This window comes from Thalassobacillus cyri, assembly GCF_900107755.1.
Classification (GTDB): domain Bacteria; phylum Bacillota; class Bacilli; order Bacillales; family Halobacillaceae; genus Thalassobacillus; species Thalassobacillus cyri.
Genome location: NZ_FNQR01000006.1, coordinates 1 through 115,343 on the forward strand (window position 1 = coordinate 1; position 115,343 = coordinate 115,343).

Genomic DNA, 115,343 nt, shown 5'->3' on the forward strand with positions numbered 1-115,343 from the left:
CCTAATTCACGGTAGCTTATGCGCTCTGTGTAATATCTTTTAACGGCTTGGTGTTTTTCTTCTCGAGTAAATCTTTTCATACACGCACCTCCTATGTATTAGAGAGGTGTCCAATGATAGGGGTGCGTTTCAAGCCCTGCGGGATCTCACCATGTACTATCCTCCCATTGGAGTCTCGCTATTTCCCGGACCTCCTTGCGTTGGTAAGGCACACGGAAACATCTTTATGCAGTCCTCCAACATAAGAAGAGCTACTCATAAAAACATAAAAACGTGCTTATTACGTGCATCATAGTTCCATATGATTTGTGGAAGGCATCTTCATCTATGGCAGGGGATCGTTTCTCTCATCCTTCGGATGGGGTGGTTGGGAAACATCGAGACTCCCGTGGGAGAAGGAGCTAGGCAAGACCCCGGAAGACGAAGTCTGAGGAGGCTTGCCAGTTCCCCCACAGGAAAGAAATGAATGCGTAATCGCCTTGGGAGATACGACACGCATAAGCAGAACAGCAAAAGGGAAGGGTTCTTTCTTCCCGTTGATGGACTGCTTATGTCGCGAGTGTCTAGGCGATGAAGCTGGAAAGCGAGTAGTTTCCAAGCCATCCCTGACACTATTTTGTTAAAGAAGCCCTTCTATCTTGAAACTGAGTCTTCTTCGGCCCTATAATTGAATAAGGCTCTTATGAAAAACAACCACAATGTTTAACAGAGCCCTTAATTTTAAACATGTCTTTCCTGTTGAAAATAGTGTGCTCTATTAGAGAAATGATTTTCTAATGAGACACTATCCCAGGAAGTCATTTTTTGATTAGGATTTCATCCAGAAACAGTATAAAGGATTCTTCTTTCGATTTCCCGATAAAATCGCTATAATAGGCAATAACTTACACTACACGCATAGCATGGGGAAGGTTTGAAGATACCTTGAATATAAAAGAACTTATTTTTGAAACAGAAGATATTCATAGGGTTACCGAATTGATCAGCTCAAAATTGAATAAGCCTGTAATTATTGAAAATAAAAACTTTGAGCTTGTATCCTATAGCGCCTCTGTCGACCAGTTTGATCAAACGCAACAGAAGACTATTCTTTCTAAAAAATGCCCGATTTTTATCATCGATCGTTTAAAAAAAGAGGGTATTGTCCAAAGTCTCCAGAAGCAGCCGACACCAATCCGGGTTCAGCCGATGGAAGAATTGGGTTTTTATCAAAGGATTGTCATTTCAGCTAAACATCTCGGCCACACGATGGGCTACGTGTGGGTGCAAGAGTCTGATACGCTTCTTAATGAAGAAGAGTTGAACTTTTTACAAGAAATCACCCCACATCTTGGCAAGTTGATTTATGATACTTATGCCAAAGTGAATGCGAAAGAGGGACGTCGAGAGGGATTATTATGGAAGGTGCTTCAGCATGAATACGGGAGTGAAAATCAATTCCGGCATGAAGCGGGTTTATTAAAGTTAACGTTACCTCAGAGATATTCCGTAATGGTCTTTTCGATCTCTGACCCACAGGATAAATTTCGATTAGACTATTTGGAAAAAGTGGTCGAGAGTTTTTATCTAAGGCGGAAAGTACAGCTTTTGAAATCCGATTATCAAATGATACTGATTATACATGGAGAAGCGGAACAAGAATTTTCTTCCCGTGATTTAGCACGAAAGTTTATTGAAGAAGTGAAGGATGTTGCTGGTACGGATGTTTTTTATCGATTTTTAATCGGGGTGGGAAAAGAATATACTTCTTTGATTCATATGAGAAAAAGCTTTCTCGAAGCGCTGGAAGTAATTGAAACAGCAAACTTCATTACCCCTCGGCCGGAATCGATGCCAAGGGAATTTTCTAAGTTAGGGGTATATCGTTACCTGGCGACTTTGTATGAAAAAAATAGTTCAGAAGATTATTTCAGTGAGGATTTGCTTCGGCTGATGAAAAAGGATATGGAACGCCAGACAGATTTACTGCGGACACTTGAAGTATATCTCGCCAACAATGGAAAAGGAAAGCAGACCGCAAGCGATTTATACATTCATCCCAATACTCTCAATTACCGGATTAAACAAATCCTGGAGATTACCAATATCGATTTTAATGATTTTAATATGAAGAGTTATTTATACACCGAATTATTGCTGCTTAATAATGTACCTGCCTATCATGAACGTTATAAAGAAGCGGCGGAAAAAGGTGTTGATCTTTAAAATCGGTGTTTTCAGACAAGTATTGACATGATATCATGCATTAATGTTTCAGAACACCAAGGAAGAGGAGTCACCTATCGTGAAAATCGGATATCGCACGATAAAAACAGCAATAGGCACACCAATCGCTATATGGATTGCCCAGCTGATGAGTTTGGAAAACTTCGCATCTGCTGGTATCCTGACCATTTTATGTATTCAAGTGACCAGAAAACGATCTATTTTGTCTGCATGGCATCGTTTTGCCGCATGTATAGTGGCAATGATTTTTTCATTTTTATTTTTCGAAACCCTCGGATATAACCCAATCTCGATCGGACTCATGCTATTCTTATTTATTCCGACTACCGTGAAGCTGAAGATTTCTCCAGGGATTGTAACTAGCTCCGTCATTATTCTTCACTTATATGGTTCAAAGGGGATTGACGCAGGAGTCGTAACGAACGAGTTATTGTTGATTATCGTAGGGATTGGGACAGCTTTGTTATTGAATCTTTATATGCCAAGTATGGATAAAAAATTGTATGACTACCAGGAAAAGATTGAACATAACTTCACTGTCATTTTAAAAGAACTTGCCACTTATTTGCGTGAAGGTGATAATGACTGGTCAGGGACGGAATTGGCCGAGACGGCTGACCTGCTGGAAGAGTCCAAAACGATGGCGTTCCGTGATGTAGAGAACCACTTGCTTCGTTCCCATAATCAACATTATCATTACTTTAATATGCGCCTGAAACAGTTCGAGCTGCTTGAAAGGATGCTGCCGCTGGTCAGCCGTATTTCCGGGCCTTATAAACATGCAGTTAAAATCGCTGAATTCTTTGAGGAACTGGCAGATGCCGTACACCCTGGAAATACTGCTGTCATTTACTTGCGACAGATTCAGGCATTGAGAAAAGAATTCCGGGAAGACAATTTACCGGAATCACGTGAAGAATTTGAAGTAAGAGCCAGCTTATTCAATTTGTTGAATGAAATCGAACAGTATTTAATCATTAAACGTTCCTTTAAAAAAAGTGATGTATAGAAGGTTGAGCAGAGAGGGGAAGCTAAACAAAAAGGAGCAATCAAAATGAAATTTTTTCTATTGTTTCTTACCTTATCTGTTTCTCCCCCTTATACTCCGGAAATAGCCGATCCCTTTGTGATTGTAAACAAAGCGACTAATCAGCTTGCATTTTTTGATGAGGGAGAGCTGGAGGAAGTTTATCCTGTGGCAACCGGAGCAACGGATGAACTTACACCAACCGGTTTATTTACTATAACTGTAAAAGCGAAAGATCCCTATTACCGGAAAAAGAATATACCAGGCGGAGATCCGAAAAATCCATTAGGTTCCAGATGGATCGGGTTTGATGCTAAAGGTACAGATGGCCGTATCTATGGGATACATGGTACCAATCAGCCTTCCTCGATAGGAAAAGATGTCTCCCAAGGATGTATCCGTTCCTATAATAATCAAGTGGCAGAGCTGTATGAACGGGTTCCGATCGGGGCAAAAATATTGATTGTGGAGGATAACCAAGACTTTTTAAGTGTATATGAGAAGTATGTAAAGAAGAACATCAAGCATCGATTGCAATAGAAAAAGCGGAGCTGCCTCATTTTGGCAAAGCTCCGCTTTTGTTTTAGCGCTTTCGTTATAGGGATAAGTTTTTTGCTTAGACCTTTCTTATAGAAACATGCCTGCTCCGGCTAATAGAGATGAAAGTACCATGGATAAAATCATGATGTAAATGATAATTTTCATGCGTCGTTCACGCTTTGATTGCTTTCGTGCCAAGGTTGTTACCTCCTTTATGCGTCCTGAGGATGTCCGGAAGAATTCGGACATGCGTTAACTGTATTTTACATGTAAATGATAAATTGGACAAGAGCGGGAAAGTATTTCAAAATAGAATTATGAATCCTTGCAAAAATTTGAAAAATTATGGAGCACTTTTTGGTTTTTTGCTGAAAAATTGTTTAATTATTTGATAAGCTAGTATGGAAGATAGTAGTTAGGGAGAAGGAGGTCATTTAATGAGTGATCAATCAAAATACCATCAACAAAAGCAGCAGTGGGAAACGGACGTAGAGAAAACGTCCAAGCGGTTTCCGGAACGAAAAGATGATTTTGTCACAAGTTCAGAAATATCTATAGATCGTCTGTATACACCGGAGGAGGCTTCTTCTGGAACTTACGAAGACAAATTAGGGTTCCCTGGTCAATATCCGTATACTCGCGGCATACAACCTACCATGTATCGAAGCAGGTACTGGACAATGCGGCAGTATGCAGGGTTCGGCTCTGCTGAAGAAACCAATAAACGATTCAGATATTTATTAGAACAAGGGCAGACGGGGTTATCCGTCGCATTCGATCTTCCTACTCAAATCGGATATGATTCCGATGATCCGATGGCGGAAGGGGAAGTCGGAAAAGTCGGAGTAGCCATCGACAGTTTGAAAGACATGGAACAGCTGTTTGATCAGATTCCCCTGGATAAAGTCAGTACATCTATGACCATCAATGCACCTGCTTCTATTTTGCTTTGTATGTACATAGCTGTGGGAGAAAAGCAAGGCGTACCGATGGAGAAGCTCACAGGGACGATTCAGAACGATATCCTCAAAGAGTATATTGCGAGAGGGACATATATTTACCCGCCAAAACCATCGATGCGTTTGATTACCAATATTTTCGGATATTGCCAGACGAACGTGCCGAAATTCAATACCATCAGTATTTCTGGTTATCATATAAGGGAAGCTGGTTCTACAGCAGTCCAGGAAGTCGCATTTACGATTGCCAATGGTATGGCGTATGTTGATGCCGCTATCGAGTCCGGACTTGAAGTGGACCAGTTTGCGCCAAGACTCGCTTTCTTCTTCAATGCCCATAACCAATTTTTCGAAGAAGTGGCGAAATTCAGAGCAGCACGGCGCATCTGGGCAAAAATCATGAAAGAACATTATCAAGCAGAAAATCCAAAGAGCTGGAAGCTGCGTTTCCATACCCAGACTGGTGGTTCAACCCTCACTGCCCAGCAGCCGGATAACAATATAGTACGTGTTACCTTGCAAGCGCTTGCAGCTGTCATGGGAGGAACTCAGAGTCTACATACCAATTCTCGTGATGAAGCATTAGCTCTCCCAACAGAAGATTCAGCTCGTATAGCGCTAAGAACCCAACAGATCATTGCTAATGAAAGCGGTGTCGCTGATACGATTGACCCGCTGGGAGGCTCCTATTATGTGGAATCATTGACCGATAAGATCGAGGAAGAAGTCAATGACTACCTGGAACGAATCGAGAAATTAGGAGGAGCAGTCCAAGCCGTGGAAGATGGCTATATGCAGCGGGAAATACACCAATCTGCATATGAAGCCCAAAAACGGATAGAATCAGGCGAAGAAATCATCGTGGGTATGAATGAATTCCGAATCGAGGAAGAAATTAATCCTGATTTGCTCCGGGTAGATGAAGCTCTGGAAGCGCAACAAATCGAACAGACTAAAAATATTAGAGAATCAAGGAACCAGCAGCTGGTAGATAACTGCTTGGATAACCTGAAAGAAGCAGCCAGGCAGGAGAAGGAAAATTTGATGCCGTATATTCTAGAAGCTGTCAAAGCTTATGCCACCGTTGGAGAAATTGCCAACGTACTAAGAGAAGAATTCGGTGAGTATACGGGGATGTAAAAGGGGGAGTACTGACATGAAAAAACAAATACGTGCACTAATTGCTAAACCAGGGTTAGACGGTCACGATCGTGGTGCATTGATCATTGCTCAGGCATTGAGAGACCAGGGAATGGAGGTAATCTATACTGGATTAAGGCAATCGCCGGTTCAGATTGCCCAGGCAGCCATTCAGGAAGATGTCGACGTCGTCGGTTTATCTTCCTTATCAGGGGCGCATAAATCATTGTTTCCAAAGGTTGTGCAAGCATTGAAGGATAAAGGTGCGGAAGATATACCTGTCATTGGAGGCGGAGTCATTCCTGCTGAGGATATACCTTATTTAGAGGACCAGGGAGTAGCTAAGATATTTACTAGTGGTACGCCGACAGAAGAAATCGCTAAATATATCGAAAAAATGGTCGATCCGGAGTCGAGCCTGGTTGCTGCACCGAAAAAAATCGCTCACATAGGAATTGCAGTCAAGCAATTAGAAGCGGCACTTCCGTTTTACCAGGATGTGCTTGGATTGAAACTTGAAAATGTAGAAGAGGTAACCTCAGAACAGGTTCGGGTTGCTTTTCTTAAGATTGGCGAAACAAGACTTGAGCTGCTCGAACCGTTAAGCGAGGATTCTCCGATACATCAGCATATTGAAAAGCGGGGAGAAGGAATCCATCATCTGGCATTGGAAGTCGATGATATTTCCGAACGCTTAAATCAATATAAGGAGAGCGGTGTAGCATTGATACATGATACCCCGAAAACAGGTGCGCATGATAGCCAAATTGCGTTCCTTCACCCGAAAGCCGGACACGGCGTCTTATATGAGTTATGTCAGCACAGCGAAAAGGAGTGAAGCATCGATGGATATTTATGATAAAATCAGTGAACTTTATGATAAACGCAGACAGACAGAACTTGGGGGCGGGGATGAACGGATAGAAAAACAGCATGCGAAAGGGAAAATGACAGCACGAGAGCGTATCGATTATATGCTTGATGAAGGTACTTTCATTGAATTGAATCCATTCATGGAGCATCGCGGTGACAGCTTTGGGATGAATGGCCAGCCTGCACCTGGAGAAGGAGTGGTGACCGGCTTTGGTAAGATTGATGGAAGGGACGTTTATTTGTTCGCCCAGGACTTTACCGTCTTTGGGGGAGCACTTGGTGAAATGCACGCCAAAAAGATTGCTGCAGTTATGGATTTGGCAGTGAAAAATGGTACGCCTTTCATAGGCTTGAACGATTCCGGTGGAGCTCGTATCCAGGAGGGGGTTTCTTCCTTGGATGGTTACGGACATGTTTTTTATAGAAACTCCATATATTCTGGTGTCATACCACAGATTTCTGTCATTATGGGACCATGTGCTGGCGGTGCTGTCTATTCTCCAGCTATTACTGACTTTGTCATTATGGTAGAAGAAACATCTCAAATGTTCATTACAGGACCAAAGGTGATTGAAACCGTTACCGGAGAGCAAATATCTTCAGAAGACCTTGGGGGAGCGTATGTCCATAACTCAAAAAGTGGTAATGCGCATTTAAAAACGCATGACGAAGAAACAGCACTCGATGCTGTACGTCAGCTGGTCAGCTACCTGCCTTCCAATAATGAACAAAAGCCACCTGTACTGGAATTAGAGGAAAAAGACGATTACCGTCCGGATATCACCGATAAAATACCATTCGACCCGATCCGTCCCTATGATGTCCGTGTAGTGATTGATGAAGTTGTTGACCCTGACTCTTTCTTTGAGATACATAAAGATTTTGCCAAAAATATCGTGGTCGGTTTCGCCAGATTGAAAGGACAGACTGTAGGCCTCGTGTGTAATCAGCCGAAGTATATGGCTGGAGGGCTCGATATCGATTCCAGTGACAAAGCAGCACGATTCATCCGTTTCTGTGACTCATTCAATATTCCACTGATAACTTTCGAAGATGTAACCGGATTCTTCCCGGGAATCAAACAGGAGCATGGCGGCATCATACGACACGGAGCGAAGATTTTATACGCCTATTCAGAAGCGACTGTACCTAAACTTACGGTGATTACACGGAAAGCATACGGTGGTGCTTATGTCGCTTTGAACAGTAAGTCGATCGGTGCGGATTTAGTGTATGCATGGCCAAACGCGGAAATTGCGGTTATGGGACCTGAAGGTGCAGCGAATATCATCTTTGCGAAAGAAATTAAGGAAAGTGAAAATCCGGAAGAAACAAGACAGAAAAAGATCAGTGAATACCGGGAGCGTTTCGCCAACCCTTATGTCGCTGCATCGCTTGGTATGGTCGATGATGTGATCGATCCTCGTGAAACCCGTACTACCTTGATCCAGGCGCTTGATATGCTCAAAAATAAAAAGGAAGAACGGCCGAAGAAGAAACACGGCAATATTCCACTGTAAAGGTATGGCAGCCTGAAACTGCTTCCGTTGACAGTTTCAGGCTGTTTCGCTAACGTACTAATTGGAGCGTACATAAAGGAGGACATACGAATGGTAACTATAAATAAAGAACGTCTTCTTGAAGAGTTCCTGGAATTGGTCCAGGTCGACTCCGAGACAAAAGATGAAGCGAAAATCGCTAAAGTACTGAAAAAGAAATTTACTGACCTTGGTTTGGAAGTGCTAGAGGATGATGCTCGTAACCAAACCGATCACGATGCCAACAACCTGATCTGTAACCTTAAAGGAACCAAGGACGGCGTCGATACGATTTATTTCACCTCCCATATGGACACCGTAGTTCCGGGTAACGGTGTCAAACCTTCCATTGAAGATGGCTACATCGTAACAGATGGTACTACGATTCTTGGAGCAGATGATAAAGCAGGACTTGCAGCCATGCTTGAAGCTATCCGTGCCTTGAAAGAAAATGACATTAAACATGGGGACATCCAGTTTGTCATTACAGTAGGCGAAGAAAGCGGTCTTGTCGGTGCCAAAGCGCTTGATGCTTCCTTGTTGAAAGCAAAATATGGTTATGCGATTGATAGTGATGGGCAGGTCGGTAATATTATTGTAGCCGCTCCGACCCAGGCAAAAGTGAATGCTATCGTAAAAGGGAAGACAGCTCACGCGGGTGTGGCGCCGGAAAAAGGCGTATCTGCGATTACACTTGCTGCTAAGGCAATAGCAAAAATGCCACTTGGACGAATCGATGATGAAACAACCGCTAATATCGGACGTTTTGAAGGTGGAAAGCAGACGAACATCGTATGTGACCATGTGGAAATTTTAGCAGAAGCCCGTTCCCTTGTTCCTGAAAAAATGGAAGCTCAAGTGGAAAAAATGAAACAGGCTTTCCATGATACAGCCAAAGAAATGGGCGGCGAAGTAGACGTTGACGTGACCGTTATGTATCCTGGCTTTAAACACCAAGCAGGGGATAAGGTAGTGGAAGTGGCTCGAAGCGCTGCCAATAACATTGGACGGGACAGTGAACTGCTTCAGAGTGGTGGCGGCAGTGATGCGAATATCATCGCTGGTCATGGCATCCCGACAGTTAACCTGGCAGTAGGATATGAAGAAATCCATACGACTAATGAACGCATGCCAGTCGCTGAGCTGGAGAAAGTGGCAGAGCTTGTTACAGCAATCATTCAGGAAGCAGCAAAAGCATAATGGAACAAATCGATCATGCAGACACAGCATGGTCGATTTTTTTGAGTCTTTTACCCAGGACCTCCAGATTATGGAGGTCCTGGGATAGGAGTCGAAGTTATTTGCTTTCTCATGATATAATGGAAGAACAAAAGTTCGTAAAGGAAGGATTGCCATGTCAAAATGGTACCCGAAAAATGGCAGGGTCATTTTTCATGTGGATATGAATAGCTTCTATGCCTCTGTTGAGATGGCATTCGACCCTAGTTTGAAAGGGAAACCGTTAGCGATTGCGGGTAATCCCGAAGAGCGGAAGGGCATTGTCGTAACGAGCAGTTATGAAGCAAGAAAACACGGAGTAAAAACGACAATGCCACTGTGGGAAGCGAAACGGCATTGTCCAGACCTGATCGTCATGCGGCCGAATTTTGATAGATATCGTACGGCTTCCAAAGAAATGTTCAAAATCTTAGCAGATGTAACAGAAGTGATCCAGCCAGTATCGATTGACGAAGGCTATATGGATATTACCGCCTGTGAAAGTCTCGGGTCTCCGCTTGAAATAGCCGACCGGATACAGGAGAGAATTGCTGAAGAACTGGACCTGCCTTGCAGTATCGGGGTTGCGCCCAATAAGTTCCTTGCCAAAATGGCTTCTGACATGAAAAAGCCGATGGGCATCACGGTGCTTAGGAAGCGGGACCTGTCTGAAAAATTATGGCCATTGCCAATAGAAGACATGTACGGTGTAGGAGAAAAAACTGCAGAAAAGCTTCGAAGTTATAAGATAGAAACGATTGGTGACCTGGCTAATTATGATGTCTTCAAACTCAAACAACTGCTGGGCATTAACGGAGAACGATTGAAAAATCGGGCCAACGGACAGGATAACCGGCCGGTTGACCCGGATGCTGTTCATGAATTCAAAAGTATCGGAACATCAACTACCCTGGCACAAGATACGACCGATGATATGGAAATCCGTCAGGTGCTGAGAAGGCTTGCGAATAAAGTAGCTGCCCGAATGAACGGCAAGAAAGTGCTAGGGAGAAACATTCAATTAATGATCCGCTACCATGATTGGAAGAACATCACAAGGAGCAGACAGTTAAATGATTATATTCATACCTCGGACGATATTTTTCATATTGCTTCGAGACTGTTCGATGATCATTGGAACCAGGAACCTGTCCGGCTGCTTGGCATCACTGCAGGAGATTTGGCAGAACAGAGAGAAGTGACTCAGCAGCTCGATATTTTTAATTATGAACAATATGCAGAAAAGGAAAATCTCTATAAAACGATTGATGATTTGGCCGAGCGTTATGGCAAGAACCCGTTCCGGAATCTATCCAGCACGACGGATGACACTCACAAAGTCAGCACCAGTTTTCAAAAAGACTTTTTAGATGATTATAAGAAATAATGACTCCATGAAACTAATATTTTTCTTAGCAATGGCAACATTAGCCGCTATATTTAATAATGGAGTTATTTAAGCTATCTGAGAACACAACCAATAATTTTAAGTTTAATACTTCATATAAGGGCAATAGTTCCATTTATCCTGCCTGTACTATGGCACTTGAATCCTATTTATATAGAGGTCATACAAAAACGATGTATTGTCCTCTTAAGGTTTCTCGACTTCTTTATACAAAATCACCTGGGACCCGCTCGGATCAATTTCAAATGTTTCCCCAGCTGGAGAAAATCCCATTCTCTCATAGAAGGGCCGTGCTGCCGTTTTTACAATACACCAGATGTATTCGACATTGCCGTGATATAAGATACGATTTGCTTTGTGCAATAGCGTTGTAGCAATTCGTAGACTTTGGTCTTGATCAGGTATTTCCAACCCTCTAAGGCGAAATTGTTTATGGGAGTGAATGGCATTCGTTGTTTCCATGTAGAAGGATGCGATCCCTGCTATTTTCTGATTTTCAAATGCGCCTAAATGAAAAGTGGTGTCCAGATGATCTCCTTGATAGTGATATTCTCGCATGCTTTGGTTTTGACTCAGGGACTTGTGCCGGAGCCTATAAGTATCTTCGGCTGAAATTTCTTTCACGGTTATCATCTTATCATCCTCCTTATCCTGGGTATTCCTTTATCGTTTTAAAGAGTCATCATTTGGGATTATATTTCTGAATGCACTCGGGAAGATCAATACTATCATTAGATGTTCCTGCTTTTATTCTACATATCCAGATAATCTCGGCGGGTGAATTGTTGTCCCTCTGGCTTGCTCATAAGCATATGCAAGTGACAGTAGCTTTGATTCTTGAAAAGCTGTGCTAGTCAGTGTCAATCCAACCGGTTTTCCTTCCGGTGCCGTGAAGCCTGCGGGTACCGTTATAGATGGATAACCCGCCATTGCTGCGATACCTGCGCCAAGATTATTTGCAAATAAGAGAGCATCTAAGTTATGTTCCTTTACAACACGATCGATTCCCTCTTCTTGTGAGTACTTGATATCATCTAAGCGGTCACGTATATATTCCAGTTCAGTTAAATGTCCGCTTTTTTCTTCAGAAGCCGTCAGCAGGGTTTGACCGTACTTTAGAGTAAGATCAGCGTGTGAGTTATTGAACTCGATTAATTCTTGCAGTGAATGGACAGGTAGGTGGGATGAGCAGTCAGCTAAATAGGCGTTCAGTCCATTTTTAAATTCATGGAAGAGAACGCTGGAGTCTCTTGTTTTTTCACGGATGTTAACATCTATTATTTCTCCTCCTTGTTGAATGATATCCTGCATGGCCTGGTCAATAACCTTATTTTCTTCTTCACTTAAGCTTTCCAGATAGCTCCGATCGATCCCTATTCGCGCGTCTTCCAGCGCGTTAGAATGGAGCGATGAAGTGTAATCTTGAGGAAGTTTTGTCTCGGCTATTTTAGTTGCTGGATCACTTTCGTCTATCCCGGTAAGGACTTCTAGTAACAAAGCTGCATCATGAACGGTCCTTGTGATTGGGCCAGCGGTGTCCTGGCTGTGAGCAATCGGAATGATGCCTGTACGACTTATCAACCCGACAGTAGGTTTTAAACCCACAACAGCATTACTGCTAGCTGGGCTAAGAATCGATCCGCTCGTTTCTGTTCCAATTCCTCCAGCAGCAAATTGCGAAGCAACGGCAGCTGCTGAACCTGAACTTGATCCGCCGACATCGAAAGCGCCCGGTCCATATGGATTGAGGACTTGCCCGCCTCGTGAGCTATATCCATTCGGCATCCCCTCTGTCATAAAGTTTGCCCACTCCGTTAAATTAGCTTTTCCCAAAATGATAGCGCCAGCCTGGCGAAACTGTTTTACAACAAACGCCTCCTGTGAGGCGTAGTGGTCTTTCAGAGCCACCGAACCAGCGCTTGTATGCATTTTATCGTTAGTATCAATATTATCTTTTATGATAATCGGAATGCCGTGGAGGGGGCCTCTTGTGCCTTGCTGATCTCTTTCGGTATCCAGTGCTTCTGCAATAGGTAAGGCTTCTGGATTGATTTTCAATATTGAATTGATATGTATTCCGCTTTGGTCATACCGGGAAATGCGCTCAAGAAGCGTTATCACGATGTCTTTTGAACTCGTTTGGCCATTGGTCATCGCTTGCTGCATCTCACTTATACTTTCAAAAAATGCCTCCAATTTAAATCCTCCTTCAGTTTATAGAACCTAGAGCTAGTCTATCAAAAGATGGAAGAAAATGCTTCCAGCCAGACTTTCAGCAGTAAGTAGAGATTATTGCAGGAATTTTGTAGAACAGAATCGAATTATGCAACTTGAGATAAAAATAAAAAAAGAATTGACTTTCGAAATGAAGATAAAGGGGGAATTGGGTGACAAGAAACCGTATAGAAGTAAATGGGGTGGAAGTAGATGCTTCTACCCGTTGTCGTCATTATCATAGTGAAGTCGATATCATTGCTATCAAGTTTCATTGCTGTAAGGAATATTATGCTTGCTACTATTGTCATAAAGAGAAAGCAGATCATCGTGAGACAAAGTGGCCCCGGGACCAATGGGAGGAACAAGCGATCCTATGCGGAAATTGCAGCCGCGAATTGACAATCAATGAATATATGTCAGTTTCTGAATGCCCGGAATGCCAGCATCGTTTCAATGAAAAATGCAGCAACCATTATCCGTTATATTTTGATATTTAAAAACTTTTTATAAGGAGAGGGCTTGATTGAAAAATACTGGGGTTACCTTCCAGGTAAGAGTATCGGATTATGAAGAAGGAGTGAATTGGTATCAAACGTTATTCAATCGTGGACCGGACTTTGTTCCTCACGAAGAATTCGTCGAGTGGGAAGTCATTAAAGATACATGGCTACAGGTAGCGAAGGGGACGCCTACAGTAGGAAGTGGACCGTTCCGGATCGGGGTGGAAAATATCGAAGCAGAACGGGAACGGCTGATATCTGTGTTTGGGATAGATATAGAAACGGTTCAGACCCGTGAAGGTGTCCCGGCTGCCTGGTGTACTTTCAGTGATCCTTTCGGAAATCGAATCGGTCTTTATCAGGATTTTAACAATTGATATCCAGTTTAAATGAAGAGGAAGGATACTTAAGGCTGATTGCTTGCCAAAATTATACGTAGCAACTCAAGGGGTTAATTGAAGTGAAAAAGCGTAATCGATAAAGAAGTCAATATAAACCTCGATATAAAAAGCAGTCGGTAAATAAACCGACTGCTTTACATATGTTATCAACCTGTGTTCCGAAGGCCTGCCGCAATACCGCTAATGGTAAGGAGTACTTCGGTAAGCAGACTTTCTTCTCTGCTTTCTGTTTCCCGTAACTCTTTAATCAATTCCACCTGTAAGAAGTTCAATGGGTCGACATAAGGATTACGCAGCCGCACAGAATCCTGGATGGTCATTTGTTTATCCAGGAGTTCTTGATCCCCACTGATCTTTAGAAGAATATCCTTGGTTTTATTGTATTCTTCCACGATATCATTATAGATCCGGTCTCCAAGTTCTTTATCATTGACGAGAGATTTATATTGATCTGCAGTTTGAATATCAGCTTTCATCAATGCCATTTGCAGGTTATCAATGGTTGATCGGAAGAAAGGCCAATTTTCATACATCTGCTGCAAGGTGGCAAGGTAGGAGTCCCCTTGCTCTGCATAGCTGGTCAATCCGGAACCTGCCGCATACCAGGCAGGAAGCAGTTGACGGTTCTGTGTCCAGGCGAATACCCATGGAATCGCACGCAAGTTCTCAAATTTGGAACTGTCTTTCCGCTTCATCGGTCTGGAACCGATATTCAACTCACTGATTTCTTTCAGCGGTGTCGCCTCATTGAAGTAGGTTAGGAAGTCTTTGTCGCCGAAAACAAGGGATTGATACTTCCTGAGGGAGACTTCTGAAATTTCTTCCATTGCCTTTTCCCAGGTTTCTTCGCGGTGATGTCCTAATTCTGATTCCATTGATACATGGGCTGCACCTTCAACCAGGGTAGATGCTGCTTGTTCCAGGCTGCGATAAGCGATGTCCCGGATCAGGTAGCGGGAAGATAATACTTCACCTTGCTCAGTAATTTTCACCCCATCCCCTAACGTTTCTGCAGGCTGGGATAGGATGCTTCGATTCAATGGGCCACCGCCCCGGCCTAGTGATCCACCACGCCCATGGAAGAATTTAAGACCGATGTTATATTCTTTAGCCATATCATGGATTTCCTGTTGTGCTTTATAAAGTTTCCAGTTGGCGGTCAATGTACCACCGTCTTTACTGCCATCAGAATATCCTAACATGACTTCCTGATGGTAATTGCGTTGGTCAAGATGCTTGTGATAGGCATCCATATCAAACAAAGTCTTTAATATATCCGGTCCTGCAATCAAGTCGTCTACGGTTTCCAGCAAGGGTGCGACATTCAAGCTGCTTTCTACTGTTCCGTCTGGATGAAGCCGATAAATACCTGCCTCTTTAGCAAGTACCAGCACTTCAAGTAAATCACTGGCTGCCTCTGTCATACTCACCAGATATACTTCGATTGCTCGATCCCCGAATTCACGATGGGCTTCACGGATCAAGTTAAACACCTTCAGCATTTCCTGTGTCTCTTCAGAATAATCCTCATCAAGCAATGTGATAGGACGGGGGTTCTCTAAAATACCTTCCAAAAGTTTAATCTTTTCCTGTTCATTCAAGGAAGCGTAGTCTTCACAGATATTCACTTTCTGCAAAATTTCCGTCATGGCTGCTTCATGCTCTCCACTATGGTTTCTGATATCCAATGTGGCAAGATGAAAGCCGAATAACTGCACCTGGCGAACAAGTTTGCGGAGCATTTTCAGTTCCCGCTGATTCGGCTGATGGCTCTTGACGCTCCTTTGAATCATATACAGGTCATCTAATAATTGCTCAGAAGAATCATACCCAATTTCTGATTTTCCAACATTACGAAGACGTTCTAAAATAACAGCGAATTTACGACGATAAATTTCTTTTTCGACGCGCCATTTTTTATTACTTGGAATTATCGTTTCCTCTTTTTCTACTGAAGCTATCAATTCATCTGTGACAGAAACTATTTTAGTAGAGTGACTGAATCGTTTCATCATCTCTACCAGGACTTCTTCATATTTATCTAACACTAAATCCCGTTGTTTTTTAAGTGTTTGCCAGGTGATTTCTGGAGTGACATTTGGATTGCCATCGCGATCCCCGCCGATCCAGGATCCAAAACGAAGGAAATTAGGGATTGTCCATGCTTCCCCTGGGTAGCTCTCTTCCAGGCGATCCTCCAGTTCCTGGTGAATATCAGGCAGCACATCAAATAACGTTTCATCAAAATAATAAAGGCCATTTCTTACTTCATCCATGACAGTCGGTTTCCGCTCACGCAGTTCATCGGTCTGCCAAAGGACAGTCACTTCATTCATTAAACTGTCTTGTAATTGTTCCCGTTCATGGGCGGTAAGTTGTGGGTTATCGAGTTGTTGCAAAATTGTAGCGATACGTTTTTGAATTTCCAAAACGGTTCGTTTTGTCGCTTCAGTCGGATGGGCAGTAATAATCAGTTCTAAAGATAATTGATCGAGGACCTCCTGGATGACTGAACTGGATATTTCGTTTTTGCGAAGCGCATCAACTGCACTTTCTAATGAAAACGGTTGAACCCCATGGTCTTCACGAAGCTGGTACTCTCTACGCCGGCGAACACGGTGGTTCTGCTCAGCAATGTTGACTAAATGGAAATAAATTGAAAATGCGCGGATAACTTGGGAACGCATCGGGGGATGGAGGTCTTCGATTTCTTGCTTTAATTTTTGGTAAGTTGCTTCCTCTGGGTTGCTTCTAAGTTCTTTTGAATATTGACGGATGGTCTCTACTTTATCGAAAAGCTCCTGTCCGCCATGATGAATCAAAATAACACCTAGCATATTACCCAGTTCACTTACGTCACGTCGTAAGGGAACAGTATGATCATTGGATTGTCTAGTTGTGCTCATGGTTTCACCTTCCTGTAATTTCTTAATGGAGCCGACCATTTATGGTCGACGTATGGTTTCTTATGTTATCAGAATTTTTAGGATAGTCAAATCTACTAAACTGATAAGTCATAACCAATCTAATTTGTTGAAAGTTTAAACTATCAAAATTTTTAAGGTTCCTCCACTATTACGCTTCAGGATGGTAAATAATTTCAGAAAAAGTAAAAAAGTGCTTCTCAAATCAGAAAAATTGCTATATACTTTAACTGTACTAAGGATACTAATACAGTTAATACGGTTTCAGATCGGAGGGAAAAAGCCATGTTTGATTTGGATTTACGAAGCAGAAAACCGATCTATGAACAACTGGTCGATAAGTTCAAAGAACTGATCATAAAAGAAGTAATACAGGCAGATGAAAAGCTTCCTTCGGTCAGGACATTGGCTCGGCAAATGACGATCAATCCCAATACCATTCAAAAAGCCTACCGGGAATTAGAATCGCAAGGATACATCTATTCGTTGAAAGGGAAAGGAAGCTTTGTGCAAGCCTTCTCTGAAAAGGCCAGCCAGGAAGAACTTATCAAAGTGAAAGAAAAGTTGAAGGCAGCTGTTTCAGAAGCCCTTTACCTTGGGATGACCCGCGCAGATATAGAATCGCTGCTTCAAGAAATAGATGAATCGACAGGGGGAGGAATTATCGATGATAAAACTTCAGGAAGTAAATAAGAATTTCCATAAACAACAAGTACTTCATGATATAACATTTCAAATCAAGGACGGTTCGATCTACGGGCTTTTAGGCTCTAACGGAGCCGGAAAGACGACTTTGCTGAAAATCATTGTGGGTATTTTAAAGCAGGAGAAGGGGAGTGTACAGATCGAGGGACAGAAGGTGTTCGAAAACACCGACGTGAAAAAACGGATGATTTTCATTCCTGACAGCCTTTATTTTTTCCCGCATTATACCATTGAGCAAATGGCAAATTTCTATCAGAATATCTACCCTTCCTGGGATCAGGAACGATTTGTGCAGCTCAGGGAGATGTTCGGCCTTGATATTAAAAAAAAGGTCAGTCAATTTTCGAAAGGGATGCGCAGGCAGGTAGCTTTTTGGCTCGCTTTTTCTGCCATGCCGGATATCCTCGTACTGGATGAGCCATTCGATGGATTGGACCCGGTAGTAAGAAGGAAAGTGAAGAACCTGCTGATCCAGGATGTCGCCGATCGGGAAATGACCGTACTGATATCTTCTCATAACCTGAGAGAGGTGGAAGATATTTGTGATTATGTCGGCATATTGCATAAGGGTTCCATTTTACTGGAAAAGGATCTGGATGAACTGAAAGCGGATATACATAAAGTACAGGTAGCTTTCAGGAACCATGTGCCGGCAGCCCTGAAAAAAGATTTGTCTATTCTACATGAAGAAAAGCGTGGGAGTGTACGTCTGTGGATTGTCAGAGGAGCGGAAACAGAAGTTTCAAAGTTAATCGAATCTTATCAGCCTATCGTCTATGATTTGCTGCCGCTCACATTAGAAGAAATTTTTGTCTATGAAATGGGAGGTGCCGGTTATAATGTGGAAAACATCCTCGTTTAAGAAGGAAGTGACAAAACAGAACTTCAGGAGCGTTGGCTGGATCGGGATCATTTACTTGATCGGATTGCTTTTTGCTATGCCGCTTCGAATAATGATGGAGTTGTCCAGCGACCGTCCATTTCAATTTTTACATGAAAATGGATTATTCCAAATCAATTTTGAAATCCAGCAGGTAATGATGATCATCATTCCTGTCTTACTTGGGATTTTCCTGTTCCGTTATTTGCAAGTGAAAGAAACCTCAGATTTTGTACATAGTCTGCCGCTCAAGCGTACGGAACTCTATCATAATAACGTTTGGAATGGGATGGTCATTCTGGTGGCGCCGATTATCATCAATGCGGCGGTGATGACTATTCTCTATATCAGTTTTGATTTATCTTATGTGTACAGCTTGGAGGACATCTGGTACTGGCTTGGCGGAACACTCAGCGTTACGCTGCTATTATTTTTTGCTGCAGTCTTTGTCGGGATGGTCACAGGTCTGACTGCAGTCCATGGCGTCCTGACCTATATCATGCTGCTATTCCCGGCTGGAATCACTGTACTGCTTTACTTTGCTATGAACCAGTTTTTATATGGATTTTCTGAAAACTACTATATGGATCAGAATCTGCATCAGCTTTCTCCTCTCGTCGATTCATTGAATTTATATAACGCCTCATTGCCGGCCTCCCGTATGTACGTCTACCTGGCTATTGGGGCTGCGTTTTACGGACTGGCATGGAAAATCTATCAGCATCGGAATATGGAGATGGCAGGGCAGGCTATCGTATATGGAGTGCTCAGGCCTATCTTTAAATATGGGCTTACGCTTTGTATGATGCTTGTTGGCGGGTTGTATTTTCAAAACCATCCTAATACTACGTGGATAGTTTTTGGGTATATGGCCGGAGCGGTGAGCGGTTATGCGATTGCGGAAATGGTTCTGCAAAAGACATGGCGGGTGTTTAGCGCCTGGAAAGGGTTCATCGGTTATGCTGCAGCTGCAGGACTAGTCTTTTTACTATTGCAGTTGGATATTACCGGGTTTGAACAGCGGGTTCCTGCTGCGGCCAAAGTCGATCGTGTCTTTATAGGGGAAGGCTCTTATAGCTACCAGAATAATCACCCCTATAATGAGTCCGGTTATTTGAATGAAAATGAAAATATCCAGGCTGTAACGAAACTGCACAAGCAAATTATTTCATCCGGTTCAGAGGAGTATCGAATCGGAAGGAGAAATCTCTTTCTTGCTTATGAGATGAAAAACGGTGAGACAATGGTAAGAGAATACATGATTCCTGAACAGGACTACCGGGCTTACTTAGATCCGATCTATGAATCTCTTGAATATAAAGCATTGAAGTACCCTGTTATGAAAGTGGAACCGGAAAATATCGACCGGATCAGATTTTTCACCGATTATGCCAGCTCAGATAAACTGGTGGTCGCTGAACCGGAGGAGATTGAAACATTAATGTCCCGATTAAAGCAAGATTTGCAGGCGGAAACCTATGAAGATATGATACCTTCCCTGGGAGATCGCGGAGATATCAGCTTCCTGCTAGATAGTGGGATGGAAGTGCATATCCCTATGAAACGTTCCTACGGTCAGCTGAATGAATGGCTTAAACAAAAAGGGCTGTATGAAGGAGCAGTATTGACAGACGAAGATGTCTCCAAGGCGGTGATTGTTCATCAAAATGAGCCGGGTGGTCCGATTTACAACGAATTCAAATCAGCTGCTGCCTCGAATGAACATGTCTGGACAGTGAAAGACAACCAAAAAATCAAATTGCTGTTAAACAGTAAGGAATACCAGGGACAAGGCAGGTATTTTGTCGGTATATATCCTAAAGGTGGAGAGCCGTTGATCTATCGGATATCCGAAGATTTAGTAGCGAGGGTGGTCAATTAAGTTAGAAAGAGGGGATTTTTATGGAAGGGCTGGCATATGAAGAAATTTATACAACTAATTATCAAAAAGTTTATGGTGCGGCATTACGTGTAGTCAAGAACCCTTATCTTGCAGAAGAAGCTGCTCAGGAAGCTTTCATAAAAGCATACAACAACAGAGAAAAACTGGAGGATATCAATAAATTGGCAGCCTGGCTTGGCCAAATTGCCACAAGGACAGCGATTGATATATGGAGAAAAGAAAGAAGAAAGCTGATCGTTCCACTTGATGATTTGATCGATGGCAGTCATAAAGCTGCCATCGGTTGTAATGGAGTAGATAAACAGGTGGAGGAATTAATCAGTCACCATCAACTGATGGAAGAACTTAAACACCTCGCTCCGAAACTGCATGCAGTATTTATGATGAAATACTTTCACGGAATGAAAGAAGTTGACATAGCTGAGCGCCTGGAAATTTCCATTTCTGCTGTAAAATCAAGAGCATATCGAGCCAGAATGTCCTTAAAGAAGAGACTGAGTCAGAAGGGAAGCACGTTGTCGACTTCCTAAAATACAGAAGAAGAGAAGCCCCTCTGATCGTTACCCTGGATCAGGAGGTCTTCTCTTCTATTTTTTCTTATTTCAATAACTTTTTGATTATTTTCAATCCTGCTTTCGAGCCTGGATAGCGGAAGCTGTAGTCAAACTTGGTCGTTTGCCTGGTGATGCTCTTTTGGTGGGTAAATGTATTAAAGCTTGCTTTCCCGTGATAGGCCCCCATGCCGCTGCTTCCGACCCCGCCGAATGGAAGGTGAGGGTTTGCGATATGATAGAGTGTATCATTGATGCATCCGCCGCCGAAGGAAAGGGTTTCGGTCACATATTTCTGATCCTTTTCGTTTTTACCGAAATAGTAGAGTGCCAGCGGCTTTTCTTGATCTTGCAGGGTCTCCACAGCATCGGATAGATTTTCGTAAGTAAGCACAGGAAGGATTGGTCCGAAAATTTCTTCTCCCATGACAGGGTCGTCCCAACCGATATCATCCATGACAGTCGGTTCAATCCTCAACCGCTCCCTTTTGCTACGTCCACCGGTGACAATCTCGCCATTATCCAAAAAGCCGGTCAAGCGATCAAAGTGGCTGCTGGATACTATACTGGTGAAATCGGTATTCTCAAACGGATCCTTTCCATACATAGACTGAATATGCTTTTTGATTTTCACTAACAGTTTGTCTTTTACATCTTCGTGGACAAATAAGTAATCAGGAGCTATGCAGGTCTGTCCTGCATTGGTGAATTTGCCCCAGACAATCCGCTTTGCTGCCAGGTCGAGTTTCGCATCTTTATGGACGATTGCCGGGCTTTTCCCGCCAAGTTCAAGGGTGACAGGAGTGAGATGCCTGCTCGCTTTTTCCATGACGATTTTTCCCACCGGTATGCTGCCTGTAAAAAAGATATAATCAAAGCGCTGGTCCAACAGCTCCTGGCTGGTTTCTTTCCCGCCTTCTAGCACGGTAAGTAAACCGGGTTCGAAGGTTTCTGCAATTATTTCCTCCAACAGGGCAGACACGTTCGGGGTCAACTCGGATGGTTTCAGAATTACCGTATTGCCAGCTGCAATCGCACCGATGATTGGAGCAAGCGCAAGGTTGATCGGATAGTTCCACGGCGCGATGACAAGCACGTTTCCATATGGTTCTTTTATGATATAGTTCTTAGACCCCTTGTGGGTGATGGGAGTTTTCACATAGATCGGTTCCATCCATTCTTCCAGATGTTTGATATGATCATCAAGCTCACTATAAAGGAAGCCCACCTCAGTCGCAAAAGCTTCATATTCCGATTTGTTGAGGTCGGTATGGACTGCTTCAAGGATGGCAGGCTCCCACTTTTTCAACATTTTTTTCAGTTTCTTCAACTGATTCATACGGAACTCGTAGGGTTTCGTATGACCTTGCCGGAAAAATTCTCTTTGGTCCGCTACCGCTTTTTGAATGATTGACATGGATCATTCCTCCTTACTTATTAGCTGGCACTGGGTGTTCATAAAAGTCATGGGCAATGACGGTGTTGGGAAAAATCTCTCGAGCTTCCCGCAACAATTCCTCCGCCTCCTCACCTTGATATCTGGAGGAAATGTGACTGATGATCAATTGCTTCGCATCAGCGAGTTTGGCAAGTTGTGCTGCCTGGCGGGTGGTCGAATGGAAGTAGGCATATGCCAATTGTTCGTCTGCTCCAGCAAAAGTAGCCTCATGAACAAGGATGTCAGCATGCTTCAAATCGTCTGCCAAACTTTCGAGGTAACGGGTATCACCAAGGATGGCTAATTTGCGTCCACGCTTGGAAGGTCCGATGAAATCATCACGTTGAATGACTCTACCATCAGAAAGTTCTGTCGCTTCATTTTGTTTGATCTTTTGATAAATAGGGCCAGGGGAAATGCCGGCTGCCTTCAGTCTTTCAGGAAGGAGTTCCCCAGGTTGATCTTTTTCCTGAATAATATAACCGAAGCTTTCCAGTCCGTGCTCAAGTCGAATGCTCTCTACTAGTAGTCCCTCATCCTCGTAAATGACGCCTTCAGCCACTTCAATAATTTCCAGTGGGTAGGGGAGTCTGGTCCCGCTGACACGCAGTGCCGTTACTACATATTCTTTCAGCCCTTTTGGCCCGTATATGGTGCAAGGTGTTTCTCCACCTTGAAATGAGCGGCTGCTCAATAATCCAGGCAGGCCGTAAATGTGATCGCCGTGGAGGTGGGTGATGAATATTTTTTCAATCCTGCGTGGACGAATGTTCGTGCGTAAAATTTGGTGCTGTGTCGATTCTCCGCAGTCGAACAACCAGGTGCTCTGTCGTTCTTGAAGCATCTGTAAAGCTAACGCGGAGACATTCCGTTCTTTTGAAGGGACCCCTGAGCCGGTCCCGAGAAAAAATAATTCCATAATCTTTCCTCCTATATCGCTATCTTACCATTGGTAAAGACTGGTGACACGTAAAAAGAAAGACCCGTGCCTGAAGGGACGGATCTTTACCTGATAGAGTTACTTCCATGCTCGGGCATATTGCCGCGGACCTTCAAGAGAGAAGCCCAACTCATCAGCTGCCTGTTTTGACCAGTACGGGTTGCGTAGGAGTGCACGACCGATGAAAACCAAATCAGCACGTTCATTTTGCAAAAGTTCTTCTGCCTGGAGACCATGCGTGATCAAGCCTACAGCTCCGGTTGCGATGCCTGTCTCGCGCTTGATTGTTTCTGCATAAGTTAGTTGATAGCCTGGAAAAGGGTTGATGGAGGCAGGCACGACACCACCGGAACTTACATCAATCAAATCGACTCCCTGCTCTTTCATCTCTCCAGCATAATAGAGAAAATCTTGCATTGTATTTCCGCCTTCCTGGTATTCATCAGCTGAAATTCTTACCAATAATGGCCCCTCCCATACTTCCTGGACAGCTGTTATCACTTCTCTTAAGAAGCGGTAGCGGTTCTCTTTATTCCCACCATAATTGTCGTTCCGATGGTTGGTGAGAGGGGATAGGAATTGGTTGATTAAGTATCCATGGGCTCCATGGAGTTCAATAGTATCAAACTCAGCTTCTTTTGCTCTTCTGGCAGCTTCCTTGAATGCCATGACCACATGGTGAATATCATCCGTGCTCATTTCAAGAGGAGTTTGTAATTGTTCGTTGAATCGGAGTGCACTTGGGGCATAAATATCATTTTTCAGGTTCGCTTTTCTGCCTGCATGGGCAAGCTGTATGGCAGAAGCTGCACCATGACGGTGTATGCCTTCATTGATAATCTTTAAACCTTCGATATGATCGTCGCTCCAAATTCCAAGGTCTTCATGGGAAATCCGTCCTTCAGGGACGACAGCAGTGGCTTCAGTCATGACCAGACCTACTTGGCCTGCAGCACGACTTTCATAATGTGCAAAGTGAAAAGCATTTGCCGTTCCATCCTGGGTGGTGGATGAATACATGCACATCGGGGACATGACAACCCTGTTTTTCAGGCTGAGGTTTTTAATGGTATAAGTGGTAAATAATTTCGGTTTCATCCTAAATTCTCCTCCGTGACAGTAAATAGGTTATTTATATAATTTGCGATATTCCTTAGCCAGATGGGGAACATCAGTGAATATCCCATCACATTTTAGTTTAAAGCACTTTTTCATCTGCATTGGCCGGTTGACCGTATATATCCGGAGTGCCAGATTATGCTGACGACAAGCTTTTGCCAGATTGCTATTTAACAATCTGTATTTGGTGTGAAAGCCTGTAACTCCAATTTTTTTTAAGTGATTTGGCAGGTCTGGTACCTTCTTTGAGCTTAAAAAGGCGGTAGAGACGTTCGGATCGATTTTCTTCATTCGTTCCATGCTGGCAGCGTTGAAAGAGGAAATAACTGTTTTCTCAAGCACCTGGTATTTCTGGAGATGATCATAAACAATTTGCTCGAGCTGCTTATAGTCAATAACATTGTTTTTCAGTTCAATATTCAGGATAATGGATTTATCATGAACCCAGTCTAAAAATTCTTCTAATGCTACAATGGAAGTATCTGAAAATTTAGTAGAAAACCAAGTTCCGGCATCCAGCTTTTTTATTTCTTCGTATGTATAGTCCTGGACAAATCCGGTTCCATTGGTGGTCCGGCGGACGTTCTCATCATGGATCAGGATAGGGATGCTATCTTTGGTGAGTTGGACATCCGTTTCAATGCCATCCGCACCGGCATGATAGGCCAACTCGAATGCTGGCATAGTGTTTTCAGGTGCGAGCTTGCTTGCACCTCGGTGGGCGAAAATCATTGTTCCCAATTGTGTCACCTCTCGATATTTACTCTTTTTGATTGTGTGACATTTAATAAGAAAAGTCAATTTACAAGGAGTGGGTCGTCGATGGAAGTACAGTGGAAAACGAAAGGACAGTTGACTGATCTTTTATGTTCACTAGTCAATTATCAAAGTATTACTGGAAGTAACGATGAAATAGCCATTATTGAATACTTACAGCACCTACTGGGTACGAAAGCTTATTTCAAACAGAATCCGGATCACCTGCAAGTACACCCCTTGAAAGATGGCCGCCAGCTATTGACGGCTTTAGTTAAGAATGGGGAAGCGAAAGATACCATTGTGCTGTTATCTCATATAGATGTGGTAGGGATAGATGATTATGGATCGTTTCAGAACTTAGCATTTCATCCCAAAGAACTAACGAATGAATTGATGAATCATCTGGAAGAATTACCAGCGGAAGCTGCTGAGGATCTGCAGTCCGGCAAATGGCTGTTTGGGCGGGGTACCATGGATATGAAGGCAGGTCTCACGGTTCATTTATCCATATTAGAACAAGCAATGAATGGGACATTCGATGGGAATCTTTTGTTGCTGGCAGTGCCTGATGAAGAAGTCAATTCACTCGGTATGCTGACCGCTCTGCCTGCTTTAGATGAACTAAAGAATAGGCATGAGCTGAATTATAAAGCGACGATGAACGGAGAGCCGATGTTTCGTAAATACCCAGGAGACCCGGCTTACTATCTCTATACCGGGTCAATTGGTAAAGTGCTGCCCGGGTTCCTTTGTTATGGAAAAGAAACGCATGTCGGAGAACCGTTTGCTGGCTTGAATGCCAATTTGATGATCAGCTATCTAGCACAGGAACTGGAATTGAGTGAGGATTTTATTGAAACGGTTGGAGAAGAGACGACTCCGCCGCCTATCAGTCTGATGCAGCGGGATTTAAAAGAGGAATACTCCGTACAGACACCCCAGGCAGCAGTAGCTATGTACAACGTCCTATACATGGAACAGACGATAGCAGAAATCAATGAGAAGCTATTAGCTGCAGCTGGCAGGGCAAAACAAAAAATCCTCCAGCATTACAATAGTAAAGCCGAACATTATATTGCAGAAAATGAACGGACGTTTCTTGATATGGACGTGACCGTGCTTTCTTATGAACAATTGTACCAGGAGGCGGAAAAGCGTTACGGAAAAGGCGAGGTGGAAAGGCGACAGAACTTGTTGACTTCACAAAGGGATCAGGGAGACAGGGACTTTTCGACTTTGCTGGTACAGGACCTTGCCTCCTTGTGTAAAGACATCGGGCCTATGATTGTGCTGTTTTACAGTCCTCCATTTTATCCATCGGTGTCTTCAAAAAAAGACCCACTCATTGAATCAACTGTAGAAGCCTGTCAAAACTATGCGAAGAAGTCTTATGGTGTCGACCTTAAAAATGTCGAGTACTTTGCTGGCCTGTCCGATCTAAGTTTTATTGGACCAGTTTCTGCTGAGTCCCCTCTGGACGATCTTTTGGATTTGATGCCGATTCAAGGGCGTGGTTTCGAGCTTCCGGAAAATGTGATGCAAACGCTCAATATGCCTATCATTAATGTTGGCCCTTTAGGGAAAGACCCTCACCAATGGACCGAACGTCTGGAACTGGATTATTCGTTCGAGTATTTACCTGATCTGTTGCACTATACATTGAATAAACTGTTCAATAATTGAACGCCTGGCTGATCCGTAAAGATTCGGGTCAGCTTTTATCTTAGGCTCTGTAAACTTTATTGCTGATTTTTACAAGAGGCTTATTCAACTAAAGGGCCGAAAAGTCGAAGACTTGATTTCGAGATACTTTGGGTCTGTTGCAGAGTCAGGAGTAAAGGCGGCTGGGAAACGATTCGCTTTCCTGTGGGGGAGCTGGCAAGCTTCCTCGGGCTACGCCCTGTGGGATCTCGCCTAGCCCCTTCTCCCACGGGAGTCTCACCGTTTCCCCGCCACCCTATTCTTTTCGAGATAAACAGACCCTTACAATGAATGAAAATGTTTTTACCTATGCTGCATCCTGTGTATATCAAGGATTGTGGCAGTAATCCCTTTTTATGAATGCTCTTTGAAACGCTCCATGCCGGTGTTTCCGTTTTGCTCAGTTAACGCAAAGAGGTCCGGGAAATTGCGAGACTCCTATGGGAAAAAAGTACATGGTGAGATCCCGCAGGGCTTTAGACCGAGGAAGCTCACCGTACTCCCATGGAAAGCGGGTGATTTCCCGGATCTCCAGAAATACTAAACCGTAACGGAAATAGTTTATCTCGAAACTGAGTCTTCAATTAAAGGGAGCTTAACTGTAAAATGCACCATGAGATTTAACAGAGTCTTATCTTAAAAACTCTATTAATGGCGATGGTTTCTTATTCAACTATCGAGAGCTTTAATAGATGTAAAAAGATGAGAGAATGGAAAAATCATGCTACAATGGTATAATCAAATGAATGACTATTCAGTAAGAGAGAGGAATACGAATGAATATTGTGAAGCAGAAAATTCAACAAATAACGGTACCTACTCCCTACGCGGTAGGAGATGTACATGTTTATATCATAAATGGTGACCAGCTATCTATCATTGATGCTGGAGTTAAAACTGACGAGGCCTGGGAGGCTTTTGTTTTCCAATTGAAACAGCTAGGGTATGGACCCGAGGATATCGAGCAGGTTATTTTGACACATCATCATCCTGACCATATCGGTTTTATTGAATATTTTCCACGTCTTAATGAAGTGACTGCCCATCCTCAGGTAGACAGCTGGCTCAAACGAGAACCAGGCTTTTTGCAAAATTATCAAAGCTTTTTTCATTCTTTATACCAACAGGCTGGTGTGCCTGAGCGTTATCTTAGCTTTTTAAAGGAGTTGCGTAATCCTCTTGGCGATGTAGCAAAAGGAAATCTTACCAGCACCATTCTTGAAGGAGATTTGCTTCCGGGCCATGAGGAGTGGCGTGTAATTGCAACACCAGGTCATGCCCAAAGCCACTTGTCCTTTTATCGAGAACAAGATGGAGCTTTACTGGGGGGCGATCACTTGCTTGAGCATATTTCTCCCAATCCTTTGCTGGAGCCGCCACATAACAATAGTAAAGAAAGACCTATGCCAATGCTGCAATATCGTAACTCCTTGAAGAAATTGCTCCATTACGATATTAATCATGTCTACCCTGGCCATGGGAAAATATTCAGCCATGTACATGACTTGATTGACCGCCGTTTGGAAAGCCAGGAAAAGCGAGCGGCTAAAGTCCAGGAGATTATCGGGAAAGACGAAATGACAACTTTCGAAATTTGTGCCCGTTTGTTCCCTAAGCAATTCGAGAAGCAGTTCGGTCTCACCATGTCTGAAACAATCGGCCAGCTTGATTATCTAACCGACATTCATGCTGTAGGGACAAGAATCGATAATGGTGTGACTTTCTATAAAAACATGGAGGACTCGTGATGAATCCGTTAGTGAAAAATAAAAAAGTGCTGGTCACCGGAGCTTCTGGAGGAATTGGCCAATTCATAGCTATTCATATTGCTATGAATGGAGGGACACCTATATTAATAGCTCGATCTGCCGATAAGTTGAAGGTGATTGCCAGCATCCTGGAGGAAAAATTCCATGTTTCTTGTCACTGGTACCAGGCTGACCTGAGCAAAGAAGAGGAATGGAAGGCTGTCAGTGATCGTATTATCGCTGAGCATGATCGTATCGATGCATTGGTCAACAATGCAGGGCTGGGTGTCTTCGATTATTTCGCTCATTCGAAATGGGAGGACATCAACCGGATGATCCAGGTAAATATTACTGCTTTGCTCCGAGCAACTTATCAAGTAGTGCCGCATATGATAGCGCATGGTAATGGTCATATCGTAAACATCGCTTCCCAGTCTGGAAAGATGGCAACACCTAAATCGGCCGTATATGCTGCAACAAAACATGCCGTGCTTGGCTTTACGAATGCTTTGCGTATGGAGATGGCACACCATGGCATCCGTGTGACCGGTGTCAATCTTGGTCCAGTACGCACCAACTTTTTTGCCCAGGCGGATCCATCTGGCGATTACCAGCGCGCCGTTGAGCCATGGATGCTGGATGCCAATCAGGTAGCAAGGCGGATTGTGAATCAATTATTCAAGGACAAGCGGGAAATTAACCTTCCTGCCTGGATGGAAGCAGGAAGTAAATTGCACTACCAATTCCCTGGTCTGACGGAAAAGATGCTGCATAAACAATTCAATAAAAAATAACCTGGCGCCTTGATCGCCAGGTTTTTTGTATGCGATAAAACCTCTTCAATGTCTTTACATTAATTCCCTCTTGCATACACGAACGTATATTCGCATAATATAAAGTAAGACAAAATAAGGGGTGTGACGGAAATGAGTAATCCAGCAATCGATTACAAATTATTTCCGGAACGTCGAGTGCTTTGTATCGACATGAAAAGTTTTTACGCCAGCTGTGCAGCTATTTTACGGGGGCTGGACCCAATGACCTGTCACTTGGCGGTAGTAGCTGATACAAATCGTAGGGGCAGTGTGGTTTTAGCGGCCTCTCCCGCCATGAAAAAAGATTATGGAATTCGTACAGGGAGCCGGTTGTTCGAAATCCCCAATGAGCCGGATATTGTTATTGTTTCTGCGCAGATGAGTACTTACTTAGAGATATCTACTGAGGTGACGCGTCTATTTCATAAATACGTGCCGAAAGAAGCGATTCACACCTACAGTGTCGATGAAAGCTTTCTGGAAGTGGTTGGTAGTGAGCGGATGTTCGGTGACGCGGAAGAAATAGCAGAGATGATCCTGACAGAATTGGAAGATACCTTCCATCTCAAGGCGGCAATTGGAATCGGCCCGAATATGCTGATGGCAAAGCTCTGTCTTGATTTGGAAGCGAAGAAAAAGGGCATCGCCGAATGGACGTATGACGACGTACCGAAAAAGCTTTGGCCGGTTTCTCCACTTAGTGAAATGTGGGGAATCGGTCCACGGCTGGAACGACGATTGAACCGGATGGGAATCACCACGGTCGGTCAGCTCGCTCATTATCCACTGGAACGGTTGGAAAAAGTGTTCGGCGTAATGGGCAATCAACTGTTCTACCATGCACATGGGGTTGACCTATCCGAGCTTGGGGCGCCGATCATCCAGGGGCAGATCAGCTATGGGAAGAGTCAAATTCTTCTTCGCGATTATCACGATCCCGCTCACGTGAAACATGTCATGTTGGAAATGTGTGAAGAAGTAGCCAAGCGGGCGCGGAGCAATGATAAAGCAGGGAGGACCATCAGCCTCGGAATAGGCTATAGTAAAACCGAGGGAGGCGGAGGCTTCCATCGTTCACGCAGTCTGGATCAGCCGACCAACATTACGATGGATATTTATCATACCTGCCTCCAGTTATTCAAGGAATTTTATGAGGAAAAGACAGTGCGGAGTATTTCTATTTCTTTATCGAATATCTCGGAGGATGCGAGCATTCAATTGGATTTGTTCGACACCGGACGGGATCGGAAGCGGGATCTGGGGTATGTGATGGATGCCATACGGGACAAGTATGGCAGCGATTCGCTGCTTCGGGCGGTTTCGTATACCGAAGCAGGTACGGCTCTTCATCGCAGCGAGCTTGTCGGCGGACATTTCGCAGAGTGAATGCCAGCTATGGACAGTTCGGAATCCATGAGAATCCCACGGGAAAAGTGGCTGCTAAAATCCACGTTGTGAATTTGACCTTCTTTTTTGCCTGCGAATCAAAATTTCATTATGATGAAACTGACAGGAGGAATGGCTATGGAATTTACGATGACTAGTGAAGCAAAAACGAAGTTGCAATCGTTGAACCCGGAGAATAAGCGTTATTTACGATTGTTTTATGATACAGAAGGCTGTGGCTGTGGAGTCAATGGAGTACCGACACTCCGTTGGACGGAAGTACGGACCGAGTGGGACCAAGAGGTGAAAAATGACGAATTTGATGTGATCGTCCATAAGCAGCAGGCTGTTTTCTTCGCCAGGCAGTTGCGGCTTGCGGTAGTCAATGGGGCGCTTCGTCTGAGCAGCCCTAATGAAATACTTAACCCGGTCATCTCTGGGGCGGAAGTGATGAAAGGAGACAGCGCATGAGCAAGAAGCGGTCAACTGAAAAAGGTGTGTTGAGTGAACGCTTGAACGGGGACATCGTCAGCCAATTGCAGTCGAAAAAAACGAAGCTGAAACAAAAAGAAAAAAAAGAGCAGGAAAAAGAACGGAAACGTAAAATAGAAGAACGGAAGAAAAGAGAAGCCAACAAAAGTTTCGAAGAACTGTTGGAAGAAAGTGAAATGGACTGGAAGAAATTCAAATAATAAATCATATGGTTTAAAGGGACTCGGGGAAACGGTTCGCTTTCCGTGGGCGTGTGCTGATTCTCCTCTCGAGTTTCACCGTTTCCCTTCGCCCCTTTGCGATAAGTTTTTTTGAAAACATATCCTTTTCATTAACGAAATTAAGAAGGCTGCCGATAGAGGGAAACCCTCCGGCAGCCTTTACTTTATTCCTTGTTTTATTACCGGTGTTTCTGGTAAGTGATTGGATTGGTCAAGGCCTGGATTTCGCCGAAAATCTGTTCCGTCAACGGAGCGGATTCCAGGAACTCCAGGTTTTCTTCCAGTTGTTCCACAGAGCTGGCGCCGAACACGGCAGTTGCTACAGCTGGATGATGCAGCACATATTGAAGGGCTAGGGCGTTTAGGGTACGTTCTTCATTCGCATAATCCTCAAGTTTTTCTGTCAGTGCCAGCATTTCTTCATAACTGTATTCCAGGAAACCGTCTCTCGCCTTTGATTCCACGACTTTTGCGCCTTTATTGCTTAGCATGCCTTTTGCCAGCGGCCCCCGGGCCAGTACGCTGATGTTATTGGTGTGGAGGAGGTCAAGCATCTCCTCTTCCGGACGGCGGTCGAAAGCGTTATATTGCATCATGACACTTACAATGCTGGAGCGTTCTACATATTCACGGATAACATTCGGACGAATCGACGAAATACCATATTCTCTAATTAGGCCCTCCTGTTTCAAATCTTCAAACGCCTCGATGGTTTCTTCCATATTATCATCAATCGTACCACCATGAAGCTGATAGAGGTCGATATAATCGGTCTGAAGCCGCTGAAGACTGTCTTTTATCCCCTTCTTGATATGTTCCTTTGAAGGGTCCCAATGCCAGTCCTTTTTTTCTTTATCAAAATGGTTGCCGACTTTGGTGCCGAGAATGACATCCTGTCGCCGGTGCTGGATAGCCTTTCCGACGATTTTTTCATTTTCTCCAAAATCATATAAATCAGCAGTGTCCAAATAATTGATGCCTGCATCAAGCGCGCGGTCGATGATATCCTTCGCCTTTGTCTCTTCTTTACCAAGGTTCATACACCCAAGGCTAATTTCCGATACATGCAGGTCGGAGTTTCCGAGTTGACGTTTGTTCATTGGGAACATCCTTTCTTTATCAAAATTACCTCCACCATCCCCTTGTCGAATGGCAATGTGTTAGAATGGCGGTAGTGTAGCAGAGAGGGGTTTTGGTCATGAAAAAATTTGAAGAAAAAACGATTGCTACGGAGAAGATATTTAATGGTAAAGTGATAAAACTACAAGTAGACAGTGTTACTTTACCCGATGGCAATACATCTAAACGAGAGTTGATCAAGCATCCCGGTGCTGTAGCGATTATAGCATTGACGGATGAAAATAACATTGTTTTTGTTGAGCAATACCGGAAAGCTTTGGAGAAAAGCATCCTGGAAATACCAGCAGGGAAGCTGGAAGAAGGGGAAGCGCCTGAAGTGACAGCAAAACGGGAACTGGAAGAAGAAACGGGATATACGACAGAGCATATGGAAATGGTCACTTCTTTCTATACATCACCTGGTTTTGCTGATGAGCTGGTCTATGTGTATTTTACCGATCAATTACAACGCCTGGATGACGCTGTGGCAGGGGATGAAGATGAATTTGTAGAAGTTTATGAACTCCCTTTGGAAGAAGCAGAACGGTTAATGGCTGAACAAAGAATCCACGATGCTAAGACAGCCTACGCATTGCTTTATTTGAAAAACAGGAGAGTATGACATGGCTTTACATTCCTATTATGTCGATCTGCATATCCATATAGGTCGGGATTGGAACGGGCGACCAGTTAAAATCAGTGGTGGCAAATCGCTTACACTGACTAATATTTTAAAAGAAGCAAGCAGGCGGAAAGGCATGGACATGGTTGGTGTGATTGACAGTCATGCTCCTGCTGTCCAGGATGAACTGGAGGATTTTATTGATAGGGGATATGCGGAGGAATTGGAAGAAGGCGGAGTCCGATTTGAAAATACCACCCTAATATTAGGAGCGGAAGTGGAAATCTATGATGATTTTTGCCAGGGACCGATTCATGTGTTATGTTACTTCCCTTATTTTTCATTAATGAAGGAATTTACCGCCTGGCTGTCTGAACGGATGAAAAATGTCAATCTGAGCTCTCAACGTTATTATGGAAGTGCCCGGGAACTGCAAACCTATGTCCACAGTATGGGCGGCTGGTTCATCCCTGCTCATGTTTTCACTCCATTTAAGAGTTTATATGGCAAAGGAGTTAAACGTTCATTAGTTGAGGTTCTTGATCCGAAAAAAATAAATGCATTCGAATTGGGTTTAAGCTCGGATACGTCCATGGCAGAGCAGATAGAAGAACTATCTAGATATACATTTGTCTCTAATTCTGACGCGCACTCGTTGGCTAAGATCGGCAGGGAATATCAAAAGGTAAAGCTGCAGAACCCCTCTTTCCATGAGTTAGGATTAGCATTCCGGGGGCAGGAAGGCAGGAGCATCGAAGCAAACTATGGCATGAACCCCATGTTAGGGAAATATCACGAAACTGTTTGTAACGGCTGTGGAGCCAAGCTGGCAGTTTATGAACTTCCTTGTCCTGCATGTAATTCAAAGAAAGTGGTCAAAGGCGTAGCGGAAAGAATCAGGGAACTTGCTTCTTCCATTGACTCATACCCAAAGCGTCCGCCCTATATCTATCAGGTGCCTCTTGAATATTTACCTTCCCTGGGGCCCAAAACCTATGAGATTCTATTAGGAAGGTTTGGGACAGAAATGAACGTCATCCATCATGCAGGAGAGGCTGAGTTGAACGAAGTCATACCTGAAAAGCTGACTGCTCGCATTCTTTCGTTAAGAAAAGGAGAAGTAACAATCGAGGCCGGAGGGGGCGGGAAATACGGAAAAGTCCGGAGCAATTCATAGAATCGTTGGTCTACTTTCTTTCTTCACTTCATAGAGTTGTAATAGATAGCTTGAGAAGGGGTGGAGGAAAGCATGTACGCACAGCAACGGGTTTTGAGAAATCATTTTACCAGTTATATGAATATTTATATTTTCATATCCGTGCTATTCTTAATCGGAATCATATTTGGTGCAGTTATCGTAAATAGTATGAATTTCATTCAAAAGCAGGACCTTTATTTCTATTTGAATCAATTTTTTCAGCAGATGATCAACACCGATGTTGTTTCAAAGCCCACGCTGTTTTGGGATAGTTTAGCTTACCACTTGAAATATATGTTATTGATTTTTATACTGGGTATTTCTGTGATCGGTATGCCGGTCATTACGGTCTTATTATTCATTAAAGGTCTGGTCGTGGGTTTTTCCGTCGGTTTTTTAGTTAACCAGATGGGCTGGTATGGATTGTTCATTTCTTCTGTTTCAATTGCCCCGCAAAATCTGTTGATCATCCCGATTTATTTGATAGCAGGTGCATTAGCGATGATTTTTTCGATTACTTTATTCAGGCAATTGTTTTCCAAACGGGTCCACCAGCCGATTATGACTATTTTTCTTCAATACGGAATTCTGTTTGCCATTTTAATCGCATGTCTGGTGATTGCTGCCTTTATTGAAGCTTTTCTTTCCAATCAAACGTTAGAGTGGGTAGTGAAATGGCTTTATAAATAATGATTGTCAATATCAGATTAGAATGATTATTGGAAGTAGATTGTAATGATTGTAATTTGACACCTGTTCCTTCTCTGCTTATAATTAAAATGGAATTGCGAGGGAGGGGGACGCTACATGGAGCATCGTATCGAAAGAATAAAAAAACAGTTACATTCACAAAGTTACAAGTTGACCCCGCAGCGGGAAGCGACGGTACGAGTATTGCTGGAGAATGAAGAGGATCACTTAAGCGCAGAAGATGTTTACCTCCTCGTCAAAGAGAAGGCGCCAGAAATCGGCCTTGCTACGGTGTACCGGACCTTGGAATTATTATCTGAGTTGAAAATTGTCGATAAAATAAATTTTGGCGACGGGGTATCCCGTTATGACTTAAGAAAAGAAGGTGCCGAACATTTTCATCACCACCTCGTTTGTATTGAATGCGGTGCAGTGGAAGAAATAGAAGAAGATCTCCTTGGCGATGTAGAAAAATTAGTTGAAAACCAATGGGGTTTCCAAGTGAAAGATCATCGCCTGACCTTTCATGGTATTTGCCGCGTCTGTCAAAAAGAAACGGTTAAATCCTGATTGGATGGAACCTGATAATTTTATAGCATGAAAATAGTGAATGCGGAAGAACGTGTTCACTTTTTTGTTGCTTTTATCGCCTGTTTTGATATACATAGTATGGTAGTATGGAAGTGGAAAAAGTAGCTGGCTTTTGCTTTCAGCCTGGTCTTCTTTACATTCTATTATATTTATTGTAGTTTTAAAGTAGATTAGAATCTTTGTTTTATGTATATTTTCCTAGAGGGATGGCATACCTTGTTAATGAGATTGACAAGGGGGCGTGGTGATGAAACACGTATGGTCGTTCTTCAAGGATACGTTGAAGGTTCTTATTGTATTTGTCCTCTGTACTTCCTTTTTTTATATGGCATTACGAATGGTCCACCTGGAATATGAGCGTATGCATCGTTATGATGAGCCGAGGGGCGCGGCTGTAAAGGTGTTCAATCAGGAAGATATCAGTTGGCCAGAGCGATTATCGATTTTTTTTCAATTGGGAGAGTAGAGACGTATGCTGAAGCATGCACTGGAAGATTTTTTCCACTATTTGACTGTGGAACGGGGATTATCGGAAAATACAATCAAATCCTACCAGCGTGATTTAAGACAATATGCTGATTTTTTGGATAACCATTTGTCTATCAAAGCTTGGGATGATGTGATGAGAACGCACATCATGAAATATATGTACCATTTGAATGATGAAGGTCGTTCTTCCGCAACAGTAGCGCGACTCTTGTCCTCCGTCCGGCTTTTTCATCAATTTCTAGTCAGGGAAAAGGTGAGTGACCATGACCCGAGTCTCCACATCGAGACTCCTAAGAAAGAACGGAAACTGCCGAAGGTGCTTTCCACGGAAGAAGTGGACAAGCTATTGAACCTGCCAGGAGGAGATCCCCTCACTTTACGTAACCGTGCGATGCTTGAGATGCTGTATGCCACCGGCTTACGTGTTTCTGAGCTGATGTCTTTGAAGGTTACTGATCTTCATCTTACAATGGGATTTGTAAGATGTTTCGGCAAGGGGTCAAAGGAGCGGATCATTCCGCTTGGGGATATGGCTAAAGAAGCGGTAGAAGATTACTTAAGTAAATCGAGACCGGGCATAGTCAAGAAAAAACAGACGGAAGAGTTATTCGTCAATCATCATGGAAATCCATTATCCAGACAGGGTTTTTGGAAGATATTGAAAGCGGTTGCTCGTGATGTAGGCATCCAAAAAGCGATTACCCCTCACACGCTGCGCCATTCGTTCGCTACTCACTTATTAGAAAATGGTGCAGATCTACGAGCGGTGCAGGAGATGCTCGGGCATGCCGATATTTCAACTACGCAGATTTATACACATGTAAGCAAAACACGTTTAAAAGATGTTTATCGCTCGTACCATCCACGGGCATAAACTCTTTTTTACAAAAATAGTTGTCTGACATCCTACCTCTCTATTATTTGTGTAATGTTGGTAAGGATAAGGAATGTAATTTACAGGAGGGAACTGAAATGAATGATTTCAAGCGAGTATTCTTAATAGTAATGGATTCTGTCGGTATCGGTGAGGCGCCTGATGCGGCTAAATTCAATGATAAAGGCGCAGACACCCTTGGCCACATCGCTGACCGTATGGGTGGTCTGAAGATGCCGAATATGGGCGAGCTCGGTTTAAGCAATATTCGTAACATTATGGGGATTGAGGAATCAAAGGCTCCAAAAGCACATTATACTACCATGGTGGAAGCCTCGAATGGCAAAGATACCATGACCGGTCACTGGGAAATCATGGGCTTGTATATTGATAAACCGTTCCGCACGTTTCCGGATGGCTTTCCAGATGAGCTACTGCATGAATTAGTACAACGCACCGGTCGTAAAATCATCGGCAATAAGCCTGCTTCCGGGACAGAAATCCTCAAAGAATTAGGCGAAGAGCATATGGAAACAGGGGCATTGATCGTTTATACCTCAGCTGATTCCGTTTTGCAAATTGCTGCTCATGAAGAGGTTGTACCGCTAGAAGAGTTATATGAAATATGTGAAATCGCCAGGGAACTTACGCTTGATGAAAAGTATATGGTCGGCCGCGTCATCGCCCGTCCGTTCGTCGGAAACCCGGGGGCCTTCGAGCGCACACCGAACCGTCATGACTATGCTCTTAAGCCGTTTGGACGTACAGTGATGAATGAAATGAAAGATGAAGGTCTGGATGTCATTGCTTTAGGTAAGATTTCCGATATTTATGATGGAGAGGGTGTTACAGAAGCAATCCGTACCACGGACAACATGGACGGCATGGATCAGCTGGTAGCTTCTATGGATAAGGATTTCCGGGGACTCAACTTCTTGAACCTGGTGGATTTTGATGCGAAGTTTGGCCACCGTCGTGACCCTCAGGGGTATGGTGAGGCTCTGGAAGCCTTCGATGCCCGACTGCCGCAGGTATTAGAGAAACTGAAAGAGGACGACCTGCTCTTAATTACGGCTGACCACGGGAACGATCCCATTCATCACGGTACAGATCATACGCGTGAATTAGTGCCGCTGCTTGCTTACCATAAAGGAATCGATCAAGGGAAGCAGTTGGACCAACGTCAAACATTTGCGGATATCGGAGCAACTGTCTCGGACAACTTCAAAATCAAGATGCCAGAATATGGACAAAGCTTTTTGAAAGAGATCAAGTGATGGAGGGTGAAAGCATGAATATCGAACAAATCAAAGAATCAGCTTCATTTATTTCAAATAAACTATCTCAGAAACCAACAGTCGGGTTGATCTTAGGATCAGGGCTTGGAGTGTTAGCAGATGAAATTAAGGAACCGGTTATCATCCCTTATGGGGATATCCCTCATTTCCCGGAATCGACTGTATCCGGTCATAAAGGTCAATTGGTGATTGGTGAACTGGAAGGACATCAAGTCATCGCTATGCAAGGGCGCTTCCATTATTATGAAGGCTACAGCATGCAGCAGGTGACGTTCCCGGTCAGAGTGATGAAGCAGCTTGGAATCGAAACGATGTTTGTTACGAATGCAGCAGGTGGGGTAAATGAAGATTTTGATCCAGGAGATTTAATGGTAATAACCGATCACATCAACAACATGGGAGACAGCCCTTTAATCGGTAAGAATGATGAAGAAATGGGGCCAAGGTTCCCTGATATGTCCCAGGCATATAATAAAGACTTGATTCAAACCGCACAAAAATGTGCAGATAATCTTGGTTTGAAAGTCCGTAATGGGGTGTACGTCGGGAATACCGGGCCAGCTTATGAAACCTCAGCCGAGGTAAAGATGCTCCGTATTCTTGGCGGCGATGCGGTAGGTATGTCTACCGTTCCTGAAGTTATCGTTGCAAGCCATTCCGGTATTAAAGTCCTTGGTATCTCTTGCATTTCCAATATGGCTGCAGGGATTTTAGATCAGCCATTAACGCATGACGAAGTAATTGAAACGACAGCACAAGTACGTGAAGATTTTCTTGGATTTGTGAAAGAAATTCTAAAGTCTATGCCTGCATCATAAAAGGGGAAGGATGATCGTAATGAGAATGGTTGATGTTATTCAGAAAAAACGTAATGGTATGGAGCTTAATGAGGAAGAAATCAAGTTTTTTGTTGAGGGTTATACAAAAGGTGAGATTCCAGATTATCAAGCCTCTGCTTTGACCATGGCTATCTATTTCAAAGGTATGACTGAAAATGAGACAGCAACCTTGACGCAGGCAATGGTAGATTCTGGAGAGACAATCGACTTGTCAGGCATTGAAGGACATATTGTCGATAAGCACTCAACCGGTGGGGTAGGCGATAAAGTCACCTTTATCGTCGGTCCATTGGTGGCTTCTACAGGTGTTCCAGTTGCCAAAATGTCAGGCCGTGGTCTTGGGCATACAGGAGGCACACTGGATAAACTCGAGGCGATTGAAGACTTTCATATCGAAATGACGAAAGAAGAGTTCATCAATAACGTCAATACACATAAACTTGCTGTTGCCGGACAGACAGGTAACTTGGCACCAGCTGATAAAAAACTATATGCTTTACGCGACGTAACAGCTACAGTGGATTCTATTCCATTGATTGCCGGTTCTATCATGAGTAAGAAGCTCGCCTCTGGTGCTGATAGTATTGTACTGGATGTCAAAACAGGTACTGGAGCATTCATGAAGACCCTTGAAGAGTCAGAAGCTCTTGCCAGAGAGATGGTCAATATCGGTAAAAATCTTGGCAGAAACACAGTCGCTGTCATCAGTGATATGAACCAGCCGCTCGGTTTTGAAGTGGGTAATGCTAACGAAATAAAAGAAGCAGCGGAAATTCTGCAAGGCAAAAACGTGGAAGACCTTCGTAAACTTTCCTTAGAAATCGCTTCTCATATGACTGTACTTGCTGAGGTGTTTTCAAGTTATGAGGAAGCATACACAGAGCTTGAAAAGAATTTGGAGAATGGAAAAGCGTTCGAAGCATTCCGTAACTTTATTGCTGCTCAGGGCGGGAATATTGACATGATCAATGACTTGGATAAATTACCACAGTCCAAATATAAAGTAGAAGTAACAGCCGATCAGGATGGATATGTATCAGCCATTGATGCTGAGTCTATCGGTGTAGCTGCTATGTATCTTGGGGCTGGACGTGCAACAAAAGATGATGAAATAAATCATGCGGTCGGTATTACGTTAAAGAAAAAAATCGGGGATGAAGTAAAAGCCGGGGAACCGCTGGTGATTTTGAACAGTGATGAAGAAAACCCTGAAGACTCGATTGTGAAAGTGAAAGAAGCATATACGATCACAAGAGAAAAAGTGACAGTACCTACTTTAATTCATAAAGTAATAAATTAACCAACACGTTGAACGTCCATATCTTTTAGAAGATTATGGACGTTTTTATTATGGAGTTGCAACCTTTATCCTCCCAAAATAGAGAAAGTATGGGAATTTACGTCACTCCTGCGAAAGAAACAGTGGATAGATACAGATACCCTACAGAAAGCGAAGAAGTTTGTCTGGTAGTCAGCATAAAAGTAACTGTATTCAAACAAATTCAACCAACCCTTTGTTGATGGTCACTAGCAACTCCATTAAGTTTACATAATAAATATATCGTCTATTTGATAATTTTCTTAGTGTTTCGTAATAAAACGGTAGATAGTTGGAAAATATAACTATAACTATGAATGGAGGGAAAGTGAATGAAAAAAATAGCCATTTATTTCACTGTTTTCATGCTTGTAAGTACAATAAGTCTCCCTGTAACCTATGGGCAAGAGTCCAATCAAATAGAACTGGCTGAAGGGGCAAAATCAGCAGTTTTAATGGAGAATAGCAGTGGAACAATTTTATTTGATAAGAACGCCCATGAACAATTACCCCCCGCCAGTATGACAAAAATCATGACCTTACTACTGATCATGGAAGCTTTAGATAATAACATCATCAAGTTGGATGAGACCGTCAGGGTAAGTGAGCGTGCTGCTTCTATGGGAGGATCTCAAATATTTCTTGAGGCTGGGGAAGAAATGAAGGTAGAAGACCTGCTGAAAGGAGTAGCTGTTGCTTCGGGTAATGATGCAAGCGTGGCATTAGCGGAAAGAATTGCCGGAAGCGAAGAAGCATTCGTCAAAAAAATGAATGAAAAAGCGAAAAAGCTTGGTCTAAAGAACACTAACTTTAAAAATACGACGGGTCTTCCTGAAGAAGACCATTATAGCACGGCTCACGATATGGCAGTTATGGCTAAAAAGTTATTACAGTATGAAAATATAACAAATTATACCAGTGTTTATGAAGACTATTTGCGAAAAGGACAAAAAAATGAATTCTGGCTTGTGAATACTAACAAATTGGTCAAGCACTATAAAGGCGTCGATGGTTTGAAAACTGGTTATACCAATGAAGCGAAATACTGTTTGACAGCTACAGCTGAAAAGAATGGGATGCGTATGATCGCGGTTGTAATGGGTGCGAAAACCCCAAAAGAACGAAATGCAAATGTTGCTAAGATGCTTGACTTTGCTTACAGTCAGTTTGAAACAGAACAATTATATGATAAAGGTCACAAAATGAGCACCTTGCAATTAGCGAGAGCCGATCAACCAGAGTTAAATGTAGTAACGAAGACTCCTGTTACCTTGCTGAAACGTAAAGGACAAAAGCTGGATAATTTAGCAACGTCCATGGAGTATGACAAGAATATTCAGCTGCCAATCGAGGAAGGCAGTCAATTAGGGACAGTAAAGGTTAAGCAGGGAGCCAAGGTGCTTACGGAAGTTCCATTAGTAGCTGAAAAGAGTGTGAAACAGGGCAACGTATGGCAACTATTCAAACGGACCTTAGGCAACATGGCACACCGGTGATAATCCTGTCATTTTGTTAAAAGATTTAGCGTATCCTCACTAGTTTTGTCACCTTGCAGGAAAAAGAGGATGCAAAACAGAAAGACTCACTAACGCAAAGAAAGAGGAGGTAAACATAGTGAGTCTTAGTGTCGATTTTGCCCGCAAAGAAGATGTCCTTCTTGTAAGATTAGTCGGTGAACTGGATCACCATGAAGCAGAAAATTTGAAGAAAGAATGGAAGTCGATTCTTAATCAGCATCAGGTACGTCATGTGATTTTGAATTTAGAAGGACTGTCTTTTATGGACAGTTCAGGCCTTGGTGTGATTTTAGGAAGATACAAAGAAATCAACGCTTTAGGAGGAGAAATGGTGATTTGTTCGATTTCTCCAGAAGTCAAACGACTTTTCGATTTATCAGGGATGTTCAAAATCATGAAGCTTGTAGATAATGAAGAATTCGCTTTAGAGATGTTGGGGGTGGCTTCATGAAAAATAGTATGAATCTAGAGTTTTTAAGTGTCAGTCAAAATGAATCGTTTGCCCGTGTGACTGTAGCTGCCTTTGTAAGTCAGCTCGACCCGACGATGGAAGAATTGACAGAAATCAAGACGGTCGTGTCCGAAGCAGTCACCAATGCCATCATACATGGATATCATGAACGTCCAGACGGAAAGATTTATATTTCTTGTACGATTAATGATGGAGAAATGGAACTGATGATTCAGGACTACGGTGAAGGTATAGCAGACATTGATGAAGCCAGAGAGCCCCTATTCACTTCAAAACCTGAACTGGAGCGGTCTGGAATGGGTTTTACGATTATGGAAAACTTCATGGACAAAGTCGATGTCATTTCCAGCCCTGAGGAAGGCACGACTGTCCGGCTGATCAAACATATGACTACAAATAAAGCGTACTGTAATTAGGGGCCCGCGATGAATGTCGATGTGAGTCAAAAACAGAAGCGGTTGAAGGACGAAGATGTCAGGGCCCTGATTGCTAAGAGTCAAGAAGGCGATCAGGAAGCAAGGGACATGTTAGTGGAAAGGAACGTACGGTTGGTTTGGTCCGTTGTCCAACGATACATCCATCGTGGTTATGATCAGGAAGATCTCTTCCAGATTGGCTGCATTGGGCTATTGAAGTCGGTCGATAAATTCGACTTAAACTATGAGGTAAAATTCTCTACCTACGCTGTGCCTATGATTATTGGGGAAATTCAACGTTTTATCCGAGATGATGGCAGTGTAAAGGTTAGCCGGTCGTTAAAAGAAATGAACAATAAAATTCGCCGTAAAAAAGAAGAATTGACGAAAGAATTGGGTAGATCCCCTACCATTGATGAAATGGCGAAAGCCCTGGAAATGTCTTCAGAAGAAGTTGTACTGGCAGAAGAAGCCGGGCGTGCTCCACAGTCCATTCATGAAACTGTTTATGAAAATGACGGAGATCCTATTACATTACTGGATCAAATGGCTGAAGATGATACCAAGTGGTTTGATAAGATGATGCTTCAGGATGTCATCCGGAAGCTAGATAAAAGGGAACGGTTGATCATTTATTTAAGGTATTTTAAAGATAAGACCCAAACGGAAGTAGCTGAACGATTGGGGATTTCCCAAGTTCAAGTTTCCAGGCTGGAAAAGAAAATACTGAAGGAGATTAAAGAGCAAATGGAACCTGATTAATCTCCACCTTTGGACGCATTGTACCTGATGCGTCTTTTTATGTGCCTTCAGCTGGAGAGCAGGTGCATGTTTTTTTGCTTAACATCCATACTAATAAGCAAAGGCGTGGAAGAAAAAGGGTGGTGTCTATGTCAAACATTGTATATGTTCGACTGAGAAAAAAAGTGGATATGACAAGCTATCGGCCTGTTTTGTTGAAAGACATTGCCTATCTTGCTTGTTCTCTGCCCCTTAAGCAGAAATTAGAAACCATCCCACTGCATTATATTACAAACAAAGACAAAAACATCATTGTTATCGATGGTGTTTTAGTGATAGAAAAAATGGCAGAACTATTTCCCGAAATTGAAGTCCAATTAATAGGGCCAGCCCAAACCATCATTACTATCACAACGAAGAGAAGAAAACCGGCTATTTGGATGGTTGCCGGTATATGGTTATTGTTATTCGTCGGTGCGGCTATGGCGATCATGAATTTTCACTATGATGTAAGCATGGAAGTCGTACAACAAAAGCTCCATTTCATGTTGACCGGAGAAGAAGTGAAACATCCTTTTTGGATTCAGATTCCTTATTCAATCGGTCTTGGTCTTGGTATGATCCTATTTTTTAACCATATTTTTAATAAAAAAATCAATGAAGAACCAAGTCCATTGGATGTAGAAGTGTTTAAGTACCAACAAAGCATGGATGATTATGTAACGATTAATGAAAACAAGGTGGAAAACAAAGATGATCCACATTCTACTTGAAGTCTTCATTGGTTTGGCGGCAGGACTGGCTGTCGGGACGGGGTTTGTCGCTTTTTTGACCGTATTAGGTATTATTCCCAGGTTGATGCAATTGAGTCGTTCCACAGATAGAATCCGACTATATGAAACGGCTGTTATTCTAGGGACGTTCGCAGGTATCTATCTCTCGTTTGGTGATGAGGCAATCCTGCTCCCTGATCTGATTATAGCTGTGTGGGGTCTGTTGCATGGTGTCTTTATCGGCATGCTTGCAGCAGCGCTGACCGAAGTTTTGAACGTCTTCCCATTACTGACGAAACGCATTGGAATGGAGGGGCAGCTGCTGTTGTTGATGATGGCTATCGTGCTTGGGAAAATTACCGGATCATTATTTCATTGGATCATCTTTGTTAGATAAATGCTGGAGGTAAGACGATGAGCGATAAGTTTGTCCAAAATCAATATAATAAGACAATTAAAAATTACCAGCCTAAGCCTAATTATTTTTTAAACTGCTTGAAAGCGTTCGTAATCGGCGGGTTAATTTGTGTCATTGGCGAAGCTTTGACTGATTTTTATGTGAATGTATTCGACTTTTCAAAAAAGGAAGCTGTCAATCCGACTGTTACGACATTAATACTGGCTTCCGCTTTGCTGACTGGTTTTGGCGTATATGACAAACTGGGACAATTTGCGGGAGCAGGATCGGCAGTACCTGTAACAGGTTTCGCAAATTCTATTACTTCTGCTGCACTTGAGCACAAGAGTGAAGGATTGGTTTTAGGGGTCGCCACCAACTTATTCAAGCTTGCGGGTTCGGTCATCGTCTTTGGAGTAGTGGCCGCCTATGTACTCGGAATAATCAGATATGCTTGGCAACATTTCTTCTAGGAGGAGCAATCATGGCTAAAATGGGACAACAATCTTGGTTATACAACAATGCCATTTATATTAATGCATCTGGAACAGCCGTTGGCCCGATGGAAGCTGACGGTCCGTTATCTTCCTTTTTTGATCAAACTTATGATGAACTGCATTGCAACCAGGATAATTGGGAGTTGGCTGAGCGTCAATTGATGAAGGATGCGATCCATGCTTGTCTGCAAAAGGCAGGAAAAGATCATTCAGAGATGGATTTGTTCCTTGCTGGTGATTTGCTTAATCAAAATGTGACTGCTAATTATGTAGCGAAAGAGCTTGGCATTCCGTTCTTATGTATGTTCGGTGCCTGCTCGACTTCGATGGAAACACTAGCCACGGGAGCATCGTTAATTGATGGAGGTTTTGCAGAACAGGTAATTGCAGCTGTAAGTTCTCACAATGCTACGGCAGAAAGACAGTTCCGTTATCCAACGGAATACGGGGGTCAAAAGCCGAAAACTGCAACCTTCACCGTTACTGGCAGTGGTGCAGCTCTCCTTTCAAAAAGAAAATCAAACATCCGTATCGAGTCAGCCACCATCGGTCGTGTGATGGACTATGGCACGAAAGACCCTTTTGACATGGGGTCTGCAATGGCACCGGCTGCGTATGACACAATCAAAACGCATTTTCAGGACATGGGACGCTCTCCGCAAGATTATGACTTGATTGCTACCGGCGATTTATCCGCTGTAGGCACTCCGATCGTCCGGGATATGTTGAAGGAAGATGGGTTTGATGTCGAAGAAGTGCATAATGACTGCGGCCTCATGATCTATCATAGTGATCAGCCTGTTTTTAGTGGTGGAAGTGGGTGTGCATGTTCCGCTGTTGTCACTTATGGAAAGTTACTGGATGAGCTGGTAGCTGGCCGTTATAAAAAGATATTGGTAGTAGCTACCGGAGCGTTGATGAGCCCTACCATGGTCCAGCAGAAAGAATCCATCCCGGCCATTGCTCACGGAGTAGTCCTGGTCCGAGAGGAGGGTATGTGATGGATTATCTCTGGGCTTTTCTTGTCGGTGGAGGGATATGTATTATCGGTCAGTTGTTGCTGGATATAGCAAAACTTACGCCAGCCCACGTTATGTCTTCATTTGTCGTGGCGGGAGCTGTGCTGGATGCTTTTGATTTATACGATAATTTAATTGAATTTGCGGGTGCTGGAGCGACAGTGCCGATTACAAGCTTTGGGCATTCGTTATTGCACGGGGCGATGGAGCAGACGAAAGAGCATGGTTTTATTGGGATTGCTACAGGGATATTCCAGCTGACATCAGCTGGCATCGCTTCGGCAATTTTGTTCGGCTTTTTAGTCGCTGTCTTTTTCAAACCAAAGGGGTGAAAAAGTAAATAGAGTAACTAGTGCTTGAGGGATAGAGAAAGGAGAGCGAGCGTAATGGCAAAGCAAAAGGAAACGAACGTGATGCCACGTCTTCATGATGTGGAAAAATACATGGATGAGCAAGTGGGTATCGAGGAATCATTTGATGTCGGATTCCGTCAGTTTCCAATCATGGGGAAGAAAATCGATATGTATTATGTTACAGGGCTTGTCGACACTGCCTATGTGATAGAATTGATGAAGGAACTGATGGAGTGGGAGGCAGAGCAGCCAAGGACGAAAAAAGTGTTCGAAGGAATTTATGAACACCTTGTACACCAGCAGGTAGAAATTGTAGAATCCATGGACGAGTGTATCACACAGCTGCTTTCTGGGTTAGCTGTGATCTTTGTCGAAGGGGAAAAAAAAGCTTTTATAATAGATGTAAGATCTTACCCGGGACGATCACCGGAAGAGCCAGATACGGAGAAGGTCGTTCGGGGCTCAAGGGATGGATATACAGAGAATATTATAGAAAATACTGCATTGACACGGAGAAGAATCAGGGATGGGCGCTTACGCCATGAAATAATCAAATCAGGCACCAGGTCCAAAACGGATATATGTATATCCTACCTAAAAGATGTAGCTGACCCAGGGTTAGTAAAAGTGGTTAAAGAAGAAGTGAAAAATATTGAAATTGACGGACTATCCATGGCAGATAAAACGGTGGAAGAATATATCGTGAAACAAGGGCGAAACCCTTTTCCAATGGTACGATATACCGAACGGCCAGATGTTGCTTCCAGTCACTTATTCGAGGGTCATGTTTTAATCATGGTAGATACTACACCTAGTATGATCATAACCCCCACCACTTATTTCCACCATGTACAGCATGCGGAGGAATATCGCCAATCGCCGGTTGTCGGGACTTTTATCAGATGGATAAGGTTTATAGGGATCTTTGCATCGATATTTTTATTGCCATTCTGGTTATTGATGGTGATGGAGCCATCTCTGCTTCCTCAAGCTCTGGCTTTCGTCGGTCCCAATGAAGAGAGCAGTATACCAGTGGTCATTCAAATTTTGTTAGCGGATATCGGAATTGAATTTTTAAGGGTAGCCGCCATTCATACTCCTACACCATTATCAACAGCAATGGGTTTGATTGCAGCTGTATTAATTGGGCAGATAGCCATCGATGTTGGAATGTTTATACCGGAAGTCATTCTCTATGTATCTGTAGCAGCGATTGGGACATTTTCCACTCCTAGTTATGAGTTGAGTGTAGCTAATAAAATGAGCCGGATGGTGCTGGTACTATTGACTGCCTTTTTCGGTGTGAAAGGTTTTGTCATCGGTTTTACATTATATACCCTTATTCTTGCAAATACCAAATCATTGAATACTCCTTATCTCTGGCCGCTAATTCCATTCAATGCACAGGCATTAATGCAGATCCTTTTCCGATTGTCTGTGCCTTTGACAAAAGTACGCCCGAGCATCGTACATCCACAAAATAATAAACGTCAGCCTTAAATTGTTATTTGCCGGTTTTAAAACCATATGATAAATTTAATATAATTTAGAAAAGAATGTCTTATCATTATTACACAGGCATTCTTTTTTGATTGGTTCAGTCCTGGATAGTGGGAGAATTTGCGATACCCTTCTTGGAAGAACCGGAGAAATAGCAGTCGCAAGCGAAATTATTTTTCTCAAAATGAATGACTGGAAATAATAGATCGGATATCAAATGGCACAGGAAGGAAGGAACTACATGAGTTTACCTTATAATGAACAAGGTCATTTGCTGATAGGCGGTATTGATGCAGTGTCATTGACTGAAACGTATGGCACTCCATTATTTGTATATGATGTAGAACGGATCAGAAAAAACGCCCGGGCGTTTGTAAAAACATTTGAGGAACGAGGGATGAAGGCGCAAGTTGCTTATGCGAGCAAAGCTTTTTCCTCGGTGGCGATACTGCAGGTAGCCAAGCAGGAAAATTTAAGCCTTGATGTCGTTTCTCAAGGAGAGTTATATACGGCATTGAAAGCGGGCTTTCCTGTGGAAAAAATACATTTGCATGGGAACAACAAAAGCCTTGAAGAATTAGAAATGGCAGTTGAACAGGAAATCGGATGTATCGTGGTTGATAATTTCTACGAAATCGATTTATTGGCAGCCATACTTGAAGAAAAAGGAAAAGAAATGGACGTATTGCTACGGGTTACTCCAGGAATTGAAGCACATACCCATGATTATATCCTTACAGGTCAGGAAGATTCCAAGTTTGGATTCGACTTATCGAGTGGGCAGGCTGACCTTGCTTTTCAACGAATCAGTAATTCGGAAAGAATTCATTTAATTGGACTACATTGCCATATCGGTTCACAAATATTTGAAACCAGTGGTTTTTTAATGGCGACCAAGAAACTTTTTGCTTCCATGGATGAATGGAGAGGAAAATACGGATTTACCGCTGAAGTGCTGAACCTCGGAGGAGGATTCGGTATCCGGTACACCAAAGAGGATGACCCGCTTGAATTAGATGCTTATGCTCATGCTCTAATCAATGAAGTGAATGAACAGGCAGTCGAAAAAAACTACCCGATACCTGAGATCTGGATAGAGCCCGGCCGTGCCATCGTAGGAGATGCTGCTGTAACTTTATATTCCATAGGTGCTATTAAAGAGATACCGGGAGTTCGAAAATATATATCCGTGGATGGTGGAATGACAGATAATCTGCGTCCAGCTTTGTATCATGCAAAGTATGAAGCGGCAGTCGCTAATCGTATGGATGCACCAGTTCATGAAAAGGTATCAGTTGCAGGGAAGTGCTGTGAGTCTGGAGATATGCTAATATGGGATGTAGAGCTTCCGGAGGTATCTCACCAGGATATACTTGCGGTGATGAGCACTGGTGCCTATGGCTATTCGATGTCTAACAATTACAATCGTTTTCCACGACCAGCAGTCGTATTTGTAGAGAATGGAGAACATCAGCTGGTTATAGAGCGGGAAAACTACGAAGATTTGCTCAGGCTGGATTGCTCTTATATAAAAGGAGAGGAGAGTCTTACATGAAAAAAGGCAGCATTACATTTGAAACAGGAGAAAAGATTGTATTAGAATTTTATCCTAACGAGGCACCAAACACGGTAGCTAACTTTGAAGAGCTTGCGAACAGCGGCTTCTATGATGGGGTGATTTTCCACCGTGTCATCCCAGGCTTTGTAGCACAAGGGGGAGATCCTACAGGAACCGGCCGCGGAGGTTCCGGAAAAACAATCAAATGTGAAACAGAAGGAAATCCCCACAAACATGTCGCGGGCTCCTTATCCATGGCCCATGCTGGAAAAGATACCGGAAGCAGTCAATTCTTTTTGGTACACGAACCCCAGCCGCATTTGGATGGCGTCCATACTGTATTTGGTCAAGTGATTGACGGAATGGATACGGTACTGAACATTAAGCCAGGCGACACAATGAAAGAAGTGCGTGTGTGGGATGAGGAATAAGTAATGGATATAGTGGGCCCTTTTAGAGGCTCACTATTTTCATTTCATTCGGCAGGTTTACCTGAAGGAGAGGTGATGGGGCATTGCTGGAGTTTTTGGCTGTGATGATTTGGGTTGCCCCATTAGGTATACTCATCCATGAATTAGGACATGCAATACCGGCGGTCCTGCTGGGGCGTGGGGAAGCGGTTCTCCACATCGGCACCGGTTCCGTCGTAATCCGGGCGAAGTGGGGCAAATTTCAACTGCGGGTGTACCGTTTATTTTTTCTTGGCGGACATACAGAGAGCTGCTGTAACGAAAGCTTTAACAGGTGGCAAAAGGGAGTTGTGAGTTTAGGGGGACCTTGCTTGAATCTGTTTGTTTTTTTATTATCCTACTCATTTCTGCGAATTGAGTGGTTACATATTTTCATGTTATATAATTTATACTTGGCTGTATTCAATCTGATTCCATACAGCTGGAAAGGCAAATACTCAGATGGTTATCGCTTTTTCCAGATATTATTAAACAAACAATCGGAAGAGACACCTTGAATATTTTTTGAGTTTGGCTTATGCTAATCGTTGAAGCTCAACAAGGTCAGCAACCTGGGGGAAATTGAAGTGAGAAAGAAAAACATTATATTGTTTATCGTTTTGCTGACGTTCAGCATATTATGGGGATTATACTACTGGTTTTTCATTGTAATGTAAGGAGCATACTGAATTTAGGCGAACCATACTGAGATTACAGTCATATTAATAACAACTACGGCTACCCATGATTAGCTGGAGAGAATATCAACGAATAGAGGAATAATACTATTTTGGCTGGATAATCAGCAGCCTGATTCCTATTCATGGGAGTAGGAAAGTTATTTTTATAATGAGGGGTTACTATGCTAATTCGCTATAAAAAGACATTTGAAAAAATTGCTATGGGGCTGTTGTCATTCATGCCGGAAGAGAAGGATGTCAAGAAGCTCCAGCAGACAATAAAAGAATATGAGACTAATGAGGATTGGCAGTTGTTCCTTTGGAAGGACGAAGATATCCTTGGTGCAGTCGGTGTTCGTTTAGAAGAAGGCGAACGTGCGGTGATTCAACATGTTACCGTCAACCCTTCCCATCGCAATATGGGAATAGGTAAAAAAATGGTGCAAGGCGTGAGAGGGTTTTATCGAGATCAGTATCATGTATGTGCTGATGAAGCGACAAGCGCCTTTTTAGAAAAATGTTGTGCCACCAACGCCGATGCTAAATCCGCAGAAGCATGATAAAAATAAGCGCATGTCCATGACATGCGCTTATTTTCGTTAATTATTTATTTATAAACATTTTCGGTATGCAATCTTTCTTGATTATTTCCACTTTGGTTTCTTAATTTATGTTTGTGGATTAAATAATAGTCGCAGGGTTCCTTCTCTCTGTTATAGGGAACCTGCCATTCAGAACAAGTGTCCTTTACCGAGAGAATCAATCCGGGATCTTTGATGGGAAGATTGATATTCTGATAGGGTGTTCGATGCTTCAGTGCAGCATCTAATTGTGTAATGATATCGAACAGGGACTCTGGTTCCAATCCAAGAGTATCCAGTTCATGTTGATGGGCTGCCCAGTTATTTTGTAACCTTGATACCAATTTGCTCGCCCCTTTATAATTGCCTCGGCGGTAGTGATACAGACTTACCGCAAGCTGGATCATCCATACCCATATAGAATCCCGCTGACCTGGGGCGGTTTCTTTCCAATATGCTTCTAATACTTCGTGACATTCAAAAAAATCTTTTGTCCCGTTGAAATGTGCCAGAAATTCGACATAAGCTTTTGGATAATACATAAAAAACTGCTCCTTCATGCTCATTCTTGAAGTTTATCAATAGTGTAACATAACAGAGCAGAAATAAAGAATGACAAGGTTCTTTTAAGAAGAACCTTGTCATTCGATTATTTATTTTAGTACCAAGCTGCTCCTACAATAACCAATAAGATGAACAACACGACGATTAAGGCAAAGCCGCCTCCATAGCCTCTACTCATCTTAATCCCTCCTTTTTGCTGTTAACGTAAATCTGATTTTTTGGTAAGATACATCTTACGATAATAAAATATGTATCCAAGTGAAATGTGTATGGGCTGATATCATTGGTTTGGCAGATGAATAAGCGGAGGAAAAATATATGAAGCAAAGTTACCAAGTAAAAATAGATGCGTTCGAAGGGCCTCTTGACCTTCTTTTACACTTGATCAACCAGTATGAGATTGATATTTACGGTATTCCGGTTGCGGACATCACGGAGCAGTATATGGCTTATATCCACACCATGCAGCAACTGGAACTTGATATCGCAAGTGAATACCTGGTAATGGCGGCGAGTCTGCTTGCAATGAAAAGTCAAATGCTTCTTCCTAATCAACCTATAGAATTGGATGATGAAGAGGACATGGAAGAAGATCCAAGGGAAGAACTGATGAGACGCTTAATTGAGTATCGGAGATATAAGGATGCGGCCTTGCTTCTAAAAGAAAAAGAAGAGAAGGCTGATCGAATTTATACGAAACCTCCATCCAATTTGGATGCTTATCAAGAAGAACAACCTGTAATACGTAAAGGCGAAGGTTCCATTTATGATATGTTGGGTGCTATGGCGAAAATATTGAAAGGTCACAGGGCCACTAATAGTAAACGTACAGGTACGAAAGTCCAGCGAGATGAGATTCCTATTCAATTAAGGATGTCAGAAATCATGGACCATATTGATAAGTCCGGCAGCGCGGTGAAATTCGATGATTTATTTCCACAGCCTTCCCGCAGCCATATCGTAGTAACTTTCATGGCTTTGTTGGAGTTGATGAAAGGAAATGAAATATATTGTGTGCAAGAGAAACATTTTGATGAATTGCTTGTGTATAAAATGGAGGGCTAATCTATCATGAATATCAATGAATACAAGGGAGCAGTCGAAGGACTTCTTTTCGCAGCAGGAGAAGAGGGACTGACAAAACAAAAGTTGAAAGATGTACTTGAAATAGAGCAACATACCCTTCAAGAACTTTTAGACGAGCTTATGGTCGACTATCAAGAAAAACAGAGAGGCGTTACCTTGATGTTTTCGGATGAGGCCATTTATTTGGCAACTAAAGTGGAACATGCCCCATACTTGAAGCAGCTATTGGATTCTCCCCAATCATCGAAATTATCTCAGGCTGCCCTTGAGACATTAGCAATCATCGCTTACCAGCAGCCCATTACAAGGGTGGAAATCGAAGAGCTAAGAGGGGTTAAAAGTGAGCGTGCAATCCAGACGCTTACCAGTCGCTCCTTAATTCAGGAAGTCGGAAGAAAAGAGGGAATTGGTCGTCCGATTTTATATGGTACTACGAAAGACTTTTTGACCTACTTCGGAATCAATTCTTTAGAAGACCTCCCCCCGTTACCAGAGGGAAATGAAGATGATATGGAAACGGAAGCAGACCTGTTTTTTGAGGAGTTTAGTACGCAGGGACACGAAAATACAGAGGATCATGAATAATATTCAGATATTTCAGTACAGCTATGGTAACATATATTTATATTAATGAGTTTGGGGGGAGTTTATGGAAATCAAATCATCCAAAGGAGTAGAACTGGTAAAAGATAAGTCTAATTCACCGGAGGAGTTTTTCAATCGCTCCGAATTAGTATACGAGGATAAAGGTAGAGAACAAAAATTTTCTGTGCTGTATCTCCGTTATTTTGATGAGAAATTACATGAGTTCACACCATTTACGGAAAATCCAGTTATGATTTTTGGGGACAATGAAATCATGCTTAAGGATTTAGTTGCGTTCATAGCACTTGTAAAAAATCCAGGTTATAAACATCGTAGAAAAATGTATATTAATGAATATGAGGAATATAAAGAGTTATTTTCAGGTGTTAATTGGGAAGCTGTTAAACAAGCCTTCTTGAAGATCAACGATGGCAAAGGCTTTGATATGGAATCGACACTCGAATTTATTCATGCCTGAAGACCACAGAGAGGTGTACTTACAATTAGGAGGCTGGCAATGAGCAATCAGATTGTTCGAGCACAAATGAACGAAGTAGGTGACTTCTTAAATCACGTGGTAAAGGAAGTTGATACCTACTTGGATAATCATCGATTAGCTGGTTTGCTTGAAGAACAGGGAAGTAAAGATATAGAATACTATCGTTCTTTATTGAAGTCATTACGCAGATTAGAAGTGATCTGTGATGAAGCAAAAGACACAATTGGGGTTATACTGCAATCAGAAGTTTTCCGGAAAACGGCCGCAGAACGAACACTTTATGGGATATACCATCAATGTATAGCTGAGTTCTTTTCGCCTAAAGGAGATAGCTGGTATGAAGACAGCCGTGCTGCTTACACCGGTAAGAATGCAATCAACTTTCATTATGAGCCACCAAAATCGCTAAAAGACTTAATGTTCAAATTAGAAAAACCTTTTCAGGAAATACGTGAAGAACTGGATTATTATGAAGCTGATTACCATGAAGAAGTAATGAAACAATAGAAAAACTTGGCTTATCGCCAAGTCCATATGGCGAAAGTCAAAGTGTTTCTTATACTTTAATCCCTTTAACAAAGTTAAACGTTCTTAAAGTAAAATTAAAAAGAAGGTCCTGCTTTATAAAAACCTTCGCTTACAAAACCTCCTCTAACAGGGAGGTTTTTTGTTTGTTTAATGAAGGAGAGCTTCTTTTCAGCTATCCCCTATCATACGCTTGTCATCCTGGCATAGATTAGTTAATAAGTAATGTATTCGAAGGAGGAGCGGCTTTGAAGAAGCGGATGATAAAATGGCTGGTCTTTAGTTTCATCATGTTTAGTTTCATCCATCCATTTAAAGTAGAAGCGGCGATTTCGGTATCCGCCAGAAATGCTGTGTTAATGGACATGCAGTCAGGCAGGGTACTATACGAAAAGGCAGCCTACGAAGAGGAGTTGATTGCTAGTACTACTAAAATTATGACCGCTTTATTAGCGGTTGAATCAGGAAAACTGGATGAAGAAGTAAATGCAAGCAATAATGCAGTCTATACGGAAGGGTCCTCCATTTACCTGAAAGAAGGTGAAAAGATGACCTTGAAGGATCTGGTCTACGGCTTGATGCTCCGCTCAGGCAATGATGCTGCGATGGCTATTGCGGAGCATTTAGGGGGGAGTGAAGAAGGCTTTGCCTATATGATGAATGAAAAAGCAGCCTGGTTAGGAATGAACAACTCTCATTTTGATAATCCGCATGGATTGGATTCTGAAACACATTACTCATCCGCGTATGACTTAGCATTATTGATGAGAAATGCGATGCAAAATGACGTTTTCAGAGAAGTTACAAGTGCGGAAAGGTACTTATCCGATAACCGGGATTACTATTGGTTCAACAAAAATAAGCTGCTGACAAAGTATTATGATTATTGTATTGGCGGAAAGACGGGCTTTACGAAAGCTGCTGGAAGAACATTGGTATCTGCTGCTAAAAAAGGTGATATGGAATTGATTGCTGTTACATTGAATGCAGGAGATGACTGGAACGATCACCAGCAAATGTATGAATGGGGCTTTGAAAACTATGATCATGTAACGCTTCAGGAAAAAGGGAAGGTTCCGGTGGATATACGTGGACAAAAATCTTTGTATTATACCAGGGATGTAACCTGGCCAGTAACAGTTAAAGAAAAAGAAGCGTTGCGCTCCAGGTTGAATCTTTATCATGAAGCAGATGATTTCCTGGTTGGCAGGCATGTCGTTTATTTAGAGGACCGTCCTATTATGTCCACTGCTGTGGTTGATCGTCCAACGGCACGATCGCTTTGGTCGCATTGGAAAGAGAGGACCAGCCACTTGATGGGGTTGAGGGCATGGTAAATATCATCTGGTCCTTGCTAGCAATTATTGGAATCGTGTTTGCGGCTGTAAATGGCAGAATGGAAGAAGTCAATAAAGCAATCTTCAGCACCATTGATGATGCGATCATGATAACATTAACCATGATGGGGGTATTGATTTTCTGGCTTGGACTTATGCGGATTGCTGAAGAAGCGGGTCTGCTCAGAGGGTTAGGCGTATTATTCCGACCTTTTGTTCAGCGCATATTCCCGGATATTCCTAAGGAGCATCCGGCAATGGGTTACATTCTCTCCAATATGACAGCGAATTTGTTTGGTTTAGGCAATGCTGCAACACCTATGGGGTTAAAAGCAATGAAAGAATTGAAACGCCTTCATCAAGCTGATACAGCAAGCCGGTCAATGATTACGTTCCTTGCAATCAATACTTCTTCTATCACTTTGATACCGACTACAGTCATTGCTATTCGGATGAAATATGGATCTGTAGATCCTACAGCGATCGTAGGAGCGACTATCATCGCTACTTGTATATCTACCACAGGAGCTCTCCTGATTGACCGCTATTTTCATTGGCGCAGGACCAGGAGGGGGGAAGTATGAGTGTCAGCATCTGGATTATCCCCGCGATTATACTGTTTATACTGCTGATAGCCACCTATAAGGGAGTACCAACTTATGAAAAGTTCGTGGAAGGTGGTAAGGAAGGGATAGATATTGCTATCTCCCTCCTGCCTTTTTTAATTGGAATGATGGTGTCTATCGCTATCTTCCGGGCGTCAGGTGCAATGGAAGAAATCATAACCGCTGTAGAACCAGTGACAAGCTTACTCGGGATGCCGGAAGATATACTCCCCCTAGCCCTCATTCGCCCCTTATCTGGTACAGCAGCTTTAGGAATGACAAGTGAACTGATTAAAACCTTTGGTCCGGATTCCTTTATTGGACAATTAGCTTCTGTCATGCAAGGGAGCACGGATACTACCTTTTATATTATTACCGTTTATTTTGGTGCCGTTGGAATAAAGAAGATGGGGGACGCACTTAAAGTTGGACTAGCTGCTGATTTGATTGGTATAATAGCATCTATAATAGTTGTCACTATCCTGTTTAGTTGAAATAGGTGATGATAGCCCCGTATATAAAGCCACGCTGAGCCCTCAGCGTGGCTTACTGTTGGTCAATGAACTTATTGACCAGCACACCACTTTTTTCTCTTTATTCATAAAATCTTAACATTTCTATCCTAAAATAGTGAATGGTATGGCTGTCGCATGCTGGTATAGAATGAAGCGATTAAGTCAATCACTTGATTAAGGAGGAGATTGATGGTGTTTGTCCCTGACTATATATGTTATAACAATAATTAAGTAGGTGATTGAAATGTCAAACTCATTAGAACGATTGCAGAAAGTGATCGCACAAAGTGGAATAACATCCAGACGGAAAGCCGAAAAGATGATTAGCGAAGGAAAAGTTGCCGTAAATGGTAAGGTAGTAACTGAACTTGGTACCAAAGTTACTCCGGATGACAAAGTAGAAGTAGAAGGAGTCCCTTTGACAAAAGAGGAACCGGTTTACTTTTTGTTATATAAACCCCGTGGTGTAATTTCAAGTGTCAAAGATGATAAAAATCGTAAGGTGGTTACAGATTACCTGCCGGAAGATACAGAAGAACGTGTCTTTCCGATTGGCCGTTTGGATTACGATACATCTGGAATTCTATTGTTGACGAACGATGGGGATTTTGCCAATCAATTGATGCACCCCAAGCATGAGATAGATAAAGTCTATATCGCAAAAACAAAGGGAATTCCCCTGAAAGAAGAATTGGCAAAGCTGACTAAAGGAATAAAATCAGATGGAGAGCTTTTAAGAGCCACCCACGTCAAAACCAAGTCTGTCGACAAGAAGAAAAATACTGCTATTATCCAATTGACTCTGCATGAGGGTAAAAATAGACAAGTACGACGGATGTTCGAGGCTTTGGGCTACCCGGTGGACAAGTTGAAGCGTGAACGATATGGGTTTCTTGATTTACATGGTATGAATGCCGGAGAAATACGTGAGTTGACCCCTCATGAAGTGAAACAGCTGAGACACTTAGCTGAAAAAAGTGTTAAATAACTTTCACATTTAACAATAGTGTTTAATGTTATAATCGCAAAAGGAGTGATGCGATATGGATAAAACCAAGAAAAAACGCAGGCGGTTGATTTTTCGGACACTGATTCTTGCTGTCTTGGTCGGATTAGTGGTATTTGCGATTATAGGCAACCTCTCACAAGATGATGCAGTAGTGGCAGAAGGAGAACAGGCCCCTAACTTTGAACTCGAGCAGTTCGGAACAGACGGAGAACGTAAATCTTTAGAGGATTTTAGAGGCAAAGGCGTCATGCTTAACTTCTGGGCTACCTATTGCAAGCCATGTGAAGAAGAAATGCCATATATGCAGGAATTGTACCCGGAATACAAAGAAAAAGGGGTAGAGATCATAGGTGTCAATCTTGATTCAACGAAACTGGTAGTCAATCGTTTCATTGATAAGTATGACCTTACTTTTCCAAACCTTCATGATAAAAATGGGCAAGTTATGGATTTGTATGGAATAAGTCCAATACCTTCGACTTTCTTTATAGATGAAAATGGAAAAATTGTAGATAAAGTGATTGGACCATTGACATTAGAAAAGCTGGAAGAACACTTGAAAGAGATTCAGCCAGAAGCTTAAGTCTTAGATATAGAGAGGTTTTACTATGAAAAAAATCAAGTGCGAATGCGGGCATGTCAACCCGGAAGGTACTGTTTTATGTGAAGCCTGCGGGAAGCCTATTGAAGGTAACCAGCATATTGATGGGAATATAAAAGACTCCCTGCTGAATATGCGCTATGAAGGAAGTGCAAGGCGTTCACAGACCTATAACCGGAGCATGGTAGATAAAGTTTGGAACTTTTTCTCCTCAGTCAAGGTTGGAGTCTGGCTAATCATTATCACGTTAGTAGCTTCCTCATTAGGGACTATTTTTCCGCAAGAAATGTATATTCCTCCTGGAGCTGATCCGGTTACCTTTTACGAGGACCAGTATGGACTGGCCGGGAAAATATATTATCAACTAGGTTTTCATAATCTATACAGTTCTCTTTGGTTTATGATGTTGATTGCTTTAATAGGTGTATCTTTGGTTATTTGCAGTATTGATAGGGTTGTTCCCCTACATAGAGCATTAAAAAAACAAAAGCCGAAACGCCATCATACATTTTTGAAGCGGCAACGGGTTTTTGGAGAAACAAAAGCGAATGTGGACATGGATGCTTTTAAAAGCAACCTGCAAAAGCATCGTTATAAAGTTCGGGAGCAGGATGGGCATATTCTTGCAGAAAAAGGACGTTTTTCAAGATGGGGTCCCTATGTCAATCACATTGGATTAATTCTTTTTCTTTTAGGTGCTTTATTAAGATTCCTTCCATCAATGTATATCGATGATTTTGTATGGATAAGGGAAGGCGAGACAGAAGTCGTTCCATCAACAGGTGGCCAATATTATGTAAAAAATGAGGATTTTATTCTCGAAAATTATGACCCTGAGAAAGATAAACGGTTCCAGGAAGCTCTTATGAACCAGGACGTGCCAGTTGCGAGTAATTATCAGACGAATGCAGTAATTTATGAGCGTACGAACAATGATGTAGTAGGCGCAGAACCTGAACTGCAAGAATTGTCGAGAGAGAAAATTGTTGTAAACGAACCAGCGAAGTTTGGCGGATTTGCTTTATACCAATCAAGTTTTCAGCTTGATGAATTTTCCTCCATGTCATTTACACTGCATGAAACAGGTGATGAATCAGCTGTATTGGGTGAGTTCACTGTAGACCTTACCCAACCGAAAATGGAGTATAAGCTGGATAGCGGGGCAAAAGTAGTCATCGATGAATATTTTCCTGAATATTACATGGATGGAAATCAGCCTCGTTCCAAATCTAAGTTCCCAAAGAATCCGGCTTTCGTCTTTTATGTATACCCACCTGATGGCGGGGAGCCAGAGGTCAGCTTTGCCGGAATCGGAATGAACATCGATCCGACCAACGAAAATGATTATAAATTGAGCCTGAAAGGGTTTGATACTCGCGATGTAACAGGTCTCGCTGTGAAAAAAGATTACACTTTGCCGTTTATGGCCGTAGGCGGTTTGATCTTCATGATCGGTGTCATACAAGGTATGTATTGGAACCACCGAAGGATATGGCTGCAGCCAACCGAAGACGGAGTATGGATTGCCGGGCACACAAATAAGAATTGGTACGGTCTCAAAAGAGATATTGAGAAATCCATTCAGAATACACGAATCGAGATGCCGGAAGACCAACAGCAATTAAAAGGTTAACCCTTTGCTGTAAAAGGGTGTAGGAGGATGAATATGGGAGATCTTGTAACGATCAGCAGTAATTTACTATATGCTTCGTTTTTCTTTTACTTGATTGCTACCTTCTTCTTCGGAGGTACTATCCGTGAAAAGAAAACAGGCAACAGGGGGAAAGCTAGTACGATTGGGATTTCCTTGACTATTGCCGGTTTCGTTACCCAGCTCGGCTATTTCTTTACGAGGTGGGTAGCCAGTCAGCATGCACCAGTAAGTAATTTGTTTGAGTTCACTACTTTTTTTGGAATGATGCTAGTGATGGCATTTATCATCATCTATTTCATTTACCGGCTCGATGTAATCGGACTATTCGCTCTGCCTGTCGCTTTACTTATTATTGCGTATGCCAGTATGTTTCCGAGAGAAATATCGCCATTGGTGCCTTCGCTTAAATCTCATTGGCTATATATCCATGTAACTACAGCTGCTGTAGGTGAAGCGATTTTGGCAATCAGCTTTGTCGCTGGATTGATTTTTTTGATTCGCCAAATCGATCAAACGAAAAAGTCAAAGCATACATTTTGGCTTGAATTTGTAATTTACTCGATTTTCTCAACGCTCGGTTTCATTATCATGACTACTGCTTTTGGTGCCATGGACTATCAAGCACAATTTCAGGCACCGGTCGAAGGCCAGGTAGTCAACGTAGAATATCAGATGCCGGCAATCGTCGGACCAAATGCCGGCGAGCTTCAGACAGATGGAGTAATGCAGCCTTTACTTGATGCACCGGAATGGATGAGAGGGCAAGATGCTGCCCGTAAATTGAATACGTTAATCTGGTCATTTTTAAGCGGATTAGTACTTTATGGGATAGCACGTTTGATTTTGAGAAAGCGTGTTGCTGCTGCCCTGCAGCCTAAATTGAAGAAATTCAACCCTGATTTGATTGATGAAGTATCCTATCGTGCCGTTTCGATCGGATTTCCTGTATTCACTCTAGGCGCATTGATTTTTGCTATGATTTGGGCGCAGGAAGCATGGAATCGTTTCTGGGGTTGGGATCCAAAAGAAGTATGGGCATTAATTACATGGTTGTTCTATGCATTTTTTCTGCATCTCCGTTTATCCAGAGGCTGGCACGGCACGAAGTCGGCCTGGCTTGCTGTCGGCGGATTTGCGATTATCATGTTCAATCTGATTGCCGTCAACCTTGTCATTGCCGGATTACACTCTTATGCTTAAAAAGAAGACCATTAGAGAAGGCTTTTTCTCTGATGGTCTCTCGTTTACATAATGATATTTTGTTATGCTTAAAGGAAATTGGATAAAATTAATAGAAATGAATAATAAAAATAAAAGACATGGACTTGAATAGGGGGCATCTCAATGGATAAAGAGGCAAAAGTGCTGGTAGTAGATGATGAGGAAAGGATTCGGCGGTTAATTCGGATGTATTTGGAAAGAGAGAACTTTGATGTGGAAGAAGCAGAAGATGGAGATGAAGCATTAGAGAAGGCATTGACGAATGATTATGATGTCATATTATTGGATATTATGATGCCGGGTAAAGATGGGATCGAAGTTTGTAAAGACTTGCGTGAAAAAAAAGCTACCCCAGTTCTCATGCTTACTGCAAAAGGGGAAGAAAGCAATCGTGTTCAGGGATTTGAAGTAGGCGCGGATGATTATATCGTGAAGCCATTCAGCCCGAGAGAAGTTGTATTGCGTGTCAAAGCTATTTTAAGAAGATCGTCATCCACTAAATTCTTACAGACAGAGACATCTACTAAAAACATACTAGTCTTTCCCCATTTGACGATTGACAATGATGCCCATCGGGTGACGGCAGATGGCAAAGAAGTCACATTGACACCAAAGGAATATGAATTGTTGCATTTCCTGGCAAAAGCTCCGGATAAGGTATTTGAACGAGAGCACTTGTTGAAGGAAGTTTGGCAATATGAATTTTTCGGGGATTTACGAACTGTGGATACACATGTCAAGCGCTTAAGAGAAAAATTGAATAAGGTTTCAAAAGAAGCGTCTAAAATGATTGTAACCGTCTGGGGTGTCGGCTATAAGTTCGAGGTAAGTGGTGACTGATGTTTTGGCGCAGTGTAGTAGGTAAACTTTGGTTCACCATTTTATTATTAGTTTCATTCGTACTTTTCCTTCTAACCGTCCTGCTACTGGAATTTTTTGAGAATTATCATATATTAGAAGCGGAAAGGGAATTGCTTCAGACAGCTGATAAAGTATCAGAAATCGTCCAGGAATATGAGGACAGAGAACTTATTTTAGATACATCCTCCCGGGTGAAAGACCCGTCCAGCCGTGTCGTCATAATTTTTGGTGAAAATGATATATGGAGTTCATCTGCTGAAGGCGATTTACCCCAAATAGATCGAAAATGGATTGAAGAAGATAATGAGTTATCCTCTGTGTTATCGGGGAAAGAACAAGTTAAAAAAATTGCGGATATCGATAATCTTCAGAATGGTGTCATGGTCGTGGGAACCCCTCTGAATAATAGCTCTGGGGGAGTTTTTGTCTATCAGTCTCTTGATATTGTTGAAGAAACCACCATGCAGACGACAAAAATCATATTTTTAGGTGCAGGTATCGCTATCATACTAACCACTATTTTTGCTTTCTTTTTATCAACACGAATCACTGCTCCTCTGATCAAGATGCGGGAGGGTGCACTGGAGTTGGCGAAAGGTGAATTCAATACCAAGATCCCCATCCTGACCCACGATGAAATTGGGGAGCTGGCAATGGCTTTCAATCGGATGGGACGGCAATTGAAATTTCATATAAATGCTTTGAACCAGGAAAAAGAGCAACTATCGGGGATTCTTAGTTCAATGGCAGATGGAGTAATCACGATTAACCGCCAAGGTGAAATTTTGATTACCAATCCGCCCGCTGAGCAGTATCTTCAGGCTTGGGCCTATGAAGAGGGAAGTTCAGAAATAGGCAATAAAGGTGATCATCTCATCCTTCCGGACAAAGTGAAGGACATTTTTAATCAGGTGATTGAAACGGAAACAGAAGTCATGACCGAAATGGATACCCAGGGGAGAAACTGGGTGATTATCATGACTCCATTATATGACAAGGATTATGTACGTGGAGCTGTCGCTGTGCTCCGGGACATGACTGAAGAGAGAAGGCTTGATAAACTAAGGCAAGACTTCATTGCAAATGTTTCTCATGAGCTGCGTACTCCGATTTCCATGATGCAAGGATACAGCGAAGCAATCGTGGATGATATTGCAGAAAGTAAAGAAGAAAAAAATGAGCTTGCTCAAATCATCTACGAAGAATCCCAGCGTATGAGTAGACTTGTCAACGAGTTATTAGACCTTGCCAGAATGGAAGCAGGACATATCACCTTAAATAAAGAAAGGGTTGAAGTCCGTCCCTTTTTAGAAAGAATCGCAAGAAAATTCCAAGGATTAGCTCAAGAAAAGGGGATTAACTTAAGACTCCATACAGCAGATGAACTTGGAGATAAATGCTTTGATCCGGATCGAATTGAACAAGTGTTCACAAACTTGATAGATAATGCTATCCGCCATACCCGCGAAGGTGGTACTGTCGATATCCATATGGAATATATGGAAGAAGGTCTTTATGCTGCTGTACAAGATTCTGGGACAGGTATCCCGGAAGAAGATCTGCCATTTGTTTTTGAACGGTTTTATAAAGCGGATAAATCACGTAAAAGAAAAAAAGGCAAGACAGGCACCGGACTTGGCCTTGCTATTGCCAAGAATATCGTCGAGGCCCATCAGGGCACGGTGGCTGTCCATAGTAAAGAAGGTACTGGTACGACATTTTCATTCCGCTTGCCTGATATTAGCGAAGATGCACAAGATTTGTAACAAAATCTTGTTCCCTGTGAAACAACTATTTTACATTTTTGATGCTTATGGTAATATTACATTAGAATTTAATATTTTAGAGTTAAGGTTCTCCTGAGTGGGATTAAAAGGGAATTTGGTGAAAATCCAAAGCTGTCCTCGCAACTGTAAGTGCCACGAACCGGGCAGACCACTGTACACAAAGTGTATGGGAAGGGTCCGTAGTAGGTAAACGCACAAGCCAGTAGACCTGCCTTAATTCATCGTTTCAAAGCTTCGGGGATTGAGCTGTTTGAGACAACCGGTCGAATCATATAGTTTTTAGTAAACGTTCATACTGGTTAGTCTTAGCCCATTCTGTTGAAGGAATGGACTTTTTTTATGGTATGGAGAGCCGCGGTTGTCTATCTGACTCTCACACCCCCAAAAGCGATGAAACCTACTAAATGTGAGAGGGATGATGATAATGAGTAGAATGATGCAATTGGTTTTGGCAGCATTGATGAGCACAGCCGTACTCGTAGGATGCCAGGCAGAATCGGGCAGTGGGTCCACTGAGGCTCAACAACAGGAGCAGCAGGAGGAAGTTCCCGTAAAAGTAACGATTTCCCAGGAAAATGGAGAAAACATTGTAGCAGAGAAAGAGTTGAAAGTAGAAGCGGGAAAAACCCTTATGGAAATACTTAAAGATAACTTTGAAGAGGTAGAAGAAAAAGATGGCTTTGTTACAAAGATAGAAGGGATCGAAGCAAAGGAAGGGGAGCAGAAGGCGTGGTTTTTTACCATCAATGGGGAGAATGCCACTGTCGGAGCTAACGAATATGAAGTGGAAGCAGATGACACTTTCCAATTTGATTTTCATAAGTGGGAATGATGTAGATGAACACTTATAAGATTACCCTGATTGCATTATTGGCATCCCTGGCCGTGGTCGGCAGGTATGCTTTCGCCTTTTTACCGAACGTACAGCCAGTAACCGCGATAATAATTATTGCCGGTTTTTGGCTGGGACCCCTGTTCGCCGTTATATTAGCCTTATTGACAACCTTTTTATCCAACGTTTTCCTAGGGATGGGAATCTGGACCGTGTGGCAAGTGATTGCATGGGCAGTCATCGGATTGATGAGCGGACTGATCGGAAGGTATTGGTCTAACATTCCATTACTTTTCTTGTCAGCATTCGGAGCCTTCAGCGGCCTCTTTTATGGGTTTGTCCTATCGGTTACGATGTATAAGTACTCAGGTTCATTCTTGGCATATTATTTAGCCGGCTTACCCTTTGATATTTATCACGCCGCAGGTAATGCGATTTTCATTGTGCTGTTGTCTCCTGTGCTCAGCCGATTATTTGAACGATATTATAAACAATGGATTCCTGTATGAATACCAGCCGATTTCAGGTTGGTATTTTTTGTTTTTACGCTTATGATGTAAAGTGTAACTTTTCTTTTACATAAAACGACTAATTCAGAGAACGGGAGGTAAGCAATAGTGAGGTCGGTGTATGAATCCCTTTATGAAAAATATCATCAGGATCTTTTTCAATTTATATTTTATATGGTCAAAAATCGAGAACAATCAGAAGATCTCGTTCAGGAAGTATATATAAAAGTATTGAAATCCTACACGCAATTCAAAGGAGACAGCAGTGAAAAGACATGGTTGTTTTCGATAGCCCGTCATGTAACGATCGACTTCTTTCGGAAACAGACTAGAAAGAAAAAGCGACTGCTGGAGTTTTTTGACTGGGATAAGAAAGGAGAACAGTTAGTTGACAACCAGCCTTTGCCTGAAGAAATAGCTGAAAAAAATGAGGATATTAAATTACTATATCAATACTTAGAGAAACTATCAGTCGATCAGAAAAGTGTGATTATACTCCGATACATACAATCGATGTCAATTCAGGAAACCGCTGATATTTTAGGGTGGTCAGTGAGTAAAGTTAAAACCACTCAGCATCGTGGTTTGAAACTCCTGCAGAATTTGGCAGCAGAACAAAGAGGGGAGGGGAGACGTAATGAAGCAAGATAACAATAAGAATGACAACGAATTACAAAAGCAATTGGATCAAATGCCTGTCATCCGTGACCAGCAGACGAAAGATGAACTGTATAATAAAATAGCCGTCCACTTGAAAGAAAGTAAACCTGAAAAGAAAAAGTTTAATCTTTTGCCTGTTTTTGCCTTCATTGCGGTGCTCTTTTTGGCTGCCATCATCACTCCTGCTATGTTAATGAACCGTTCGAATGACGAATCCATGCAAAACTCTTCAGAGTCTCAGAACCACGATGCGGCAACAGAATCAGGAATTTCTGATAAGGGTGAAGAGTCAGCGGAGTTGTTTGATACACAGGAGGACGGAAAAGAAGCAGAACAAAATGTTCCTATAAACGATTTTCAAAGTAACTTAGTGTTCGAGGTTGATGAAGGGAAAAACTATATATTTTCAGTGGCAGCAGGAATGAATGCGGAACACATTATACCGCTTACTTTTGAGGTGGCGGATAGCAATGCTAACTATACACAAGTAACATCGACAGCAGCTAATAATGCAGCAGATCTAGGGGTATCTGTTTTTCCTCTTAATGGGGCAGAAATAGTAATCAATGAGGACCGTGGAGAACTTGTTTTTCCGGAGGACTTTCAAACGCAAGGTGGTTCAAGCTCAGATATTATTCTCCAAAGAAGTATTGAACAAGTATTCCGTATGTATGGGGTATCAGAAGTAAAGCTTGGTTATGAAGATGGGCGTTCCTTTGAAATGGGCAATTATGGAACGATAGAAACAATGAAAATATCACCTATCCAAAAGAAAAGTTATAAAATTTACCGTTACAGGGAGTCCGACCCCGACTATTTAGTACCGATTGAATTAAATGAAAAGTCTTCTATGGACGATGCGCTTGATACTATGGCCAGCACTGGGGGAGGAGAGTATATTCGTTCACCTTTGCCGGAAGGTGTAGAAGTGGCAGCGAATGAAATTTCGGACCATGAACTATTGATACGCGTAAGTACTACGGAACAGCTGCAAGCGAACCAGACAACGATGATTATGATTGAAACAATACTGGCCACAGCAGCCAGTTTTGGCTATGATCAAGTGCAATTTGAGGGGTTACCATTCGAGGTCATCGGCCACTATGACCTTTCGGAGCCGATTGCAACACCTGAAGCAGTTAATTCAATCAACCTTAACAAATAAAAACTTGTGTAGAATCTAAATACTATGTCTCTTCACCACATAGATACAAGCCAATGATACGGTAAATCACATACCAGTTAGCAAAAACGTTCGGAGCGAAATAGCTCTGAACGTTTGTTTTTAATGAATGCAATTCAAGGCTCTTTTTGCTTAGGGAAGGTTTGGTTTATGTTAATCGGCTCTTCCGCAATGCACGTTAGTTTGTTTAGATTCACCAGCCTTTGCTTTCATGGTAAAATGGCAGTATAAATAATGAGGGATAATTTTTGTGTTTGTGTAATTGGGGATAGGGAAATGAAAAGCCCCTCATTCAGAGGGGCTTGTAACTATTTATTCAAACTTTACCGGGTCACCTTCAAATGGTTCATCGGCAACTTTAATGGAGTCTGTAGGACAACCTTCAAACGCATCTTCCATATCTTCTTCTAGAACTTCCGGGATTTCAACGATTCCTTCGTTGTCATCGAGCACTACATAGGCAATGCCTTCATCGTCGTAGTCGTAGATATCCGGAGCCGCTGCTCCACAAGCTCCACATGCAATACATGTTTCTTTATCAACAATTGTGTATTTAGCCATAACACATTCCCTCCTAAATAATACAGATCCCTAAAAATAAATTATACAAGTGAATAATTTTTTCTCTCTAGGAACATTCGCCTTAAATGTATTGTACTGCTATCTCAGAAATTTTTCAACAATAAAATCGCTCGCAAACCTTGTTGTTATGCGGTTTGGTGTGACTTTTATCACTATTAAGATATAACAGGATGTAGTAAGTTGGATATGGTTCAGGATAAAAGGGGGATGAGCGTGTTTGAATATATTTTACTGCGCTGTATTAATAACATAAATGGAGAGCGGACGACAGCGGGGATCTATAATCTGCTCGTGGGAAAGCGTTCATCACAAACGCTCCAGGATGCACATGCCTATCAACTCACTGAGTTCTTTGCTATCTATAAATCGTTGGAACGCACCGATTTGATGAAGGTTATCAATCAATTGATAGAAGAACGAAAAATTATCATCACAGATGAAGATGAACGTCCTAGATTGACGGCTTATGGAAGCGATCAATTGGAAAGACTTTCAGATGAGTGGGGACCGCTATATTTTAACGGAATCAAGCTCCACGAAAAAGTCACCGTCTTTGAAGAACGATTTTATTTGTATATTCAAACCATTACGAATATGAAAAAGGGCAAGAAGCATTTTATCCCGATCACGGACCGACCGGATATATTAAAATGGGTCAAATTGAGCTATAACGTAAATAAAGCGACTCTAATGGATCATATCAACGCCATTTATAAAGAGTTATACAGTTTATTGATATCCGTAAACGAGAAAGAGGCAGCACTGTTCACATACCGCCTGACGGGAGCCGGTATGATTGGACTAAGTAAACAGCAATTGTCAGATATGTTTCATCTTCCCTTGCATAATGTCCATCTACTTATGCAGCATCTACTACATCAGATATATCAAGCTGTGGAAAAAAATCCAGGCAACTACCCTGCCCTGTCTGTTTTTATCGAAGAATCAAAAGCCAATCGTTTGATTACAAACTCAGCACAAAAAACGTATTTACTTATTAAACAGGGGATGGATCTGGAAACAATTAGCGAAAGACGCCGATTGAAAATGAGTACTATCCATGATCACATTGTGGAAATGGCTCTAGTCCAATCAGACTTTCCTGTTTACTTGTTTGTCAGTGAGCAAGAAATAGAGGAAATTTCTCAAGTGATTGACGAACTGCAAACAAATAAATTAAAAAATATTTATGATGCCCTTCAAGGTAAATTTGATTATTTCTTTATCAGGCTTGTACAAGCAAGAATGCAGCATCAGAAAAGCGAGGCAAAAGTATGAACAATCGATCGCTGGAACAAGAATTGAAACATTATTTTGGCTTCGATGCCTTTAAAACAGGTCAAAAGGAAATTATTACAGATGTTATGAATGGCAAAGACGTGTTAGGCATTCTGCCAACAGGTTCTGGTAAATCTATTTGTTATCAATTGCCGGCGGTATTGTCTGAAGGGGTGACCGTTGTGGTATCCCCGTTGGTTTCTTTGATGGTAGATCAGGTCAAAGCATTGAAGGCGACAGGGTTCAAAAGGGTTACGGCAATCAACAGTTTTCTATCACCGGTTCAGAAAAAGCAACTGTTAAGTCAACTTGCCCATTACAAGTTAATCTACGTATCTCCGGAAATGTTACAAAACAATATAGTAGTAGAGCAGTTACAAGCTTTACATATTTCCTTATTCGTGGTGGATGAAGCTCATTGTATTTCACAATGGGGCCATGAATTCCGGACAGATTATTTGAAACTGGCAAAGGTCATAGAACTATTCAATCAGCCTACAGTATTAGCTCTAAGTGGAACAGCTACACCAGAAGTACAAGAGGATATCATCAGCCAGCTGGGAATGATCCATAGGGAATCCCATATTTACCCGATGGATAAGGAAAATATAAGTTTTGCAATAGAGCATGTGGAGCATCCGAATGAAAAGTTGATGAAAATAGAACAACTGTTAAAAGACCAGTATGCTCCAACAATGATCTATTTTTCAAGCAGACAATGGGCCGAAAGGGCATCTGGAGAGCTATCCAAACAGTTATCTGATAAAAGAGTTGCTTTCTACCATGGAGGAATGGAGCAGTCTGACCGCTTATTGATCCAACAACAATTCATGAATGATCAACTGGATATCATTTGTTGTACTAGTGCTTTTGGAATGGGGATAAATAAAAAAAATATCCGGTATGTCATTCATTTTCATCTGCCGACTCAAACAGAATCTTTTATTCAAGAAGTAGGTAGAGCCGGCCGAGATGGAGCACATAGTATAAGTGTGGTGTATTATTCTCCTTCAGATGACTTCCTTCCCAAAAAGCTGATACAAAGTGAACTTCCCGAAGCAGGAGATATACAGAAAACATTGAATTACTTATTTAATCTATACCAGGCGGGAGCAAAGCTTCCAGCTGATGAACTTGTACAAGAAGAACTAGAATTGACAGAAACACAATGGAGGTTCATTAAATACCATTGCCACCAGCACCATCTTCTTAATCAGCAAGCTATCGTCTTTAACCGGGATAAATGGAAAGAATTTTATACATTTCTTACAAACCAAGTGGACAACAGATACAAATATAAAATGGCCAAATTTTCAGAGCTGATGCGTTGGGTTCATAGTCAAGCCTGCCGGAGGAAAGGGCTGTATCAACCTTTCCAAAATTCTGTAAAAACACCTGATGTCCCCTGTTGTGATTATTGTGGCTTCGACTGGCGGAATTTTTCATTTGGTCAGAAGGAAACTGTCATTTTCCAACAAGATTGGCATGATCGGTTGAGAGAGATTTTTTTGCAGGGGGACAAACATGAATAAACCGAAGCAATCCGACCTGATTAACACCATGTCAGATAAAGAAGTAACCTTCCATCTCGTTTTGACCCAATTGATCATTTTAAGTTTAAGCATTATTGGAAGTTGGCTGTTATTTGATTCTTTTTGGAACGGCTGGATAACTCAGTTACATCCTTCTGTGAGGGAGATTCTTATTTACGGCATAATTCCTGGTTTGATCGTGGTGGCAATCGACTTGATATTAATGAAGTTTGTCCCGGCAAAATATTATGATGACGGCGGGATAAACACAAAGGTATTCAAGAGCCGGTCGTTGCTTGGAATCATCGGTATTACCTTACTTGTAGCGATCAGTGAAGAAATGTTGTTCCGGGGAGTGCTGCATGCAGAATTCGGCTATTTCATCGCAAGTATTATATTTGCTGTGATGCATATACGCTATTTAAAAAAATTTGTATTGTTAATATCGGTGTTATTTGTCAGTTTCTTTATTGGCTATATGTATGAGATAACTGGTAATCTCCTGACCACCATGGCGGCTCATTTTATCATTGATTTATTACTGGCTTTCTATATTCGCTATAAAATGAGGTGAAGGAATTCAGCCCAAAAAGGATAGTTAATCGAAAGTTCATACCACCTGCGTATGGCAATGAAGCAGTTATATTCCAACTTTCTATTTTTACTAGGATATTCCTCTTCGATCACCAACTAAAGAAAAGACCTGCGCTTCCAGCAGGTCTTCTTATGTTTTGGAGTGGGACCGAAGTGTGTTAAAAGAATTTCTGTTTATCTCTTTCCTCTTTGAGAATTTCAACGGCTTCCCTAAACCGCAAAGAGTGGACGATCTCACGTTCCCGTAAGAATGCTAAACTGTCATTTATATCAGGATCATCTGACATGTTGATCAGCCACTGGTAAGTAGCACGTGCTTTTTCTTCTGCGGCAATGTCTTCATAAAGATCGGCGATCGGGTCGCCTTTTGCTTGTATATAGGTTGCTGTCCAAGCGTCGCCAGCCGCATTTTGGTAGAACAAGGCGTTATCATGGTTGGCATAATGCGCTCCCAGGCCTGCTTCTTTCATCTGTTCAGGTGTAGCGTCTTTAGTTAGTTTATAAACCATCGTAGCAATCATTTCTAAATGAGCAAACTCTTCCGTCCCTATATCCGTAAGTAAACCGATAACCTTATCAGGTATCGAGTAGCGTTGATTTAAATAACGTAAAGCAGCGGCCAATTCCCCGTCAGCACCTCCATATTGCTCAATCAGGAATTTTGCCAGCCGGGGGTTACAGCTGCTGACCTTTACCGGGTATTGAAGTTTCTTTTCGTAATACCACATGACAAAGAATCACCTCCGCTTATGATTGTTTATACCTGCCATGGCCAAGGAGTGTCATCCCATTGCCAGGGATAACCGGAATAACTTTTTCCGTATTGCATCAATGGTCCGAATTGTTGTTCGAAATTTTTCTTTAATCTACGGCTTTCTTTGGCACAAGCGTTGAATTGTTCAATGGCTTCCCTGTCGTTGGGATGAGTGTCCAAATATAATGTCAATTCCACCAATACAAAGTCGACAGCCTGGATGGCTTCCATTTGGTGGTAATATTCTGGAGGGATGGTCGCCATCATTTCCCCTCCTCTCTATACGGTTTAGGCTTTGGATATGGATCAAACAGTGCCGGCCATAACGTTCCTTTTCTCAATGCAACCCGCGGATCGAATTGCTGCAATCCCGGCGGCTGGAATGGCATATATAGATGAGGCGGGGTAGAATAGCATTTCACTTCGAGTGGAGGACAGGGATCCATCGGACCATAAAATGGGCGATAGCATTTCTGCTGGGTATACATTCTTATCACCTTCCTTAACAAAGACTATTGCAATTGTATGAGCACTGTAGTCTGTCCTATACCAAGATTAAAGAAGGAAATTTGTCCTACTAAATCGAATACTTAATAATGAAAGTCAATCTATATGTTGGAGTGATGATGATGTTTGTGAAAAGTATTATGAAGCCCCCGCATGAATGTTTAACTGCCCAGATTGGAGAAGACTTGAAATCAGTTATTTCCATATTGGAGCATCATGATATTCAGGCTGTACCTGTGCTGGATGGTAGCTTTTTCATTGGAATGTTATCTAAAGAAATTATTTATAAAAGATACTTTGAGAGCAATCAACCAAAGGATGTTTATCTTTCGGAATTCTCAGCAGGCGATTTAGTGGAGAAGGAAGATCTTTAGTTAAAAGAAGACGAAGTGTTTGAGAGAACGTTGCCATTGTTTACAGGTTATTCTGTCATTGCGGTGGCAGGTGAAGATAAGAAATTCCTGGGGCTGGTGACTCGCGCGGATGTATTAGAGCAATTCGAAAGTGCCTTTGGCGTGAAACGGAAAGGCATACGTATTGCGTTTACTTCTGAGGAATCGGAAGGTAGAATCGAGCGCTTGGGTGATATACTAAGACAATATCATGAAAATGTAATTTCTTTAGCTACCTTTGACGAAACAGATAAACTGGCCAGGCGCATCGTCCTGAAAGTGGACCCAAACGATAATATCGCTAAGTTCACCAAAAAGCTTGAGAAAACAGGCTTCAGAGTTTTGGATATAAAAGAAGTTTAGCTCTTCTTTTTTCCCTCTTCCCGACATAATCTGGTCAGGAAGGGGGATTTTTTTCTTTATGGTATACATAAATGGTACAATACGCTTCTAATTGATATGATGGTATCATCCATTTTAGGCATCTTGCTGTCTATTAATTTACAGGAGCGTGAAGCTAAGGATGATATACGTTTACACCGGATTACTTCTACTGATAGCAGCTGTAGCTTTACTTTTTTATATGTATCGGAAAGCTTATACAGATTCCCTTGATGAACGCATCATCCAACTGGACAGATTCCCTTCATCCTTCCATGGAGTTCGTATTTTCTTTATATCCGACCTTCACAAAAGGGTTGTTAAAAGAGATACGCTGGAAGCTATCACCACCCCCGTCGACCTTGTAGTAATCGGTGGAGACTTGATTGAGCGTGGGGTCTCTATGGATAATGTACGAGCGAATATCAAGCGATTGAAATTGTTGAAAGCTCCCATTTATTTTGTTTGGGGAAATAATGATTATGAAGGGGATTACCATGATTTAGATGCAACTTTGTTAGACGAGGGTGTCCATGTTCTTGGCAACACTGCTGTTGAGTTCACGTCCGATGCTGGTGATACTTTCAGCTTACTCGGTGTCGATACTTATCAACATCATGAGGAGAATAGTAAATTTGCCTTTATTGATGCACGAAGTGAGTGCAAACTATTAGTCATTCATGATCCGGCTATGTTCCATTACTTACCTTTGGAACAGAAAGAGAAAGTGGACCTTGTACTTAGTGGTCATACCCACGGCGGTCAAATCCGTTTCATGGGTTTCGGTTTGAGGCAGCGCGGTGGTATGAAAAATATTGACAAGACCCCTGTTTTTATAAGTGAAGGATATGGCACCCGCTTGATTCCTTTCAGGTTAGGAACAAGAGCTGAATGCCATATTATTATAGTGAACAGTAAATGACATTTTGTGCAAAGGTTATAAAGTCAGTATACAATTTTTGCACAGCCTTCCTCACTCGGATATAATTGAAAAAAGCAGCGTAGATGGAGGTAGGCTCATGTCAGCAGATAATGGTAAATATAACATAAAAGCTGTATCTAACATCCTCGGTGTACAACCCGGTACTTTACGAGCGTGGGAACGACGGTACCAAATCATACGTCCTGTCCGGAATAATGCTGGACACCGTCTTTACACAGAACATCATGTACGTACTTTAAAATGGTTAATTGCGAAAGTGGATCAGGGCTTTACAATTTCTCAAGCTGTATCTTTATATGAAAATAACCATCACGACATTTCTGATGATGTACAGGAAAATGTTCATGATACAGAATTATCAAAAATAACACAGCAATTATCAAATGCTTTGCTGTCTTTTGATGAAAAAAATGCCCAGAAACATATGGATCATGCTTTCAGCTTATATACGCCGGAAATGGTGGCTATTGATATCATCAGTCCACTTTTAATTAAAATAGGAATCCGGTGGGAGGAAAATGAAATAACAAGCGCTCATGAACATTTTGCTAGCAACTTTCTCAGATCCAGACTTGGTATGTTGCTGTTGTCGATTCCAGCTGCTCCCTATCTGCCAAAAGCAGTACTGGTATGCGGACCCAATGAAAAGCATGAGCTTGGTTTGTTGATATTTGCTTTGTTCTTGAAACGACAGGGTTATGAAGTCGTCTATCTTGGCCAAAGTATTGCTGAAGGGGATATGAGTAGAATTATAGAAGATGTGGATCCAGCTTATTTATTTCTATCAGCAACCTTAAAAAAGAATGTGCTTGCTTCCATTAGGATGGCGGAAAGTTTACAGGAAGCTTATCCTGATTTAAAAATAGGACTTGGTGGTTATGCTTTTGACCAATTGCCTCAAGAGGAAAGAACAAAAGCAGGTCGTTATGTAGTCGGGACCACGAAAGAAGATTGGTTGAACTGGCTGGATCAACATTAAGCAAGCAGGTATCATGGCTTTAATATAGAAAGATACGTACCGCAGGTTGGACGTACAAAAGCAGCATAAAAGGGCACCAAAAGTTGAATAATAGCATAGGATAAAGATAAACCGATAGCTTTCAGGGGGCGATGGGATGCGTTTGGAGAGAATGTCCAACGATAAATTCAAAATATTCCTTACCTTCGACGATTTAATTGAAAGAGGGCTGACTAAGGAAGATTTGTGGCATGATTTACCCCGCGTGCACCAATTATTCAGTGATATGATGTATGAAGCCAGTGATGAACTGGGTTTTGAACTGGATGGTACTTTGCTTGTACAGGTTTATCTTTTACAAGCGCAAGGTATGTTCATCGTAGTGACTCAGACCGACCGTGATTATCAGGATGAGGATGAAGACTATATCGAAATGAAAGTTACATTGGATGAAAGTAAAGAATTGATTTTTTCATTCCTGGAGTTTGAGGATATCATACAAGTCTCTCGTCGTTTGTATAATTTAGGTGTAGATGGTGGAAGCATTGTACATTATCAGGATTATTATTATATGAAATTAGAAGAAGAGGACATTCAGGAGCTTAACAGAGAGCAAATCATTGCATTGATGTCTGAATTCGGTACACCAAGTATTGTGACTTCCCACCGACTGTGCGAATATGGGAAAATCGTAATGGAAAATCAAGCCGCAAAGCAAGTTTATAATTATTTCATAAAAAACAAACCCGAATAAAATGAACGGCTCAATACTACCGTTCATTTTTTCTTTGACTTTATTGAGTATTCTGGTGATATTTTAGATAGATGATATCTTTCCCTGGTAATTGCTATAACAACCGATTCAGGTTAGAAAAAGTATAATTTTCTCACCATTTCATTTTTACAAAAGAATAAATAGAACGTTTCTAATGAACATGTTAATATTGTAGGGAATATGTATGTTAAGAAGGTAACCGTTGATGGGAGTGTATATGTTGAAAATAGCTGTTTTATATGGTGGGACTTCAGGTGAAAGAGAAGTATCTTTATCCACCGGTAAAGGAATTATAAATGCATTGAAAAAAAATGGACATGAAGTGATGGATATTGATTTTAACCCGGAACGATTGAATGAAATACTTAATTTGAATGTAGATTTAGTATTTATCGGGCTTCATGGACGATATGGGGAAGATGGAAAAATTCAAGGCTTACTAGATATGCTGGAAATTCCTTATGTAGGTTCAGGGGTACTGGCTTCAGCTCTTGCAATGGATAAGGCCAAGTCAAAACAGATCTTCAGTCAATACGGGATTGCTACGGCACGAAGTAAAACCTATCAGGTAAGATCCAATAATCCATCTGAAATTTCAGAAGCAATCAAGAAAGATTTCAAGCCGCCATTTGTCATCAAGCCGAATCAAGAAGGCTCCACATTAGGTTTGACGATCGTGAAAGACATCGCTCAAATTGAAGAAGGTGTGGAAAATGCAAGTCAATCCGATGATACGATACTTGTTGAAGATTATATTGGCGGGAGAGAAGTGACAGTACCAGTCGTGGGTAAACAAGGAGAGGAAAAGGCTCTTCCAGTTATAGAAATCATCCCTAAAAGTGATTATTATGATTTTGAATCCAAATATCAACCGGGTGGCAGTGAACACATTGTACCTGCTCAAATACCTGAAGAGATGACTGATAAACTGCAAAAGCACGCTGTCCTGGCTCATCAATTATTAGGCTGTGATGTCTACTCCCGGGTCGATTTTATTGTAACGAATGAAAATGAGGCAGTTATACTGGAAGTGAACACCTTGCCAGGTATGACACCAACCAGCCTCTTTCCTGACTCAGCTAAGAAAATCGGCTGGAGTTATGAAGAGATGGTAGAGCGATTTGTTGAGCTTTCCATCAAGAAATGATAGCATGAGTCGTAACCGCTTCCATAGTAATTGGAAAGCCAATTTTTATCTTGATTTTGTTGCTTGCATATTCGAAATGAAAGTGTATACTAATCACTGAAAGCATAGTTGTTAATGACAGTGAATGGATCGATATAGGAGGTAAACTGATGGTAGCCGATAAGCCAGCAGATGCTGCAAATGATAAGTTGGATGTATTGAAATCCACCCAGTCTGTAATTAGGAAAGCTTTAGATAAATTGGGGTACCCAGGTGAAGTGTATGAATTATTGAAAGAACCCGTTCGGATGATGACGGTTCGAATCCCTGTCAGGATGGATGATGGTTCTATCAAGATTTTCACCGGATTTAGATCTCAACATAATGATGCTGTAGGACCGACTAAAGGTGGAGTCCGTTTCCACCCGAATGTCAGTGAAAAAGAAGTGAAAGCACTCTCTATTTGGATGAGTCTAAAAGCTGGAATTGTGGATCTTCCTTATGGCGGGGGAAAAGGCGGAATCGTATGTGACCCTCGTGAGATGTCTTTCCGGGAGTTGGAAGGGGTAAGTAGAGGTTATGTCCGTTCGATAAGCCAAATTGTAGGCCCTACAAAAGATATTCCAGCGCCAGATGTATTCACCAACTCTCAAATTATGGCTTGGATGATGGACGAATACAGCCGGATCGATGAATTTAACAACCCGGGCTTCATTACTGGTAAACCGATTGTGTTAGGTGGCTCTCACGGGCGTGAATCCGCGACCGCCAAAGGTGTAACTATCTGTATTGAAGAAGCATGTAAAAAGAAAGGAATCGATCTGAAGGGTGCCCGCGTTATTGTTCAAGGGTTTGGTAATGCAGGAAGCTTTCTGGCTAAGTTCATGCACGACAAAGGTGCGAAAGTAATCGGCATTTCCGATGCATATGGCGCCCTGCATGACCCGGAAGGACTGGATATTGACTACTTATTGGATCGCCGCGACAGCTTCGGTACTGTTACTAACTTATTTAAAAATACGATTACCAATCGGGAATTGTTGGAATTGGAAGGGGATATTCTTGTCCCTGCAGCGATTGAGAATCAGATCACCGAAGATAATGCTTATAACATCAAAACGCCAATTGTTGTAGAAGCTGCCAACGGCCCGACAACATTAGAAGCCACTAAAATTCTATCCGATCGTGGAATTCTTTTAGTACCGGATGTTCTAGCTTCAGCCGGTGGTGTTACTGTTTCCTACTTTGAATGGGTGCAGAATAATCAAGGCTATTACTGGACAGAAGAAGAAGTAGAAGAGAAACTTTACAAAGTGATGATCAAAGGCTTTAACAATGTGTACAACACATCCCAGACCAGACGTGTCGATATGCGGTTAGCCGCTTATATGGTGGGTGTCCGTAAGATGGCGGAAGCTTCCCGTTTTCGTGGATGGGTATAAGTTGATTCTGAGTTCGATATCTCCTATCATGTTATTGGTAGGAGATATTTTATTGTGGTAAAGTGCTTGAAGGAGTAATGATCCAGGTATATATTTATTTAAAATTGTTTTAACTATGGCTGGAGAGCTGAGAGTCTCTTCAGTTTTCTTAGTGCTTGAAGGAGTGAGAGAGTCGTGCAACAAGAAGAAGTGATCATAGTCGGAGCAGGACCCTGTGGGATGAGTGCTGCTATTGAACTTAAAGAGAGAGGCATAGAACCGCTTTTGATAGAAAAAGGGAATGTCGTCAATTCCATCTACAATTATCCCACTCACCAGACCTTTTTCAGTTCCAGTGAAAAGCTGGAAATTGGCGGAGTACCATTCATTACAGAACGACAAAAACCTGTAAGGAATCAAGCCCTTGCTTATTACAGAGCAGTAGCCCAACGCAAGCAGTTGCGAGTCAACGCATATGAAAGAGTGTCCCAGGTTAAAAAAACAGGCGATGCTTTTACCATTCATACAAAAAAGAATTCGGGAGAACAAGTGACATATAAGGCGAAAGATATCATCATTGCCACCGGTTATTACGACCAACCTAACATGATGGGTATTGACGGAGAAGAGTTAGATAAAGTGATGCATTACTTTAAAGAAGCACATCCTTATTTTGAAAAGGATGTCGTCGTAATCGGCGGGAAAAATTCAGCTGTCGACGCTGCGCTTGAACTTGTAAAGGCAGGAGCGAATGTGACAGTACTTTACCGTGGCGAAGATTATTCCAAAAGCATAAAACCTTGGATACTCCCTGAGTTCGAAGCGTTGGTTAATAAAGGAATTATAGCAATGGAGTTCTGCGCTGAGGTGAAAGAAATAACAGAAACAGAGGTCATCTATTATTGTGAAGGCGAGGAGTACAGAATTGCCAACGATTTCGTGTTCGCAATGACTGGGTACCAGCCGGATCACAGTTTCCTTACCAAAATGGGCGTCGACATGGATGAGGAGACAGGAAGACCGACGTTCGATGAAACAACCATGGAAACAAATGTACCTGGCATTTATATCGCAGGTGTTATTGCAGCCGGCTATAATAACAATGAAATTTTTATTGAAAACGGGCGTCATCATGGGGAACAGATAGCTGAAGCGATTGCAGCTAAAAAATAAAGGAAGAGGCTGGCTTTTTATATGAAAGCCAGCCTCTTTTTTCGTTTCGGTGACCGTTTACCAGCACCTTAAAAAGCCTTTAATCAGTAATCAAACATGGGTGCCAGTTCAGTTGGGTTATTCGTCATTTCGAGAGCGACCATAAGTTTGATTCTTGCCTTAGGGCCAGTTAACCCGTTAGCGAAAATGATACCAGCTTCTCTTAATTTTCTTCCACCGCCTTCATAGGCATAGGTATCCTGGACAATGCCCTGGTAGCATCGGGACACAAGGACAATCGGAATATTCATTGCCAATAGTTTTTTAATAGAGTCTACTGTGGCTGGGGGGAGGTTTCCTTGTCCGAGAGCTTCAATGACCAGCCCGTCAATATTCGTCTCGCGTAAAGCATCGAACATCGAACCATCCATACCGGCGTAGGCTTTGACCAGAGCGACATTTTTGCTTATTTGCTGAATAGGATAAGAATCACGCCTACTCAGTTTATGATGGAAAAAGACATCGCGTTTTGTGGTTATACCAATAGGACCGTATTGAGGACTTTGGAAAGTCGCTACATTACTGGTAGAGGTCTTGGTGACATTTTTCGCTGTATGAATTTCATCGTTCATAACCACGAGCACACCTTTGTCCTGCGCCTCGTCACAGGTGGCGACACGAATAGCAGTCAAAAGGTTATAAAGTCCATCGGCGCCGATTTCATTACTGGAGCGCATAGCTCCTGTCATAACAACAGGTCTCCTAGTCTGCAGGAACAGATCTAAAAAGTACGCTGTTTCCTCTAAGGTGTCTGTACCGTGGGTCACGACAATCCCATCAATATTTTTAGAGGCAAGTTTTTCATGTATTCTTCTTCCAAGTTGCAGCATGTGTATGGGAGTCATATGGGGAGAGGGGATATAGAATAGCACCTCGTCCTCGATTTCCGCTACATTACCCAGCATATCATTGAGTTCCTGTAAGGGATGACGGCCGTCTGTATTGACTTCTCCTGTCGCTTTATCTTCTTTCATCGAAATAGTTCCGCCTGTATGGATTATCATAATTCGTTTCATAGTGATCACCTGCTTTTCTAATGTTCCGTTTCTTTCCTTTCCATGATACGATTAAATCACTTGGATGGAAAGTGAGGAGCAATCGATGATATCCATTCTTACACTGGCCCTTGCCCCTGTGGCAGCCATTATGACGTTCATTTATTTCAATAAACGGATAGAATTAGAGCCGCTCCCATTGATATTTCGTACTTTCATTCTAGGAGCGCTTCTAGTGTTTCCGATCATGTTCATACAATATGCGTTTAATGTTGAAGGACTCTTGCAATCTCCCTATTCCCAGTCATTTATATTAGCAGGGTTGCTAGAGGAATTTTTAAAATGGTTCATTTTTTTATTTGCTGTCTATCAGCATAGAGAATTCGATCATCCTTATGATGGCATCATCTACGGGGTTGCGATCAGCCTTGGTTTCGCCACGGTGGAAAATGTTATCTATCTCTTAGCGAACGGTGCTCAATATGCATGGGGGAGGGCGATATTCCCTGTATCCTCTCATGCATTGTTCGGCATATTAATGGGCTTCTATATTGGGAAAGCTAAGTTTAACACATATCATAATAAAATGTGGCTCTTGCTTGCTTTATTGATCCCGGTAGGTTTGCATGGTCTATATGATCTGATCCTTACCACAACTGCCAGTGTCTGGATTTATCTTATGATTCCTTTTATGGCAGTTCTTTGGTATATCGGGATACGGAAGATCAATCTGGCTAATCATAATTATCCAAATGTCCATACTAAAGCTGAATAAAGAGAACTTCCTGAAAACCATGCCTTAAACGGCATGGTTTTTTTCTCCATGATTATAACCGACTGCAACAAGGCATCGAGTCTTTTTTATTAGAATAAACACAAATGATATACAGAGCGTAATTAATTTTCACCAACGTCAGGTTGTCTGGCAGATATGTAAGATGTTAGCACTGGCGTTATTTTAATGCATAAATCCTGACTAGATTCAAAAGATATCAATAGCATTAATGAATAAATGAGTCCAGGAGGCGAGAATAAGTAATGATCATAAAGCGGTCGATTTTTTATACAGCTTTATCGGTATTGTTGGCAGGAGGATTAGTAATAGCCTTTCCAAGCGAACCAGCAGATGCTTTTTCCAATCAAGTGATCCAGCAGGGGGCTGTGGGAGATGATGTTATCGAGCTGCAAGCCAGGCTGCAGTATCTAGGTTTTTACAATGGGGAGATTGATGGTGTTTTTGGTTGGGGAACCTACTGGGCTCTGCGAAACTTCCAATATGAGTTCGGTATGGAAATTGATGGCTTGGCAGGCCAGACAACAAAACAAAAACTAGTGAATGCCACCAAGTATGATGAAGGCTTTGTAAAAGAACAAATTAGGAAAGGAAGAGATTTTTCTTATTATGGCGGTGTTCCTAAAGAGCAACAAGTAAAAAAACAGCCGCAAAAGCAACAGGGAAATCAGCAGCAAGCTGAAGGGCCTAGCAATACTGCAGTAAATGTTCCAAATGGTTTCTCCCAAAATGATATTCAATTGATGGCTAATGCTGTCTATGGAGAAGCACGAGGAGAACCCTACGTCGGACAGGTAGCAGTTGCGGCAGTAATCTTAAATCGTGTCAACAGTTCAACTTTCCCCAATACAGTAGCAGGTGTAATTTTTGAACCGAGGGCTTTTACAGCTGTAGCTGATGGCCAAATTTGGCTTACCCCCAATGAAACGGCGAAGCGGGCAGTCATGGATGCGATAAATGGATGGGATCCATCCAGTGAAGCGATTTATTATTTCAACCCGGATACAGCCACTTCTGGATGGATATGGAGCAGGCCTCAGATCAAAAAAATCGGTAAACATATTTTTGCGAAATAGGTGGTGAGATTAGATGAAAAGATGGATATTGATTACATTATTAGTTATTGGAGTAGTAGGAACAGGGGTATGGGGCTATAAAGAACATCAGGATAAAAATGCAGTATTGATCCAGGCAGAAAACAGTTACCAGCGGGCATTTCATGACTTAACCTATCATACAGATTTACTTCATGATAAAATCGGAAATGTTTTGGCCATGAATACGCAAAAACGCCTTTCACCGGAGCTCGCTCAAATATGGAGGTTGACATCAGAAGCACAGACCGATGTGGGACAGCTGCCATTGACGTTGCTCCCTTTCAATAAAACAGAAGAATTTTTACATGATATTGGTGACTTCAGCTATAAGACAGCAATTCGTGACTTGAATAAGGAACCGCTTTCTGATGAAGAAGTAAAAATGTTAGAAAACCTTTATAAACAAAGTGGGACGATTAAAGATGAACTTCGTAAAGTTCAACATACTGTATTAGAAGAAAATCTACGTTGGATGGATGTCCAGCTTGCATTAGCTACAAATGATTCACAGGGTGACAATACGATTATTGATGGGTTTAAGACAGTGGAAAAAAGCGTTGCAGGTTTTGGGGAAGAGAATAATGGCAGCAATATTATCGGGATAGCCGATGAGAATCATGAATTCAAAGGTCTGGAAGGTGAGGATATCACCGAACAGGAAGCAACGAAAATAGCCAAAGAAATTTTCAATATTAAAGAAAAGCAGAATCTGAATATTACAAAGTCAGGTAAAGGAGCAGATGTCCAAACCTACATGGCTTCTTATCAACAGGGCGATAAAAATGGCTATGCTGACCTTTCTGAGAAAGGTGGTCACCCATTAACGGTAATGGTCGAACGGCCTGTAAAAGAGGCGAAAATCAGTCTCCATGAAGGGGCTCTGAAGGCTAATGAATATTTAAAGTCCTTTGAATTTCCAGATCATGAACTGGTTCAAAGCAGCCAATATGAGAAAGAAGGAGTTTATTCATTTGTCGCTACTCAAGATGGGGTAAGAATTTATCCGGATGCCATCCAGATGAAGATTGCTTTGGATAATGGGGATATGTTGGGAATGTCTGCGAAAGATTATTTCATGAATCACCAGAAACGGGAAATAAAAGAACCTGCCATTTCGGAAGAAGAAGCCAGGTCAAGTGTTAATCCGCAAGTGAAGATTCAGGAGCAGCATATGGCGATCATTGAAAATGATTTGGCAGAAGAGGTATTGACGTATGAATTCCTAGGAACTTTAGGTAATAATACCTATCGAATTTTCATTAATGCTGAAGATGGAACAGAAGAAAAAGTAGAACGGTTGAAGGCTACGGAAATCAAATTTTCACGGGCAGTTTAACAGGAAAGGTGGATACTCCACCTTTCCATTTTTTAAATAATTTGAGATAATTACCATAGACAAAAATACTAGTCAGAAAGAAGGGTTTACGTGGTAGAAATAGGAACTCCTGTCACCCTTGAATTAATACATACAGATCATGGTGCTCAAGAATCGTTTAAAAGTAAAATTGTCGATAAAAAAGGTAATTACCTCTTTCTTGCTTATCCTGTCGGTGAAAAGACACGCAAGACAGGAGTTTTCCTTGAAGGCACCCAAATAAAAATAAGTTTTGTCGGGAAAGACCAGTCCGTTTACCTGTTTGAAACCTCTGTGATTGCCCGAAAGAAATTAAAAATTCCTGTGCTGGTATTCTATTTTCCAGGAGACAACGAGATCATAAGGATTCAAAGAAGAAAATACGTACGGATTGAAACAGCTGTTGATGTCGCTGTATATAACAATCAGTTGGATGTGCCACCCTTCACAACGATTACAATGGATATTAGCGGTGGGGGCGCTGCCATCGTTTTGCCAGAAAGCCACCAGCTTAAGCATCAGGAGAATCTGGGTTTGATGCTTGTATTCCCTATGAATTCCGGTGATATACGATATATAGAAGCAAAAGGCACAGTGGTTCGTATTTTTAATCATAAAGAGATGGAGAGGGATATTGCTTCCATTGAATTCAGCACTATCCCGGATAACCAAAGGCAAACCATTATCCAATTCTGTTTCGAGCGTCAGTTATATATGCGGAATAGAGGTATACAATAGATTTTTCCCATAAGCCATAATAAGGAATGATAAAGGATGAAGCGAGTGGAAAGAATTATCATGATCTTACTTCTGCTGCACGGGGGGTTGCTTATTATTTCACAATATCTGTTGCTGCATACGGAAATAGTATGGAACTGGCAACCCGTTCATGATTATTTAGGTGTATTCCCCAGTAGTGAGCAGACAAATTTCATAGATTTTTAAGCAACGTATATGTTATGATTTTGAGATAGAAAGTAAATAGTTTAACTAATAGAGAAGCGTAAAAAACAACTAAAAGACAGGTTGCAGGAAGATGGATAGGAGGGACGCGCTTTCTTGAAAGCAGAAAGGCGTCTTTTTTCCTTGTAGCCAGAGAGCATAACTGTTGGAAAGTGGTGAATGGATTTGGAGAATCAATTAGCGATAGCCATAGATGGGCCTGCCGCTGCTGGTAAGAGCACTGTTGCTAAAAAAGTCGCTCATCAACTAGGGTATGTATATATTGATACTGGAGCGATGTACCGGGCACTGACATGGTGTGCGTTACAAAAAGAACTCGACCTGGAGGATGAAGCGGGGGTACATCATCTATTAATGGAATGTGACATTCTTTTGAAAATGGAACAAGACGGACAGCGTGTATATGTCAACGAGGAAGATGTTACCCAGGCAATTCGCACACAAGAAGTAACGAATCAGGTATCGCTCGTCGCTAAACATAGAAAAGTCCGCGAAGAAATGGTGCAGCGACAGCAAAAGCTTGCAAAAAAACGCGGGGTCGTAATGGATGGAAGAGATATTGGCACGCATGTAATCCCGGATGCTGAAGTAAAGATCTTCATGAGTGCATCCGTGGAAGAGCGCGCGGAAAGAAGGCATAAAGAGAACCTTAAAAAAGGTTTTCCATCTAATTTAGAAGAGTTGATGGATGAAATCAGAAGACGCGATGAAATCGATTCAAAGCGGGAAGTAGCCCCACTTCTCAAAGCAGATGATGCAGTGGAAATAGATACAACCTCCTTGAGTATCGATGAAGTGGTCGAGCGAATCATTGCCGTAGTTAAAAAAAATGGTTAAGGAGAAAGTGATATGAATCTTTATAAGGTGGGGAAGTTTTTATTCACAGTTATTCTGTACCCGCTCTACCGCATCAAGGTCATTGGCAAAAAAAATATCCCAAAAGAAGGTCCTGTGATTATCTGTTCCAATCATATATCGAATTTAGATCCGCCGGTGGTTGGCATAACCAGCGGAAGGAACATTCATTTCATGGCCAAAGAAGAACTTTTCAAGAACAAATTTTTCGGGAAAATACTTAGAAACGTCCATGCATTTCCAGTCAAGCGTGGTATGAAAGATCGGAATGCATTGAGAGGCGGATTGAAGATTCTCGAAGAAAATGAAACCCTGGGTCTTTTTCCAGAAGGGACAAGGAGTAAAACTGGGGAGGTAGGACAGGGGTTAGCAGGCGCAGGTTTTTTTGCACTTCGTTCTGAAGCATGGATCATACCATGTGCCATTATTGGTCCGTATAAACCCTTCAAACGGTTGTGGGTAGTATATGGTGAGCCAATTGATATGTCCAGTTATCGTGAAAATAAAGCTACAGCTCGGGAAACTACTGATATGATAATGAAAGAAATCGAAAAATTAGCAAAAAACCCAAAAATGAACGGTTAATTACTTGACAAATTCTTATAAATATTAGAAGTTAGACAAAAGGACATTCTGAAGTGAAGTAGTGTCGGATTTTGAAGGAGGTAGCTTGGTATGGATGAAATGAATCAAGAAGTTACAGGAATGCAAGGATTCTCTACTGGTGACATCGTGACAGGAAAGGTAGTGAAAGTGGAAGAAAAACAAGTTCTTGTTGATGTCGGCTATAAAGTAGAGGGGATTGTTCCAATTAGTGAACTCTCCAGCCTTCATGTAGAGAAAGCATCAGATGTAGTTAGTGAAGGCGATGAAATCAAGCTTCAAGTCAAGAAAGTAGAAGATGATGAAATCGTGCTCTCCAAACGTGCGGTTGATGCGGACAAAGCATGGGAAGAGCTGGAACAGAAATATGAGAGCGGAGAAGTATTTGAAGCGGAAGTAAAAGACATCGTCAAAGGCGGACTTGTAGTAGACGTCGGCCTGCGTGGTTTCATTCCTGCTTCTTTGGTTGAAACTTATTATGTTGAAAATTTTGATGAATATAAAGGAAAACCTTTAACACTAAAAGTAGTAGAGCTTGATCGCGAACAAAACCGCGTTATTTTGTCCCACCGTGCCGTGGTGGAAGCAGAAGAGTCTACAAAGAAACAGGAAGTCCTAAATTCATTGGAAGAAGGCCAAGTCATCGAAGGTACCGTACAGCGCATCACTGATTTTGGTGCATTCGTAAACCTTGGTGGAATCGATGGACTTGTTCATATTTCCCAGCTTTCCCATGAACATGTGGAAAAGGCTTCTGATGTGGTAGAGGAAGGCCAAAAGATTAATGTGAAGGTTCTTTCTGTGGACAGAGACAACGAGCGTATCTCCCTTTCTTATAAAGAAACCCAGCCTGGACCTTGGCATGATCTGGAACAACGTGTGGAGCGTGGGGCAGTTCTTGAAGGAACTGTCAAACGCCTGGTGAACTTTGGAGCATTCGTCGAAGTGTTCCCGGGAGTGGAAGGCCTGGTTCATATTTCTCAAATTGCAAGCCGTCATATCGGCACTCCGGATGAAGTGCTCGACGTCGGGCAGGATGTTAAAGTGAAAGTTCTTGATGTCGATGAACAAGCTAAGCGTCTGTCATTAAGTATCAAAGAGCTTGAGCGTGATGAAGACCGTCAGGAATTGAAGCAGTATGAAAAGGAAGACGACCATTCTGGTTTCCAATTAGGAGATATGATTGGAGATAAGCTGGATAAATATAAAAACTGATTGGTGAGAAGGATATGTCGAGAGAAAAACGTAAAATCGATCATATCCGCCATGCACTCAGTCATTCCAGAGAACAAATCAATCATTTTGATGATATAGAAATTGTACATCAAAGTATACCTTCTTTGGACTGGAATGAATTGGAATTGAACACGGAAGCAGGCGAACTTTTATTAAGTTCGCCTCTTTTTGTCAATGCCATGACGGGTGGCGGCGGAGAAAAGACAGAAGAAATCAACAGAGGACTGGCAGAAGCTGCTGCTGAAACAGGTATCGCTATGGCAGTGGGATCACAGATGTCTGCATTGAAAAACCCCGAAGAAAAGAAGAGTTATCAAGTAGTACGGAAAGCGAACCCTGAGGGGGTCGTTTTTGCTAATTTAGGCAGTGAAGCAACACTTGAGCATGCTCAACGAGCAGTAGAAATGCTGGAAGCAGATGCTATGCAGATTCATTTGAATACACTCCAGGAATTGATCATGCCAGAAGGGGACAGGGATTTTAGGTCTCGATTACATAATATCGAGCAGATAGTATCAGGTCTCCCTGTACCGGTCATCGTTAAAGAAGTAGGATACGGTATTTCAATGGAAACAGCGTCAGAATTGAAGAACATTGGAGTCCGCTATATTGATGTGGCCGGGCGTGGGGGCACAAACTTCTCTAAGGTCGAAAACAAAAGAAGAGAGGATCCCCTGGTGGTTTTTGAGGATTGGGGAATTCCTACCCCGATTTCTATAATGGAAGTACGAAACCGATATCCGGAGTCTCATACATTCGCTTCTGGAGGGGTTCGAAATGGTATTGATGGAGCTAAAGCCTTGATATTAGGAGCGCATATGTTTGGCATGGCAGGCGGTTTACTGCAAGTAATGGTTCAACGTGGAAAAGAAGCTGTTGTGGAGCGAATCAATGCGATTCATCATGAATTGAAAGTTGCCATGATGATGTTGAATGCTCGCAGTCCCAAAGAATTAGAAGGAAAAGCTTATGTACTAACAGGAAAAACAAAAGAATGGATAGAACAACGTATTTAGCGTTTGGTTATTGCTACCATTAAAATATTAACATTGTAAAAAAGCTGTCCCTGGAAGATTTTTTCTTTGGGACAGCTTTTTTATTATTTAGATGCTATAGATGTGGTTCCTTTTTTGGGAGTTCTGACGTCACGATCAGATTCTACACGCCTTTCTTTCCGCAATTTCTTTTCCTGACGATCTTTACCCATTTTCATCCCTCCTCATGCCTCTTAGTATTCCCGGTTTTAATTTTCCCTATGAGGTTTAAATAGTGGCGCAGTCATCCATAATGTAAAAAAGAAGGGATGTAAAATAAATGGATGTGGCCGCTTTTTATTGGTTCAGCTGGGTAACTTGGATAGGCGTGGTGTTTTTTTATAATGATGATGATTGGAAACCGATTTTTTCTATTGGCCTGCTAGGATTCATTTTTCTGTCTGATAGCTATGCCATACTCCATGATGTAGCCTTTTCATGGGCTTTTATACTAATGTGGTGTGGCTCTTTGTGGTTCTTAATGAAGATCGGGGTAACCGCCTTGCAAATGGTATATATGCTTTTATACAGTATCATGCTTGCGAGCATCCAGTTATTCATCTTTCTGAATCCTGTCTGGTCTTTATTTCCGACTGAAATCATTTTGGTTATGCTTTCTGTATTAATGTTTAAGATACTGGACGGCCAGATGCGGAATCGGATATTTATGTTTGTCTTTTTTGCTTCCACAGGGAGCTTTATTAGTTCCTATATTCTTTACCTATATGGAATTGTCCAGGTGATTGGCAGTGCGAGTGAACTAATCTTCATAATGAAAGGCGTGTTCATTTTTCTTCTGATCTATGGTTTGCAGGTTACTAAGAAAAAAATTGCACTGGCAGCAAACGAAATAAAGATGAGAACGGAGCGATTTGAACCATGAATGAATATACCTATCCAATTTTATTCGGCATTATTGTCGGTACAGGATTGAGGCTAATGATGCTCAGGACTGATTATCGTCAGTATCCCACCTACTTGCACGGGAAAATTATTCATATTTCTTTAGGGTTTATTGCTGCTTCGCTTGGCACACTCGCTGTGCCTTCTATAATGGAAAAAGAGTTTACCGCAGTCACTTTTCTTGCACTTGCAGCGTCTCAATTTCGCGAGGTGAGGAATATGGAGCGGAACACCATGACGGAATTAGACGAATATGAGTTAGTACCAAGAGGAAATACTTATATTGAAGGAATTGCAGTAGCTTTTGAGGGACGTAATTATATAGTTATCATCACCTCGCTGTTATCAACCCTGGCTTATTTAGCATTCAATATATGGGCGGCGCTCGTTGCAGCCATCATCTTGTATTTCCTTTCAAAGAAGTTGATGAGTGGATCAACTTTAAAAGATATCGTTCATATCAACTATGTCGAGCCGCATTTTGAAGGGGCTGGTTTATATGTCGATAATATTTATATCATGAACATTGGTTTACCGGAAAGACAGGAAGAAATCTTACGCTACGGAATGGGATTTATTTTAGAACCTAAGAATTTTAATGTCCGTTCCACCATAGCTAATCTCGGACAAAGGCAGGCAATCCTTCATGATGTCTCGGTAACTTTGGGGGTTTTTAGGGATTCGGGTACGCCAGCGCTGGTACCTTTGATCAAGCGGGATTTGGATGATGGCAGGATTGGTGTTTTCATCCTTCCCCAGGATAATGACCTCGACCGTGCGATAAAGACAATCGGGGCTGTCCCTGTTTTAGAGAATGCTATTCGGATGCCTTCCGAGTCGCGTCCAGAAATGGAGGGTAAGAAACGATGAAAATGGAAAAATCTATCCTGGCTGCCATCACAACTGACCAATCAAGAGAAAGGGTTGGAGGCGGTATGCCAATTTTCTACTGTGATACCCGTGAGGAGCTGGAAATGGTAGCGGCTAACTTGGAAGCAATTATTGATGGAATCGCTCATGCGCTCAGTAAAGACCTCTATATCATTGTAAAACACTGAAAAAGATTGTTTCTAGACAACTTGTTTGCTAGAATAGTTACGTATAACGTATGGAAAGCGGTGCTTTACATACCATGGTTAAATGAAAAGTCAGTCAGGGGGGTTGACTCAAAGACAAGGATGACTCCGCCATGCTTTACTTCAAACAAGGAAGTAGTGTGGTTGTTCATCCCTTGATGAGCCCCCTTTTTTTTAATGCTTTATAACCAGCAATTAAAAAGTGACAGCTGCTGTTCGGCAGCAGGCAGAATGAAAAAGGAAGCATTCTGGCTGATTGGACAGCTTTTTTACTTTTCTGGCATCACAACTATATGGAATAATATTAAATCAGCTAGGGCAGAAAGGATGTACCTTTCATGAGAAAATCAGTCGTAGCCATTGTAGGCAGACCGAATGTAGGTAAATCAACGATATTCAACCGGTTAGTCGGAGAAAGAATTTCTATTGTAGAAGATATCCCTGGGGTGACACGCGATCGTATCTATGCACAAGGGGAGTGGCTTAATACTACCTTCAATATCATCGATACAGGTGGAATTGAAATAGGTGATGAGCCGTTGCTGGTGCAAATGCGTGAACAGGCTCAGGTAGCTATTGACGAGGCAGATGTCATCATATTCATGGTGAATGGCCGTGATGGGATTACCGGTGCTGATGATGAAGTAGCTAAGATTCTCTACAAATCAAATAAGCCGGTGGTACTTGCTGTCAATAAAGTCGATAATCCTGAAATGAGGGAAAATATATATGAGTTTTACTCCCTTGGATTTGGGGAGCCGTTCCCGATCTCCGGGACTCACGGATTAGGCTTAGGAGACATGCTGGACGCAGTTGTAAGTCATTTTCCTGAGAAAAGTTTTGAAGAGGAAGATGATTTAACGATACGCTTCAGTTTGATCGGAAGGCCGAATGTCGGCAAATCATCTTTAGTGAATGCGCTGCTTGGGCAAGAGCGTGTCATAGTAAGTGATATAGCCGGTACAACTCGGGATGCTATTGATACCCCGTTTAAAAAAGAAGATAGGGACTTTGTCATTATCGATACGGCTGGAATGAGGAAAAAAGGAAAAATTTATGAAACGACAGAGAAATATAGTATCCTGCGGGCATTGAAAGCGATTGAACGCTCGGATGTAGTACTTGCCTTGATTGATGCAGAAGAAGGAATCATCGAGCAGGATAAAAAAATTGCCGGTTACGCACATGAAGCAGGAAAAGCGGTCATCATTGTAGTAAACAAATGGGATACGGTAGAAACAGATGAAAAAACGATGAAAGAGTTTGAACAAAAGGTACGTGCTCATTTTCAATATTTAGATTACGCTCCGATTGTATTCTTATCTGCAAAAACAAAGAAACGTATTCATACGCTCCTTCCTCAAGTGTTGAAGGCGAGTGAAAATCATGCGAAACGTGTCCAGACCAATGTATTGAACGAAGTGATTATGGATGCGTTGGCAATGAACCCTGCTCCTACAGTAAAAGGGCAGCGACTGAAAGTATTTTATGCTGCCCAGGTATCTGTGAAGCCACCTAGCTTTGTTGTATTTGTCAATGAACCTGAATTGGTGCACTTCTCTTATGAGCGTTTCTTAGAAAATCGAATCAGGGAAGCTTTTGGTTTTGAAGGAACCCCAATAAAAATATTTGCTAGAAAACGTAATTAAGAAAGGGGTAGTAACATGGGAAAAATTGCTGTAATAGGTGCAGGAAGCTGGGGGAGTGCCTTAGCGCTTGTGCTGGCTGATAATAATCATGATGTTAGATTGTGGACACACCGACAGGAGCAGGCAGAAGAAATAAACAATGCTCATACGAATGAAAAGTATTTGAAAGGGATAACGCTGCCAAAAGCAATAACAGCTTTTCATGACCTGAAAGAAGCGGTTCAGGACGTATCCCATATTATTCTGGTGGTACCGACAAAAGCTATGCGTGAAGTCTGTCAGGAACTGAAACAGGTAATCGATCATCCTGTCACCATCACCCATGCCTCTAAAGGTATTGAACCTTCCACTTATAAACGTGTTTCGGAAGTGATTGCAGAAGAACTTCCGGAAGAGCTGTACAGTGCGATTGTAGTCCTGTCAGGGCCGAGTCACGCAGAGGAAGTCAGCTTACGTCAACCGACAACAGTGACTGTATCCTCCGGAAATTTGGAACAGGCAGAACTTGTCCAAGATTTGTTCATCAACGAAAAATTCCGTGTGTATACCTCGCCTGATCTGGTAGGTGTGGAGTTAGGCGGTGCCCTTAAAAACATTATTGCGCTAGGTGCCGGTATTTCTGATGGACTTGGTTATGGCGATAATGCTAAAGCTGCATTAATCACCCGGGGGTTGGCGGAAATCACAAGGCTTGGCACATCGATGGGTGCTAACCCGTTGACATTCGCAGGGTTATCAGGTGTAGGAGATCTAATTGTAACCTGTACCAGTCATCATAGCAGGAACTGGCGTGCTGGAAACCTGTTAGGGAAAGGGAATGATCTCGACGAAGTATTGGATAAGATGGGAATGGTGGTCGAAGGAGTTAGAACCACTAAAGCAGCTTATCAGTTTTCCAAGGAACAATCTGTTGAGATGCCAATTACCAATGGACTTTATAGAATCCTATTTGAAGGCGCAAAGCCCAAAGATGTCGTCGATCAGTTGATGACAAGAGGCCGTCGCCATGAAATGGAAGAGTTGAGCAATTTATTGGGCGAACGTTCATAAACCTTTTTGTAATGCCTCACACTCCTTTCTATTGTGCATATGATATGTTGAATGTTATGCACGAGGAGGGACATTTAGTGAGTGATTTTCAGAGAAATCTATTCGATCAAATCCAAAAGAAATCGAATGTATCGCCAGATGAAATCTTCAATGTAGCGGATTCTGTCAAGAATGCAGACCTGTCTGATGAAAAGACGATCCGTAATTTAGTCAGACAATTATCCAGGATGGCTAATAAACCAGTTTCGAAAGAGAAAGAGGATAAAATCGTAAAGGCGATCATTAATCAAAATATGCCGCTTGATATGAACAGTTTGAATCAATTATTTAAAAAATAAACTGTGGTTGGGCGCGTGAGGATACGGGCATACCATCAACTGCATAAGATAACTCGCAGCAACCATTCTATTTGAGCTGCCATTGGGGATTATTTAGTCACGGGGCTGTAACAAGGTATATGATGTGGAATGAACTGGTCGATCAATCAAAAACCGGTATAGAAAGAGAATTTCACATCATCGCTTTGATACAGTCTCCTTTCTTATGTGTATTTACTGGATTCGGACAAGCACTATGATATAATACCTGAGGTGAATAACAGAGATTGTCAATAGGGGGAAAAAGCATGTCGCTATCTATGTTGAATATGTATATATCCTTTGCCGGAATAATTTTTATGTTTCTAGCAATCGGACTCATCATGTTGAGTCGTTATAAATTGAAAGGAATTGTGGCAGGGATTGTCGCTGCATTTGCCTACATATTCATGATCCTGTCAGGTCTTATAATATTTTACATTGTTTTCAGTGGACCTACCGGATGACATCTGGCAAGGGAGGTTAAAACATGAAGATTAAAATAGCGCTGGCTGGTTTATCCGTATTATTTCTGCTTACAGGATGTTTATATCCTGAGAACCGTTTATCAAAAAACAATATACCAAATGAAGTGCAACTTGAGAATGTTCAACGAGCAATTGATAGCTATCGAGAGCAAGAAAATGGTTTGCTGCCAATCAAAACAAAAAATGAAGACACTCCCATTTTTCAAAAATATGTGATTGATTTCAAGAAGCTGAAAGAAAAAAGCCTGATTTCAGATATACCAGGAAATGCTTTCGAAAACGGGGGAGTCTACCAGTATGTATTAATACACCCCGAAGAAGATCCGACGGTGAAATTGATAGACTTGCGTATTACGGAACAACTCCGTTCTTTACGTTACGATATCAATCGTTATCTACAGAATAACCAGTACCCACCATACAAATCCCAGGTAGCTCAAGGTATATATGATTTGGATTATAAAAAACTTGGGTTAGACTCTCCATTGACGGTTACAAGTCCCTATAGTCAGGAACCCTTGCCAGTATATATCAAGGGAAACGGGGAGCTGGTTGTTGATTATCGGAAAGATCTGTACAACTTTTTGCAGAATGAAGAGCATTCTTTTGAAAGCGGGGATGATATCCGCTATCTTTTAGTGAATCATTCTCCATTCGTACCTGTTTATTCTCCTGCATACACCATAGAAAATGGTGAACCGATTTTCATGTCGGAGGCATAGAGGAAACGTTCATTTCATAAGCATAAGAGACTGGAAGGATTCATATTGCCAGTTTCTTATGCTTTTTTTGTCTCTCAATGTAAAAACGCAAAAAATCAGTCATATTCTATTAGGACAACGACATAGAATCATAATGTCATAGCTCGTATTAGTTTTATGAGTCGAGGCAGATCAGGAGGGGATCTTTTGGAAAAAGTCGATATTTTCAAAGATATTTCCAAACGGACGAATGGAGATATTTATCTGGGTGTTGTCGGGGCGGTCCGTACAGGTAAATCAACCTTCATCAAGAAATTCATGGAATTGGTGGTTCTACCACAAATGGCTAATGAAGCCGATCGAGAGCGGGCAATGGATGAACTCCCACAAAGCGCAGCTGGAAAAACCATCATGACGACAGAACCGAAGTTTGTACCTAACCAGGCGGTATCGGTAGAAGTAGAAGAAGGATTAGATGTTAATGTCAGGCTGGTTGATTGCGTCGGATATGCAGTCAGCGGAGCGGTGGGGTACGAGGATGAAAATGGACCTCGAATGATCAATACTCCTTGGTATGAAGAGGCTATCCCTTTCCATGAGGCAGCTGAAATCGGAACTAGAAAAGTCATTCAGGATCATTCCACAATCGGCGTAGTGGTTACCACTGATGGAACAATCGGTGAAATTGAACGAAGGGATTATGTAGAAGCAGAAGAGCGGATCGTCGAGGAAATGAAGGAAGTCGGGAAACCATTTATCATGATTGTCAATTCAGTCCAGCCTTATCATAAGGACACAGAAATCTTACGAGATCAACTGAGTGAGAAATATGATATTCCAGTACTCGCTTTATCTGTAGAAGGGATGCGGGAAGATGATGTCAATAGCGTCCTGAGGGAAGCACTTTATGAATTCCCTGTGCTCGAAGTAAACGTCAACCTCCCTAGCTGGGTAATGGTTTTGGAAGAAGGGCACTGGCTTCGGAACAACTTCCAATCCGCGATTGAAGAAACGGTTCAAGATATTAAGCGTCTCCGTGATGTCAGCCGTGTCGTCGGAAACTTCGATGACTATGAATATATTTCGAGGGCGAATTTATCAGGTATGGAGCTGGGTGAAGGAGTAGCTGAAATTGACTTGCAGGCTCCTGATCAATTGTATGATGTAGTATTAAAAGAGATTGTTGGTGAAGAGATTCGGGGTAAGGATCATTTGCTGCAAATCATGCAGGACTTTTCTCACGCTAAAAGAGAATATGATCAAGTAGCGGAAGCGTTGAATATGGTGAAACAGACCGGGTACGGAATTGCGGCTCCTACATTACATGATATGGCACTTGAGGAACCTGAAATTATCCGGCAAGGTTCGCGGTTCGGTGTGAGACTGAAGGCAGTCGCGCCATCGATACACATGGTAAAAGTCGATGTGCACTCTGAGTTTTCTCCAATTATTGGTACCGAAAAACAAAGTGAAGAACTGGTTAGGTACTTGATGCAAGACTTTGAGGAAGATCCATTGTCGATTTGGAATTCCGACATTTTTGGCCGGTCACTCAGCTCAATCGTGCGAGAAGGAATCCAGGCGAAATTGTCTTTGATGCCGGAAAATGCAAGATACAAATTAAAAGAGACATTGGAAAGAATCATCAACGAAGGTTCAGGCGGAATGATAGCAATCATACTATAACGGCTCTTGAAAGGGCCGTTTTTTTATGTGCTTTAAAATATTTTTTCATTTTTGCAGGAGAAAGGAAGCGATATGTCGTAATACCGAAGAGAGCCTTTATTAAAAACCGCATAAACCTTGCCATACCAATGGTTGCGCGTTTCTTGCATCCTGTTTTTGAATATGGTACGCTTCTTGTACCGTAACGGTGCAGAACCGACAGAAATTGCGGTATTAAGCGGTTTTAGTGCAACTCTCTATTGAATTTCACTGAAATCTCGTTTAATATAAGGCATGTCATCAAATCAATGATGACCGCTTGTTCAAATTAAATGTTCCAGGGCTTCCGAAGTGGAAAGCCTTGTGAATGGATTATCGCCCGAGAGGAGGTGAATATCATGAACAAGACAGATCTAATCAACACTGTTTCTGAAAAAGCTGATCTTTCTAAAAAAGATGCTACAAAAGCAGTTGATTCTGTATTTGAATCAATCATGGATTCACTTAAAGATGGTGACAAAGTACAATTGATTGGTTTCGGGAACTTTGAAGTACGCGAGCGTGCTGCCCGTAAAGGCCGTAACCCGCAAACTGGTGAAGAAATCGAAATTTCTGCCAGCAAAGTCCCAGCATTTAAACCAGGTAAAGCCCTTAAGGATGCTGTTAAGTAATCTCCTACATAGGGCAAGTGGAAAAGGGTGCCATTTGCGCACCCTTTTTTTCATTTTATAAAAAATTATTAAATGGTTACATATGAATATGTACGAGTGAGCTGCCTCCAGCCTCTGCGCCTATCCCTGCTGGGTCTTGGGAGTCAACCCTCTCTATGGTGAAAAGCACCATGGTAGGTCACAACAAGGCGCCCATACGCTTTGGATGGTATTAATTATGTTTAAAAGACTCACAATAGTACGAGTTATTGCAAAACGGCATGATTGACATTCTTTGCAATGTAAGCGATATTAAATTTACAGAATAAGGGGAGTGGATGGATATGGATCTGAAAGGTAACGATTTTTTTGTCATTAAAGCATTGGAAGACGGCGTAAATGTGATCGGTTTAACAAGAGGGACAGACACCCGTTTCCATCATTCAGAAAAGCTGGATAAGGATGAAGTGATGATCGCCCAGTTCACGGAACATACCTCTGCGGTTAAAATAAGAGGGAAAGCTCTAATCCAGACCAGTCATGGAGAAGTAACGAACGAAACAGAGTAACGATTGATGTTTCCTGTCGCTCATACATAACACAGGCAATCCTAAATAAAATATGCTATAATACTGTGTTGTAAACGTCTTTCAGAAAGGACTCAGGTGATCCAGGTGAGTAAAGAAGAACTTGAACTGCAGACATTAAAACAAAAAATAATCGCTAAAGTTCGCCATCCTTTTTTAACGAAGTTCATTCCAGAACCTGTCATCGATGAGGACAAGTTAGTACTGTTGGCGTCTATCATGGATGACACCAATTTGCCGGATGTAAAAAAAGAACAATATATCATCACGACCATGCTTGTTCAAGTCGCACTCGATACCCATGACCTAGTGACGTTGACAGACGAAGATGAGGAGCGGGAAACTGTACGAAACAGGCAGCTGACCGTATTGGCGGGGGATTATTACAGCGGAATGTATTATTACCTGCTATCACAATTAGATGATATACCCATGATTCATACACTAGCCTCGGCGATCAAAGATATCAACGAGCAGAAAATGGAATTGTATTATAAAGATGTGGATTCTTTTCAGGAATTCATGAATGGTCTTAGAGATATAGAGTCATTACTGATTCAGCGTGTGGCTTCTTACGTACAGCAGGCAGGCATCAATGATGTTGCAGGAGAATGGCTGCTGACTAAAAAATTATTAGATGAAAAGAAAAACATCCAACAGCATGGTTTCTCTCCATTGTTTGACTTGCTGCTTAAAAGTCCGACGACTAACACTAATTATGCACAAATCATGACCACAGTAGAGAATATGATACAAAAAAATATCAATCGTCTGGAATTGACGCTTTCGCAGCTGCCATTACATTTCAATCTGTTGAAGTCGTACGTCCATACGACATTGAGCGATCACCAATATACGAAACAATTTGCAGAAGAGGGATAATAGATGCAACAGACAAAGGAAGAACGCGTGCATCATGTATTTGAAAAAATCTATCAGCGTTACGATGTGATGAATTCAGTTATTTCTTTTCAACGGCACAAAGCCTGGCGTAAAGATGTCATGAATAGAATCAACGTAAAGTCTGGGGACCAGGCGCTGGATGTTTGCTGCGGTACAGGGGACTGGACAGTAGCATTAGCGGAGGAAGTAGGCCAGGAAGGCAAAGTGATTGGCCTTGACTTCAGTCATAATATGCTTTCAGTCGGTATCAAAAAGAAATTGTCATCTGGTTTGAGTCAAATGGAGTTTGAGCATGGAAATGCAATGGCTCTCCCATTTGAAGATAACAGTTTCGATTATGTAACCATTGGTTTCGGGTTACGGAATGTACCAGATTATCTTCAAGTATTGAAAGAGATGACTAGAGTAGTGAAACCTGGCGGTAAAGTCATCTGTCTTGAAACCTCCCAGCCCACTATGCCAGGATTCAGGCAAGGTTATTATGCTTACTTCAAATATATCATGCCTGCATTCGGTAAATTATTTGCTAAAAGCTATCAGGAGTATAGCTGGCTGCATGAATCTGCCAAAGACTTTCCAGGTAAAGAAGAATTGAAGCAGATGTTTGAGAAGGCTGGTTTGCGTAATGTCAAAGTCAAGTCATATACCGGCGGTGTCGCTGCGATGCATATGGGAGAGAAATTATCATAACATAAGGGTGGCCACCATGAAGTTAGCTATGATCTATTCTTTTTTAAAACAGGATTTAGCAAAAATCGAAGATTCTATCAATAATACGATACAAGCACAGCATCCCGTTTTACGTGAAGCATCCACCCAATTATTAGCTGCAGGAGGGAAACGGATCCGTCCTGTTTTTGTTTTATTGGGCGGAAAGTTTGGAAACTATCAACTGGACCGCATGGAAGCAGTAGCCGTATCGTTGGAGCTGATTCATATGGCCTCACTGGTACACGATGATGTTGTCGATAACGCTGAGCTTAGAAGGGGTCAGCCGACGATAAAGGCGAAGTGGGATAATCGTATTGCCATGTATACAGGCGATTACATATTTGCAAGATCGTTGGAATCTCTGTCTGCACTGGAAGATCCAAGAGCACATCAAGTGCTTGCGAAGACAATGGTAGAATTATGTCTTGGGGAAATAGAGCAGGTTAAAGATAAATACCGGTTAGAACAGAATTTGCGTGCCTATCTGCTAAGGATCAAACGGAAAACGGCGCTCTTGATCGCTGCCAGCTGTCAGCTTGGAGCAATCGCTTCCCAGGCCCCGCTTCAGTATGAACGAGCGTTGTACAGGTACGGTTATTTTGTAGGGATGTCCTACCAGATCATCGACGATGTGCTGGATTTTACTGCGTCAGAAGAAGAATTAGGTAAGCCCTCCGGAAGTGATCTATTACAAGGGAACATCACATTGCCAGTGCTCTATGCCATGGAGGATAACATGATTGCTTCTGAACTCTATGAATTGTTCCAGAGTGATACAGAGAACTTGACACCTGAAGACTTGGCTCCCGTAATCAGGAAAATCAAAGCCAGTGATGCCATTGATCGTTCTTTAAAAATCAGTGAACGCTATTTACAAAAAGCTTATCAGGCACTAGAGGTACTTCCACCAGGCCGTGCGAAGCAGACTTTACGTGGAATCGCAAAATATATCGGAAAAAGAAAGTCTTAACAGATTGCCACCAGGGAGAGAATCTGTTAAAATTTTCTTCGGTACTATTTTTAAGCGCTTACACACAAATACATAATCAATGAGGTGTTATTATGGAAAAAACTTTTTTAATGGTTAAACCAGATGGAGTACAACGTAATCTAGTAGGAGAAATCGTTTCTCGTTTCGAGAATAAAGGTTTCAAGCTCGCTGGGGCAAAATTGATGATTATCCCTGCGGAGCTTGCAGAAAAGCATTATGGAGAACATAAGGACAAGCCTTTCTTTGGTGAATTGGTGGATTTCATAACTTCCGGACCAGTTTTCGCAATGGTTTGGGAAGGCGAAAATGTGATTGCTACTGCACGTCAAATGATGGGCAGCACGAAACCACAAGATGCGCTTCCTGGTACAATTCGCGGTGACTTCGGTGTGACTGTCGGTAAAAACGTCATACATGGTTCCGATTCTCCGGAAAGTGCTGAGCGTGAAATCGGACTGTTTTTCGAGGAAGATAAAGTGTTATCGTACGACAAGAACGATCAAAACTGGGTTTATTAATCTGCTTATCAGAACCGTTCTCTAGATTTGAGAACGGTTTTTTCTTTAGAGAACGACCCTCTGAAAAATATACGGGTTGATTTTACATATAAGCTTCCTTTGATTGAAGACTCAGTTTCGAGACTTTAGGTAGCAATTATGGAGGCTGGGAAAAAGGATCGCTTTCCATGGGCATGTGGTGAGCTTCCTCAGGCTTCGCCTTGCGGGATCTCACCTATCATGTTGATCCCATAGGAGTCTCACCGTTTTCCCAGCCACCATATGATTGTCAGAATCTCGAAACGCCTATCAAGAATAGTGGGCTTTTGAACCGAAAGTACGATCAATCCGTGATTGTGATAGGATTTCACTCAAAAATTAGAAAAGGACATTCAAGGGCGATTTCGATAACCTTTTGTGGCAAGGGGCGTAGGGGAACTGCAAGACTTCTGTGGGAAATGCGTGTTAGATGAGACCCCACAGAGCGTCAGCTCGAGGAGGCTCATCACTCGCCCACGGAAAGCGAGTTGTTCCCCAACGCCCTTCCCCTCTTACAATATCTCGAAATCAAGTCTTCAACTTTTCGGCCATATTTTGGTATAAGCCTTTTACACAATATTAACTAGATCGTTTAACAGAGCCTAGAATGAAAGTCGGGGAAAGGGAAGAAGCCATGAGCGAGGAATATAGCAAATTCATTGCTGCAATCAAGAGTAAAACAGGAATCGATTTGTCTCTTTATAAAGAAGCGCAGATGAAACGCCGTTTAATCTCTTTGCGTAACAAACGTGGATATAGTGATTTTGAAGATTATTTTAAAGTCCTGACCAGGGATCAGGGTTTAATGGAGGAATTCCTCGACCGCATGACCATCAATGTGTCCGAATTTTTTCGTAATCCTGCCCGCTGGGAAGTATTTGAGAAAAAGGTCGTTCCACAACTGCTGCAAACAAAGCGGAGTATTAAAGTTTGGAGTGCTGCCTGTTCGACAGGGGAAGAGCCTTATACGCTGGCTATCCTTTTAAGTAAATACTTACCGTTAGAACGAGTGGAGATTCTTGCCACCGACTTAGATGAGAATGCCCTGATTAGAGCCAGGACAGGTCTATACCCTGGGCGAGCCTTAAAAGAAGTCCCTGACACCGTCCTGCAAAAACATTTTAAATTGGAAAATGGATTATATAAAATTGATGATTCTATTAAGCGGGCGGTACACTTCAAAAAACATAACCTTCTATCGGATTCCTATGCTAAGAATTTTGATTTGATCGTCTGTCGAAATGTACTTATTTATTTTACAGAGGATGCTAAACGGATGATTTACCAGAAAATAAGAAGTTCGCTTTGTGTACAAGGATTTTTTTTCGTAGGAAGCACCGAGCAGATCTTCAGCCCAAAACAATACGGGCTATATACGTTTGATTCATTCTTTTATCAAAGACTCAGTTAAATCTCAGGTTTGATTTTTCAGTTTAAGCTCGTTTATCCAGCATAATCAGTTTCCCTTCCCGGTACAAAAGATGTACCGGGATTTTTGTCTCTATGACAGTTATTTAATGCTTTGACGCTTTTATGTTTTAACCTATTAAAAAATTTATTGCACACAAGCTTGATAAGATATGATATAGTAGAACATAAAATTTATACTATGGAGGGACGTCCATGCGCTATTTGACTGCTGGAGAATCACACGGAAAACAACTTACTACAATAATTGAAGGAATACCTTCTCATTTACCATTATTGAATGACCAAATAAATGAATCCCTATTGCGGCGTCAGGGAGGCTACGGTCGTGGGCGTCGCATGCAAATTGAGAAAGATCTGGTAGAAATAACTGCAGGTGTCCGACATGGCTATACGCTGGGATCGCCTATCTCTCTCGTCATCAACAATGATGATTTCAAACATTGGAGAAATATAATGGGGGAAAGCCCTATACCAGAAGATGAAGAGGTCCGTCGGACAATATCCCGTCCACGGCCAGGTCATGCTGATCTGAATGGCGGAATGAAATACGGACACAGAGACCTGCGTAATGTACTGGAACGTTCATCCGCGCGTGAAACAGCTGCCCGAGTAGCGGCGGGGGCTGTTGCTAAAGTATTACTTAAAGAACTAGGCATCACTGTTGGTGCTTATGTTCGTGAAATTGCAGGTATTGTGAGCAGCTTTGATGAATCCATGTCATTAAAAGAACGAGTAGATATAGCAGAAGCTTCTCCGGTAAGGACGTTAGATAAAAAAGCGGAGAAAGAAATGATGGAAGCGATCGACCAGGCGAAAAAAGAAGGGGATTCTATAGGCGGAGTAGTAGAGGTATACGTGGAAGGCATGCCTCCAGGTGTTGGCTCCTATGTGCAATATGATCGTAAACTCGACAGCCGTATAGCCGGCAGTGTGGTAAGCATCAATGCTTTCAAAGGGGTGGAATTCGGCATTGGCTTTGAAGCAGCGAGACGGAATGGCAGCGAGGTACATGATGAAATTGCCTGGGAAGAATCACAAGGCTATTACCGGAAGACAAATCGTCTTGGGGGATTTGAAGGTGGCATGACAACTGGTATGCCTTTAATTGTTAAAGGTGTAATGAAGCCGATTCCTACCTTATATAAACCGCTTCAAAGTGTCGACATTGAGACCAAAGAGCCTTTTGCTGCCAGTATCGAACGATCAGATTCATGCGCTGTTCCGGCAGCGGGTGTAGTGATGGAACATGTCGTAGCGTTTGAGCTTGCACGTGCGATGATGGAACAATTTCCAGGGGATTACTTTCCTCGTATGAAACAAGCAGTGGATGCTTACAGAGAAGAGGTAAGGAGATTTTAATATGAAGGAATTATCGATACAGGCCAGCAATCACCTATATAAAGTTCATATCGGCAGCGGACTGCGCCATTCGATTGGCAGCCTTATTAAAGGCAGTTATCCTCAAATCCTTATCATTACAGACAGTGAAGTAGCTCCACTTTATCTTGAGGATGTCAAACAGTCATTCTCCGAAGGAAGAGTAGATACAGCTGTTATCCCAGCGGGTGAACAATCCAAGTGCATGCATCAGTATGAACAATTACTGACAGCATGTATCGAAAATGGTCTGGATCGCAATTCCCTGGTCGTTGCTCTCGGGGGCGGTGTAGTGGGGGATCTGGCAGGCTTTGTTGCTGCTACTTATATGCGGGGAATTGATTATATCCAAGTCCCTACGACGATACTTGCCCATGACAGCAGCGTCGGTGGCAAGGTTGCCATTAATCATGAGCAAGGTAAAAATATGATTGGCTGCTTTTATAGTCCAACGCAAGTGCTTTATGACATCGAGACACTGCGCACATTACCTTTTTACGAAATACGCTCAGGTTATGCAGAAATAGTCAAACATGGCTGTTTGGATAATCCGGGATTGTTTAAAGATGTAATTTCGAGAAAACTTACCAGTGATATCCAAGAGGAGGTATTAATAGACCATCTCTTGCAAGGAATAGCAATCAAATCTGCAATCGTAGAACAGGATGAAAAGGAAAAAGGTGTCAGAAAATATTTGAATTTGGGCCATACTCTTGGTCATGCAATAGAATCAGAAGCAGGTTATGGAAGGTTGACACATGGCGAAGCAGTGGCAATAGGTTTATTGTTTGCGATGTATGTGAGTAGAGAAAAGTTAGGGGCGGATATGCCAATCACAGAGTTATATGACTGGCTGGAACAACATGGATACCCGCTTGATGCTTTAAAGTCCTTAAATTCCAGTCATTTGATAGCCCGTATGAAAAAAGATAAAAAATCATCAGCGGGAATTGTGAATATGGTGTTATTACAGAAACTCGGGGAGCCGACTATGATGGAGTTCCAAGACCAGGAGTTGAACGATTTATTAAATCATTTCCAAGAAGAGGTGATGAGCTGATGATCAGGGGGATCAGAGGAGCAACCACAGTAGAGAACAATGATAAAGAAGAAATAATCGAGCGTGCCTATGAAATGATGGTCGATTTGATTTCTGCCAACCAGGTTGAAGCAGAAGCAGTCGTTTCAGTTTTATTTTCTGCCACTGTCGATTTGAATCAAGCGTTTCCGGCAAAATCGCTTCGTCAGATCGAAGGGTGGACTTATGTACCTGTGATGTGTATGAGGGAAATTGAAGTCCCTGATGCGCTTCCTAAATGCATTAGAGTTATGGTAACCGTACAAACCGAGCGTAATCAAGATCAAGTAGAACATATTTATCATTACGGCGCGAAAAAATTACGCCCTGATTTGCAAGAGTCGAAAGGAGAATTGTCATGAAAGCAAAAGAAATCTTGAAAACGATGCAGCCATATAAACCTGGGAAGCAAATTGAAGAAGTAAAAAAAGAATATGGGTTGAAAGAAATCGTCAAGTTAGCTTCCAATGAAAACCCATTTGGCTTTTCTCCTCAGGTGAAAAAGGAGTTGCCTGGACTGATTTCAGGCTTAGAAAAATATCCGGATGGCTATGCCGCAGAGCTGCGAAGAATTCTGAGCGACAAGCTGGACGTAAATGAAACGCAACTGATATTTGGAAATGGATCAGATGAAATCGTCCAGATCATTTGCCGTACGTATTTAGAAGCAGGCACGAATACAGTGATGGCTACGCCTACTTTTCCTCAATACAAACATAATGCATTGATAGAAGGAGCCGAAATTCGTGAGGTCCCTGTAATCGATGGCTATCATGATTTAGATCGAATGCTGGAAGCCATCGATGACCATACCCGGGTCGTATGGCTCTGTACTCCAAATAATCCAACAGGATCTCATATTGCAGCTCCTGATATGGAGAAATTTCTGGAACATTGTCCGGATGATGTCTTAGTAGTAGTTGATGAAGCTTACTATGAGTACATGGATGCTTCCGATTATTATGATGCGGTGGCAGGAGTAGAAGAACACCCAAACCTCATTGTTTTACGGACGTTCTCGAAAGCCTACGGATTGGCCGGCCTGAGAATTGGTTATGGAATAGCTCGTACAGAGGTCATTCACCAGCTTGATCCAGCGCGAGAACCTTTTAATACTTCTACTATCGCTCAAGCTGCAGCGATCATCGCTTTAGAAGATAAGAAGTTTTTGAATGAGTCAATTACACGTAACAAAGATAACCGAAAAGCGATGATGGATTTCTGTGATGAACAGGAATTAGGCTATTTTGATTCACAGGCAAACTTTTTGTTAATTAATCTACCGGTAAGTGGAGACGAATTGTTTGAGCACTTACTAAGTAAGGGATTCATTGTGCGTTCTGGGGAAGCGCTGGGAATATCGAACAGTATCCGGTTGACAATTGGCAGCAAGGAAGTAATGGAGCAAATCCAGCAGGAAATCAGCCATTTTTTATCTTCTAATAAAACAGGTGTGAAAAAGTGAAAGAGAAAGTAATGGTAGCGGGACTCGGATTGATTGGCGGATCGTTGGCTATGAGTATCAAGTCCCGCCAGCAATTTCACGTCCTTGGGTTTGATACTCAGGAAGAAACGAATAAATTAGCGTTGGAAAAAGGTGCTGTCGATGAAATTTGTACGGATTTCATTGCTGGTGTCGAGCAGGCGGATATACTGATTCTTGCTACTCCGATCCCCATTACGCTGCAGTACATCAAGCAGTTGAATGACATGACTTTAAGGAAAAAATTAGTGGTAACGGATGTTTCATCTGTAAAAGGTAATGTGATGAAACAGTCAGCAGAAATCACCAATCGGGCTCTCGCTTTCATTGGAGGGCATCCGATGGCGGGGTCCCATAAACAGGGGATACAGGCAGCCAAAGCTCACTTGTTCGAAAATGCCATTTATGTTCTCACCCCCTCTGAGGATGCAGCGCTTGAAGATGTAGAAAGGCTTAAGGAAGTCCTAGCACCTACCAAGGCCAGGTTTTTAGTTTTTTCTACGGAGGAGCATGATGAGATGACAGCAGTCATTTCCCATTTCCCTCACCTGATTGCTTCTTCTCTCGTCCATCAGGCGCGTAACTGGCAGGAGACCCATCCTTACTTAGAAGATCTAGCTGCTGGAGGTTTCCGGGACATTACGAGGATTGCATCCAGCAACCCTATATTATGGAAAGATATCTTTCTGCAAAACAGACCGATATTGATTTCCATGCTGGAAGACTGGATCAGGGAAATGGAGCAGGTTAAATCCTTGTTAAATGAGAGCAACGGTGAAGCCACAGAAGAATATCTGATGCAAGCGAAACAATATCGTGATGGTTTGCCGGTTAAAAAACGTGGAGCCATTCCGTCATTTTATGATATCTATGTGGATATTCATGATCAGCCCGGTGCACTTTTGCATGTAATCGGACACCTGGCCGACAAAGACATATCAATCAAAAATATAGAAATCCTTGAAGTACGGGAAGGGATAACCGGAGTACTCCGGATAAGCTTTCAAAGTAGTAAAGAACAAAAAGAAAGTAAACGTGTATTAGAAGATCGTAATTATGAGGTAACGATCGAAGATTAGGAGGAAATAGCCGTGAATGAAATTACATTATCCCCTCTTGACCACGCAATAGCTGCGAAAATGACGGTGCCTGGAGACAAGTCGATTTCCCATCGTGCTGTGATTTTTTCATCTTTAGCAAAAGGGACCTCCCATGTTTCTAACTTTTTAGCAGGTGAGGATTGTATGCGAACGATTCAGGTTTTTCGGGAGTTAGGAGTGGAAATTGAACAATCAAGTACAGAACTGGTCATAAAGAGTGAAGGTATAGCTTCTTTGAAAGAGGCGGAACGACCAGTATATTTTGGGAATTCCGGTACTACGGCTCGCCTTGTGACGGGTGTATTGGCTGCTCTTCCTTTATTTACTACTTGTTATGGCGATGACTCTTTAGCGAAGCGGCCGATGGATCGTATTGTACTTCCATTGCAACAAATGGGCGCAAAGATAGACGGAAGATGTGAAGGCAGCTATCTTCCTCTGGCGATCCATGGAACAAGCCTACAGGGTATTACCTATGATATGCCGGTAAAAAGCGCACAAGTTAAATCAGCCATATTGCTTGCGGGTATGCTCAGTTCAGGTGAAACGACCATTATCGAACAAGTGAAAACAAGGGATCATACCGAGCAGATGCTTCCCCAATTCGGGGTCGATTTGACGGTAAAGGACAGGAAAGTGACCATCCAGGGAGGGCAGGAGCCTGTACCGGCTGACTTGACTGTGCCTGGTGATATTTCCTCTGCTGCGTTCTTCCTGGCGGCAGCTGCCATTGTCCCTGATAGCCATATCACTATCAAAGATGTCGGATTAAATCCTACAAGAACTGGATTGATCAAGGCATTGGAAATGATGGGCGCAGATATCCTGGTAAAAGAAACGAGAAGAATAGGAGGAGAACCTGTCGGCAATGTGGAAATAAAATACAAAGAGTTGTCAGGTGCTCATATTGAAGGTGAGCTTATTCCTTCTTTGATTGATGAACTACCTATTCTTGCATTGGTAGCTACGCAAGCGAATGGTAAAACGATAATCGGGGATGCCGGTGAATTACGTGTTAAAGAAACAGACAGGATTGCTGCTGTAGCACAAGTGCTTACCAGTTTCGGAGCCGAAGTAGAAGAAAAACAAGATGGGCTGATCATTCAGGGTAAGTCATCATTGAAAGGTACCGTGGTGGATTCCTATATGGACCATCGGATCGGTATGATGATTGCCATTGCATCATTGATAGCAGAAGGGAAAACGGTCTTGACTAACGGACAATGCATCGATATATCCTATCCTGGATTTTTCAAAGACTTGGAATCGCTGAAAAAATAACATAGTTAATCATACAACTGGTCAAGCTCTCATACCTTATAAAAAGCCTGTCGGAGGTGGACAAGTATGGGAGCTTACTATTTTTATCAACGGACTTGGCATAGAGATGAATGGATGAATAAAGAAGTACTGGTAGAAGACGATCGCTTTGTTAGGAAGTTCCTTGCTGCATCACGTCCGATGGAGTTGAATGTTGATGCATTCCACATTACTCCAGGATATGTCATGGTAGATGTGGCATCCCCTTTATATCCATCTGCAGAAAAAATGACGCTCAGCTTTGATTACCTAAAACGAGGCTGTACTTTACTGATTGTACAGCTGCCGATCAAAACTTCTCATCTATTCAAGGAAAAATATGAATCTTTTTGCAGTATGCTTGCTGGACTGCCTCTGGATTATATGGTTACCCCTGTCGTTGCGCCTCGCTTGTTGACACCCGCTATGGTACGATACTTCGGTATGGAAAAGGTTCCGTTTATTTTGTTCGATGGTACAGATGATAAAGAATATGAGGATGTGGCGTGGGAATGGCTTGCTCAAGCTCAAAGTTACTCCAGGATTCCCATTGCACCCCTTGTTTCTCCACAGCAGGATAATCATCATAAAATATATACAGGGTGGGATAAAATCGTTGAGCATTGTGATATGATTACCTTGAATGACCCTGTAACGGATCATCCATTAACCAGTCAAAACCTCCGAAGAGCAGGTATTTATCCTTATAAAGGAGAATTGGTACCTGGAGGACAAGCGGATTTCAACATGCATTTGCATAATGGAGCCACACTGATTGATGATCCAGCGGAAATCAGTTACCATGGGTCTGTTCCTGATATAACTATCAAGGATGGGAAAGTGGTTCAGGTACATCAGCAGATCATAAATGAAAAGATAACAGGAATGCACAGAAAAGTTTCAATACCCATGCATTTTGTATAGATGAGAAAGGATGTCCATATGGAGGAAATACACCAAGCTGTCCGGCTAATGGAAGCAAACCGGACTGATGAAGCATTGAAAACCTTACAATCCTATTTGCCTGAAGCAGATGAAGAAGAGCGTTTTACCATCGCAGAGTTGTATATCCAATGGGGGATGTTGGAAGAAGCGAAGATGATTCTCAAGGAATTAAGTCAGCGTTATCCTAAAGAAAATGAATTGAAGATTATGTTGTCAGAAATTCATATTGATTTGGAAGAAGATGAGGAAGCGATTGATCTCTTAAATCAATTCGGACCGGAAGATGAAGATTACCTGCCCTCATTGATGCAGCTTGCTGATCTATATCAATCGCAAGGGTTATTTGAAGTAGCTGAACAAAAGCTGCTGGCAGCTAAACAAGCGGCTCCAAATGAAGCGGTCATTGATTTCGCATTAGGAGAACTTTCCTTTTCTAATGGGGAATACAATAAAAGCATCCCTTTCTATGAGAATGCTTTTAACCGCGAACCCGTCATCGGGGATGTCGAAGTAGCAGCAAGACTGGCAGAAGCCTATGCGGCGACTGGTGATTTTGAACAGTCGCTCGCTCATTTTCAAAGAGTCGAGGAAGAAAATGCCGATGTCAAATTCAGGTATGGATTTGTCGCTTTTCAGGCGAACCGTAATGATATAGCCATAAAGGTCTGGGAGGATCTTGTGGAAAGAGACCCTTATTATCAATCTGTTTACCCTTTGCTTGCTCAGGCGTATGAAAGTGAAGGGATGATAGAAGAAGCTTATCAGATGACGCAAAGCGGTCTTGCAAAAGATGAATTCAATAAAGAGCTTTATCACTTAGCTGGCACGCTTGCCCATAGACAAGGAAAGAAAGAAGAAGCCTATCAATCCATGAAAGAAGCCGTCAGTTTAGATCCAGGTTATAAGGAAGCGATTTTATTCTTAATTGAGAATTATAAAAAAGATGAAGATTATGAAGCTATCATCGATCTTTTAGAGCATTTGCTGGACCTTGGCGAAGTTGACCCGAATTACTACTGGGAACTTGCAAAAGCGTATGAGACAGAAGAACAATATTCTGATGCTATAAAACATTATGAAGTCGCATATAATTCCTTTAAAGAAGATAGTGCATTTTTGAAAGAATATGGCTATTTCTTAGTCGAAGAAGGGAGGACGCAAGAAGCCGGGCGTGTATTCAGGGAGTATTTGACAATTGAACCTACTGACAGTGACATAGAGGATTTCGTTCATCGTTTGGAGAATCGTGAAGAGGATATCACGTAATACGATGTGGGAGGGGTGTAAATGGAAACACCTATATCCGTTCAAGATAAAAAAGATTTTGTCCGGTGGTTTTTGAATCATTATCAATTGAAAAAAAGAGAAAGTGTCTGGATTTTGAATTATTTGATCAACCATGAAGCGATACTGCAGCATGCCCATTTTGTCGATGAAGTCGAGTTTTGCCCAAGAGGGATTCTTATCAGCGCTCAAGGCGTGAAAGCTCCCCCGTTCCGATTCTATAAAGACAAGGTGATGACGACGGATGCGGAGAAATCATTCCATGATATCAGACTTAACCAGGAAGACCCACTCTATATCCAGTTGAACTTTGATCAAGCCAATCAATCTGCCAGATACGCAGCAGTATTAGAAGAAAATCCATATGTGCCATTAAATCACTACCTGACAGCCAAAGATAAAAAGCTTGCAGGGAGGCTATTGGATATAAGTTTGCTCGAACATCAGAAACAGCAGTTAGAACGTGATATTGATGAAGCACTGGACAATGGCGATAAACAGACATTCAAGCGGGTATCCACGTTGTTGCAAAAAGTGAAACAGGAATTAGCCGAAATAGCAGATAAATAAAAACTGGATCTTTTTATAGATTCAGTTTTTTATTTGCTTCTTTTTTAGTAAAATAAGACATATTGGAAAGGATAGTGATTAATAATGCGATGGAATCAAGATGATATTTCTCTATATGCCGAATCCAAAGAATATATTGACACGATGATTATTCCTTTGATTCCTTTTGATGTACAAAAGGACGAGCTCATGAAAAAACAAGCTTTTCAAAAAGAATTATTAAAACTATTTGCCAGTGAAGTAGAAAAGGAGTATAAAGGCCGTATTCTGCTGGCGCCGGAATATTATTACATATCAGGCAGCCACGAGGAAGAAGTGGACCGTATCAATCAATGGGTCAGGCAAATATCTAATTTACCATTTAATCACATTTTCTTATTTACATTAGATATGAATTGGAGAAAGTTAAGTAAAGATCTACAAGCGGAAGTGGTGTGGCTGCCGGGACTTCAATCCGGTAACCTGCAAAGTTCAGAGGTGCAATCGTTCATCAAAGAACAAGTCAGCCAAATTGCAGAGATGATAAGGTCTTATTGGTGATTACAATTTTTTTTCATTTACAAGATAATTTATTGACCGGACTATTAGTTTGCGCTATCATGGTAATGTCCTAGTAAACTGTGTGTAAAATATCCATGAAGTATGGATTACAGCATAGAGGGGGGAAAAAAATGAGCGATAAAAAACAAGTATCCCGACGTCAATTCTTGAACTACTCATTGACTGGAGTAGGCGGATTTATGGCAGCAGGAATGCTTGCTCCAATGGTTCGTTTCGCTATCGATCCAGTATTGAAACCGTCAGCTGCGGGTAAATTCAAAGCTGTTGCGGAAGAAAGCGAACTTACTAATGAACCGAAGCGATTCACCTGGAAAATCAATCAGAAAGATGGTTGGTATGAATCAGAAGTCGAAAAAAGTGCCTGGGTTTACAAAAATGAGAACGGCGAAATCGTAGCCCTTTCTCCCATTTGTACGCACTTGGGCTGCACCGTGGACTGGGGTTCGAACGAGGAATATCCAAACGAATTCTATTGTCCATGCCACGGCGGCCGTTACAAGAAAAACGGGGTGAACATCCCCAATACTCCACCGACTGCTCCATTACCTTTGTATGAGCATAAAGTGGAAGAAGGCATGCTTTATCTTGGCCAAGCCAAATCAAGAGGAAGTGGGGTTTAATCATGTTACAGAAGATTTATGATTGGGTCGACGAAAGGATGGACATCACCCCTTTATGGCGTGATATCGCCGACCATGAAGTTCCTGAACATGTCAATCCCGCCCATCATTTCTCTGCATTTGTTTATTGTTTTGGCGGTTTGACATTTTTTGTTACAGTCATCCAAGTATTATCCGGTATGTTTTTGACGATGTATTATGTCCCTGACATTGAAAATGCATGGGAATCAGTCTACTATTTGCAAAAAGAAGTGGCACACGGCCAAATTGTCCGTGGGATGCACCATTGGGGCGCCAGTTTAGTAATCGTAATGTTGTTCCTACATACCTTACGTGTATTTTTCCAGGGAGCCTATAAGAAGCCTCGTGAATTGAACTGGATTGTCGGAGTATTGTTATTCTTCGTCATGCTGGGACTAGGTTTCACAGGTTACCTGCTGCCTTGGGACAACAAAGCTTATTTCGCTACACAAGTTGGTTTAGAAATTGCTGCAGCCACACCATTCATTGGGGATCAGATCCGTACGCTGCTAGCAGGTGATCCGAGTATAGTCGGAGCGCAGACATTGACGCGTTTCTTCGCTATTCACGTGTTTTTCCTACCTGCCGCATTATTCGGTTTGATGGGGGCTCACTTTATCATGATCCGTAAACAAGGTATTTCTGGACCACTATAAGATGACAGCTTTTGTGAAAAGGAGGGAACGCTGTGCATAGGGGTAAAGGCATGAAGTTCGTCGGAGATTCTCGTATTCCGGCGGAACGTAAACCGAACATACCTAAAGACTATTCTGAATATCCGGGCCGTACGGAAGCCTTTTGGCCTAACTTCCTTTTAAAGGAATGGTTAGTTGGGGCAGTTTTCTTAATCGGATTTCTTATTGTAACAGCTGCACATCCATCACCATTGGAACAGCAGGCTGATCCGACGAATGCTTCTTATATTCCGTTGCCGGACTGGTATTTCTTATTCTTATATCAATTTTTGAAATATGAATTTGCAGGTGGTAACTATATCGTGCTTGGTGCGATTGTTATGCCTGGCCTGGCATTTGGTGCATTACTGCTGGCTCCGTTCTTAGACAAAGGGCCGGACCGCCATCCGACTAAACGCCCGATTGCGACTGGGCTGATGCTGCTAGGCTTTATTGCAACATTCTGGCTTACTTATGAGTCTGTCTCTCACGTCGATTATGAGCAACGTTCAGAACAATACGGCGTTAAAGAAGAGGGAGAAGGCCCTGAAATTAATACCGAAGATCCAGGTTATGCTGTCTATGAACAGAACTGTTTGAGCTGTCACGGGGATGCATTACAAGGACAGGGAAGTAACCCATCTCTACTCAAAACGGAAAAATCTGTAGAAGAGATAAAAAAGATTGCTCAGGAAGGTATCGGCAATATGCCTGCTGGTATGTTCAATGGCTCTGATGAAGAATTAGAGCAACTGGCTCAATTCATTGCTAATGCCGGCGAAGGAGAAGGCTCTGGAGAAGGCGAGAGTGAAGGTGGATCGGGTCATTAAAAGAAACAGAAACAAGCCGCGCTATGTGTTAGCGCGGCTTATCTTATATCATGGACATTATTTTTTCCATCAGGACTGAGGTGGCGTCTTTGTTTTACAACATATTAACCAATCGAACCTTTATATGGTTGCTGTTTTTAATTAATTTAGCCGGCTCTGTTTATGGTTACATATGGTATGGATTTCAACTGGAACAGACAGAGCCGATCTATTTGATATTTGTTCCGGATAGTCCTACCGCAAGTCTGTTTTTCACTATTTTTTTATTACTGACGTTTTTCGGGAAAAAAGCACCGTATGTCGGAAGCCTCGCGATGGTTACCTTATTCAAATATGGGATATGGGCAGTGGTAATGAATATCCTTACTTTAATGGTAGAAGGTTCTCTGCATTGGACAGGGTATATGCTTATAATTTCCCATGGAGCGATGGCCCTTCAAGGGTTGCTATACGCACCCTTTTATCAGATGAAATTAAGGCATTTGGCTGTAGCTGGAGTATGGACGCTACATAATGATGTCATTGATTATGTTTTTGAGCAAATGCCTATATATGGACCTTTGATGGACTATCTCAATCCAATTGGATATTTCACTTTCTGGCTGAGTATTGTCAGTATTGGCTTAGCATACGTACTAGCCGTCCGCCCAAGGTTAAAGAAAAGCTACGATTATTGAAGGTCTAATCTTGTCCTCCTTCTCATAAAATGGTTAGAGAACCTAGAGAAGAGGTGGGCATCATGTTACGTAAGTCGTCGACCGTAGGT

General features: G+C 42.1%; 129 protein-coding genes and 1 riboswitch (1 of these 130 running past the window's edge). Of the genes, 112 read left to right on the forward strand and 17 right to left on the reverse strand.

Annotated elements, in window-relative coordinates:
• Positions 1–924: 924 nt before the first annotated feature.
• The 3 genes from BLV00_RS08630 (at position 925) to BLV00_RS08640 (ending at position 3,793) form a co-directional block, all read left to right on the forward strand.
• Positions 925–2,205 carry a PucR family transcriptional regulator gene (locus BLV00_RS08630; RefSeq protein ID WP_093044487.1) on the forward strand — a complete coding sequence of 427 codons (1,281 nt, stop codon included), beginning with the start codon at positions 925–927 and terminating at the stop codon, positions 2,203–2,205.
• A gap of 76 nt (positions 2,206–2,281) precedes the next feature.
• Positions 2,282–3,235 (forward strand): aromatic acid exporter family protein, encoded by a 954-nt coding sequence (locus tag BLV00_RS08635; RefSeq protein WP_245728926.1) that lies wholly within the window; start codon positions 2,282–2,284, stop codon positions 3,233–3,235.
• Positions 3,236–3,280: 45 nt separating this feature from the next.
• A complete protein-coding gene (locus BLV00_RS08640; protein ID WP_093044491.1) occupies positions 3,281–3,793 on the forward strand; it encodes a L,D-transpeptidase in 513 nt (170 codons plus the stop codon).
• Positions 3,794–3,880: 87 nt separating this feature from the next.
• Here the strand turns inward: BLV00_RS08640 and prli42 are convergent, their stop codons facing one another.
• The gene (prli42, locus tag BLV00_RS21950; RefSeq protein WP_235062620.1) at positions 3,881–3,991 is read right to left on the reverse strand and encodes a stressosome-associated protein Prli42; all 111 of its coding nucleotides are present in this window, start codon (positions 3,989–3,991) and stop codon (positions 3,881–3,883) included.
• 239 nt (positions 3,992–4,230) lie between these two features.
• On the opposite strand from prli42, the gene BLV00_RS08645 reads away from it, so the two are divergent.
• From BLV00_RS08645 to BLV00_RS08665, 5 genes are all read left to right on the forward strand, one after another.
• A complete protein-coding gene (locus BLV00_RS08645; RefSeq protein ID WP_093044493.1) occupies positions 4,231–5,892 on the forward strand; it encodes an acyl-CoA mutase large subunit family protein in 1,662 nt (553 codons plus the stop codon).
• A gap of 16 nt (positions 5,893–5,908) precedes the next feature.
• On the forward strand, positions 5,909–6,730 hold the full coding sequence (gene mce / locus BLV00_RS08650) for a methylmalonyl-CoA epimerase (protein WP_093044495.1): 822 nt from the start codon (positions 5,909–5,911) through the stop codon (positions 6,728–6,730).
• 7 nt (positions 6,731–6,737) lie between these two features.
• A complete protein-coding gene (locus BLV00_RS08655) occupies positions 6,738–8,285 on the forward strand; it encodes an acyl-CoA carboxylase subunit beta (protein WP_093044497.1) in 1,548 nt (515 codons plus the stop codon).
• A gap of 90 nt (positions 8,286–8,375) precedes the next feature.
• Positions 8,376–9,503, forward strand: a complete 1,128-nt coding sequence (locus BLV00_RS08660; RefSeq protein WP_093044499.1) for a M20/M25/M40 family metallo-hydrolase — start codon at positions 8,376–8,378, stop codon at positions 9,501–9,503.
• 154 nt (positions 9,504–9,657) lie between these two features.
• A complete protein-coding gene (locus tag BLV00_RS08665; protein ID WP_093044501.1) occupies positions 9,658–10,908 on the forward strand; it encodes a DNA polymerase IV in 1,251 nt (416 codons plus the stop codon).
• 207 nt (positions 10,909–11,115) lie between these two features.
• Here BLV00_RS08665 and BLV00_RS08670 read toward each other — a convergent pair whose 3' ends face one another.
• Positions 11,116–11,562 (reverse strand): GNAT family N-acetyltransferase, encoded by a 447-nt coding sequence (locus tag BLV00_RS08670; protein ID WP_093044503.1) that lies wholly within the window; start codon positions 11,560–11,562, stop codon positions 11,116–11,118.
• Between the two features lie 114 nt (positions 11,563–11,676).
• Positions 11,677–13,095, reverse strand: a complete 1,419-nt coding sequence (locus tag BLV00_RS08675; protein ID WP_093044780.1) for an amidase family protein — start codon at positions 13,093–13,095, stop codon at positions 11,677–11,679.
• 221 nt (positions 13,096–13,316) lie between these two features.
• Between BLV00_RS08675 and BLV00_RS08680 the strand changes: the two genes are divergently transcribed.
• Together BLV00_RS08680 and BLV00_RS08685 are read left to right on the forward strand one after the other, a co-directional pair.
• Positions 13,317–13,643 (forward strand): CHY zinc finger protein, encoded by a 327-nt coding sequence (locus BLV00_RS08680; protein WP_245728906.1) that lies wholly within the window; start codon positions 13,317–13,319, stop codon positions 13,641–13,643.
• 26 nt (positions 13,644–13,669) lie between these two features.
• Positions 13,670–14,023: a VOC family protein gene (locus tag BLV00_RS08685; protein WP_093044505.1), complete on the forward strand. Its 354-nt coding sequence runs from the start codon at positions 13,670–13,672 to the stop codon at positions 14,021–14,023.
• A gap of 170 nt (positions 14,024–14,193) precedes the next feature.
• Here the strand turns inward: BLV00_RS08685 and ppc are convergent, their stop codons facing one another.
• Positions 14,194–16,953: a phosphoenolpyruvate carboxylase gene (gene ppc / locus BLV00_RS08690; protein WP_093044507.1), complete on the reverse strand. Its 2,760-nt coding sequence runs from the start codon at positions 16,951–16,953 to the stop codon at positions 14,194–14,196.
• A 303-nt stretch (positions 16,954–17,256) separates the two neighbouring features.
• On the opposite strand from ppc, the gene BLV00_RS08695 reads away from it, so the two are divergent.
• The 4 genes from BLV00_RS08695 to BLV00_RS08710 are packed head-to-tail and all read left to right on the forward strand — an operon-like array spanning position 17,257 to position 20,989.
• Entirely contained in the window at positions 17,257–17,664 is a 408-nt protein-coding gene (locus BLV00_RS08695; RefSeq protein WP_093044509.1) for a GntR family transcriptional regulator, read from the forward strand.
• Positions 17,639–18,538, forward strand: coding sequence for an ABC transporter ATP-binding protein (locus tag BLV00_RS08700; protein WP_093044511.1), 900 nt, complete (start codon positions 17,639–17,641; stop codon positions 18,536–18,538). The genes BLV00_RS08695 and BLV00_RS08700 overlap by 26 nt, the downstream gene beginning before the upstream one ends.
• The gene (locus tag BLV00_RS08705; protein WP_093044513.1) at positions 18,516–20,438 is read left to right on the forward strand and encodes a DUF6449 domain-containing protein; all 1,923 of its coding nucleotides are present in this window, start codon (positions 18,516–18,518) and stop codon (positions 20,436–20,438) included. Before BLV00_RS08700 ends, BLV00_RS08705 begins: the two co-directional genes overlap by 23 nt.
• 20 nt (positions 20,439–20,458) lie before the next feature.
• Entirely contained in the window at positions 20,459–20,989 is a 531-nt protein-coding gene (locus BLV00_RS08710) for an RNA polymerase sigma factor (protein ID WP_093044515.1), read from the forward strand.
• A 67-nt stretch (positions 20,990–21,056) separates the two neighbouring features.
• On the opposite strand, the gene BLV00_RS08715 is transcribed toward BLV00_RS08710, so the two are convergent.
• The 4 genes from BLV00_RS08715 to BLV00_RS08730 form a co-directional block, all read right to left on the reverse strand.
• Entirely contained in the window at positions 21,057–22,427 is a 1,371-nt protein-coding gene (locus BLV00_RS08715; RefSeq protein WP_093044517.1) for an aldehyde dehydrogenase, read from the reverse strand.
• A 13-nt stretch (positions 22,428–22,440) separates the two neighbouring features.
• Positions 22,441–23,367 (reverse strand): ribonuclease Z, encoded by a 927-nt coding sequence (gene rnz / locus BLV00_RS08720; protein ID WP_093044519.1) that lies wholly within the window; start codon positions 23,365–23,367, stop codon positions 22,441–22,443.
• A 99-nt stretch (positions 23,368–23,466) separates the two neighbouring features.
• Complete coding sequence (gene namA, locus BLV00_RS08725) at positions 23,467–24,486, reverse strand: NADPH dehydrogenase NamA (protein ID WP_093044521.1); 1,020 nt, start codon at positions 24,484–24,486, stop codon at positions 23,467–23,469.
• 30 nt (positions 24,487–24,516) lie between these two features.
• Entirely contained in the window at positions 24,517–25,239 is a 723-nt protein-coding gene (locus tag BLV00_RS08730) for a glycerophosphodiester phosphodiesterase (protein WP_342722430.1), read from the reverse strand.
• 90 nt (positions 25,240–25,329) lie between these two features.
• Here BLV00_RS08730 and BLV00_RS08735 point away from each other — a divergent pair, with 90 nt between their 5' ends.
• From BLV00_RS08735 to BLV00_RS08760, 6 genes are all read left to right on the forward strand, one after another.
• Positions 25,330–26,949 carry a M20/M25/M40 family metallo-hydrolase gene (locus BLV00_RS08735; RefSeq protein ID WP_093044525.1) on the forward strand — a complete coding sequence of 540 codons (1,620 nt, stop codon included), beginning with the start codon at positions 25,330–25,332 and terminating at the stop codon, positions 26,947–26,949.
• Between the two features lie 794 nt (positions 26,950–27,743).
• Positions 27,744–28,715 carry an MBL fold metallo-hydrolase gene (locus BLV00_RS08740; protein WP_176791421.1) on the forward strand — a complete coding sequence of 324 codons (972 nt, stop codon included), beginning with the start codon at positions 27,744–27,746 and terminating at the stop codon, positions 28,713–28,715.
• The gene (locus BLV00_RS08745; protein WP_093044527.1) at positions 28,715–29,509 is read left to right on the forward strand and encodes an SDR family NAD(P)-dependent oxidoreductase; all 795 of its coding nucleotides are present in this window, start codon (positions 28,715–28,717) and stop codon (positions 29,507–29,509) included. The genes BLV00_RS08740 and BLV00_RS08745 overlap by 1 nt, the downstream gene beginning before the upstream one ends.
• A gap of 132 nt (positions 29,510–29,641) precedes the next feature.
• Entirely contained in the window at positions 29,642–30,916 is a 1,275-nt protein-coding gene (locus BLV00_RS08750; protein ID WP_093044529.1) for a Y-family DNA polymerase, read from the forward strand.
• Between the two features lie 138 nt (positions 30,917–31,054).
• A complete protein-coding gene (locus tag BLV00_RS08755) occupies positions 31,055–31,387 on the forward strand; it encodes an iron-sulfur cluster biosynthesis family protein (RefSeq protein WP_176791423.1) in 333 nt (110 codons plus the stop codon).
• The gene (locus BLV00_RS08760; RefSeq protein WP_093044533.1) at positions 31,384–31,608 is read left to right on the forward strand and encodes a DUF3886 domain-containing protein; all 225 of its coding nucleotides are present in this window, start codon (positions 31,384–31,386) and stop codon (positions 31,606–31,608) included. Before BLV00_RS08755 ends, BLV00_RS08760 begins: the two co-directional genes overlap by 4 nt.
• 200 nt (positions 31,609–31,808) lie before the next feature.
• Here BLV00_RS08760 and BLV00_RS08765 read toward each other — a convergent pair whose 3' ends face one another.
• Positions 31,809–32,729, reverse strand: coding sequence for an aldo/keto reductase (locus tag BLV00_RS08765; protein WP_093044535.1), 921 nt, complete (start codon positions 32,727–32,729; stop codon positions 31,809–31,811).
• 98 nt (positions 32,730–32,827) lie between these two features.
• Here BLV00_RS08765 and BLV00_RS08770 point away from each other — a divergent pair, with 98 nt between their 5' ends.
• The 23 genes from BLV00_RS08770 to BLV00_RS08880 all read left to right on the forward strand — a co-directional run bounded on the left by BLV00_RS08770 (position 32,828) and on the right by BLV00_RS08880 (position 51,599).
• Positions 32,828–33,370, forward strand: coding sequence for an NUDIX hydrolase (locus BLV00_RS08770; protein ID WP_093044537.1), 543 nt, complete (start codon positions 32,828–32,830; stop codon positions 33,368–33,370).
• A gap of 1 nt (position 33,371) precedes the next feature.
• Complete coding sequence (locus BLV00_RS08775) at positions 33,372–34,547, forward strand: endonuclease Q family protein (protein WP_093044539.1); 1,176 nt, start codon at positions 33,372–33,374, stop codon at positions 34,545–34,547.
• Between the two features lie 72 nt (positions 34,548–34,619).
• On the forward strand, positions 34,620–35,258 hold the full coding sequence (gene spoIIM, locus BLV00_RS08780; RefSeq protein WP_093044541.1) for a stage II sporulation protein M: 639 nt from the start codon (positions 34,620–34,622) through the stop codon (positions 35,256–35,258).
• 117 nt (positions 35,259–35,375) lie between these two features.
• Complete coding sequence (gene fur, locus BLV00_RS08785) at positions 35,376–35,828, forward strand: ferric iron uptake transcriptional regulator (protein WP_028783110.1); 453 nt, start codon at positions 35,376–35,378, stop codon at positions 35,826–35,828.
• 268 nt (positions 35,829–36,096) lie between these two features.
• Complete coding sequence (locus tag BLV00_RS08790) at positions 36,097–36,315, forward strand: DUF4227 family protein (RefSeq protein ID WP_093044543.1); 219 nt, start codon at positions 36,097–36,099, stop codon at positions 36,313–36,315.
• A 6-nt stretch (positions 36,316–36,321) separates the two neighbouring features.
• Positions 36,322–37,212 carry a site-specific tyrosine recombinase XerD gene (gene xerD, locus BLV00_RS08795; RefSeq protein WP_093044545.1) on the forward strand — a complete coding sequence of 297 codons (891 nt, stop codon included), beginning with the start codon at positions 36,322–36,324 and terminating at the stop codon, positions 37,210–37,212.
• A gap of 98 nt (positions 37,213–37,310) precedes the next feature.
• Complete coding sequence (deoB, locus tag BLV00_RS08800; protein ID WP_093044547.1) at positions 37,311–38,489, forward strand: phosphopentomutase; 1,179 nt, start codon at positions 37,311–37,313, stop codon at positions 38,487–38,489.
• A gap of 14 nt (positions 38,490–38,503) precedes the next feature.
• Complete coding sequence (locus BLV00_RS08805) at positions 38,504–39,328, forward strand: purine-nucleoside phosphorylase (RefSeq protein WP_093044783.1); 825 nt, start codon at positions 38,504–38,506, stop codon at positions 39,326–39,328.
• Between the two features lie 19 nt (positions 39,329–39,347).
• Entirely contained in the window at positions 39,348–40,649 is a 1,302-nt protein-coding gene (locus BLV00_RS08810; protein ID WP_093044549.1) for a pyrimidine-nucleoside phosphorylase, read from the forward strand.
• A gap of 350 nt (positions 40,650–40,999) precedes the next feature.
• Entirely contained in the window at positions 41,000–42,163 is a 1,164-nt protein-coding gene (locus BLV00_RS08815; protein ID WP_093044551.1) for a D-alanyl-D-alanine carboxypeptidase family protein, read from the forward strand.
• Between the two features lie 118 nt (positions 42,164–42,281).
• Positions 42,282–42,635, forward strand: coding sequence for an anti-sigma F factor antagonist (gene spoIIAA / locus BLV00_RS08820; RefSeq protein ID WP_093044553.1), 354 nt, complete (start codon positions 42,282–42,284; stop codon positions 42,633–42,635).
• Positions 42,632–43,072 (forward strand): anti-sigma F factor, encoded by a 441-nt coding sequence (gene spoIIAB / locus BLV00_RS08825; protein WP_093044555.1) that lies wholly within the window; start codon positions 42,632–42,634, stop codon positions 43,070–43,072. The genes spoIIAA and spoIIAB overlap by 4 nt, the downstream gene beginning before the upstream one ends.
• Before the next feature lie 9 nt (positions 43,073–43,081).
• Positions 43,082–43,834 carry an RNA polymerase sporulation sigma factor SigF gene (sigF, locus tag BLV00_RS08830; protein WP_093044557.1) on the forward strand — a complete coding sequence of 251 codons (753 nt, stop codon included), beginning with the start codon at positions 43,082–43,084 and terminating at the stop codon, positions 43,832–43,834.
• A 128-nt stretch (positions 43,835–43,962) separates the two neighbouring features.
• Positions 43,963–44,586 carry a stage V sporulation protein AA gene (locus tag BLV00_RS08835; protein ID WP_093044559.1) on the forward strand — a complete coding sequence of 208 codons (624 nt, stop codon included), beginning with the start codon at positions 43,963–43,965 and terminating at the stop codon, positions 44,584–44,586.
• Positions 44,567–44,983, forward strand: a complete 417-nt coding sequence (locus tag BLV00_RS08840; RefSeq protein WP_093044561.1) for a stage V sporulation protein AB — start codon at positions 44,567–44,569, stop codon at positions 44,981–44,983. The genes BLV00_RS08835 and BLV00_RS08840 overlap by 20 nt, the downstream gene beginning before the upstream one ends.
• Before the next feature lie 17 nt (positions 44,984–45,000).
• A complete protein-coding gene (gene spoVAC / locus BLV00_RS08845) occupies positions 45,001–45,456 on the forward strand; it encodes a stage V sporulation protein AC (protein WP_093044563.1) in 456 nt (151 codons plus the stop codon).
• Positions 45,457–45,467: 11 nt separating this feature from the next.
• Positions 45,468–46,481 carry a stage V sporulation protein AD gene (gene spoVAD, locus BLV00_RS08850; protein ID WP_093044565.1) on the forward strand — a complete coding sequence of 338 codons (1,014 nt, stop codon included), beginning with the start codon at positions 45,468–45,470 and terminating at the stop codon, positions 46,479–46,481.
• Positions 46,481–46,831 carry a stage V sporulation protein AE gene (gene spoVAE, locus BLV00_RS08855; RefSeq protein WP_093044567.1) on the forward strand — a complete coding sequence of 117 codons (351 nt, stop codon included), beginning with the start codon at positions 46,481–46,483 and terminating at the stop codon, positions 46,829–46,831. Before spoVAD ends, spoVAE begins: the two co-directional genes overlap by 1 nt.
• 54 nt (positions 46,832–46,885) lie before the next feature.
• Positions 46,886–48,352, forward strand: coding sequence for a spore germination protein (locus tag BLV00_RS08860; RefSeq protein ID WP_093044569.1), 1,467 nt, complete (start codon positions 46,886–46,888; stop codon positions 48,350–48,352).
• 241 nt (positions 48,353–48,593) lie between these two features.
• Complete coding sequence (lysA, locus tag BLV00_RS08865; protein WP_093044571.1) at positions 48,594–49,907, forward strand: diaminopimelate decarboxylase; 1,314 nt, start codon at positions 48,594–48,596, stop codon at positions 49,905–49,907.
• On the forward strand, positions 49,904–50,341 hold the full coding sequence (locus BLV00_RS08870; protein ID WP_093044573.1) for a peptidylprolyl isomerase: 438 nt from the start codon (positions 49,904–49,906) through the stop codon (positions 50,339–50,341). Before lysA ends, BLV00_RS08870 begins: the two co-directional genes overlap by 4 nt.
• A gap of 83 nt (positions 50,342–50,424) precedes the next feature.
• Positions 50,425–50,877, forward strand: coding sequence for a M50 family metallopeptidase (locus tag BLV00_RS08875; RefSeq protein WP_093044575.1), 453 nt, complete (start codon positions 50,425–50,427; stop codon positions 50,875–50,877).
• Between the two features lie 344 nt (positions 50,878–51,221).
• Positions 51,222–51,599, forward strand: coding sequence for a GNAT family N-acetyltransferase (locus BLV00_RS08880; protein WP_093044577.1), 378 nt, complete (start codon positions 51,222–51,224; stop codon positions 51,597–51,599).
• 47 nt (positions 51,600–51,646) lie between these two features.
• On the opposite strand, the gene BLV00_RS08885 is transcribed toward BLV00_RS08880, so the two are convergent.
• Together BLV00_RS08885 and BLV00_RS08890 are read right to left on the reverse strand one after the other, a co-directional pair.
• A complete protein-coding gene (locus BLV00_RS08885; RefSeq protein ID WP_176791425.1) occupies positions 51,647–52,162 on the reverse strand; it encodes a DUF309 domain-containing protein in 516 nt (171 codons plus the stop codon).
• Between the two features lie 116 nt (positions 52,163–52,278).
• Positions 52,279–52,362 carry a YjcZ family sporulation protein gene (locus tag BLV00_RS08890; RefSeq protein WP_093044581.1) on the reverse strand — a complete coding sequence of 28 codons (84 nt, stop codon included), beginning with the start codon at positions 52,360–52,362 and terminating at the stop codon, positions 52,279–52,281.
• A 140-nt stretch (positions 52,363–52,502) separates the two neighbouring features.
• Here BLV00_RS08890 and BLV00_RS08895 point away from each other — a divergent pair, with 140 nt between their 5' ends.
• From BLV00_RS08895 to BLV00_RS08975, 17 genes are all read left to right on the forward strand, one after another.
• Positions 52,503–53,249 carry a segregation/condensation protein A gene (locus tag BLV00_RS08895; RefSeq protein WP_093044583.1) on the forward strand — a complete coding sequence of 249 codons (747 nt, stop codon included), beginning with the start codon at positions 52,503–52,505 and terminating at the stop codon, positions 53,247–53,249.
• 6 nt (positions 53,250–53,255) lie between these two features.
• Positions 53,256–53,855 (forward strand): SMC-Scp complex subunit ScpB, encoded by a 600-nt coding sequence (gene scpB / locus BLV00_RS08900; protein WP_093044585.1) that lies wholly within the window; start codon positions 53,256–53,258, stop codon positions 53,853–53,855.
• A gap of 64 nt (positions 53,856–53,919) precedes the next feature.
• Complete coding sequence (locus tag BLV00_RS08905) at positions 53,920–54,333, forward strand: ribonuclease H family protein (protein WP_093044587.1); 414 nt, start codon at positions 53,920–53,922, stop codon at positions 54,331–54,333.
• Positions 54,334–54,372: 39 nt separating this feature from the next.
• The gene (locus BLV00_RS08910; RefSeq protein ID WP_093044589.1) at positions 54,373–54,861 is read left to right on the forward strand and encodes a DUF3907 family protein; all 489 of its coding nucleotides are present in this window, start codon (positions 54,373–54,375) and stop codon (positions 54,859–54,861) included.
• Positions 54,862–55,169: 308 nt separating this feature from the next.
• A complete protein-coding gene (locus BLV00_RS08915; RefSeq protein WP_245728930.1) occupies positions 55,170–56,216 on the forward strand; it encodes a D-alanyl-D-alanine carboxypeptidase family protein in 1,047 nt (348 codons plus the stop codon).
• Positions 56,210–56,800, forward strand: coding sequence for a nucleoside recognition domain-containing protein (locus BLV00_RS08920; protein WP_093044591.1), 591 nt, complete (start codon positions 56,210–56,212; stop codon positions 56,798–56,800). The genes BLV00_RS08915 and BLV00_RS08920 overlap by 7 nt, the downstream gene beginning before the upstream one ends.
• Entirely contained in the window at positions 56,797–57,315 is a 519-nt protein-coding gene (locus BLV00_RS08925) for a spore maturation protein (RefSeq protein WP_093044593.1), read from the forward strand. The genes BLV00_RS08920 and BLV00_RS08925 overlap by 4 nt, the downstream gene beginning before the upstream one ends.
• Positions 57,316–57,580: 265 nt before the next feature.
• Positions 57,581–58,324, forward strand: coding sequence for a pseudouridine synthase (locus BLV00_RS08930; RefSeq protein WP_093044595.1), 744 nt, complete (start codon positions 57,581–57,583; stop codon positions 58,322–58,324).
• Positions 58,325–58,379: 55 nt separating this feature from the next.
• Entirely contained in the window at positions 58,380–58,928 is a 549-nt protein-coding gene (gene resA, locus BLV00_RS08935) for a thiol-disulfide oxidoreductase ResA (protein ID WP_093044597.1), read from the forward strand.
• Between the two features lie 25 nt (positions 58,929–58,953).
• A complete protein-coding gene (resB, locus tag BLV00_RS08940; RefSeq protein ID WP_093044599.1) occupies positions 58,954–60,579 on the forward strand; it encodes a cytochrome c biogenesis protein ResB in 1,626 nt (541 codons plus the stop codon).
• A gap of 33 nt (positions 60,580–60,612) precedes the next feature.
• Entirely contained in the window at positions 60,613–61,800 is a 1,188-nt protein-coding gene (gene ccsB, locus BLV00_RS08945; protein WP_093044601.1) for a c-type cytochrome biogenesis protein CcsB, read from the forward strand.
• A gap of 144 nt (positions 61,801–61,944) precedes the next feature.
• On the forward strand, positions 61,945–62,661 hold the full coding sequence (locus BLV00_RS08950; RefSeq protein ID WP_093044603.1) for a response regulator transcription factor: 717 nt from the start codon (positions 61,945–61,947) through the stop codon (positions 62,659–62,661).
• The gene (locus BLV00_RS08955; protein ID WP_093044605.1) at positions 62,661–64,448 is read left to right on the forward strand and encodes an ATP-binding protein; all 1,788 of its coding nucleotides are present in this window, start codon (positions 62,661–62,663) and stop codon (positions 64,446–64,448) included. The genes BLV00_RS08950 and BLV00_RS08955 overlap by 1 nt, the downstream gene beginning before the upstream one ends.
• Positions 64,449–64,516: 68 nt before the next feature.
• Positions 64,517–64,699, forward strand: a riboswitch (cobalamin riboswitch).
• 194 nt (positions 64,700–64,893) lie between these two features.
• Positions 64,894–65,301, forward strand: coding sequence for a DUF4430 domain-containing protein (locus BLV00_RS08960; RefSeq protein ID WP_176791427.1), 408 nt, complete (start codon positions 64,894–64,896; stop codon positions 65,299–65,301).
• Between the two features lie 5 nt (positions 65,302–65,306).
• Positions 65,307–65,810, forward strand: a complete 504-nt coding sequence (locus tag BLV00_RS08965) for an ECF transporter S component (RefSeq protein WP_093044609.1) — start codon at positions 65,307–65,309, stop codon at positions 65,808–65,810.
• 108 nt (positions 65,811–65,918) lie between these two features.
• Positions 65,919–66,461, forward strand: a complete 543-nt coding sequence (gene sigX, locus BLV00_RS08970; protein WP_093044611.1) for an RNA polymerase sigma factor SigX — start codon at positions 65,919–65,921, stop codon at positions 66,459–66,461.
• Complete coding sequence (locus BLV00_RS08975; protein ID WP_093044613.1) at positions 66,448–67,635, forward strand: hypothetical protein; 1,188 nt, start codon at positions 66,448–66,450, stop codon at positions 67,633–67,635. Before sigX ends, BLV00_RS08975 begins: the two co-directional genes overlap by 14 nt.
• Before the next feature lie 330 nt (positions 67,636–67,965).
• Here the strand turns inward: BLV00_RS08975 and BLV00_RS08980 are convergent, their stop codons facing one another.
• Complete coding sequence (locus tag BLV00_RS08980) at positions 67,966–68,214, reverse strand: ferredoxin (protein ID WP_028783072.1); 249 nt, start codon at positions 68,212–68,214, stop codon at positions 67,966–67,968.
• A 234-nt stretch (positions 68,215–68,448) separates the two neighbouring features.
• Between BLV00_RS08980 and BLV00_RS08985 the strand changes: the two genes are divergently transcribed.
• From BLV00_RS08985 to BLV00_RS08995, 3 genes are read left to right on the forward strand one after another with little or no spacing between them, the layout of a single operon-like run.
• Positions 68,449–69,513 (forward strand): YpbB family protein, encoded by a 1,065-nt coding sequence (locus tag BLV00_RS08985; RefSeq protein ID WP_176791429.1) that lies wholly within the window; start codon positions 68,449–68,451, stop codon positions 69,511–69,513.
• Positions 69,510–71,045, forward strand: a complete 1,536-nt coding sequence (locus BLV00_RS08990; RefSeq protein ID WP_093044617.1) for a RecQ family ATP-dependent DNA helicase — start codon at positions 69,510–69,512, stop codon at positions 71,043–71,045. The genes BLV00_RS08985 and BLV00_RS08990 overlap by 4 nt, the downstream gene beginning before the upstream one ends.
• Positions 71,038–71,619, forward strand: a complete 582-nt coding sequence (locus BLV00_RS08995) for a CPBP family intramembrane glutamic endopeptidase (RefSeq protein WP_093044619.1) — start codon at positions 71,038–71,040, stop codon at positions 71,617–71,619. The genes BLV00_RS08990 and BLV00_RS08995 overlap by 8 nt, the downstream gene beginning before the upstream one ends.
• 178 nt (positions 71,620–71,797) lie before the next feature.
• Here BLV00_RS08995 and BLV00_RS09000 read toward each other — a convergent pair whose 3' ends face one another.
• The 3 genes from BLV00_RS09000 to BLV00_RS09010 are packed head-to-tail and all read right to left on the reverse strand — an operon-like array spanning position 71,798 to position 72,881.
• Positions 71,798–72,367, reverse strand: coding sequence for a manganese catalase family protein (locus BLV00_RS09000; protein ID WP_093044621.1), 570 nt, complete (start codon positions 72,365–72,367; stop codon positions 71,798–71,800).
• Positions 72,368–72,396: 29 nt separating this feature from the next.
• A complete protein-coding gene (locus BLV00_RS09005; protein ID WP_093044623.1) occupies positions 72,397–72,657 on the reverse strand; it encodes a spore coat protein CotJB in 261 nt (86 codons plus the stop codon).
• A complete protein-coding gene (locus BLV00_RS09010; RefSeq protein ID WP_093044625.1) occupies positions 72,657–72,881 on the reverse strand; it encodes a spore coat associated protein CotJA in 225 nt (74 codons plus the stop codon). The genes BLV00_RS09005 and BLV00_RS09010 overlap by 1 nt, the downstream gene beginning before the upstream one ends.
• 108 nt (positions 72,882–72,989) lie before the next feature.
• Between BLV00_RS09010 and BLV00_RS22330 the strand changes: the two genes are divergently transcribed.
• The 8 genes from BLV00_RS22330 to BLV00_RS09045 all read left to right on the forward strand — a co-directional run bounded on the left by BLV00_RS22330 (position 72,990) and on the right by BLV00_RS09045 (position 80,069).
• Positions 72,990–73,274, forward strand: a complete 285-nt coding sequence (locus BLV00_RS22330; RefSeq protein ID WP_245728909.1) for a CBS domain-containing protein — start codon at positions 72,990–72,992, stop codon at positions 73,272–73,274.
• Between the two features lie 15 nt (positions 73,275–73,289).
• The gene (locus BLV00_RS22335) at positions 73,290–73,655 is read left to right on the forward strand and encodes a hypothetical protein (protein WP_245728910.1); all 366 of its coding nucleotides are present in this window, start codon (positions 73,290–73,292) and stop codon (positions 73,653–73,655) included.
• Positions 73,656–73,815: 160 nt separating this feature from the next.
• On the forward strand, positions 73,816–74,595 hold the full coding sequence (locus BLV00_RS09020; RefSeq protein WP_093044627.1) for a metallophosphoesterase: 780 nt from the start codon (positions 73,816–73,818) through the stop codon (positions 74,593–74,595).
• Positions 74,596–74,692: 97 nt separating this feature from the next.
• Entirely contained in the window at positions 74,693–75,595 is a 903-nt protein-coding gene (locus tag BLV00_RS09025; protein WP_093044629.1) for a MerR family transcriptional regulator, read from the forward strand.
• A 136-nt stretch (positions 75,596–75,731) separates the two neighbouring features.
• Positions 75,732–76,328, forward strand: coding sequence for a genetic competence negative regulator (locus tag BLV00_RS09030; protein WP_093044631.1), 597 nt, complete (start codon positions 75,732–75,734; stop codon positions 76,326–76,328).
• A 241-nt stretch (positions 76,329–76,569) separates the two neighbouring features.
• Positions 76,570–77,496: a D-alanine--D-alanine ligase family protein gene (locus BLV00_RS09035; RefSeq protein WP_093044785.1), complete on the forward strand. Its 927-nt coding sequence runs from the start codon at positions 76,570–76,572 to the stop codon at positions 77,494–77,496.
• 149 nt (positions 77,497–77,645) lie between these two features.
• Positions 77,646–78,917 (forward strand): Glu/Leu/Phe/Val family dehydrogenase, encoded by a 1,272-nt coding sequence (locus tag BLV00_RS09040; RefSeq protein WP_093044633.1) that lies wholly within the window; start codon positions 77,646–77,648, stop codon positions 78,915–78,917.
• A 174-nt stretch (positions 78,918–79,091) separates the two neighbouring features.
• A complete protein-coding gene (locus BLV00_RS09045) occupies positions 79,092–80,069 on the forward strand; it encodes a YpdA family putative bacillithiol disulfide reductase (RefSeq protein WP_093044635.1) in 978 nt (325 codons plus the stop codon).
• An 83-nt stretch (positions 80,070–80,152) separates the two neighbouring features.
• Here the strand turns inward: BLV00_RS09045 and BLV00_RS09050 are convergent, their stop codons facing one another.
• Positions 80,153–81,124, reverse strand: a complete 972-nt coding sequence (locus BLV00_RS09050) for an asparaginase (protein WP_093044637.1) — start codon at positions 81,122–81,124, stop codon at positions 80,153–80,155.
• An 85-nt stretch (positions 81,125–81,209) separates the two neighbouring features.
• Between BLV00_RS09050 and prsW the strand changes: the two genes are divergently transcribed.
• The 9 genes from prsW to fni all read left to right on the forward strand — a co-directional run bounded on the left by prsW (position 81,210) and on the right by fni (position 89,020).
• Positions 81,210–81,878 carry a glutamic-type intramembrane protease PrsW gene (prsW, locus tag BLV00_RS09055; RefSeq protein WP_093044639.1) on the forward strand — a complete coding sequence of 223 codons (669 nt, stop codon included), beginning with the start codon at positions 81,210–81,212 and terminating at the stop codon, positions 81,876–81,878.
• Positions 81,879–82,141: 263 nt separating this feature from the next.
• Positions 82,142–82,972 carry a spore cortex-lytic enzyme gene (gene sleB, locus BLV00_RS09060; RefSeq protein ID WP_093044641.1) on the forward strand — a complete coding sequence of 277 codons (831 nt, stop codon included), beginning with the start codon at positions 82,142–82,144 and terminating at the stop codon, positions 82,970–82,972.
• Between the two features lie 13 nt (positions 82,973–82,985).
• Positions 82,986–84,329: a germination protein YpeB gene (ypeB, locus tag BLV00_RS09065; RefSeq protein WP_093044643.1), complete on the forward strand. Its 1,344-nt coding sequence runs from the start codon at positions 82,986–82,988 to the stop codon at positions 84,327–84,329.
• Positions 84,330–84,419: 90 nt separating this feature from the next.
• Positions 84,420–85,085, forward strand: coding sequence for a flagellar brake protein (locus BLV00_RS09070; RefSeq protein WP_093044645.1), 666 nt, complete (start codon positions 84,420–84,422; stop codon positions 85,083–85,085).
• Positions 85,086–85,145: 60 nt separating this feature from the next.
• Positions 85,146–85,292, forward strand: coding sequence for a hypothetical protein (locus BLV00_RS22745; protein ID WP_425441666.1), 147 nt, complete (start codon positions 85,146–85,148; stop codon positions 85,290–85,292).
• Positions 85,293–85,475: 183 nt separating this feature from the next.
• Complete coding sequence (cmk, locus tag BLV00_RS09075) at positions 85,476–86,147, forward strand: (d)CMP kinase (RefSeq protein WP_093044786.1); 672 nt, start codon at positions 85,476–85,478, stop codon at positions 86,145–86,147.
• 12 nt (positions 86,148–86,159) lie between these two features.
• Positions 86,160–86,750 carry a lysophospholipid acyltransferase family protein gene (locus BLV00_RS09080; RefSeq protein WP_093044647.1) on the forward strand — a complete coding sequence of 197 codons (591 nt, stop codon included), beginning with the start codon at positions 86,160–86,162 and terminating at the stop codon, positions 86,748–86,750.
• 90 nt (positions 86,751–86,840) lie between these two features.
• Positions 86,841–87,983 carry a 30S ribosomal protein S1 gene (rpsA, locus tag BLV00_RS09085; protein WP_093044649.1) on the forward strand — a complete coding sequence of 381 codons (1,143 nt, stop codon included), beginning with the start codon at positions 86,841–86,843 and terminating at the stop codon, positions 87,981–87,983.
• Positions 87,984–87,997: 14 nt separating this feature from the next.
• On the forward strand, positions 87,998–89,020 hold the full coding sequence (fni, locus tag BLV00_RS09090; RefSeq protein ID WP_093044651.1) for a type 2 isopentenyl-diphosphate Delta-isomerase: 1,023 nt from the start codon (positions 87,998–88,000) through the stop codon (positions 89,018–89,020).
• An 83-nt stretch (positions 89,021–89,103) separates the two neighbouring features.
• Here the strand turns inward: fni and BLV00_RS21670 are convergent, their stop codons facing one another.
• On the reverse strand, positions 89,104–89,211 hold the full coding sequence (locus BLV00_RS21670; protein ID WP_245728912.1) for a YpzI family protein: 108 nt from the start codon (positions 89,209–89,211) through the stop codon (positions 89,104–89,106).
• Positions 89,212–89,318: 107 nt separating this feature from the next.
• On the opposite strand from BLV00_RS21670, the gene BLV00_RS09095 reads away from it, so the two are divergent.
• From BLV00_RS09095 to BLV00_RS09245, 32 genes are all read left to right on the forward strand, one after another.
• On the forward strand, positions 89,319–89,921 hold the full coding sequence (locus BLV00_RS09095) for a YphA family membrane protein (RefSeq protein WP_093044653.1): 603 nt from the start codon (positions 89,319–89,321) through the stop codon (positions 89,919–89,921).
• Entirely contained in the window at positions 89,918–90,811 is an 894-nt protein-coding gene (locus BLV00_RS09100) for a YIEGIA family protein (RefSeq protein ID WP_093044655.1), read from the forward strand. Before BLV00_RS09095 ends, BLV00_RS09100 begins: the two co-directional genes overlap by 4 nt.
• Positions 90,808–90,999 (forward strand): capping complex subunit for YIEGIA, encoded by a 192-nt coding sequence (locus BLV00_RS09105; protein ID WP_093044657.1) that lies wholly within the window; start codon positions 90,808–90,810, stop codon positions 90,997–90,999. Before BLV00_RS09100 ends, BLV00_RS09105 begins: the two co-directional genes overlap by 4 nt.
• Before the next feature lie 356 nt (positions 91,000–91,355).
• Complete coding sequence (gene der, locus BLV00_RS09110) at positions 91,356–92,666, forward strand: ribosome biogenesis GTPase Der (RefSeq protein WP_093044659.1); 1,311 nt, start codon at positions 91,356–91,358, stop codon at positions 92,664–92,666.
• A gap of 15 nt (positions 92,667–92,681) precedes the next feature.
• Complete coding sequence (locus tag BLV00_RS09115; protein ID WP_093044661.1) at positions 92,682–93,716, forward strand: NAD(P)H-dependent glycerol-3-phosphate dehydrogenase; 1,035 nt, start codon at positions 92,682–92,684, stop codon at positions 93,714–93,716.
• 77 nt (positions 93,717–93,793) lie between these two features.
• Positions 93,794–94,054, forward strand: a complete 261-nt coding sequence (locus tag BLV00_RS09120) for a stage VI sporulation protein F (protein WP_093044663.1) — start codon at positions 93,794–93,796, stop codon at positions 94,052–94,054.
• A gap of 287 nt (positions 94,055–94,341) precedes the next feature.
• Positions 94,342–94,539 (forward strand): DUF2768 domain-containing protein, encoded by a 198-nt coding sequence (locus tag BLV00_RS09125; RefSeq protein ID WP_093044665.1) that lies wholly within the window; start codon positions 94,342–94,344, stop codon positions 94,537–94,539.
• 23 nt (positions 94,540–94,562) lie between these two features.
• Positions 94,563–95,282: a hypothetical protein gene (locus tag BLV00_RS09130; RefSeq protein WP_093044667.1), complete on the forward strand. Its 720-nt coding sequence runs from the start codon at positions 94,563–94,565 to the stop codon at positions 95,280–95,282.
• A gap of 186 nt (positions 95,283–95,468) precedes the next feature.
• Positions 95,469–96,947, forward strand: a complete 1,479-nt coding sequence (spoIVA, locus tag BLV00_RS09135; RefSeq protein ID WP_093044669.1) for a stage IV sporulation protein A — start codon at positions 95,469–95,471, stop codon at positions 96,945–96,947.
• A gap of 117 nt (positions 96,948–97,064) precedes the next feature.
• Positions 97,065–97,190, forward strand: coding sequence for a hypothetical protein (locus tag BLV00_RS22540; RefSeq protein WP_281243003.1), 126 nt, complete (start codon positions 97,065–97,067; stop codon positions 97,188–97,190).
• 134 nt (positions 97,191–97,324) lie between these two features.
• Positions 97,325–97,597, forward strand: coding sequence for an HU family DNA-binding protein (locus BLV00_RS09140; RefSeq protein WP_037985717.1), 273 nt, complete (start codon positions 97,325–97,327; stop codon positions 97,595–97,597).
• Between the two features lie 323 nt (positions 97,598–97,920).
• On the forward strand, positions 97,921–98,145 hold the full coding sequence (gene mtrB, locus BLV00_RS09145; RefSeq protein WP_028783039.1) for a trp RNA-binding attenuation protein MtrB: 225 nt from the start codon (positions 97,921–97,923) through the stop codon (positions 98,143–98,145).
• Between the two features lie 105 nt (positions 98,146–98,250).
• Entirely contained in the window at positions 98,251–99,045 is a 795-nt protein-coding gene (locus BLV00_RS09150) for a heptaprenyl diphosphate synthase component 1 (RefSeq protein WP_245728914.1), read from the forward strand.
• Positions 99,046–99,048: 3 nt separating this feature from the next.
• Positions 99,049–99,756 carry a demethylmenaquinone methyltransferase gene (locus tag BLV00_RS09155; RefSeq protein ID WP_093044673.1) on the forward strand — a complete coding sequence of 236 codons (708 nt, stop codon included), beginning with the start codon at positions 99,049–99,051 and terminating at the stop codon, positions 99,754–99,756.
• Between the two features lie 16 nt (positions 99,757–99,772).
• Positions 99,773–100,747, forward strand: coding sequence for a heptaprenyl diphosphate synthase component II (gene hepT, locus BLV00_RS09160; RefSeq protein WP_093044675.1), 975 nt, complete (start codon positions 99,773–99,775; stop codon positions 100,745–100,747).
• Positions 100,748–100,839: 92 nt separating this feature from the next.
• Complete coding sequence (gene ndk, locus BLV00_RS09165) at positions 100,840–101,286, forward strand: nucleoside-diphosphate kinase (protein WP_093044677.1); 447 nt, start codon at positions 100,840–100,842, stop codon at positions 101,284–101,286.
• Between the two features lie 625 nt (positions 101,287–101,911).
• On the forward strand, positions 101,912–102,715 hold the full coding sequence (locus tag BLV00_RS09170; protein WP_425441663.1) for a CheR family methyltransferase: 804 nt from the start codon (positions 101,912–101,914) through the stop codon (positions 102,713–102,715).
• Positions 102,716–102,927: 212 nt separating this feature from the next.
• Positions 102,928–104,094, forward strand: a complete 1,167-nt coding sequence (gene aroC / locus BLV00_RS09175; RefSeq protein WP_093044679.1) for a chorismate synthase — start codon at positions 102,928–102,930, stop codon at positions 104,092–104,094.
• Between the two features lies 1 nt (position 104,095).
• A complete protein-coding gene (gene aroB / locus BLV00_RS09180; RefSeq protein WP_093044681.1) occupies positions 104,096–105,172 on the forward strand; it encodes a 3-dehydroquinate synthase in 1,077 nt (358 codons plus the stop codon).
• Complete coding sequence (gene aroH, locus BLV00_RS09185) at positions 105,172–105,552, forward strand: chorismate mutase (RefSeq protein WP_093044683.1); 381 nt, start codon at positions 105,172–105,174, stop codon at positions 105,550–105,552. The genes aroB and aroH overlap by 1 nt, the downstream gene beginning before the upstream one ends.
• Positions 105,549–106,655: a histidinol-phosphate transaminase gene (hisC, locus tag BLV00_RS09190; RefSeq protein ID WP_093044685.1), complete on the forward strand. Its 1,107-nt coding sequence runs from the start codon at positions 105,549–105,551 to the stop codon at positions 106,653–106,655. Before aroH ends, hisC begins: the two co-directional genes overlap by 4 nt.
• The gene (locus BLV00_RS09195) at positions 106,652–107,752 is read left to right on the forward strand and encodes a prephenate dehydrogenase (RefSeq protein ID WP_176791433.1); all 1,101 of its coding nucleotides are present in this window, start codon (positions 106,652–106,654) and stop codon (positions 107,750–107,752) included. The genes hisC and BLV00_RS09195 overlap by 4 nt, the downstream gene beginning before the upstream one ends.
• Positions 107,753–107,764: 12 nt before the next feature.
• Entirely contained in the window at positions 107,765–109,054 is a 1,290-nt protein-coding gene (gene aroA / locus BLV00_RS09200) for a 3-phosphoshikimate 1-carboxyvinyltransferase (protein WP_093044686.1), read from the forward strand.
• A 66-nt stretch (positions 109,055–109,120) separates the two neighbouring features.
• Complete coding sequence (locus BLV00_RS09205) at positions 109,121–109,996, forward strand: hypothetical protein (RefSeq protein ID WP_093044687.1); 876 nt, start codon at positions 109,121–109,123, stop codon at positions 109,994–109,996.
• Between the two features lie 18 nt (positions 109,997–110,014).
• Complete coding sequence (locus BLV00_RS09210) at positions 110,015–111,283, forward strand: tetratricopeptide repeat protein (protein ID WP_093044688.1); 1,269 nt, start codon at positions 110,015–110,017, stop codon at positions 111,281–111,283.
• 21 nt (positions 111,284–111,304) lie between these two features.
• The gene (locus BLV00_RS09215) at positions 111,305–111,871 is read left to right on the forward strand and encodes a ReoY family proteolytic degradation factor (protein ID WP_093044689.1); all 567 of its coding nucleotides are present in this window, start codon (positions 111,305–111,307) and stop codon (positions 111,869–111,871) included.
• Between the two features lie 84 nt (positions 111,872–111,955).
• Positions 111,956–112,411 carry a DUF2487 family protein gene (locus tag BLV00_RS09220; protein ID WP_093044690.1) on the forward strand — a complete coding sequence of 152 codons (456 nt, stop codon included), beginning with the start codon at positions 111,956–111,958 and terminating at the stop codon, positions 112,409–112,411.
• Between the two features lie 131 nt (positions 112,412–112,542).
• Positions 112,543–113,052, forward strand: a complete 510-nt coding sequence (locus tag BLV00_RS09225; protein ID WP_093044691.1) for a QcrA and Rieske domain-containing protein — start codon at positions 112,543–112,545, stop codon at positions 113,050–113,052.
• 2 nt (positions 113,053–113,054) lie between these two features.
• The gene (qcrB, locus tag BLV00_RS09230) at positions 113,055–113,729 is read left to right on the forward strand and encodes a menaquinol-cytochrome c reductase cytochrome b subunit (RefSeq protein ID WP_093044692.1); all 675 of its coding nucleotides are present in this window, start codon (positions 113,055–113,057) and stop codon (positions 113,727–113,729) included.
• A 32-nt stretch (positions 113,730–113,761) separates the two neighbouring features.
• Entirely contained in the window at positions 113,762–114,577 is an 816-nt protein-coding gene (locus BLV00_RS09235; protein WP_093044693.1) for a menaquinol-cytochrome c reductase cytochrome b/c subunit, read from the forward strand.
• Positions 114,578–114,627: 50 nt separating this feature from the next.
• A complete protein-coding gene (gene lhaT, locus BLV00_RS09240) occupies positions 114,628–115,254 on the forward strand; it encodes a lipoprotein heptaprenylglyceryl N-acetyltransferase LhaT (RefSeq protein WP_093044694.1) in 627 nt (208 codons plus the stop codon).
• Positions 115,255–115,316: 62 nt separating this feature from the next.
• A protein-coding gene (locus tag BLV00_RS09245) for a sporulation protein YpjB (RefSeq protein WP_176791435.1) crosses the window boundary here: on the forward strand, positions 115,317–115,343 show its beginning. 720 nt of this gene lie beyond the right edge of the window; only the first 27 of its 747 coding nucleotides appear in the window; the start codon lies at positions 115,317–115,319; the stop codon falls past the right edge of the window.

Coding starts and splice junctions, on each gene's coding strand:
- BLV00_RS08910 (WP_093044589.1), top strand. CDS start 54,373: ATGAGCAATCAGATTGTTCGAGCACAAATGAACGAAGTAGGTGACTTC.
- BLV00_RS09050 (WP_093044637.1), bottom strand. CDS start 81,124: ATGAAACGAATTATGATAATCCATACAGGCGGAACTATTTCGATGAAA.
- BLV00_RS09130 (WP_093044667.1), top strand. CDS start 94,563: ATGAAGATTAAAATAGCGCTGGCTGGTTTATCCGTATTATTTCTGCTT.
- spoVAD (WP_093044565.1), top strand. CDS start 45,468: ATGGCTAAAATGGGACAACAATCTTGGTTATACAACAATGCCATTTAT.
- BLV00_RS08950 (WP_093044603.1), top strand. CDS start 61,945: ATGGATAAAGAGGCAAAAGTGCTGGTAGTAGATGATGAGGAAAGGATT.
- BLV00_RS09140 (WP_037985717.1), top strand. CDS start 97,325: ATGAACAAGACAGATCTAATCAACACTGTTTCTGAAAAAGCTGATCTT.
- BLV00_RS08930 (WP_093044595.1), top strand. CDS start 57,581: ATGTCAAACTCATTAGAACGATTGCAGAAAGTGATCGCACAAAGTGGA.
- BLV00_RS08815 (WP_093044551.1), top strand. CDS start 41,000: ATGAAAAAAATAGCCATTTATTTCACTGTTTTCATGCTTGTAAGTACA.
- BLV00_RS09025 (WP_093044629.1), top strand. CDS start 74,693: ATGTCAGCAGATAATGGTAAATATAACATAAAAGCTGTATCTAACATC.
- BLV00_RS08975 (WP_093044613.1), top strand. CDS start 66,448: ATGAAGCAAGATAACAATAAGAATGACAACGAATTACAAAAGCAATTG.
- BLV00_RS08740 (WP_176791421.1), top strand. CDS start 27,744: ATGAATATTGTGAAGCAGAAAATTCAACAAATAACGGTACCTACTCCC.
- aroC (WP_093044679.1), top strand. CDS start 102,928: ATGCGCTATTTGACTGCTGGAGAATCACACGGAAAACAACTTACTACA.
- BLV00_RS08880 (WP_093044577.1), top strand. CDS start 51,222: ATGCTAATTCGCTATAAAAAGACATTTGAAAAAATTGCTATGGGGCTG.
- BLV00_RS08860 (WP_093044569.1), top strand. CDS start 46,886: ATGGCAAAGCAAAAGGAAACGAACGTGATGCCACGTCTTCATGATGTG.
- lysA (WP_093044571.1), top strand. CDS start 48,594: ATGAGTTTACCTTATAATGAACAAGGTCATTTGCTGATAGGCGGTATT.
- sleB (WP_093044641.1), top strand. CDS start 82,142: ATGATCATAAAGCGGTCGATTTTTTATACAGCTTTATCGGTATTGTTG.
- spoVAE (WP_093044567.1), top strand. CDS start 46,481: ATGGATTATCTCTGGGCTTTTCTTGTCGGTGGAGGGATATGTATTATC.
- BLV00_RS08765 (WP_093044535.1), bottom strand. CDS start 32,729: ATGAACAAACGTCAACTCGGAAACTCCGACCTGCATGTATCGGAAATT.
- BLV00_RS08890 (WP_093044581.1), bottom strand. CDS start 52,362: ATGAGTAGAGGCTATGGAGGCGGCTTTGCCTTAATCGTCGTGTTGTTC.
- hisC (WP_093044685.1), top strand. CDS start 105,549: ATGAAAGCAAAAGAAATCTTGAAAACGATGCAGCCATATAAACCTGGG.
- BLV00_RS08840 (WP_093044561.1), top strand. CDS start 44,567: ATGATCCACATTCTACTTGAAGTCTTCATTGGTTTGGCGGCAGGACTG.
- BLV00_RS09020 (WP_093044627.1), top strand. CDS start 73,816: ATGATATACGTTTACACCGGATTACTTCTACTGATAGCAGCTGTAGCT.
- BLV00_RS08920 (WP_093044591.1), top strand. CDS start 56,210: ATGGTAAATATCATCTGGTCCTTGCTAGCAATTATTGGAATCGTGTTT.
- resA (WP_093044597.1), top strand. CDS start 58,380: ATGGATAAAACCAAGAAAAAACGCAGGCGGTTGATTTTTCGGACACTG.
- BLV00_RS08770 (WP_093044537.1), top strand. CDS start 32,828: ATGAAAAAATTTGAAGAAAAAACGATTGCTACGGAGAAGATATTTAAT.
- BLV00_RS08905 (WP_093044587.1), top strand. CDS start 53,920: ATGGAAATCAAATCATCCAAAGGAGTAGAACTGGTAAAAGATAAGTCT.
- BLV00_RS08660 (WP_093044499.1), top strand. CDS start 8,376: ATGGTAACTATAAATAAAGAACGTCTTCTTGAAGAGTTCCTGGAATTG.
- BLV00_RS09010 (WP_093044625.1), bottom strand. CDS start 72,881: ATGTATACCCAGCAGAAATGCTATCGCCCATTTTATGGTCCGATGGAT.
- aroH (WP_093044683.1), top strand. CDS start 105,172: ATGATCAGGGGGATCAGAGGAGCAACCACAGTAGAGAACAATGATAAA.
- BLV00_RS08645 (WP_093044493.1), top strand. CDS start 4,231: ATGAGTGATCAATCAAAATACCATCAACAAAAGCAGCAGTGGGAAACG.
- lhaT (WP_093044694.1), top strand. CDS start 114,628: ATGGACATTATTTTTTCCATCAGGACTGAGGTGGCGTCTTTGTTTTAC.
- BLV00_RS08675 (WP_093044780.1), bottom strand. CDS start 13,095: ATGCAGCAAGCGATGACCAATGGCCAAACGAGTTCAAAAGACATCGTG.
- BLV00_RS08760 (WP_093044533.1), top strand. CDS start 31,384: ATGAGCAAGAAGCGGTCAACTGAAAAAGGTGTGTTGAGTGAACGCTTG.
- BLV00_RS08790 (WP_093044543.1), top strand. CDS start 36,097: ATGAAACACGTATGGTCGTTCTTCAAGGATACGTTGAAGGTTCTTATT.
- BLV00_RS08915 (WP_245728930.1), top strand. CDS start 55,170: ATGTTTAGTTTCATCCATCCATTTAAAGTAGAAGCGGCGATTTCGGTA.
- BLV00_RS09155 (WP_093044673.1), top strand. CDS start 99,049: ATGCAACAGACAAAGGAAGAACGCGTGCATCATGTATTTGAAAAAATC.
- BLV00_RS08655 (WP_093044497.1), top strand. CDS start 6,738: ATGGATATTTATGATAAAATCAGTGAACTTTATGATAAACGCAGACAG.
- BLV00_RS08710 (WP_093044515.1), top strand. CDS start 20,459: ATGGAAGGGCTGGCATATGAAGAAATTTATACAACTAATTATCAAAAA.
- deoB (WP_093044547.1), top strand. CDS start 37,311: ATGAATGATTTCAAGCGAGTATTCTTAATAGTAATGGATTCTGTCGGT.
- BLV00_RS09125 (WP_093044665.1), top strand. CDS start 94,342: ATGTCGCTATCTATGTTGAATATGTATATATCCTTTGCCGGAATAATT.
- BLV00_RS09095 (WP_093044653.1), top strand. CDS start 89,319: ATGGATGTGGCCGCTTTTTATTGGTTCAGCTGGGTAACTTGGATAGGC.
- BLV00_RS09220 (WP_093044690.1), top strand. CDS start 111,956: ATGCGATGGAATCAAGATGATATTTCTCTATATGCCGAATCCAAAGAA.
- prsW (WP_093044639.1), top strand. CDS start 81,210: ATGATATCCATTCTTACACTGGCCCTTGCCCCTGTGGCAGCCATTATG.
- BLV00_RS08670 (WP_093044503.1), bottom strand. CDS start 11,562: ATGATAACCGTGAAAGAAATTTCAGCCGAAGATACTTATAGGCTCCGG.
- mtrB (WP_028783039.1), top strand. CDS start 97,921: ATGGATCTGAAAGGTAACGATTTTTTTGTCATTAAAGCATTGGAAGAC.
- BLV00_RS21670 (WP_245728912.1), bottom strand. CDS start 89,211: ATGGGTAAAGATCGTCAGGAAAAGAAATTGCGGAAAGAAAGGCGTGTA.
- BLV00_RS08705 (WP_093044513.1), top strand. CDS start 18,516: ATGTGGAAAACATCCTCGTTTAAGAAGGAAGTGACAAAACAGAACTTC.
- BLV00_RS08925 (WP_093044593.1), top strand. CDS start 56,797: ATGAGTGTCAGCATCTGGATTATCCCCGCGATTATACTGTTTATACTG.
- BLV00_RS08745 (WP_093044527.1), top strand. CDS start 28,715: ATGAATCCGTTAGTGAAAAATAAAAAAGTGCTGGTCACCGGAGCTTCT.
- BLV00_RS08895 (WP_093044583.1), top strand. CDS start 52,503: ATGAAGCAAAGTTACCAAGTAAAAATAGATGCGTTCGAAGGGCCTCTT.
- mce (WP_093044495.1), top strand. CDS start 5,909: ATGAAAAAACAAATACGTGCACTAATTGCTAAACCAGGGTTAGACGGT.
- BLV00_RS08735 (WP_093044525.1), top strand. CDS start 25,330: ATGGAAGTACAGTGGAAAACGAAAGGACAGTTGACTGATCTTTTATGT.
- BLV00_RS09000 (WP_093044621.1), bottom strand. CDS start 72,367: ATGTGGTATTACGAAAAGAAACTTCAATACCCGGTAAAGGTCAGCAGC.
- BLV00_RS22330 (WP_245728909.1), top strand. CDS start 72,990: ATGAAAGTCAATCTATATGTTGGAGTGATGATGATGTTTGTGAAAAGT.
- BLV00_RS09215 (WP_093044689.1), top strand. CDS start 111,305: ATGGAAACACCTATATCCGTTCAAGATAAAAAAGATTTTGTCCGGTGG.
- BLV00_RS09115 (WP_093044661.1), top strand. CDS start 92,682: ATGGGAAAAATTGCTGTAATAGGTGCAGGAAGCTGGGGGAGTGCCTTA.
- fni (WP_093044651.1), top strand. CDS start 87,998: ATGTCGAGAGAAAAACGTAAAATCGATCATATCCGCCATGCACTCAGT.
- qcrB (WP_093044692.1), top strand. CDS start 113,055: ATGTTACAGAAGATTTATGATTGGGTCGACGAAAGGATGGACATCACC.
- xerD (WP_093044545.1), top strand. CDS start 36,322: ATGCTGAAGCATGCACTGGAAGATTTTTTCCACTATTTGACTGTGGAA.
- BLV00_RS08750 (WP_093044529.1), top strand. CDS start 29,642: ATGAGTAATCCAGCAATCGATTACAAATTATTTCCGGAACGTCGAGTG.
- fur (WP_028783110.1), top strand. CDS start 35,376: ATGGAGCATCGTATCGAAAGAATAAAAAAACAGTTACATTCACAAAGT.
- BLV00_RS09100 (WP_093044655.1), top strand. CDS start 89,918: ATGAATGAATATACCTATCCAATTTTATTCGGCATTATTGTCGGTACA.
- BLV00_RS08810 (WP_093044549.1), top strand. CDS start 39,348: ATGAGAATGGTTGATGTTATTCAGAAAAAACGTAATGGTATGGAGCTT.
- BLV00_RS09030 (WP_093044631.1), top strand. CDS start 75,732: ATGCGTTTGGAGAGAATGTCCAACGATAAATTCAAAATATTCCTTACC.
- BLV00_RS09005 (WP_093044623.1), bottom strand. CDS start 72,657: ATGGCGACCATCCCTCCAGAATATTACCACCAAATGGAAGCCATCCAG.
- BLV00_RS22745 (WP_425441666.1), top strand. CDS start 85,146: ATGATCTTACTTCTGCTGCACGGGGGGTTGCTTATTATTTCACAATAT.
- BLV00_RS09080 (WP_093044647.1), top strand. CDS start 86,160: ATGAATCTTTATAAGGTGGGGAAGTTTTTATTCACAGTTATTCTGTAC.
- BLV00_RS09225 (WP_093044691.1), top strand. CDS start 112,543: ATGAGCGATAAAAAACAAGTATCCCGACGTCAATTCTTGAACTACTCA.
- resB (WP_093044599.1), top strand. CDS start 58,954: ATGAAAAAAATCAAGTGCGAATGCGGGCATGTCAACCCGGAAGGTACT.
- spoIIM (WP_093044541.1), top strand. CDS start 34,620: ATGTACGCACAGCAACGGGTTTTGAGAAATCATTTTACCAGTTATATG.
- BLV00_RS08980 (WP_028783072.1), bottom strand. CDS start 68,214: ATGGCTAAATACACAATTGTTGATAAAGAAACATGTATTGCATGTGGA.
- BLV00_RS08640 (WP_093044491.1), top strand. CDS start 3,281: ATGAAATTTTTTCTATTGTTTCTTACCTTATCTGTTTCTCCCCCTTAT.
- spoVAC (WP_093044563.1), top strand. CDS start 45,001: ATGAGCGATAAGTTTGTCCAAAATCAATATAATAAGACAATTAAAAAT.
- der (WP_093044659.1), top strand. CDS start 91,356: ATGAGAAAATCAGTCGTAGCCATTGTAGGCAGACCGAATGTAGGTAAA.
- BLV00_RS08885 (WP_176791425.1), bottom strand. CDS start 52,162: ATGTATTATCCAAAAGCTTATGTCGAATTTCTGGCACATTTCAACGGG.
- BLV00_RS09205 (WP_093044687.1), top strand. CDS start 109,121: ATGGGAGCTTACTATTTTTATCAACGGACTTGGCATAGAGATGAATGG.
- BLV00_RS08775 (WP_093044539.1), top strand. CDS start 33,372: ATGGCTTTACATTCCTATTATGTCGATCTGCATATCCATATAGGTCGG.
- ppc (WP_093044507.1), bottom strand. CDS start 16,953: ATGAGCACAACTAGACAATCCAATGATCATACTGTTCCCTTACGACGT.
- BLV00_RS08700 (WP_093044511.1), top strand. CDS start 17,639: ATGATAAAACTTCAGGAAGTAAATAAGAATTTCCATAAACAACAAGTA.
- BLV00_RS09105 (WP_093044657.1), top strand. CDS start 90,808: ATGAAAATGGAAAAATCTATCCTGGCTGCCATCACAACTGACCAATCA.
- BLV00_RS08805 (WP_093044783.1), top strand. CDS start 38,504: ATGAATATCGAACAAATCAAAGAATCAGCTTCATTTATTTCAAATAAA.
- BLV00_RS09210 (WP_093044688.1), top strand. CDS start 110,015: ATGGAGGAAATACACCAAGCTGTCCGGCTAATGGAAGCAAACCGGACT.
- BLV00_RS08870 (WP_093044573.1), top strand. CDS start 49,904: ATGAAAAAAGGCAGCATTACATTTGAAACAGGAGAAAAGATTGTATTA.
- ypeB (WP_093044643.1), top strand. CDS start 82,986: ATGAAAAGATGGATATTGATTACATTATTAGTTATTGGAGTAGTAGGA.
- rnz (WP_093044519.1), bottom strand. CDS start 23,367: ATGGAATTATTTTTTCTCGGGACCGGCTCAGGGGTCCCTTCAAAAGAA.
- BLV00_RS09040 (WP_093044633.1), top strand. CDS start 77,646: ATGGTAGCCGATAAGCCAGCAGATGCTGCAAATGATAAGTTGGATGTA.
- aroB (WP_093044681.1), top strand. CDS start 104,096: ATGAAGGAATTATCGATACAGGCCAGCAATCACCTATATAAAGTTCAT.
- BLV00_RS08960 (WP_176791427.1), top strand. CDS start 64,894: ATGAGTAGAATGATGCAATTGGTTTTGGCAGCATTGATGAGCACAGCC.
- BLV00_RS08665 (WP_093044501.1), top strand. CDS start 9,658: ATGTCAAAATGGTACCCGAAAAATGGCAGGGTCATTTTTCATGTGGAT.
- BLV00_RS08695 (WP_093044509.1), top strand. CDS start 17,257: ATGTTTGATTTGGATTTACGAAGCAGAAAACCGATCTATGAACAACTG.
- BLV00_RS08990 (WP_093044617.1), top strand. CDS start 69,510: ATGAACAATCGATCGCTGGAACAAGAATTGAAACATTATTTTGGCTTC.
- namA (WP_093044521.1), bottom strand. CDS start 24,486: ATGAAACCGAAATTATTTACCACTTATACCATTAAAAACCTCAGCCTG.
- hepT (WP_093044675.1), top strand. CDS start 99,773: ATGAAGTTAGCTATGATCTATTCTTTTTTAAAACAGGATTTAGCAAAA.
- BLV00_RS08965 (WP_093044609.1), top strand. CDS start 65,307: ATGAACACTTATAAGATTACCCTGATTGCATTATTGGCATCCCTGGCC.
- ndk (WP_093044677.1), top strand. CDS start 100,840: ATGGAAAAAACTTTTTTAATGGTTAAACCAGATGGAGTACAACGTAAT.
- sigF (WP_093044557.1), top strand. CDS start 43,082: ATGAATGTCGATGTGAGTCAAAAACAGAAGCGGTTGAAGGACGAAGAT.
- scpB (WP_093044585.1), top strand. CDS start 53,256: ATGAATATCAATGAATACAAGGGAGCAGTCGAAGGACTTCTTTTCGCA.
- BLV00_RS08955 (WP_093044605.1), top strand. CDS start 62,661: ATGTTTTGGCGCAGTGTAGTAGGTAAACTTTGGTTCACCATTTTATTA.
- rpsA (WP_093044649.1), top strand. CDS start 86,841: ATGGATGAAATGAATCAAGAAGTTACAGGAATGCAAGGATTCTCTACT.
- BLV00_RS08835 (WP_093044559.1), top strand. CDS start 43,963: ATGTCAAACATTGTATATGTTCGACTGAGAAAAAAAGTGGATATGACA.
- ccsB (WP_093044601.1), top strand. CDS start 60,613: ATGGGAGATCTTGTAACGATCAGCAGTAATTTACTATATGCTTCGTTT.
- spoIIAB (WP_093044555.1), top strand. CDS start 42,632: ATGAAAAATAGTATGAATCTAGAGTTTTTAAGTGTCAGTCAAAATGAA.
- BLV00_RS08715 (WP_093044517.1), bottom strand. CDS start 22,427: ATGTCAATCATTCAAAAAGCGGTAGCGGACCAAAGAGAATTTTTCCGG.
- BLV00_RS08995 (WP_093044619.1), top strand. CDS start 71,038: ATGAATAAACCGAAGCAATCCGACCTGATTAACACCATGTCAGATAAA.
- BLV00_RS08730 (WP_342722430.1), bottom strand. CDS start 25,239: ATGATTTTCGCCCACCGAGGTGCAAGCAAGCTCGCACCTGAAAACACT.
- BLV00_RS09170 (WP_425441663.1), top strand. CDS start 101,912: ATGAAAGTCGGGGAAAGGGAAGAAGCCATGAGCGAGGAATATAGCAAA.
- BLV00_RS08755 (WP_176791423.1), top strand. CDS start 31,055: ATGGAATTTACGATGACTAGTGAAGCAAAAACGAAGTTGCAATCGTTG.